The 111,394-nt window shown below is 58.9% G+C and carries 112 protein-coding genes, 1 pseudogene and 1 riboswitch (2 of these 114 running past the window's edge); of the genes and pseudogenes, 58 read left to right on the top strand and 55 right to left on the bottom strand.

The features are described from left to right. Together D8B20_RS19515 and D8B20_RS19510 are read left to right on the top strand one after the other, a co-directional pair. Window positions 1-565, top strand: the 3' portion of a protein-coding gene (locus tag D8B20_RS19515) for an AraC family transcriptional regulator (protein ID WP_261388110.1). It extends 308 nt beyond the left edge of the window; only the last 565 of its 873 coding nucleotides appear in the window; its start codon lies off the left edge, out of view; its stop codon occupies window positions 563-565. Window positions 566-690: 125 nt separating this feature from the next. Further along, the gene (locus tag D8B20_RS19510) at window positions 691-1,029 is read left to right on the top strand and encodes a cupin domain-containing protein (protein ID WP_145891412.1); all 339 of its coding nucleotides are present in this window, start codon (window positions 691-693) and stop codon (window positions 1,027-1,029) included. A gap of 53 nt (window positions 1,030-1,082) precedes the next feature. Here D8B20_RS19510 and D8B20_RS19505 read toward each other — a convergent pair whose 3' ends face one another. Further along, on the bottom strand, window positions 1,083-1,358 hold the full coding sequence (locus tag D8B20_RS19505; RefSeq protein WP_145891410.1) for a hypothetical protein: 276 nt from the start codon (window positions 1,356-1,358) through the stop codon (window positions 1,083-1,085). A gap of 1,101 nt (window positions 1,359-2,459) precedes the next feature. Between D8B20_RS19505 and D8B20_RS19500 the strand changes: the two genes are divergently transcribed. Then, window positions 2,460-4,004, top strand: coding sequence for a methyl-accepting chemotaxis protein (locus D8B20_RS19500; protein WP_145891408.1), 1,545 nt, complete (start codon window positions 2,460-2,462; stop codon window positions 4,002-4,004). 52 nt (window positions 4,005-4,056) lie between these two features. Here the strand turns inward: D8B20_RS19500 and pdxH are convergent, their stop codons facing one another. The 6 genes from pdxH to D8B20_RS19470 all read right to left on the bottom strand — a co-directional run bounded on the left by pdxH (window position 4,057) and on the right by D8B20_RS19470 (window position 8,569). Further along, window positions 4,057-4,644, bottom strand: coding sequence for a pyridoxamine 5'-phosphate oxidase (gene pdxH, locus D8B20_RS19495; RefSeq protein ID WP_145891406.1), 588 nt, complete (start codon window positions 4,642-4,644; stop codon window positions 4,057-4,059). 116 nt (window positions 4,645-4,760) lie between these two features. Continuing rightward, the gene (locus tag D8B20_RS19490) at window positions 4,761-5,303 is read right to left on the bottom strand and encodes a GNAT family N-acetyltransferase (protein WP_145891404.1); all 543 of its coding nucleotides are present in this window, start codon (window positions 5,301-5,303) and stop codon (window positions 4,761-4,763) included. A gap of 219 nt (window positions 5,304-5,522) precedes the next feature. Further along, entirely contained in the window at window positions 5,523-6,275 is a 753-nt protein-coding gene (fetB, locus tag D8B20_RS19485) for an iron efflux ABC transporter permease subunit FetB (RefSeq protein WP_145891402.1), read from the bottom strand. Next, window positions 6,262-6,930 carry an iron efflux ABC transporter ATP-binding subunit FetA gene (fetA, locus tag D8B20_RS19480; RefSeq protein ID WP_145891400.1) on the bottom strand — a complete coding sequence of 223 codons (669 nt, stop codon included), beginning with the start codon at window positions 6,928-6,930 and terminating at the stop codon, window positions 6,262-6,264. Before fetA ends, fetB begins: the two co-directional genes overlap by 14 nt. 42 nt (window positions 6,931-6,972) lie before the next feature. After that, window positions 6,973-7,665 carry a VIT1/CCC1 transporter family protein gene (locus D8B20_RS19475; protein WP_145891398.1) on the bottom strand — a complete coding sequence of 231 codons (693 nt, stop codon included), beginning with the start codon at window positions 7,663-7,665 and terminating at the stop codon, window positions 6,973-6,975. 331 nt (window positions 7,666-7,996) lie between these two features. After that, the gene (locus D8B20_RS19470) at window positions 7,997-8,569 is read right to left on the bottom strand and encodes a DsrE family protein (protein WP_186454447.1); all 573 of its coding nucleotides are present in this window, start codon (window positions 8,567-8,569) and stop codon (window positions 7,997-7,999) included. A gap of 1,415 nt (window positions 8,570-9,984) precedes the next feature. Here D8B20_RS19470 and D8B20_RS19465 point away from each other — a divergent pair. After that, entirely contained in the window at window positions 9,985-10,698 is a 714-nt protein-coding gene (locus tag D8B20_RS19465; RefSeq protein WP_145891394.1) for a bacteriorhodopsin, read from the top strand. Beyond that, window positions 10,695-11,510 carry a Brp/Blh family beta-carotene 15,15'-dioxygenase gene (locus D8B20_RS19460; RefSeq protein WP_145891392.1) on the top strand — a complete coding sequence of 272 codons (816 nt, stop codon included), beginning with the start codon at window positions 10,695-10,697 and terminating at the stop codon, window positions 11,508-11,510. The genes D8B20_RS19465 and D8B20_RS19460 overlap by 4 nt, the downstream gene beginning before the upstream one ends. Window positions 11,511-11,642: 132 nt before the next feature. Here D8B20_RS19460 and D8B20_RS19455 read toward each other — a convergent pair whose 3' ends face one another. The 3 genes and pseudogenes from D8B20_RS19455 to D8B20_RS19445 form a co-directional block, all read right to left on the bottom strand. Beyond that, a complete protein-coding gene (locus tag D8B20_RS19455) occupies window positions 11,643-13,559 on the bottom strand; it encodes a methyl-accepting chemotaxis protein (protein ID WP_145891391.1) in 1,917 nt (638 codons plus the stop codon). Between the two features lie 312 nt (window positions 13,560-13,871). Next, window positions 13,872-14,376 (bottom strand): annotated as a pseudogene (locus D8B20_RS19450) (GNAT family N-acetyltransferase). A 135-nt stretch (window positions 14,377-14,511) separates the two neighbouring features. Then, window positions 14,512-14,979, bottom strand: a complete 468-nt coding sequence (locus D8B20_RS19445; protein ID WP_145891389.1) for a helix-turn-helix domain-containing protein — start codon at window positions 14,977-14,979, stop codon at window positions 14,512-14,514. Between the two features lie 1,154 nt (window positions 14,980-16,133). On the opposite strand from D8B20_RS19445, the gene D8B20_RS19440 reads away from it, so the two are divergent. The 3 genes from D8B20_RS19440 (at window position 16,134) to D8B20_RS19430 (ending at window position 18,768) form a co-directional block, all read left to right on the top strand. Beyond that, on the top strand, window positions 16,134-16,664 hold the full coding sequence (locus D8B20_RS19440) for a GNAT family N-acetyltransferase (RefSeq protein ID WP_145891649.1): 531 nt from the start codon (window positions 16,134-16,136) through the stop codon (window positions 16,662-16,664). A gap of 80 nt (window positions 16,665-16,744) precedes the next feature. After that, the gene (locus D8B20_RS19435; protein WP_145891387.1) at window positions 16,745-17,635 is read left to right on the top strand and encodes a GNAT family N-acetyltransferase; all 891 of its coding nucleotides are present in this window, start codon (window positions 16,745-16,747) and stop codon (window positions 17,633-17,635) included. A gap of 239 nt (window positions 17,636-17,874) precedes the next feature. After that, a complete protein-coding gene (locus D8B20_RS19430) occupies window positions 17,875-18,768 on the top strand; it encodes a dihydrodipicolinate synthase family protein (protein ID WP_145891385.1) in 894 nt (297 codons plus the stop codon). 44 nt (window positions 18,769-18,812) lie between these two features. Here the strand turns inward: D8B20_RS19430 and D8B20_RS19425 are convergent, their stop codons facing one another. The 3 genes from D8B20_RS19425 to aroD form a co-directional block, all read right to left on the bottom strand. Beyond that, entirely contained in the window at window positions 18,813-19,361 is a 549-nt protein-coding gene (locus D8B20_RS19425; RefSeq protein WP_145891383.1) for a GNAT family N-acetyltransferase, read from the bottom strand. 534 nt (window positions 19,362-19,895) lie between these two features. Further along, window positions 19,896-20,117 carry a hypothetical protein gene (locus D8B20_RS19415; protein ID WP_145891645.1) on the bottom strand — a complete coding sequence of 74 codons (222 nt, stop codon included), beginning with the start codon at window positions 20,115-20,117 and terminating at the stop codon, window positions 19,896-19,898. 398 nt (window positions 20,118-20,515) lie between these two features. Next, a complete protein-coding gene (aroD, locus tag D8B20_RS19410; protein WP_145891381.1) occupies window positions 20,516-21,214 on the bottom strand; it encodes a type I 3-dehydroquinate dehydratase in 699 nt (232 codons plus the stop codon). A gap of 4 nt (window positions 21,215-21,218) precedes the next feature. Here aroD and D8B20_RS19405 point away from each other — a divergent pair, with 4 nt between their 5' ends. Both D8B20_RS19405 and D8B20_RS19400 read left to right on the top strand, forming a co-directional pair. Further along, window positions 21,219-21,632, top strand: a complete 414-nt coding sequence (locus D8B20_RS19405; protein ID WP_145891379.1) for a hypothetical protein — start codon at window positions 21,219-21,221, stop codon at window positions 21,630-21,632. A gap of 126 nt (window positions 21,633-21,758) precedes the next feature. Then, window positions 21,759-21,980, top strand: a complete 222-nt coding sequence (locus tag D8B20_RS19400; protein ID WP_145891377.1) for a hypothetical protein — start codon at window positions 21,759-21,761, stop codon at window positions 21,978-21,980. Window positions 21,981-22,079: 99 nt separating this feature from the next. Here the strand turns inward: D8B20_RS19400 and D8B20_RS19395 are convergent, their stop codons facing one another. After that, window positions 22,080-22,409, bottom strand: coding sequence for a DHCW motif cupin fold protein (locus tag D8B20_RS19395; protein WP_145891375.1), 330 nt, complete (start codon window positions 22,407-22,409; stop codon window positions 22,080-22,082). A gap of 295 nt (window positions 22,410-22,704) precedes the next feature. On the opposite strand from D8B20_RS19395, the gene D8B20_RS19390 reads away from it, so the two are divergent. After that, entirely contained in the window at window positions 22,705-22,902 is a 198-nt protein-coding gene (locus D8B20_RS19390; protein WP_145891373.1) for a hypothetical protein, read from the top strand. Window positions 22,903-23,065: 163 nt separating this feature from the next. Here the strand turns inward: D8B20_RS19390 and D8B20_RS19385 are convergent, their stop codons facing one another. The 3 genes from D8B20_RS19385 to D8B20_RS19375 form a co-directional block, all read right to left on the bottom strand. Beyond that, on the bottom strand, window positions 23,066-23,251 hold the full coding sequence (locus D8B20_RS19385; RefSeq protein WP_145891371.1) for a tautomerase family protein: 186 nt from the start codon (window positions 23,249-23,251) through the stop codon (window positions 23,066-23,068). A 112-nt stretch (window positions 23,252-23,363) separates the two neighbouring features. Further along, window positions 23,364-23,885 carry a GNAT family N-acetyltransferase gene (locus D8B20_RS19380; protein WP_145891369.1) on the bottom strand — a complete coding sequence of 174 codons (522 nt, stop codon included), beginning with the start codon at window positions 23,883-23,885 and terminating at the stop codon, window positions 23,364-23,366. 150 nt (window positions 23,886-24,035) lie between these two features. Next, complete coding sequence (locus tag D8B20_RS19375; RefSeq protein WP_145891367.1) at window positions 24,036-24,584, bottom strand: helix-turn-helix domain-containing protein; 549 nt, start codon at window positions 24,582-24,584, stop codon at window positions 24,036-24,038. Window positions 24,585-24,686: 102 nt separating this feature from the next. Here D8B20_RS19375 and D8B20_RS19370 point away from each other — a divergent pair, with 102 nt between their 5' ends. From D8B20_RS19370 to corA, 3 genes are all read left to right on the top strand, one after another. Continuing rightward, a complete protein-coding gene (locus tag D8B20_RS19370) occupies window positions 24,687-25,361 on the top strand; it encodes an AzlC family ABC transporter permease (RefSeq protein ID WP_145891643.1) in 675 nt (224 codons plus the stop codon). Next, a complete protein-coding gene (locus tag D8B20_RS19365; RefSeq protein WP_145891365.1) occupies window positions 25,351-25,671 on the top strand; it encodes an AzlD domain-containing protein in 321 nt (106 codons plus the stop codon). Before D8B20_RS19370 ends, D8B20_RS19365 begins: the two co-directional genes overlap by 11 nt. 61 nt (window positions 25,672-25,732) lie before the next feature. Then, window positions 25,733-26,701 carry a magnesium/cobalt transporter CorA gene (gene corA / locus D8B20_RS19360; protein ID WP_145891641.1) on the top strand — a complete coding sequence of 323 codons (969 nt, stop codon included), beginning with the start codon at window positions 25,733-25,735 and terminating at the stop codon, window positions 26,699-26,701. Between the two features lie 49 nt (window positions 26,702-26,750). Here the strand turns inward: corA and D8B20_RS19355 are convergent, their stop codons facing one another. Then, complete coding sequence (locus D8B20_RS19355; RefSeq protein WP_145891363.1) at window positions 26,751-27,485, bottom strand: SDR family oxidoreductase; 735 nt, start codon at window positions 27,483-27,485, stop codon at window positions 26,751-26,753. A 160-nt stretch (window positions 27,486-27,645) separates the two neighbouring features. On the opposite strand from D8B20_RS19355, the gene D8B20_RS19350 reads away from it, so the two are divergent. Beyond that, a complete protein-coding gene (locus tag D8B20_RS19350) occupies window positions 27,646-28,575 on the top strand; it encodes an AraC family transcriptional regulator (protein ID WP_145891361.1) in 930 nt (309 codons plus the stop codon). 14 nt (window positions 28,576-28,589) lie between these two features. Here the strand turns inward: D8B20_RS19350 and D8B20_RS21915 are convergent, their stop codons facing one another. Then, complete coding sequence (locus tag D8B20_RS21915) at window positions 28,590-28,724, bottom strand: hypothetical protein (RefSeq protein ID WP_261388109.1); 135 nt, start codon at window positions 28,722-28,724, stop codon at window positions 28,590-28,592. Window positions 28,725-29,539: 815 nt separating this feature from the next. Here D8B20_RS21915 and D8B20_RS19345 point away from each other — a divergent pair. Further along, window positions 29,540-29,935 carry a response regulator gene (locus D8B20_RS19345; RefSeq protein ID WP_145891359.1) on the top strand — a complete coding sequence of 132 codons (396 nt, stop codon included), beginning with the start codon at window positions 29,540-29,542 and terminating at the stop codon, window positions 29,933-29,935. A gap of 60 nt (window positions 29,936-29,995) precedes the next feature. On the opposite strand, the gene D8B20_RS19340 is transcribed toward D8B20_RS19345, so the two are convergent. Then, a complete protein-coding gene (locus D8B20_RS19340) occupies window positions 29,996-30,775 on the bottom strand; it encodes a molybdate ABC transporter permease subunit (RefSeq protein WP_145891639.1) in 780 nt (259 codons plus the stop codon). Next, the gene (locus D8B20_RS19335; RefSeq protein WP_145891358.1) at window positions 30,775-31,692 is read right to left on the bottom strand and encodes an extracellular solute-binding protein; all 918 of its coding nucleotides are present in this window, start codon (window positions 31,690-31,692) and stop codon (window positions 30,775-30,777) included. The genes D8B20_RS19340 and D8B20_RS19335 overlap by 1 nt, the downstream gene beginning before the upstream one ends. 275 nt (window positions 31,693-31,967) lie before the next feature. Here D8B20_RS19335 and D8B20_RS19330 point away from each other — a divergent pair, with 275 nt between their 5' ends. Next, complete coding sequence (locus D8B20_RS19330; protein WP_145891356.1) at window positions 31,968-32,237, top strand: hypothetical protein; 270 nt, start codon at window positions 31,968-31,970, stop codon at window positions 32,235-32,237. 122 nt (window positions 32,238-32,359) lie between these two features. After that, window positions 32,360-33,376, top strand: coding sequence for an NADPH-dependent aldehyde reductase Ahr (ahr, locus tag D8B20_RS19325; protein ID WP_145891353.1), 1,017 nt, complete (start codon window positions 32,360-32,362; stop codon window positions 33,374-33,376). Window positions 33,377-33,419: 43 nt separating this feature from the next. On the opposite strand, the gene D8B20_RS19320 is transcribed toward ahr, so the two are convergent. The 4 genes from D8B20_RS19320 to D8B20_RS19305 form a co-directional block, all read right to left on the bottom strand. Continuing rightward, window positions 33,420-35,159, bottom strand: a complete 1,740-nt coding sequence (locus D8B20_RS19320) for a DUF2534 family protein (protein WP_145891351.1) — start codon at window positions 35,157-35,159, stop codon at window positions 33,420-33,422. A gap of 68 nt (window positions 35,160-35,227) precedes the next feature. Then, window positions 35,228-35,656, bottom strand: a complete 429-nt coding sequence (locus D8B20_RS19315; protein ID WP_145891349.1) for a DUF2946 domain-containing protein — start codon at window positions 35,654-35,656, stop codon at window positions 35,228-35,230. A gap of 202 nt (window positions 35,657-35,858) precedes the next feature. Further along, window positions 35,859-36,782, bottom strand: a complete 924-nt coding sequence (gene glsB / locus D8B20_RS19310) for a glutaminase B (protein WP_145891347.1) — start codon at window positions 36,780-36,782, stop codon at window positions 35,859-35,861. Next, window positions 36,766-37,089 (bottom strand): hypothetical protein, encoded by a 324-nt coding sequence (locus D8B20_RS19305; protein WP_145891345.1) that lies wholly within the window; start codon window positions 37,087-37,089, stop codon window positions 36,766-36,768. Before D8B20_RS19305 ends, glsB begins: the two co-directional genes overlap by 17 nt. Here D8B20_RS19305 and clcA point away from each other — a divergent pair. The 3 genes from clcA to D8B20_RS19290 all read left to right on the top strand — a co-directional run bounded on the left by clcA (window position 37,088) and on the right by D8B20_RS19290 (window position 39,553). Next, window positions 37,088-38,434 carry a H(+)/Cl(-) exchange transporter ClcA gene (gene clcA, locus D8B20_RS19300; RefSeq protein WP_261388108.1) on the top strand — a complete coding sequence of 449 codons (1,347 nt, stop codon included), beginning with the start codon at window positions 37,088-37,090 and terminating at the stop codon, window positions 38,432-38,434. The genes D8B20_RS19305 and clcA overlap by 2 nt on opposite strands. A gap of 75 nt (window positions 38,435-38,509) precedes the next feature. Then, window positions 38,510-38,869: an ArsR/SmtB family transcription factor gene (locus D8B20_RS19295; RefSeq protein WP_145891341.1), complete on the top strand. Its 360-nt coding sequence runs from the start codon at window positions 38,510-38,512 to the stop codon at window positions 38,867-38,869. Between the two features lie 150 nt (window positions 38,870-39,019). Further along, on the top strand, window positions 39,020-39,553 hold the full coding sequence (locus D8B20_RS19290; RefSeq protein ID WP_145891339.1) for a sterol desaturase family protein: 534 nt from the start codon (window positions 39,020-39,022) through the stop codon (window positions 39,551-39,553). Here the strand turns inward: D8B20_RS19290 and crtB are convergent. The 6 genes from crtB to D8B20_RS19260 form a co-directional block, all read right to left on the bottom strand. Next, the gene (gene crtB / locus D8B20_RS19285; protein WP_145891337.1) at window positions 39,492-40,421 is read right to left on the bottom strand and encodes a 15-cis-phytoene synthase CrtB; all 930 of its coding nucleotides are present in this window, start codon (window positions 40,419-40,421) and stop codon (window positions 39,492-39,494) included. The two genes, D8B20_RS19290 and crtB, sit on opposite strands and share 62 nt — an antisense overlap. Next, window positions 40,418-41,899, bottom strand: a complete 1,482-nt coding sequence (locus tag D8B20_RS19280) for a phytoene desaturase (protein ID WP_145891335.1) — start codon at window positions 41,897-41,899, stop codon at window positions 40,418-40,420. Before D8B20_RS19280 ends, crtB begins: the two co-directional genes overlap by 4 nt. Next, window positions 41,899-43,065, bottom strand: a complete 1,167-nt coding sequence (gene crtY / locus D8B20_RS19275; RefSeq protein WP_145891637.1) for a lycopene beta-cyclase CrtY — start codon at window positions 43,063-43,065, stop codon at window positions 41,899-41,901. The genes D8B20_RS19280 and crtY overlap by 1 nt, the downstream gene beginning before the upstream one ends. Continuing rightward, window positions 43,065-44,342: a glycosyltransferase gene (locus tag D8B20_RS19270; protein WP_145891333.1), complete on the bottom strand. Its 1,278-nt coding sequence runs from the start codon at window positions 44,340-44,342 to the stop codon at window positions 43,065-43,067. The genes crtY and D8B20_RS19270 overlap by 1 nt, the downstream gene beginning before the upstream one ends. An 8-nt stretch (window positions 44,343-44,350) precedes the next feature. Continuing rightward, window positions 44,351-45,256 carry a polyprenyl synthetase family protein gene (locus D8B20_RS19265; protein ID WP_145891332.1) on the bottom strand — a complete coding sequence of 302 codons (906 nt, stop codon included), beginning with the start codon at window positions 45,254-45,256 and terminating at the stop codon, window positions 44,351-44,353. Between the two features lie 350 nt (window positions 45,257-45,606). Continuing rightward, on the bottom strand, window positions 45,607-46,314 hold the full coding sequence (locus D8B20_RS19260; RefSeq protein ID WP_145891330.1) for a phage antirepressor KilAC domain-containing protein: 708 nt from the start codon (window positions 46,312-46,314) through the stop codon (window positions 45,607-45,609). Window positions 46,315-46,567: 253 nt separating this feature from the next. Between D8B20_RS19260 and D8B20_RS19255 the strand changes: the two genes are divergently transcribed. Continuing rightward, entirely contained in the window at window positions 46,568-47,761 is a 1,194-nt protein-coding gene (locus D8B20_RS19255; protein ID WP_145891328.1) for a zinc-dependent alcohol dehydrogenase, read from the top strand. A gap of 38 nt (window positions 47,762-47,799) precedes the next feature. Here the strand turns inward: D8B20_RS19255 and D8B20_RS19250 are convergent, their stop codons facing one another. From D8B20_RS19250 to D8B20_RS19245, 3 genes are all read right to left on the bottom strand, one after another. Continuing rightward, complete coding sequence (locus D8B20_RS19250) at window positions 47,800-48,147, bottom strand: hypothetical protein (RefSeq protein WP_145891326.1); 348 nt, start codon at window positions 48,145-48,147, stop codon at window positions 47,800-47,802. A 23-nt stretch (window positions 48,148-48,170) separates the two neighbouring features. Then, window positions 48,171-48,344, bottom strand: coding sequence for a hypothetical protein (locus D8B20_RS21685; RefSeq protein WP_186454446.1), 174 nt, complete (start codon window positions 48,342-48,344; stop codon window positions 48,171-48,173). A gap of 158 nt (window positions 48,345-48,502) precedes the next feature. Further along, window positions 48,503-49,357 (bottom strand): helix-turn-helix transcriptional regulator, encoded by an 855-nt coding sequence (locus D8B20_RS19245; RefSeq protein WP_145891324.1) that lies wholly within the window; start codon window positions 49,355-49,357, stop codon window positions 48,503-48,505. 114 nt (window positions 49,358-49,471) lie between these two features. On the opposite strand from D8B20_RS19245, the gene D8B20_RS19240 reads away from it, so the two are divergent. Beyond that, on the top strand, window positions 49,472-50,881 hold the full coding sequence (locus tag D8B20_RS19240; protein ID WP_145891322.1) for an MFS transporter: 1,410 nt from the start codon (window positions 49,472-49,474) through the stop codon (window positions 50,879-50,881). 36 nt (window positions 50,882-50,917) lie between these two features. Here the strand turns inward: D8B20_RS19240 and D8B20_RS19235 are convergent, their stop codons facing one another. Genes D8B20_RS19235 through D8B20_RS19215 form a run of 5 tightly spaced genes read right to left on the bottom strand, consistent with a single transcriptional unit; the run spans window position 50,918 to window position 55,938 of the window. Next, entirely contained in the window at window positions 50,918-52,000 is a 1,083-nt protein-coding gene (locus tag D8B20_RS19235) for an ABC transporter ATP-binding protein (RefSeq protein WP_145891320.1), read from the bottom strand. Between the two features lie 2 nt (window positions 52,001-52,002). Beyond that, window positions 52,003-52,956 carry a carbohydrate kinase family protein gene (locus tag D8B20_RS19230; RefSeq protein WP_145891318.1) on the bottom strand — a complete coding sequence of 318 codons (954 nt, stop codon included), beginning with the start codon at window positions 52,954-52,956 and terminating at the stop codon, window positions 52,003-52,005. Further along, complete coding sequence (locus D8B20_RS19225) at window positions 52,953-53,792, bottom strand: carbohydrate ABC transporter permease (RefSeq protein ID WP_145891316.1); 840 nt, start codon at window positions 53,790-53,792, stop codon at window positions 52,953-52,955. Before D8B20_RS19225 ends, D8B20_RS19230 begins: the two co-directional genes overlap by 4 nt. Continuing rightward, window positions 53,782-54,693, bottom strand: a complete 912-nt coding sequence (locus D8B20_RS19220; protein ID WP_145891314.1) for a carbohydrate ABC transporter permease — start codon at window positions 54,691-54,693, stop codon at window positions 53,782-53,784. The genes D8B20_RS19225 and D8B20_RS19220 overlap by 11 nt, the downstream gene beginning before the upstream one ends. A 9-nt stretch (window positions 54,694-54,702) precedes the next feature. Continuing rightward, window positions 54,703-55,938 carry an extracellular solute-binding protein gene (locus D8B20_RS19215; protein ID WP_145891312.1) on the bottom strand — a complete coding sequence of 412 codons (1,236 nt, stop codon included), beginning with the start codon at window positions 55,936-55,938 and terminating at the stop codon, window positions 54,703-54,705. A 262-nt stretch (window positions 55,939-56,200) separates the two neighbouring features. On the opposite strand from D8B20_RS19215, the gene D8B20_RS19210 reads away from it, so the two are divergent. Together D8B20_RS19210 and D8B20_RS19205 are read left to right on the top strand one after the other, a co-directional pair. Next, window positions 56,201-57,370 carry an ROK family transcriptional regulator gene (locus D8B20_RS19210; RefSeq protein WP_145891310.1) on the top strand — a complete coding sequence of 390 codons (1,170 nt, stop codon included), beginning with the start codon at window positions 56,201-56,203 and terminating at the stop codon, window positions 57,368-57,370. A 76-nt stretch (window positions 57,371-57,446) separates the two neighbouring features. Then, window positions 57,447-57,911, top strand: coding sequence for an acyltransferase (locus D8B20_RS19205; protein ID WP_145891308.1), 465 nt, complete (start codon window positions 57,447-57,449; stop codon window positions 57,909-57,911). Between the two features lie 34 nt (window positions 57,912-57,945). On the opposite strand, the gene D8B20_RS19200 is transcribed toward D8B20_RS19205, so the two are convergent. Genes D8B20_RS19200 through D8B20_RS19190 form a run of 3 tightly spaced genes read right to left on the bottom strand, consistent with a single transcriptional unit; the run spans window position 57,946 to window position 62,326 of the window. After that, the gene (locus D8B20_RS19200) at window positions 57,946-59,742 is read right to left on the bottom strand and encodes an ABC transporter ATP-binding protein (RefSeq protein ID WP_145891306.1); all 1,797 of its coding nucleotides are present in this window, start codon (window positions 59,740-59,742) and stop codon (window positions 57,946-57,948) included. Further along, window positions 59,739-61,181, bottom strand: a complete 1,443-nt coding sequence (locus tag D8B20_RS19195) for a M81 family metallopeptidase (protein ID WP_145891305.1) — start codon at window positions 61,179-61,181, stop codon at window positions 59,739-59,741. Before D8B20_RS19195 ends, D8B20_RS19200 begins: the two co-directional genes overlap by 4 nt. Window positions 61,182-61,192: 11 nt before the next feature. After that, window positions 61,193-62,326: an ROK family transcriptional regulator gene (locus D8B20_RS19190; RefSeq protein ID WP_145891303.1), complete on the bottom strand. Its 1,134-nt coding sequence runs from the start codon at window positions 62,324-62,326 to the stop codon at window positions 61,193-61,195. A 312-nt stretch (window positions 62,327-62,638) separates the two neighbouring features. On the opposite strand from D8B20_RS19190, the gene D8B20_RS19185 reads away from it, so the two are divergent. From D8B20_RS19185 to D8B20_RS19170, 4 genes are read left to right on the top strand one after another with little or no spacing between them, the layout of a single operon-like run. Beyond that, window positions 62,639-64,174 (top strand): ABC transporter substrate-binding protein, encoded by a 1,536-nt coding sequence (locus tag D8B20_RS19185; protein WP_145891301.1) that lies wholly within the window; start codon window positions 62,639-62,641, stop codon window positions 64,172-64,174. 18 nt (window positions 64,175-64,192) lie between these two features. Beyond that, window positions 64,193-65,113, top strand: coding sequence for an ABC transporter permease (locus D8B20_RS19180; RefSeq protein ID WP_145891299.1), 921 nt, complete (start codon window positions 64,193-64,195; stop codon window positions 65,111-65,113). Continuing rightward, window positions 65,113-65,979 (top strand): ABC transporter permease, encoded by an 867-nt coding sequence (locus D8B20_RS19175; protein ID WP_145891297.1) that lies wholly within the window; start codon window positions 65,113-65,115, stop codon window positions 65,977-65,979. The genes D8B20_RS19180 and D8B20_RS19175 overlap by 1 nt, the downstream gene beginning before the upstream one ends. After that, window positions 65,976-66,935, top strand: coding sequence for an ROK family protein (locus D8B20_RS19170; protein ID WP_145891295.1), 960 nt, complete (start codon window positions 65,976-65,978; stop codon window positions 66,933-66,935). The genes D8B20_RS19175 and D8B20_RS19170 overlap by 4 nt, the downstream gene beginning before the upstream one ends. On the opposite strand, the gene D8B20_RS19165 is transcribed toward D8B20_RS19170, so the two are convergent. Next, entirely contained in the window at window positions 66,930-67,817 is an 888-nt protein-coding gene (locus D8B20_RS19165) for a LysR family transcriptional regulator (RefSeq protein WP_145891293.1), read from the bottom strand. The genes D8B20_RS19170 and D8B20_RS19165 overlap by 6 nt on opposite strands. Window positions 67,818-67,940: 123 nt before the next feature. Here D8B20_RS19165 and D8B20_RS19160 point away from each other — a divergent pair, with 123 nt between their 5' ends. From D8B20_RS19160 to D8B20_RS19150, 3 genes are all read left to right on the top strand, one after another. Further along, window positions 67,941-68,666, top strand: a complete 726-nt coding sequence (locus tag D8B20_RS19160; RefSeq protein WP_145891291.1) for a pirin family protein — start codon at window positions 67,941-67,943, stop codon at window positions 68,664-68,666. A 331-nt stretch (window positions 68,667-68,997) separates the two neighbouring features. Then, a complete protein-coding gene (locus D8B20_RS19155) occupies window positions 68,998-70,293 on the top strand; it encodes an MFS transporter (RefSeq protein WP_145891288.1) in 1,296 nt (431 codons plus the stop codon). A gap of 15 nt (window positions 70,294-70,308) precedes the next feature. Then, a complete protein-coding gene (locus D8B20_RS19150) occupies window positions 70,309-71,115 on the top strand; it encodes a substrate-binding domain-containing protein (protein ID WP_145891635.1) in 807 nt (268 codons plus the stop codon). Here the strand turns inward: D8B20_RS19150 and psrA are convergent. Beyond that, window positions 71,090-71,989, bottom strand: coding sequence for an L-proline-binding transcription factor PsrA (psrA, locus tag D8B20_RS19145; protein WP_145891285.1), 900 nt, complete (start codon window positions 71,987-71,989; stop codon window positions 71,090-71,092). The two genes, D8B20_RS19150 and psrA, sit on opposite strands and share 26 nt — an antisense overlap. Window positions 71,990-72,190: 201 nt before the next feature. Here psrA and D8B20_RS19140 point away from each other — a divergent pair, with 201 nt between their 5' ends. Next, window positions 72,191-73,642: a sugar porter family MFS transporter gene (locus D8B20_RS19140; RefSeq protein ID WP_145891283.1), complete on the top strand. Its 1,452-nt coding sequence runs from the start codon at window positions 72,191-72,193 to the stop codon at window positions 73,640-73,642. An 11-nt stretch (window positions 73,643-73,653) separates the two neighbouring features. Here D8B20_RS19140 and D8B20_RS19135 read toward each other — a convergent pair whose 3' ends face one another. Next, window positions 73,654-73,821: a DUF2256 domain-containing protein gene (locus D8B20_RS19135; protein WP_145891281.1), complete on the bottom strand. Its 168-nt coding sequence runs from the start codon at window positions 73,819-73,821 to the stop codon at window positions 73,654-73,656. Window positions 73,822-74,112: 291 nt separating this feature from the next. On the opposite strand from D8B20_RS19135, the gene D8B20_RS19130 reads away from it, so the two are divergent. Beyond that, window positions 74,113-74,322, top strand: a complete 210-nt coding sequence (locus tag D8B20_RS19130) for a YMGG-like glycine zipper-containing protein (RefSeq protein ID WP_145891279.1) — start codon at window positions 74,113-74,115, stop codon at window positions 74,320-74,322. 183 nt (window positions 74,323-74,505) lie between these two features. Here D8B20_RS19130 and D8B20_RS19125 read toward each other — a convergent pair whose 3' ends face one another. Beyond that, window positions 74,506-74,943, bottom strand: a complete 438-nt coding sequence (locus D8B20_RS19125) for a 6,7-dimethyl-8-ribityllumazine synthase (RefSeq protein WP_145891277.1) — start codon at window positions 74,941-74,943, stop codon at window positions 74,506-74,508. Window positions 74,944-75,097: 154 nt separating this feature from the next. Beyond that, window positions 75,098-75,217, top strand: a riboswitch (TPP riboswitch). Window positions 75,218-75,338: 121 nt separating this feature from the next. Between D8B20_RS19125 and D8B20_RS19120 the strand changes: the two genes are divergently transcribed. From D8B20_RS19120 to D8B20_RS19085, 8 genes are all read left to right on the top strand, one after another. Next, on the top strand, window positions 75,339-76,283 hold the full coding sequence (locus D8B20_RS19120; protein WP_145891275.1) for an FAD-dependent oxidoreductase: 945 nt from the start codon (window positions 75,339-75,341) through the stop codon (window positions 76,281-76,283). Further along, window positions 76,267-76,464 (top strand): sulfur carrier protein ThiS, encoded by a 198-nt coding sequence (thiS, locus tag D8B20_RS19115; protein WP_145891273.1) that lies wholly within the window; start codon window positions 76,267-76,269, stop codon window positions 76,462-76,464. Before D8B20_RS19120 ends, thiS begins: the two co-directional genes overlap by 17 nt. A 2-nt stretch (window positions 76,465-76,466) precedes the next feature. Beyond that, complete coding sequence (locus D8B20_RS19110; protein ID WP_145891271.1) at window positions 76,467-77,225, top strand: thiazole synthase; 759 nt, start codon at window positions 76,467-76,469, stop codon at window positions 77,223-77,225. A gap of 9 nt (window positions 77,226-77,234) precedes the next feature. Then, complete coding sequence (locus D8B20_RS19105; protein ID WP_145891269.1) at window positions 77,235-78,203, top strand: HesA/MoeB/ThiF family protein; 969 nt, start codon at window positions 77,235-77,237, stop codon at window positions 78,201-78,203. After that, window positions 78,200-78,916, top strand: coding sequence for an ABC transporter ATP-binding protein (locus tag D8B20_RS19100; protein ID WP_145891268.1), 717 nt, complete (start codon window positions 78,200-78,202; stop codon window positions 78,914-78,916). The genes D8B20_RS19105 and D8B20_RS19100 overlap by 4 nt, the downstream gene beginning before the upstream one ends. Further along, window positions 78,900-79,634, top strand: a complete 735-nt coding sequence (locus tag D8B20_RS19095; protein ID WP_145891265.1) for an ABC transporter permease — start codon at window positions 78,900-78,902, stop codon at window positions 79,632-79,634. The genes D8B20_RS19100 and D8B20_RS19095 overlap by 17 nt, the downstream gene beginning before the upstream one ends. Before the next feature lie 10 nt (window positions 79,635-79,644). Then, complete coding sequence (locus D8B20_RS19090; RefSeq protein ID WP_145891263.1) at window positions 79,645-80,568, top strand: ABC transporter substrate-binding protein; 924 nt, start codon at window positions 79,645-79,647, stop codon at window positions 80,566-80,568. Window positions 80,569-80,726: 158 nt separating this feature from the next. Then, window positions 80,727-81,197, top strand: a complete 471-nt coding sequence (locus D8B20_RS19085; RefSeq protein WP_145891261.1) for a hypothetical protein — start codon at window positions 80,727-80,729, stop codon at window positions 81,195-81,197. 10 nt (window positions 81,198-81,207) lie between these two features. Here the strand turns inward: D8B20_RS19085 and D8B20_RS19080 are convergent, their stop codons facing one another. Next, window positions 81,208-82,287, bottom strand: a complete 1,080-nt coding sequence (locus D8B20_RS19080) for an AAA family ATPase (protein ID WP_145891259.1) — start codon at window positions 82,285-82,287, stop codon at window positions 81,208-81,210. A gap of 635 nt (window positions 82,288-82,922) precedes the next feature. Here D8B20_RS19080 and D8B20_RS19075 point away from each other — a divergent pair. The 3 genes from D8B20_RS19075 (at window position 82,923) to D8B20_RS19065 (ending at window position 85,619) form a co-directional block, all read left to right on the top strand. After that, on the top strand, window positions 82,923-83,924 hold the full coding sequence (locus tag D8B20_RS19075) for a zinc-binding alcohol dehydrogenase family protein (protein ID WP_145891257.1): 1,002 nt from the start codon (window positions 82,923-82,925) through the stop codon (window positions 83,922-83,924). Window positions 83,925-83,999: 75 nt separating this feature from the next. Then, window positions 84,000-84,653, top strand: coding sequence for an oxygen-insensitive NAD(P)H nitroreductase (gene nfsB / locus D8B20_RS19070; RefSeq protein WP_145891255.1), 654 nt, complete (start codon window positions 84,000-84,002; stop codon window positions 84,651-84,653). 195 nt (window positions 84,654-84,848) lie between these two features. Then, entirely contained in the window at window positions 84,849-85,619 is a 771-nt protein-coding gene (locus D8B20_RS19065; protein ID WP_145891253.1) for a transporter substrate-binding domain-containing protein, read from the top strand. Between the two features lie 37 nt (window positions 85,620-85,656). Here the strand turns inward: D8B20_RS19065 and D8B20_RS19060 are convergent, their stop codons facing one another. Continuing rightward, complete coding sequence (locus tag D8B20_RS19060; protein WP_145891252.1) at window positions 85,657-86,355, bottom strand: RipA family octameric membrane protein; 699 nt, start codon at window positions 86,353-86,355, stop codon at window positions 85,657-85,659. A gap of 61 nt (window positions 86,356-86,416) precedes the next feature. Further along, a complete protein-coding gene (locus tag D8B20_RS19055) occupies window positions 86,417-86,821 on the bottom strand; it encodes a VOC family protein (protein WP_145891249.1) in 405 nt (134 codons plus the stop codon). 188 nt (window positions 86,822-87,009) lie between these two features. Here D8B20_RS19055 and D8B20_RS19050 point away from each other — a divergent pair, with 188 nt between their 5' ends. Then, window positions 87,010-87,873: a substrate-binding domain-containing protein gene (locus D8B20_RS19050; protein WP_145891247.1), complete on the top strand. Its 864-nt coding sequence runs from the start codon at window positions 87,010-87,012 to the stop codon at window positions 87,871-87,873. Between the two features lie 280 nt (window positions 87,874-88,153). Beyond that, window positions 88,154-89,581 (top strand): alpha,alpha-trehalose-phosphate synthase (UDP-forming), encoded by a 1,428-nt coding sequence (locus D8B20_RS19045; protein WP_145891246.1) that lies wholly within the window; start codon window positions 88,154-88,156, stop codon window positions 89,579-89,581. A gap of 178 nt (window positions 89,582-89,759) precedes the next feature. Here D8B20_RS19045 and D8B20_RS19040 read toward each other — a convergent pair whose 3' ends face one another. The 3 genes from D8B20_RS19040 to D8B20_RS19030 all read right to left on the bottom strand — a co-directional run bounded on the left by D8B20_RS19040 (window position 89,760) and on the right by D8B20_RS19030 (window position 93,166). Next, window positions 89,760-90,050: a hypothetical protein gene (locus D8B20_RS19040; RefSeq protein WP_145891244.1), complete on the bottom strand. Its 291-nt coding sequence runs from the start codon at window positions 90,048-90,050 to the stop codon at window positions 89,760-89,762. A 37-nt stretch (window positions 90,051-90,087) separates the two neighbouring features. Continuing rightward, a complete protein-coding gene (gene ycgZ / locus D8B20_RS19035) occupies window positions 90,088-90,327 on the bottom strand; it encodes a regulatory protein YcgZ (protein ID WP_145891242.1) in 240 nt (79 codons plus the stop codon). Window positions 90,328-90,838: 511 nt separating this feature from the next. Further along, window positions 90,839-93,166, bottom strand: coding sequence for an FdhF/YdeP family oxidoreductase (locus D8B20_RS19030; protein ID WP_145891240.1), 2,328 nt, complete (start codon window positions 93,164-93,166; stop codon window positions 90,839-90,841). A 258-nt stretch (window positions 93,167-93,424) separates the two neighbouring features. On the opposite strand from D8B20_RS19030, the gene D8B20_RS19025 reads away from it, so the two are divergent. From D8B20_RS19025 to D8B20_RS19000, 6 genes are all read left to right on the top strand, one after another. Continuing rightward, entirely contained in the window at window positions 93,425-94,618 is a 1,194-nt protein-coding gene (locus D8B20_RS19025; protein ID WP_145891238.1) for an FAD-dependent oxidoreductase, read from the top strand. A gap of 371 nt (window positions 94,619-94,989) precedes the next feature. Beyond that, a complete protein-coding gene (locus D8B20_RS19020; protein WP_145891633.1) occupies window positions 94,990-96,186 on the top strand; it encodes a cupin domain-containing protein in 1,197 nt (398 codons plus the stop codon). A 136-nt stretch (window positions 96,187-96,322) separates the two neighbouring features. Continuing rightward, window positions 96,323-97,474 (top strand): efflux RND transporter periplasmic adaptor subunit, encoded by a 1,152-nt coding sequence (locus D8B20_RS19015; protein ID WP_145891236.1) that lies wholly within the window; start codon window positions 96,323-96,325, stop codon window positions 97,472-97,474. Window positions 97,475-97,476: 2 nt separating this feature from the next. Further along, on the top strand, window positions 97,477-100,590 hold the full coding sequence (locus D8B20_RS19010; protein WP_145891234.1) for a multidrug efflux RND transporter permease subunit: 3,114 nt from the start codon (window positions 97,477-97,479) through the stop codon (window positions 100,588-100,590). 49 nt (window positions 100,591-100,639) lie between these two features. Continuing rightward, a complete protein-coding gene (locus D8B20_RS19005) occupies window positions 100,640-101,335 on the top strand; it encodes a response regulator (RefSeq protein WP_145891232.1) in 696 nt (231 codons plus the stop codon). After that, window positions 101,332-102,390, top strand: a complete 1,059-nt coding sequence (locus D8B20_RS19000; protein ID WP_145891229.1) for an ATP-binding protein — start codon at window positions 101,332-101,334, stop codon at window positions 102,388-102,390. Before D8B20_RS19005 ends, D8B20_RS19000 begins: the two co-directional genes overlap by 4 nt. A 111-nt stretch (window positions 102,391-102,501) precedes the next feature. On the opposite strand, the gene D8B20_RS18995 is transcribed toward D8B20_RS19000, so the two are convergent. Continuing rightward, on the bottom strand, window positions 102,502-103,143 hold the full coding sequence (locus D8B20_RS18995; protein ID WP_145891227.1) for an HD domain-containing protein: 642 nt from the start codon (window positions 103,141-103,143) through the stop codon (window positions 102,502-102,504). 113 nt (window positions 103,144-103,256) lie between these two features. On the opposite strand from D8B20_RS18995, the gene D8B20_RS18990 reads away from it, so the two are divergent. Then, window positions 103,257-104,231, top strand: a complete 975-nt coding sequence (locus D8B20_RS18990) for a GlxA family transcriptional regulator (protein WP_145891225.1) — start codon at window positions 103,257-103,259, stop codon at window positions 104,229-104,231. Between the two features lie 22 nt (window positions 104,232-104,253). On the opposite strand, the gene D8B20_RS18985 is transcribed toward D8B20_RS18990, so the two are convergent. Continuing rightward, on the bottom strand, window positions 104,254-104,523 hold the full coding sequence (locus D8B20_RS18985) for a hypothetical protein (RefSeq protein ID WP_145891223.1): 270 nt from the start codon (window positions 104,521-104,523) through the stop codon (window positions 104,254-104,256). Window positions 104,524-104,557: 34 nt separating this feature from the next. Between D8B20_RS18985 and D8B20_RS18980 the strand changes: the two genes are divergently transcribed. Beyond that, window positions 104,558-106,624 carry a TonB-dependent receptor family protein gene (locus tag D8B20_RS18980; RefSeq protein WP_145891221.1) on the top strand — a complete coding sequence of 689 codons (2,067 nt, stop codon included), beginning with the start codon at window positions 104,558-104,560 and terminating at the stop codon, window positions 106,622-106,624. A 40-nt stretch (window positions 106,625-106,664) separates the two neighbouring features. Here the strand turns inward: D8B20_RS18980 and D8B20_RS18975 are convergent, their stop codons facing one another. Further along, window positions 106,665-107,780 carry an ABC transporter substrate-binding protein gene (locus D8B20_RS18975; RefSeq protein WP_145891219.1) on the bottom strand — a complete coding sequence of 372 codons (1,116 nt, stop codon included), beginning with the start codon at window positions 107,778-107,780 and terminating at the stop codon, window positions 106,665-106,667. Window positions 107,781-108,064: 284 nt separating this feature from the next. Here D8B20_RS18975 and D8B20_RS18970 point away from each other — a divergent pair, with 284 nt between their 5' ends. The 3 genes in view from D8B20_RS18970 to D8B20_RS18960 are tightly spaced (at most 32 nt apart) and all read left to right on the top strand, a layout consistent with a single transcriptional unit that may run on beyond the window. After that, window positions 108,065-108,832, top strand: a complete 768-nt coding sequence (locus tag D8B20_RS18970) for an HpcH/HpaI aldolase family protein (protein ID WP_145891217.1) — start codon at window positions 108,065-108,067, stop codon at window positions 108,830-108,832. A gap of 32 nt (window positions 108,833-108,864) precedes the next feature. Further along, window positions 108,865-110,034, top strand: a complete 1,170-nt coding sequence (locus tag D8B20_RS18965; protein WP_145891215.1) for an ATP-grasp domain-containing protein — start codon at window positions 108,865-108,867, stop codon at window positions 110,032-110,034. Next, window positions 110,031-111,394: the 5' portion of an IucA/IucC family protein gene (locus tag D8B20_RS18960; RefSeq protein WP_145891212.1), read on the top strand. 349 nt of this gene lie beyond the right edge of the window; 1,364 of the gene's 1,713 nt are visible here — the first part of the coding sequence; the start codon lies at window positions 110,031-110,033; its stop codon lies beyond the right edge, outside the window. Before D8B20_RS18965 ends, D8B20_RS18960 begins: the two co-directional genes overlap by 4 nt.

The raw sequence follows: 111,394 nt of genomic DNA, 5'->3' as shown, positions 1-111,394 counted from the left end.
TGCGCTGCTCAGCGATCTGATCTGCACGATGCCTGCGACAGCAGACGCGCCGCTGAGTAAAGGCATGGCGGTGCTGGCAGCCGATGATATGCTGCTGGCGGCCTGGTTACGGCTGTTGCGTCTGCGGGATCATCCTGCCGACATTGCTGTGCTGGCACCGCTGGCCGAGCGTGAATTGCTCTACCGCCTGTTGTGTGGTCCGCAGGGACAGCTGCTGCGTCAGGCGGCGGATGTCAGCAGCCACTTTTCGGCGGTGCAAAGGCCGATAAGCTGGCTGAAAAGCCATTACGCGCAGCCGGTGCGGATGGCTGCGCTGGCTGGCATGGCAAACATGAGTCTGTCGGTTTTTCATCGCCGTTTTAAAGCGGTGACCGGGTTAACACCGCTGCAGTATCAGAAGCATTTGCGGCTCTACGCGGCGCGCAGTCAGCTTCTGCTCATGCGGGGCAAGGTGGCGGCTGTCGCCGCCTCGGTCGGCTATGAAAGCCTGACGCAGTTCACCCGCGAATACGAGCGCCTATTTGGCGACCCGCCAGCGCGGGATAGCCGCAGGCACCGCCAGTAAGGGGGTGTGCCGTCTGCTGTGGTAAGGTCGTTTTACCTGGCAGCGTGAAACAAGCTGAACCGGGCCACGCGTGTAAAAACCCGACGCGAACTTACATCGACCATGAAACGAAAAGGCAGTGAGCAATGATTTCAAAGGACAATGCAGAGCACTACAGCTGGGGTGAGCAGTGTGACGGATGGTATTTGCTGAAGCGGCAGGACCTGCTGGTTATCCATGAAAAGATGCCGGCCGGGGCAGCGGAACAGCGGCATGTTCACGCCGTTGCCAGACAGTTTTTCTATGTGCTCAGTGGGGTACTTACCATGGAGATGGAAGGGGAAATGCACCACATCAACGCCATGCAGGGACTGGAAATCCCGCCAGGGGCACGGCATCAGGCCAGAAACGACGCGGATAGCGCGGTTGAGTTTCTTGTCATATCACAGCCCACCACGCGCGGCGATCGTGCCGATCTGCGCTGAACATGCCATCGGGCGGCCTGCCGTGTACGGTCGGGCAGTCCGGCAGGCATTTCTCAGCGCTGTTTCCGGCGCAACAGGAACGCGCAAATTGCTGTCAGCACACCTATCCATGGCATCGCGCCGGCACCGGCTAAAAAATGATGCTGATCGAGGCGGTTTTCCCGGCGGATATCGCTGAAGCGCGCCATTGCAGCAGCACGGTTGCTGGCAGCGATCACCTCCGGTTGTGGCCAGTATCCCTGCGTGCGTAATGCGCTGGCTTCGTCCGTTGCCGCGCTCTCCAGCACGACCCGTTTTTTTCCTTTTGTATAAAAACGGTATTCAGGCATTCGGGTGCTCCCGCAGGAAGAGGGTGTTTTTGACTAGAGTGACAAAACGCAGGCGGTGAAAGCGATGATTTTCAGGTCAGAAGATGCCTGAGGCGCAACCCAAACCCAGCGCATGGGGCTGCGCGGCCAGCAGGATAACGGCCTGTTAAAAAGGCGTTACCGGAGCCCCATTTTATCGCGCCGCCTCGTTTGCATGTCAGGCCAGGCTAAACCAAAATTACCCTGAGCGGGTGCTTGCTGGCGCCGGCTCCTAAAGAACCCTGGAGCAGTTTCTTCGCTCAACCCGCTTGCAAAAGCGGGTTTTTTCCGGCGTCACCGGTGGGCCTGAAAACACAGGGTGGAAAAAGACGTTTACTGCCTCAGGGCGAAGACGTTAACCCATCAATAACGGGCTGCAGGGCGGCCTGACACCCTCTGCCAGGGTAAGAAAACATCGCCCTGACGGCATGCATTATCCGCGCACCAATACTTTCATCATGCCAGGGATTTATGATGATAGTGCTTACTTGCCCCCCGCCTCAGGGGCTTTTTTTCTGCTTATCCCGCCTGCCGGGAAACAGCGCATGACATCTTTTCCCTTGTCCGTTCCGGCTCAGCTTCTGATGCGTGCCAGGTAAAAAAGTTTACCCTGTTTCACCGTTAATTAACGCGGGTTTACCTGCCAGATTAATTTTATTTTCAATACGTTGCTTTTAGGGTTGTGCCAGAGCGATGAAATAAAACATTACTCCGTCTAACGTCAGCCTGTGGGACGTTAGTTTCAGCAAATAATTAAAAAAGTTTTGCTTAACTTATATTTAACGATATGGCCCGAAAGGTTGCTTTGCAAACGTCGCGCAGAACCCATCGCCAGATACAGCCTGGATTTTCAGGCGCTGTGAATTGATTATTAAATTTATTAAAAACAATAATTTATATTATTTTTTCACTATTTTCCCGCTTAATCAGACTTAGCGGCTGCGTTATCGCAGGTTTTCCCGCAGCCCACCCGCTGAATTTTACATAGCGGGATAGGTAAAAAATATTTTCCTTTTCCTCTCATGTGCCGGTCTGCGCGACCGATAGTGTCTTTATTCATAATTTGCATATGGGATGCGTCAGATGAAAATATCAACCCGCCTTTTTAGCGGCTTTGGTTTATTAATTTTACTGTTCGTGGTGTGCATCGGCACCGGGCTGAATGCGCTGAACCAGGCGCGGGAGGGAATGGACAACGCCGTAAACGTGAAAATGAAGCAGTACCAGCTGGCGCTGAATATGCGTGGCAGCATTCGGGATATGGCTATCGCCGCGCGCAACATGGTGTTGCTGACGGAGATGAAAGACATGCAACCGGAATGGGAACGCCTGCAGAAACAGAAGGCGCTCTATTTATCGAGCCGTCAGGCGCTGGAAGAGATGATGAAAAGTGACGCCTCCGCCCAGGGGCGGGAAGGGATGCAGCAGGTTATGGCGGCAGAGCAGGCGGCACTCGCCGCACTGGAGCAGGCCGGACAGCTGGGGTTGCAGAACCGCGCCGCAGAAGCCACCACCTTTCTGATGACGGTCGCGCGACCGGCACAGACTGCGTTGCTGAAAGGGCTTGAGGTGATGACCGAGGCGGAAATGCAAAACACCCGCACGGCGGTGGAGTTAAACAGCCGTCGGACAGATAACGCCAGCCTGATACTGATGGCGCTGGGGCTGGCCTCGGTGCTGATCGGTGCAGCGACCTGTCTGATCATCATCCGGGTACTGATGCGTCAGCTGGGCGGCGAACCCGCGCAGGCGCAGGCGCTGGCGGCAACCATTGCGGCGGGCGATCTGACATCAGCTGTCACGCTGCGGCCGAATGATACCCGCAGTCTGCTGGCATCCCTGGATGCCATGCAGGCAAACCTGCGCGGTCTGGTGTCACAGATCAAAGATTCTTCCGCGTCTGTGGCAATGGCCGCTGACGAAATTTCGCAGGGTAATACGGAACTCTCTTCCCGCACCGAGCAACAAGCCGCAGCACTTCAGGAGACCGCCGCCAGCATGGAACAGCTGACGGCAACGGTGAAAAGCAACACGACCAGCGCCCGTCACACCGCGTCAACCGCGCGTGAAACCGCGCAGCTGGCGCAGGCCGGTGAAGCAGACATGAAACAGATGTCGGACACCATGCATGAAATCTCCCGCAGCGCCAGCCGGGTACGGGACATCACCGCGGTGATTGAAAGCATTGCCTTTCAGACCAACATTCTGGCGCTGAACGCGGCGGTGGAAGCCGCACGTGCCGGCGAGGATGGACGGGGGTTTGCGGTGGTGGCCGGCGAAGTCAGAACGCTGGCGCAGCGCAGCGCGACCGCCGCGCGGGACATTAAATCGCTGATTGAGCAGGCGGTGGCGCAGGTAGAGAGCGGAGTCGCGGTTGCCTCTGGCACCGGGCAGAGCATTCTGCGCATTGTCGGTATGGTCAGTGAACTGGCGGAAGCCATGGACACGATTTCTCTGGCTTCTAATGAGCAGATGCAGGGAATTTCCCAGATCAGCGTGGCAGTCAGCCAGATGGATGGCGTGACGCAAAACAATGCGGCGCTGGTGGAAGAGTCCTCTTCCGCATCACAATCCCTCTCTGAGCAGGCGCGCGCGTTGCAGGGTATGGTTGAACAATTTCAGGTTTAGCCGCCGTCAGGCCGTGGCGCATAGTCAACATGGCGCGCCGCGGCCTGACAGGTCACGGCTGCAGCAGGCGTTTCTCCCAGTCTGACTGCGGTGTGGCGCGACTGAAGTATTCGCGCAGATGCAGGCGATTGTCGCGGAAAGTGAGAAACTCCAGCGACTGCGGCACCACACGTAATCCGCCCCACTGCGCCGGGCGGGGCACTGGCTGACCTTCGTATTGCTGCCGCGCCTGCTGCAACCGCACTTCCAGCTCGGCCTCGGTGGCCAGCGGCTGGCTTTGCTGGAAACAGACGGTGGTGAGCTGTGCATCCCGCGAACGATCGTGCCACGCCGCGTCGGATTCCTGCGCGCTCACCGGCGCGATGACGCCTTCAACCCGCACCTGCCAGCCTTTTTCCTCCCACCAGAAGGTGAGCGCGGCATGGGGATGACGGGCCAGCTCCTGGCCTTTACGTGAGTTAAACCAGGTACAGAAGAGGAATCCGCGGGCATCGGCCGTTTTCAGGGCGACAAAGCGGGCGCTGGGCATTCCGTTGTCAGCTACCGTTGAGAGGCACATCGCGCCGCGATGCTTCGGCTGTACATCGCGGATCACGGCTTCCCACCACTGATGAAATTTTGCTATTGGATCGTCAGACATGCATTGTTCCTGCGCAAAGTAGAAAAGATGCGGACTCGCCGGTAAGACGTTACAGCGGCGAAGCGGCCTGATATCAGTGTAATGGCTGCGCAGAATCCTGCCGCGCTGCTGCGTTGTTACGCAACGGCCTCCCACTCTTTTTTCAGTAGCGCAAACACCAGCGTGTTGTCATAGCGTTCCTCGCCATCGGCGGAGGTAAACGAAACAAACTCGCGGAAACAGCCCTCCTGGCGCATGCCCAGCCGGTGACACAGCTTTTGCGAGGCCACATTGTAGTCTTCCACCCAGGCGTAGAGGCGACGCGCCGCTTTTTCCGTAAAGAGAAAAGCAAACAGCGCGGCAACCGCTTCAGTGGCATAGCCCTGACCGCCGTAACGCGGATTAAAGTGCCAGCCCACAGACCAGGTGTTGCGATCGTGTTCGTCACGGTTTTCCGCAAACAGATGGCCGATCAGCCGATCGCTTTGCTGCAGACAGACGGCAAACTGCGAGGCGTCGGCGGCCCGCTTTGCGACGTCACGTTCTGCCTCCGCCAGCGAGCGCAGCTTTTCATCCTGAAAGCAGGGCGCAGCCGGCGACGCAAGATAATCCAGCAGCGCCGGAGCGTCATCGTGTTTGAAGGCGCGGATATGAAGTCGCGGTGTGGTGGTAAAAATCATCGTTCCTCTTTTTGCACATGGCTGCGCTGCGGGCTTATCTGAAGCAGGCGGCAACGCAGCAGGGTTATCGTGAACGCTGGCTGGCGACCCGCAAGGCCAATCAGCGGGCGCGGCAGATCTGCGAAAAAAACGGCTACACGTGCATCCGCCACTATGGCCCCTGTCGCGACCGGGAGTAAACGGCCTGCCTGGCAAAAGCGGTGTAAGCGGGGCCTGCGCCTATTTGAGCTGCGCCCGGGCGGTATAAAAACGGCGGCAGGCGAGATAGACGGCAATAATCGTCGAGAGGCTGGCCGTGCCGATCAGCATAAAGGTCACCATGATTTGATATTTGATCGCCTTCAGGGGATCGATGCCGGCAAAAATCAGCCCCGACATCATGCCCGGTAAACTCACCAGACCGACCGTTTTAGCCGCATCAATCGTGGGCAGCATCGCCGCGCGGATGCTGTCACCGGTAATGGAGGCAGAAGCCTGTTTTACCGTCGCGCCCAGGCTGAGCATCTCCAGAATCTGCTGACGACGATCGGTAAACCGCTGCTGCAGATTGCTGTAACTGAGTCCCACTGCCACCATAGCATTACTGGCAATCATGCCGGCCAGTGGGATCACCTGCATCGGCACAAAAGCAATGGCGCCGCTCAGCACTAAGATCGCCAGCGTCATCACCGTCCCGCTGACAATGGCGATAAACGAGATAGCAAACGCGCGTTCCCGGCTGCGTTTGCCGGCGTGAAGGGCGGCATTCACACAGATAAACAGCACCATGCAGACCGTCAGCACGCTGTTGTTCACCGCAAACAGGGTTTTCAGCACAAAGCCGACGGCGGTCAGCTGCACCACGGCGCGGCTTACGCTCCACAGAATATCTTTGCTCAGGCCCAGTTTCTCTTTCTGACTGATGAGCAGCGCAATGCCCACCAGCAACAGCGACAGCAGTAGCGAACTGTCGGAGATATTATGCTGATTCACGATGATTCTCCCGATCCGCGGCGCCAAGCTGGAGGTGGCCGGTGGCGTGTGGTGCGTCGCCAGCCTCGTGACTGACCCAAACCACTGCGATCTTTTTCTCTGCCACCAGCGGGTAAATCAGCGCCTGCACCCCCTGTTTGTTCTCCTCATCCAGCGCACTGGTCACCTCGTCCAGCAGTAACACATCGGGCGTAAACTGCAGGTTGCGCAGCAGTCCGATACGCTGTTTTTCGCCGCCGGAGAGTTGCTGAACCGGTTTATCCAGCATCTCCGCCGCGAGATTGACGCTAGCCAGCGCCGCGATAAGCCGGTCACGCGGGGGCGTCTGCTGGCGCAACTGCCAGGGAAACGCCAGATTCTCATACACCGTTGCGCCAAACAGCTGCGGAGCCTGAAAACAGTAGGAGACCTGCTGCCGGTAAGTTTCCGGTCTGAGCGTTGTGATATCGCGACCGTTAAAGCGAACCTGTCCGGTGCCGGGCGTAAGCAGGGAAGCCAGGATTTTCAGCAGCGTGCTTTTACCGCTGCCGGAAGGGCCGTTCAGCACCAGCCAGTCTCCCCGGTTCAGCTGCAGGGAAACGGGCTGCAGCAGCCGCCGGCCCTGGTGTGAAAAAGTGACATCCTGCGCATCAAGCAGGGGAAACGCGTTCTCCAACTCATGTTCCTCAATGATGATGAAAGCTACGACAGGCGCCGGCTAGCCGGCTATCTGCCCGAACAGACTGCCGGTCAGCCCTGAGGCGGCCATCGCCATACTGCTCCAGAAGCTCACCCGGATAACGCTGCGCAAAACCGGGGCACCGCCTGCCCGGGCTGCCAGCGCACCCAGTAGGGCCAGCGAGAGAAGCGCGGTGATGACGATATAGGTAATGCCGCCGGAGCCGGGAACCGCCAGCGCGGCCAGCAGGGGAACGATCGCGCCCGCCATGAAACTGCCAGCGGAGAACAGGGCAGCCTGAAGCGGCCGTGCCGTGCTGAACTCCGTAATGCCCAGCTCGTCACGCGCATGCGCACCCAGCGCATCATGCTGCATCAGCGCATGCGCTACCTGGCGGGCGAGGTCAGGGGCCAGTCCGCGATGCACGTAGATGGCGGCCAGTTCATGTACCTCTGCGGAAAAATTTTCATCGATTTCGATTTGCTCTTCATTCAGCGCCGCACGCTCGGTATCGGACTGGGAGGAGACCGAAACGTATTCACCGGTTGCCATCGACATGGCACCGGCGACGACACCGGCAATACCGGCCAGTAACACGTTATGGTGATCGGAGCTGGCTGCCGCTACGCCTGTGAGTATGCTGGCGGTAGAAACAATGCCGTCATTGGCACCCAGTACGGCGGCACGCAGTGCGCTGGAGCGTGCAATTTTATGAGATTCACCCGGTAGCATAATGGCCCGCCTCGTTAACGTCCTGTTGATTGACCGTTTCTGGCAAAAAATGAGTCTGCCTGCTGCAGTATAGCCCTGGGGCAACGCGCATCTGAAAAGGGATTCCACGAATCGCTGAAAAAGCGTCAGACCAGAGATGAAAGCAACCTTAGCGCTGCACGCCTGGCGACAGCGTAAAAAGGTCATACTGCCTTTTTATTGTCTGCCGGACAGTGTGCACATGTCTGCTGGAGTGGTGATAGCCATTGAGTAACGCCCGGTCGAAAGCCTGAAGCGTCATTGACCCTTCCGTCCGGCTGGCAGGGCAGTACTGCCAGCCGGTGATTACACATCAGCGCGCGCCCTGGGTGTCCAGTAAGGCATAACCCTGGTTTTGCAAGGTGGCCAGCGTGGTCAGGGCAGAAGGGGTACGGATGACCGGAGCGGCAACCCACGCGGGACTATAGTGGTGCCAGGCCAGTGCCTGGCTGCACAGCGTGACTTTTACCCCGGCCGCGCTCAGCGCCTGAATCAGTGACAGGTTGGGGTTGGCAGTGCCAAACAGCTTGCGGTAATGAGGTTCATCCAGCATTGCGGGCGTTGCCCCGCCGTTGACGGCGACGACCGCGTCCAGCCGATCGGCAGGCACGCCAGCACTGCCATACAGGTTGATGACGCGGGCAACCTCGTTCAGGCCCGGATTCACCGTGCCAGGTGTGGCTGCCGCCTGGCTGACGCGGAATACCAGCTTGTAGTGCTGATTTTTATCGGGTGCGAACGCGCCGCTCACCGGGCGGTTTACGTCGCCATAACCGGCAATAATCGGCGGCGGCACCGGCTGTGCAACTGCGGTGACCGGCGCGAGGGTGAATGCCGGCAGGGTGGATATAGCCATGAGCAGGACAGAGGCAGCGCGTGCGAACATGAAAACTCCTGTAGGGGGACGGGCAGACCGTTCAGCGCCACAGAATAAAGAAAAAGCGCCCGGTGGTAAGGCTCCGGGCGCTTTTTTAAGAATTATACGCAACCTGACAGGGGCAGTCTGGTTTAGCCAGATTACGCTGAATAGTGACATGTCGGTTAAGCGGCGCGTCAAATGTGTTGTTATTGTGATGCCGGCTAATGACGCCGGCAAATAATAATGTTGCTGTGTGTAGCGTTACCGTATTGACCCTTTTCAGTCGGGTCTTTATTTAACGTGCGCGTGATAGATTTCACTGGTGTTCCCCTGGTGAGGGCGCACCCACTTTCATCTTTATATCAGCATGCCGGTAAAGGCGGCCTGCTGACTATTATTTACGTAACGGATAGCTGTGTGTATAAAAAAGGTTGCCGACGATTGTTATACGGGTTAATAACACCCTCCGCCTTACAGGAGCCCTGTTGCTTCGATAAAAAGATTTTTTTGCCCCCTTTGGTTTAAACTTCTGCGTCAGGATAGAAAGGAGTATCCCCCGCTAAGATTAATTGAACCTTAATATTTTTCTGCGCCGCAGATTATTTTCAGAAATCATCTGGTGTGTGAGGTCTGTCACAAAGTCACGGCGAATACAGCGCGTGATTATTACGGCGGTCATTAAACGTTTATTGCCGACATCAGAAATGCGCCTGGTAAAAAACACGGTATTTCACTTCCTGATAACGAACTTATCGCGGGCCGCTCTCTTTTACTGGCCTTTCCGCTGAACAGTGGCGGATCAGACACGCCTGTGACGCCCGGCGTGCTTTTATGCCTGCCTGCATCCCTGCCGGCGAACATTCAGCAACGCGGAAAACGGCGCAATCGCCTGTTCCGCTGGCTGGCCGGCGAAAGCCTTATTTTTCCGCCATCCGCTTTAGCGGGAATAAGCCGCCGGAAAATAATCTTTCGCGCCGGAAAGGGCATAATGCGTTACGCTGAACCTGCAGCACGATAACGCCCACCCGCATCCGTCTCGCTTTAGCATAAAAACACACGGTGGTCGGGATAAAAAATAAATTTACCGGGATTTTACGGTTTTCGTTCCAGTTATGCTAACCGGGTGTGGCTGCTTTTTATCTGTATGATTTTATTGATTAATTTCCGCATTTTTACGGCGGTGGGATAAGATTTTTGCCTGCAACCTACATATCTTTACACACTCTATTACATAACCGCTGCTTTTTCCGGTTAATTACGGCGCAGTTAAAGCGGTTTTTGTTGCGTTATTTTTCATCAGAAGTCCACCTGCCCAGGGTTAATTTGCAGAGTGCGGAACAGGACATATACTTCAGGCATATTCTTTAAATGGAATATAACCGCCTTTTTTATCATTCATCGCGCAGGATTATTTACAGCCTGACTGCACAGGAGCATTTCGCATGGACCAGACCGCCTTTACAATCGGCTTTTCGATTATGGCCATTGCCTCGCTGGCAATTTATGCCACCGGAGGTAAAACCTTTCCTTCCCGCCATCATACGCTGATGCACGCCTCGGTGCCGTTTATTGCGGCCACCGCGTATCTGGCCATGGCGCTGGGCTTCGGTAATGTGCTGCTGGACAGTGGCACCCCGGTTTACCTGGCGCGCTATGCGGACTGGTCAATTACCACACCAATTTTGCTGGCAGGGCTGGTGATGCTGGCATTCCACGAGCAGGGCAAACCTGGCGAAATGGGTGGGTTTTTAACCGCCATTATCGTGCTGGATGTCATGATGATCGTCACCGGCCTGATCTCATCGCTGGCGGAAGCCCCGTTTGCAAAATGGGTGTGGTATTTGTGGTCCTGCGCGGCGTTCCTGGGCGTGGTTTATTTGCTGTGGGGGCCGCTGCGGGCTATCGCCGCTGCCAAAGGCAGCGTGATGGCAGCCTGCTACAACAAAAATGTCGCGCTGTTAACCGTGGTCTGGTTTATCTATCCGGTGGTATTTCTGGTGGGGCCGGAAGGGATAAAAATCATCACTGACGCCACATCTGTCTGGGCATTTTTAATTCTGGATGTCATCGCCAAGGTGTTTTACGCCTTTTACGCGGCGGCTAACCTGGAAAAAGCCCTGCGCCATTCGCAACGACACAGCGCTGACCGGGTATGACCCTGCCACAGCAATGCGCCGGATGGGGCATATTATGGGGGGCAGCGCTGGCTGCCTCTTTCAGTCCGCCTGTCTGTCAGTTACTGTTTGCGGTTATTGCCATTGGTGTGATCGGCATGGCGCATGGTGCCAGCGATCTGGCCATCGTGCGCCCGGAAAGACAGCCGCTGTTTTTGATCGGATATGGCGTAGCGATGGTGCTGTGCCTTATCTGGTGGCACATCAGCCCGGCGCTGGCGTTACCCGGTTTTCTGCTGGCCTCCGCGCTGCATTTTGCTCTTGAGGATGCCCCGGACGGATCGCTGCCTGAACGTCTTGCCCGCGGCATCAGTCTGATTGCCACACCGGCCACTCTGCACGCTGCTGGCTGGCGCACAATTCTGCACAGCGCCGGACTGGACGCCGCCGCCCTGGATGCCCTGACCACCGCCATGGCGCTGGCGGGCGGTGTCACCGCAGCGGCGTTGTTGATCGTCGGCGTGACGCAGCGCAACTGGCGCCTTATCGCCGGTACGCTCGCCTTACTGCTGCTGCCGCCTTTTGTCGGTTTTTCTATGGGTTTCCTGATCCTGCACGCCCTGCCGCAGACAGCACAGCGGCGCGAACAACTGGGCTGTACCGGCTATATAGCTTATCTGCGCGCCACCTGGCCGGTGCTGCTGAGCGCGTTAGCGCTGGCAGCCATCACGGTCTGCATGATGCAGCCGGGCGATACACGGGGTATCCGCTCGCTGTTTGCCGCGCTCGCCGCCCTCGCCATTCCCCATCTGCTGATTACGCCCTGGTTTGAGGCGGAAGCGACAGACCACTGAGGAGAGCTTCAGCGCGTTGACGGGTGTTAAAGGGAAGGGTAAGGCAGTGGAGTGGCGGAGAGCCCATAGCGGCAGAAAGCAGGGAGCAGGCGCCTTTCTGGCTGCGTCTGTCCCTGTGATGAATGCGTAAAGTTAGAACGTTTCCCAGTTGGCACTGGCTGTCGCCATTACCGCCGGGGCCGGTTTGACGCTTTTCTGCACCTGTGCGACCGGTGCCAGCCGTCCTGAAGCGGGAACGCGGAATACGGAGACGGTTTTTTCCAGCTCCAGCGCCTGATCTTCCAGACTGCTGGCGGCCGCCGAAGACTCCTCAACCAGCGCCGCATTTTGCTGGGTGGTGGTATCCATCTCGGTCATGGCCTGAGCAATTTGCGTAATACCGCGGTTTTGCTCGTCAGAGGCCGCCGCGATTTCACCCATGATATCCCTGACCTGCGAAACGGATTTAACAATATCGCCCATGGTGTCACCGGCGCGGTTAACCAGCGTGGTGCCGTCATTCACCCGCATCAGTGATTCGCGGATTAACGCTTCGATCTCTTTTGCCGCCAGCGAGCTGCGCTGCGCCAGGTTGCGCACTTCGCCCGCCACCACCGCAAAACCCCGGCCCTGTTCGCCCGCGCGCGCGGCTTCTACCGCTGCGTTGAGCGCCAGGATATTGGTCTGGAAGGCAATCCCGTTGATCACCGTGATAATTTCACCAATTTTACCGGCGCTCTGGCTGATGCCACCCATGGTGTTGATCACATCGTGAATAATCTCGCCACCACGGCTGGCGTTGTGCGAGGCTTCTGTTGCCAGCTGGCTGGCATGATGCGCGTTTTCAGCGTTCTGTTTCACCGTTGAGGTCAGTTCTTCCATGCTGGCTGCCGTTTCCACTACTGCCGCCGATTGCTGTTCGGTACGGGAAGAGAGATCGGTATTACCGGCGGCGATCTCAGAAGAGGCGCGCGCCACGCTGTTCACGCCATCACGCACCCGCGTAATAATTGTGCGTAAGCTCAGGTTCATGGCGCCCACTGCGGCCATCAGCTGTCCCAGCTCATCGGTGCGGGTGCTGGTGATATCCGTGGTCAAATCACCTTCTGCAATGCGTTGCGCGGAGAACAGCGTTTCTTTCAGCGGCACAGTGATGTTGCGCGTCATGCGCCACGCCACCAGCAGGCTGAGCACAATACAGGCGATGGTGGTGATCCCAATCTGCCACAGCGCGGTATCAATATACCTTTCTGCTGTCCGGGTCTGGAAGAAAGTTAATTCAGTCATTGAACTGTTTAGTTTTTCCGCAGCCTGCGTCATCGCATCGGAAGCCTGCTTTTCATTACGGGCTAACTGCTGATAGTCACTTAACTGCGACGAAAGCCGCGTGGTCTTGTCCTGAACGGTGTTAGCCAGCGCACTCACCACTGCATCCGGGCTGCTTTTCAGCTGCGTAATCAGCGCATTCACTTCACTCTGCCGGCGACTTACGCTATTCAGCGCGTCATCTGCCGGGGTTTTCAGAAAGGCCTGGCTGGCGGCAACCATCTGGCCCATTTTCTGGCTAAGGGAGATGAGCGGAACCACGCTGTCCGCGGGAACCGAAGACGCGGGTGTCGCCAGCTGTTCGGCGACATCAGTGACCGCTTTCAGATTCAGATTGCTCAGCGCAGCAATGGATTTATCGGTGTTTTCAATAAAGGCCTGACGTTTCTGATTGTACTGGCTGAGCAAATCCCCCAGCATCGTCAGCTTTTGCTGGCCCTCTTCATTCCACTGGTATGTGTCCAGGCGCTGTTTCAGCTGTGCCAGCTTATTCATCGCTTCACCGTTGATGGTGATGAATTTTTTATCACGCGTGTACTGGAACAGCGTGCGATTGAGCCGCGCTTTCGCGAGGGTATCCATCATTTCAACGGTGATGTCACGCTTGGCGGAACTGTCCTGAATATTTAAAAAACAGCGCAGCGCAAGCGTGGCGATAATTAAAGAGGAGATAATGACCAGTGAAAAGCCCAGCGCTAACTTTCCGCCTATTTTCAGGTTAAATGGCTTTTTAATCATATTCATGAAGATACCCTGTATGGTTGGATGGCCAGAGTCATCAGCATGTGTGCTCCGGGCATCTTCTGGTATCGGCGTGCTGCGGCGTATATTTACGGTCTCCTGACGGTTTATTACGCCAATCTCATATTTAATTGATGCGGATCAACTTTTATTTTAACGGGTGTTATGATGCCCGGCGTGACTATTTATTCAGGAATGGTCAGTTATATAACCATTTAACCAGTTAAAGGCAGCGTCAGAATAAATATTACAATTAGGGGTAACTGCATTATAAACAGGGGGTTTATAAAAATATCGATTGCCGCGTCTGGCCAATTAGCGAAGCGTTATGATCATTTCAAAGCAGCGTAAATCAGCGTGCGCTAGTGCGGAGGGATAAAAACATTCCCGCACCAGATGAAACCCCTGCTTCTGATAAAAGTTCCGCGCATTCGGCGTGGCAAAGAGGGTTAATTGCAGGAAACCTCGCGCACGCGCTTCGCTTTTAATGGCGTCAATAATCCGGCTGGCCAATCCCTGGCCTGTAAAGGCGGGCAGGGTAAAGATTGCCTCGACGCTGCCGGAAGTCACGTCGAGGAAACCCGTCGCCACCGGAAGTCACGTCGAGGAAACCCGTCGCCACCGGTTGATCATCCGTGTCCACGGCAACAAAAAAAGGCTGCGCGCGAATGACGTTCCGGTAACTCTGCGGCATGGTATCCGGTGTCCAGGCCGCAATCACGGCTGCGTCATAGCTTTCCCGGCAGCCATGGCGTATAGCCTGGTTGCGGATGTGCCAGCAGGCTTCGGCTTCGGCAGGCAGGGCACGTCTGATTTGCATGGGGTCTCCGGATGGTGTTCAGGCAGTGGCACAACTGCACGCTGATTCGGGCATGGAAATGTGCGCTATCTGCCGTGTTACAACGGGTCACTGCCTTGTTTGCATATTAGTGTGGCCGTTTTCGCCGTCTGGTATTTATCTGCGCAGCAAACGCTGCAGCCGTTTTTGCTGCCATGTGTGAATCAGCCCGCTGAACAGAAAGATCCGCATCCCGCGCAGCGCAATCAGGGCGAACCAGATTGCCGCAACCCAAAGCGACCAGTGACTGGTCGGGGAAGTAAAATGGTTCAACAGATACAGCAGCGTGCAGACCACGGCGGCAGCGAGCGCGGCGCGGTAAAAACGGCTCTCCGCCGCTATTCTCTCTCTGGCTGCGGTAATGTTCTGATCCAGCGCGTGCTCTTCCGCCACGGCGGAACCAGTGAGCTCAGCCACGCTCACTTCAAACACCGCAGCCAGCGCACTTAATGTTTCCCGCCCCGGCCGCTCGCCATTCTCGATTCGCTGGATCGTGCGCGTGCTCAGCCCGGCCATTTCTGCCAGTTGTTCCTGTGACCAGGCGCGTGCAAGACGCAGCGCCCGAAAGGTGTTGGTTGTGCTCATTTATCGTCTCCGCAAGGTTGAGGGTCACGGCAAAGTTTGCCTGTCTGCCCGCGTCACCACCACGATCCTGACCCGACAACTCTGCGACACCGGCCTGACAGCCCGGCGACAGGCCAGCGGACGCGCACCGGCGAACAGCACGCACGCCCTATATCATCTGCTCTGGCCTGGCGGATCAATCACTATTTTGTGTTCAACAGGGAAAAACGGTTTTGCCGGCCGGCAGGGCGCTGAAAAGGGTTCAGAGGGGCAGATGCCCCTCTGTGCGGGTTTTTAAAAAAAGCAATCAACGCCGTTTTTATAAATCAATAAAATATCAGCGTTATATTTATAACCGGTGTGACTGAAGTTTGTATGAGTAAGCCTTATCATGACGGCCGTGATTATCTGTCAGGAGAGTTTTATGCCAGATAAAACACAAAGCGGTTTCTTCACAAGGTGGATTTCAACAGCGGGTTGAGGGAAGGTTAAGAAAAATGCGGGCAGAACAGGAAATAACCTGGGTGATCATCAGGGGAGTATAAATCAGCCGGTAAAGAGTAAGCCTGGATAAAAAGAAAACCGAACCTGATTATTATTTTCTCAAGCCACAAGCAGCACAAAGCCATTGCGCTGCATCAGAACGGGCTGACTTTATGCAGGCCGGTTAAACGCAAAAAAAGGCTCCCGGTCAAAGGAGCCGTAAAGGGCAGGAATATCATTTTGTTTTATTGTTCCCCTGGAGAGGCACATTTATATTATCGTCAGGGCAGGGACCAACTTGACAGGCTTTTCAATTTATTTTCTTGCATCGCATAACATCAGCGCTTCACGATGCGCTGAGTTCTGAAAAAGTGCTGGAAAAGTCGTTGTATTGCCCAGGTCGGTTTTCGGCTGCAGGGGCTTTCTGCATCAGCCACGCCAGCACTTGCCTCTGCAACATGGAGAGTTTATCTGTCAGCCGACGCTGTTGCCGAACGCTTGCGGCGCTGATGCCTGCGGCTGCGGCGGGTTACCTGTACAGAAACGTCCCTGGTCAGGCCACAGGTTGCGACAGCATGGCTGTTCAGGCAGAACCGGCGAGCGAAAAAGATGTGTTCGCGCTGTGCTTTAACTATATTGTCAGCACATATAATGCCGGGATAACGATCGCCATGACGCAACCTGCTTACCCGATGTGGGAATCAGAACGGTTACTTTATCGCTATAAAACCGCGGAAGATGTACAGGATCTTTTTCGCATATTTGGCAACCCTGTGACTCATCAGTTTAATCCGCGCGGGCCCTATCCGGATATCGGCTATGCACGGGATGCACTGACGCGCGCGCAGCAAAGTTATGATATTCACGGCTTTGGTGACTGGACAATATATGAAAAGGAGAACCCGGATACGGTGATTGGTTTCGGCGGTATTTTTGCCAGCCATTTTGACGGGCAGCTGACAAATAACCTTGGCTATCGGTTTGACCCTGCCGCATGGGGAAAAGGCTATGCCACCGAACTTTCCCGGCGCGCCATCCGCTTTGGTTTTGATGACATTGGGCTGGATGAGATTGTTGGCGTGGTGCGCGAAAATCATGTTGCTTCACGCCGCGTGCTGGAGAAAGCTGGCCTGACCTTTCTGAAGAAAGTCGACGACTTACCCGGTTTCGCGCCGAGCCTGATGTTCCGCATTACCCGCCATGACTGGCTGACCAGCCGCTGAAGGAAACGCAGGGTCTGCGCTACTAAAGGTTCCGCGGGCTTCTGTTTGCAGCAGACAACAAGATGACAGGGTGACAGACCATGGATACGCTGACAGCCGGTTTACTGACGTATTATGAGACGCTGCCGCTGCCCAAAGCGTACCTGCGATCTGCGCTGGAAGTCTGGGTCGTGCAGCAGCGCAGCAGATGCGCCGATCCAGCGTTCTCCGCTCACTTCCCATGGCGGGAGCTGGGGCTGCCGCAGAACTATTTTTTGCAGCGTCATCTCATCATTAATGGAAAACACTTTCTGACCGGGCCGCGTTATCGCGGCGGGGATATTCGTTATCCTTTTATTGATCTGGTGGCGTTTGATGCTGAACCCGATCGGGAAATCGCAGGCATCATCAGCCAGGAATGGGCAGAGATGAAACCGCAGTCTGTTCGTGTCTTAACGCCGGAAAATAGGTTATTACCCGGCAAGGTTGATCAGTATATTTACGGCGCAGCCGGTTCCGACCTGATGCCATTGCCGGAGACAAGCTCAGTCACTATCCGTCCGGCTTTTCAGACTGAATATGCATGGTGTTGTCATACCATGGCACAGGCTTATCACCCTGCCCGGACGCTTTCCGGCTTAGCCGATAGGTTAAAGGCGACTTCTGAGAGCGAGCTGGAACAGCATATCGCTGCGGGCAATGTCTATATCGTACTGGCTGAACGGGAGAGGGCAGGATTTATTCTCTGTGAAAAAAGCACGCTCGCTTTTTTAAACGGCTATTGCATCCGCGAAGAAGTCATTGCGCCCGCTTTTCAGGGACGTTCACTTGCTTCTCAGGCACAGCGCCTGCTTTATCATGACTTTCTGCAGCGATCGCGGCAGCCGGTATTACTGGCTGGCACTATCCTGCCGGAGAATATCCCCTCCATCAGAACGGCGGAAAAAGCGGGAAGGGTTCGCCTGCTTACCTATCAGTTTCTGCCGGTGTAACCGGCATCATGAAAGGTGCGGCAGCGCAGTTTTTTCGCATCCTGGCATCCTCTGCTTCAGCTCGTGACGAGAAGCGTTGAAGGACAGTGCGCATAACCTCTGTATGCAAAATAAAACGCCTGTCTGTACCTTGCCGGTTGCGGATGGGTATGGCTTGATCAGGCATTCATCCCGACCGCGGCCGGCTCTGACAGCGTGCGCGGCGTCCTTCCCGTTAATCTGTTATTCAGGAGTAAGCGATGTTTACCGGTCTGAGCGCCTTTCCACTGACGCCTGTTTCCGCAGCGGGTTTTGATGAACGCGGTTTCATCCGCCTTCTGGCGCGCATCACCGCAGCCGGGGCCGACTCCATTGGCGTGCTGGGTTCCACCGGCTGCTATGCCTATTTCACCCGAAAGCAACGCAGGCATATTGCGGAGGTGGCAAAAGCACATGCGGGGGAGATCCCGATCATGGTCTGCGTGGGGGCGGTCAGCACCGATAAAGTGCTGCGTCTGGCTGAAGATGCGCAGGCCGCAGGCGCACAGGCCTTGCTGCTGCCGCCCGTGTCTTATCAGCCGCTTTATGAGGAAGAAGTGTTTGAGCTGTTCAGCACCCTGTCACAGCATGTCTCGGTGCCTGTCTGTCTTTATGATAATCCGCGCACCACAGGCTTCACGTTCTCCGACGCGTTATATGCACGTATCGCCTCGTTACCGTTTATCCGCTCAGTCAAAATGCCGGGTCTGTCGTCTTCACCCGCCGAAGTGCAGGCGCGAATCCGGCAGCTGAAAGCGCTGCTGCCAGCCACCATGACGCTGGGTATCAGCGGTGATGCCAGTGCCGGCGTCGGACTGAATGCAGGCTGTGACGTGTGGTATTCCGTCTGCGGCGGGCTGTTTCCGCAGGCGGCGAAAGCGATAACCGATGCTGCTCAGCAGAATGATACTGCGCGGGTGCGGCAACTGTCTGAACAGCTGAACCCGCTCTGGGCGCTGTTCAGTAAGCACGGCGGCAGTATTCGCGTTATGGCGGCAGCGGCTGGCGTGCTGGGGTTAACAGCAGCGGACTGCCTGCCTCGTCCGCTCCGCCCGCTCAGCGCCAGGGATACCGAAGAAGTCGCCACGGTGATTCGCCACCTCGGGCTGCAGTAACGTGTTACACCCTGCAGCAGGCTGCGCGCCCTGCAGGGTGCCTGTCAGAGCCGATGGCGGGCATTCCACTCGTCGCGGGTGATTTCCCAGGTTTCGGAATCCATCACTCCGCTGATGTACTGTTTTTTCTCGGTTTTGATCAGGCGCATACCGCTGCTGGCGGAAATGGCCCGGGAGCGGCTGTTTGCGGCCGCTTTCGGCGCGCGTAACACAGTGCGGTTGAGCGTGTTGAACCAGTAGTCGGTCACCACGATACTGGCCTCACGCATCAGGCCCTGACGCTGGTATTCCGGTCTCAGCCAGAATCCCCGGTTATTATCTTCTTCTTCGCTGAGGCAGATCACCCCAATCAGATTTTCCGGTTGGTCACGCAGGCGCAGCGTCCAGAACCAGGAAAGGCCTTTTTCCATCTCCGGCAGCGCGACGTTATTAACGTACTGTGACGCGCCATCTTCGGGATAGGGCCAGGGAACGGAGGCCACCATATACCGCACAATATCCCAGCGTGGATAGTATTGCTGAATTTGCGGTGCATCTTCTGCGACCAGCGGTTTTAATATCAGGCGTTTTGTTTCCAGTACCGGTATCTGCATACGTTTACTCCTGCATACATAAAAATCCATGAAGATGTTCACTGATCCGCCGATCAGCGCATGGCATTTCCCTGGAAAACAGCCTTTTCAATATAAGTGACAAAGAAGGTGATTATTCGCGCTTATTATCCGTAGCCGTAAGCAATACGGTTGCTCTCATCTTAACGATTTTTCCCTGCATTAAACCAGCCTGACCGCAGCGCAATTTTGTGAAAGCGCTTATTCAGATGGATAAGGGGTAGCGGGTTAGCACAGCGTTGGTCTGGCGATAAATCATCAGGGCCGGAGGGTTGGTAACGGGTAGAATCGTCTGGTTATTCAGCCAGAGCGGATTGGCAGGGCAAACAGAACCACAAATAAACGCCGGAATATGCGCGTATTGACCCACAACAGGACGACGCAGGGGGCCGGAAGCGGTTGCTATCACTTTTACCCGATAGCGTGTAATCAGGTCAGCAGGGAGATAGGGCGGCTGAAATAATTTTATTATTAACGGCGCAGCAGCGCTGCACCGTTAACCGGTATCAGCAAAACTTACTGCTGACCCTGCTGATTTTTTTGCGCTTCTTTCTCTTTCTTACTGGCCATATGGTGACCCACTGCGCAGCCTGCTGCTGCACCTGCAACGCCATGGTGCGCAAGATGGCCTGCCACGCCGCCTGCTGCAGCACCTTTCAGGCAGCCTTTCGCTTCTGCCTGAGCACTGATCGCCAGCAGCAAACCTGCTGAAATAACCGCCACTGATAACGTCTTCATAAAATAACTCCCCGAGTTGATAATTGTCCCACAGACGCCTTCAGCATAGTCAGGCTTTGGCATTGCGCTGGCAAAAGAACATAAACCTGGATGTTTGTTACCGGTGGTTACCTTTCTTTCCGTCAGATTCATTCCGTTAAAGCGGTATCCGGCATTATGCCGTTTCTTATCCATAGCGTGCAGGGCCGTTTTATCCGGGTTTATGCGCGTCCATTATTTCTGTAAGGGTTACCCCGCAACGCCTGAGCCTGATGGAAACGCCGACAATGTCTGCATGGCGATGAACCGGGCGCCCATAGCCGGCAGGCGCGTTTTCTCGCGGGTGCTTTTATTACGCTTTAACCGGCAAGAGAGGCCGCTTCACCGCCGGATCTGTCTGCGTGGTGGATTAACGGCGCTTACTGGCGCAATGCTTCCAGAAACTGCGCCAGTTCGTCACTGGCAATCTGGCCGGGAGCAGACGCCTCGCCCAGACTGGCGAAGGTCAGGTTGCTGCCAAACAATTCGCCCGACATACGCGTTATTTTCCCTGTATCGCCCATCGCCATAATCAGCATAGGTTTGTCCGTCTGCTGACGCATCTGCCAGCTGGCATCCAGCAGCCGGGTTACATCGGCCGGGCTATGCGGCATCAGGGCGATTTTCAGGATGTCCGCGCCCTGTGCGTCCTGCTGCTGCAGCCGGGAGAGGATGTCGGCGAGGGAAGGGGTGGTAGCAAAATCATGATAAGAGAGGATAACGCGCGTGTTGCGCTGGTGAGCACAGGCAATCAACGGGCGGACAACCGCTTCGCCAGCCTGCATTTCGATGTCGATGAGATCGGCGAAACCCGCATCCAGCCATTGCCGATAAAGAGCCGAATAGGTGTGCGCATCCAGCGTTTTGTCCCCGCCCTCGGCCTTTGAACGAAATGTCAGCAGCAGCGGTTTACCCTGTAGCCGCGTACGTACAGCGTGTCCGAGCCGGGCAACGCGCTCCGCATCCGTCACGAAGGCCAGTTTATCTGCCCGCAGCTCGGCCATCTGTACGCTGTCACGCTTCGCAGCCTCGCTGGCCTGGCGCAGCATATCCTCTTCACTGGCCCCGGTCAGGGACACAATAATGGCTGGCTTACCCTATTGCAGCGTAAGATTCCCTACCGTCAGCGGCGTGACACGCGGTGTGCTGCGCGCTTTATCCGGCGCTTCGGCTGCCAGCGCGGCGGATGCCATCAGCATGATTAATGCACCTGATGCTTTAAAATTCATACTTCTCCCGGATTATTTATTCACATTCAGAAAATTAAATCCTGGTGCGGATTTCATCACAGGGCAAATAACGGCCCGGTGCAACCTGACAAAATCGCCGGGTGTTTTCCGCATCAGGCCGCGTGGAACAAGGCTGCATCGACGTGATTACCGCGTGGAAACTGTTGAATTAACTGGACCGACCACACTCTTTTTGCTGACCGGCAAAAGAAAAATTGAGAATTCTTCTCATTGTTGTCAGGTTGATTTATCACGTAACGTTAAGTGACAAAGCGCTGCGGCACGCATTCCTGTTTACGGGCATCAGCATAATTACAGTGAGAGAGTGGGATGATGCGGTCGTTGCCGGAGAGTCAGAGCGTTGACGTGTCGGCCATTCCGCAGGGAGAGATGAATGCGCATAATCTGCCGACACTGCCGGGCTCAGCTCAGCAGGGATGAATATTTCTGGTTTCACGATAGCTGTGTCCCGTGCGAGACCTATCGTCAGGTGGCCGCTGAAGAACGCAAGGTGTGGATTAAATCGCCGCTGTTTGCCTTCTGCCTGACGCGTTTCCAGATGCGTCGTGCGCGCCATGCTTTTTCCAGCTGGTTGCGCAATGCCAATATTGTGTGAAACAAGCGTGATGCCGGTTTCGATGCGAGAAGGCGAACGGTAGCGCTATCTGTCTCCCCGGAACCGATACCGATGCTGAAAGATCAGGTTCGGTGCAGATCAGTCAACAATAAACAGTCTGGCACCTGACAGGGTGGAAGAACGATGCGCTTCAGCCTCATCCGCCACCTGATAACTCATGCCGGGCGTTAACGTAAACGTGCGTCCGTCATCCAGTTCAGTGCGCAGTTCGCCTTCCAGGCAAAAAAGAATATGCCCTTTGACACACCAGTGATCGGCGATATAGCCCGGTGAATATTCCACTATGCGCACGCGAATATCGTCAAACTGTGCTGTGCGCCAGATAGCCTGCCCTTTTTCCCCGGGCCACGTGACCGTTTCAATCTTTTCCCAGTCGGTTATACCAAAAGGGATATTCGCCATTTTCATGATTATTTCTCTCCTGACCTGAACGGATAATGTCAAAGCCGGCCTGTAAAACAGGCGTGTGATACGGTTGTGTATATCACATCATGCATGATTTGGAGGGCCCTGCCTTTAGCAGCCTGTGATTAAGCGGCTTACGGCAGACCTGGCGATAATAACGCACGCCATGCTGTACCTGGCACGCATAAAGGTGTAGCGTCATCCGCAGTGCCTGTGCAGGCTGCAGGCCTGACCTCCGCGCGCTTTTGCACAGCGGCTTTACTGGCGAGATTCCGCGTCGTTCCGACTCAGGTTGTTTATGGAATCATCTGACACAGACCACCACAGCAATATTCTCATTGGCAAAGCGGCGGTTGCGCTGTTCCAGTCAGGAGAAGACGTTAACCGTGATGCGCTGCTGAAAAAACTGCATGAGCTGGCTGATAGCACAGCCAGTCAGCCGGCATTTTTACTGGCAGTGGCAAAGCTCACACCGGGGCAACCCACAGAGAATTAATCCTCGTGTCCCAGGCAGCAGCAGCAGGAGGGCTGCTGCTGAGGTTATGCACCGGAGATAGCCGTTCGACCGTTTACCGCGCGGACTGCAGCATCCTGGCGGCCGCTACCCGTTTAATTGGCCTGTCACGGCCCGCTCTGAGGCCGCGACAGCATCCTGCTATTTAGCGTTCGTCAAACGGCACCCCGCCTTTGGCTTTGAGATGCTTTGGCGTTTCGATAATGGATACCGTGACGACCTCTGGCTCGACGTCAAATGCATCAACCACCGCCTGCGTCAGGCCCTTCAGCAATTTCTTTTTCTGCTCAGGTGAGCGCCCTTCGGCAGCATAGACAACGATTTCCGGCATAGCGTGTTTCCCTGATGGTCTGGATGAGTATTTCAGCATAGCGCAACATGCCGTGCGGCAGTCAGCGGCAGTCAGCGGCAGTCAGCGGCAGTCAACATGCTGTACTGCTGGCTCAGCGCGCCGGCGGCAGGCTGTCGCCGGCACCCAGCGAACGCTGCATGACGACGGTGTCGAGCCAGCGACCATGTTTGAATCCCACCGATTTCATGACGCCGGTGGGTTTAAAACCGAGTGCGCGATGCAGTCCCAGCGAGCCCGCATTCGCACTGTCACCGACAATGGCGATGATCTGGCGAAAGCCGGCGGTTTCAGCCAGCGTGATAGCCTTCTGCAGCAGCGCTTTGCCAATGCCGCGTCCGGTTTGCTGCGGGTCCAGATAGATGGAGTCTTCCAGCGTAAAGCGATAGGCATAACGCGGCCGGTAAGGCGCCAGATAACAGTAACCCAGCACCTGATGCTGTTCCTGCGCCACCAGCCAGAAACCGCCGCGCTGCTGCACATCCAGAATGCGTCGCCGCATTTCACTTTCCGCTGGGGGTTCGGTCTCAAACGTGGCAGTGCCATGCAGCACATGCCAGGCATAAATACGCTGAAGGTCTGCCGCGTGATGCGGCCGTGCGGGGAGAATGTCCATATATTCCTGAAAATCGACGTGGAAAACCTCAGCATGCCACTCCGCCGTCCGCGCAGCATGGGCTTTTATCATAGGAAATAGTGATAGCTGAGGCTGGGGCCCGGCAGGCAACGGCAGAGCATAGCCGCGTATCAGGCCGCCGCGTCGCCGTCAGTTCTGTTCTGAGAGCTGCACCGCCATGGTGTCCGGCTCCAGCGCTTCAAACACATGCGGCTCGTCGGCCGGATAGCAGATATAGTCTCCCGGATTCAGCTCCACGGGGGCATCCGTCGGGCCAACGCGCGCGCGACCACGCGCAATAATGACATGTTCCACAGAGCCGGGCGGATGGGGTTTTGACGCGCGCGGCGCGCCAGGCTGGCTGGTGATCAGGTACAGATCGCGCCGTCCGCCAGGCGGGCAGCTGGCTACCAGGGCCGCCTGATAGTCCGCCAGCGCGGCGGAGACCATCATGCCTTCACCGCGGCGAATCACCTGCAGGCGTTTTACTTCCGGCTCCATCAGGCGAGCGAAAGGAATATTCAGTGCGACGCACAGCGACCACAGCGTTTCCAGGCTGGGATTACCGTTACCGGCCTCCAGCTGCGACAGCGTCGATTTCGCAATGCCTGCACGCCGTGCCACTTCCGTCAGGGAAAGCCCGGCGCGTTCACGTTCGCGTACCAGTCCGGCTGCAATAATATCGATCGGCGGTGTCACATACTCTCCTGTTCTTTATATCGAACGATTTGTTCATCTTGTAAAACAATGGCAGTACGTTCATTATAACGTCATTCCTGTTCGTTATGAGACAAAATTGTGATGCGTCTGGGTGCCATACCGCTGGATAGCGGCGTAATAAAAGCGATTTTCCTCGTCTGTCTGGCCGACGGCATTGTCGGGCTATCGTATGGTTCACTGGCGGCGGCCGAAGGCTTTCCGCTCTGGGTGCCTGTGGCGCTCTCCACGCTGGTGCTGGCCGGGGCCTCAGAATTTCTGTTTATCGGTATTGTTGCCGGCGGCGGCAGCCCGCTGACCGCCGCCGCGGCCGGTTTACTGGTCAACGCCCGCCATCTGCCGTTTGGTATTGCGGTAAAAGATCTGGTCGGCAAGGGCAGCCGCAGTCTGCTGGGCTGCCATATCATGAATGATGAAAGCGTGGTGTTTGGCATCTCACAGCCAAAACTGCCGCAGCGCCGCGCGGCGTACTGGGTATGCGGGCTGGGCATTTTTGCCATCTGGCCGCTGACGGTCATCAGCGGGGCGCTGATTGGCCGCTTTATCCCGGATGTTTCAGCTATCGGACTGGATGCGGTGTTTCCGGCGATTCTGATCGCGCTGATCTTCCCGGCGCTGCGCCAGCGCCGTACCCGCATCCCGGCCGCCTGTGGCGCACTGCTTTCGGTAGCGGTCACGCCTTTTGTCCCTGCAGGGATGCCGGTGCTGTTTTCACTGCTGGGTTTACTGAGCTGGCGGGAGCGGAAAAATGCAAAATAACCTTGTTATCGCCGGGATCGCACTGCTGGCGGTGGGAACCTATGCTATCCGCTTTGCCGGATACAAAGTGGGCAGCCGGATGCATATGTCTGAGCGCGTCCGCAATATGTTATCCGATGCCGCCACCGTGCTACTGCTGGCGGTGGCCGTCACCACCGCGCTATTTGAAGGCACGCACTTCGCCGGGGTTGCGCGCGTCACCGGCGTGCTGTTTGCGCTGTTCCTCGCCTGGCGGCGTGCGCCGCTGATTATGGTGATTATCGGCGCGGCGGTAATGACTGCGCTGCTGCGCTTCGCTGGCGTGCCCTGATTATCCACGCCAGGCTTTCACGCTATGATTAGGGTGTAAACACAACATGGAGAGCGCGCAAATGGTGATTAACTGCGTGGTATACCGCCACGGTGAGCGTGAAGAGCATGTCAACATTGATGAAGTGTCAGATGTGCTGAAAGAAGACAAAGCCTTTGTCTGGCTGGGCCTGTACCAGCCTGATGCAGAGTTTATGCACCGGCTTCAGGATGAGTTCGGCCTGCATGAGCTGGCCATCGAAGATGCGCTGGTGGCGCATCAGCGTCCGAAGATCGAACAGTACGGCGACTCGGTTTTTATCGTCGTGAAGAGCGCCCATCTGGATGACAGTCAGCGCATCAGTTTTGGCGAAACACACTTTTTCCTCGGCAAAAATTTTCTGATTACCGTCCGTCACGGTTCCACCGAGGGGTATAAAGAGATTCGCGCCCGCGCAGAGAAAAACCACGCGATGCTGTGTCAGGGGCCGGGCTATGCGCTTTACTGCCTGCTCGACTTTATCGTCGATAACTACAGCAAAATCACCGCGACCCTCAGCGAACGCATCGGCGAACTGGAAGATGGCATGTTCACCATGCGCTTTAACAACAACACGCTGGAGAAAGTCTACCATCTGCGGCGCGAGCTGCTCTCACTGCGTAACGCCGCGATGCCGGTCACGGAGATCTGCCCGCAGCTGGTGCGGTTCCATGAAGATATTATTCCGAAGAACCTGCGCGCCTATCTGCGCGACGTGCAGGATCACGCGCACCACGTCATGATTGATGCCGAAGATATGCGGGAAACGCTGGCCAGCGCCATGCAGGTTAACCTGGCGCTGGTTTCCGTGCAGCAAAGCGAAGTCAACAAAAAGCTGGCCGGCTGGGGGGCGATCCTGATTGTGCCGACCATCATTTTCAGTATGTACGGTATGAACTTCCCGGATATGCCGGAACTGCATACCCACTTTGGGTATCCGGCGGTGGTGGCGATTACGCTGATTATCTGCTGCGTCATGTGGTGGCGGCTGAAAAAAGCGCACTGGCTGTAGCCGTGCTGCAGCCAGAATTTCAGCCTGAAATCGCCAGGCTCAGACGGGCTCAAAAAGCACTGGCGACGGGGCGTACGGTGATTTCGCTGACGTCAACGTCGCCAGGCTGCGCAATAGCCCAGCTGACAGCCCGTGCAATCGCCTCTGGCTTCAGGGCGATGGCACGAAAGCTTTTCATCGCTTCACGCGCCACATCGTCACTGATGATATCGGCCAGCTCGGATTCAACCACGCCGGGATTGATCACCGTTACCCGCAGCTGTTGCGACTCCTGACGCAAACCGTCGGAAATGGCGCGTACGGCAAATTTTGTTGCGCAGTAAACCGCGGCGGTCGGTGAAACGGAAAGCGCACCGATGGACGCAATGGTAATGATATGGCCTGCCTGCTGCGCCTCCATCGTGGGCAGGACGGCTGCCATGCCATACAGCACACCGCGCACGTTAACGTCCAGCATCAGATCCCACTCTTCGACTTTCAGCGATCGCATCGGCGAAAGCGGCATCACACCAGCGTTATTGATCAGCACATCAATCCGGCCATACTTTTCGCGGGCAAAATCAGCCAGCCGCTGCATATCCCCGCGCTGCCGCACGTCTGTCGGAAGAAAATCAGGCTCTGCACCGGTTGCACGCAGTTCATGGCACAGGGCGGCGAGCCGATCGGTACGGCGGGCGCCAAGCACCAGCCGATGGCCTTCGGCGGCCAGCTGGCGGGCAATACTTTCACCAATACCGCTGCTGGCACCGGTCAGAACGATCACTTTTGCATCGGGATTCAACATATCTGCTTCCTCGTGTGAATGAACGAGGCCATTGTGGAAAAAACGCGCACCGCACAACAGGCCGGATTGTGGCGCAGGCTTGCCGGATCCTCTCGCCGGCATTGTGCAGGTGCGATGGAAATCGCTATGCTTTGCCTGAACCTGTTACCGGACATTCACCATGCCAACCCTTCAGCAACGAACCTGCCAGTTACTGCAACAGCTGGCGCGCCAGGAAGGTTATACCCAGTCGCTGCTTGAGAACGTCCGCTTCATGCGCGCGAATCAGCAGTGGGCGCGCACGCCGGTGTTGTATGAGCCCGGCATTATCATCGTGTGTCAGGGATCGAAGCGCGCTTTTCTGGCCGATAAAATGTACCGTTACGATGCGCAACACTATCTGGTGTTGTCGGTGCCGCTGCCGTTCTCCGCCGAAACCGAAGCCACGTCCCAGGAGCCGCTGCTGGGGCTGGCCATTCGGCTGGATGCCACGGTGGTCGCCCGACTGGTGGCGCAGGTGCCTGCCGCAGCCGATGCGGATGTTGCCCCGCCGGCAGGCATTCTTTCTACGCCAGTGGATACGGCGCTGGCCGAAAGCACGCTGCGTTTGCTGGAAGCGTTAAGCGATCCGCTTGAGGCCAAAGTACTCGGCCCGGCGCGGGTTGAGGAGATCTGCTTTCGGGTGCTGATGGGTAAACAGGGCGGCGCGGTGCGTGCTTCGCTGGCCAGTCAGGGCCAGTTTGGCCGCATCGCACGGGCTCTGCAGCATATTCACGGCCGCTGGCAACAGCCGATTAACGTGCCGCATCTGGCGCGCGAAGCCGGCATGAGCGTTGCACGCTTCCATCTGCATTTTAAAACCGTGACGCACACGACACCGATTCAGTATGTGAAATCGCTGCGGCTGCATCAGGCTCGCCTGATGATGATCCGCGATAATCTCACCGCCTCAGGGGCGGCCGCGCGCGTCGGCTATGAAAGCGATTCGCAATTCAGTCGCGAATTCAAACGGATGTTTGGCCGCAGTCCGGCCGAGGAAGCGCGGGTGATGAAAAAAGCGTTTGCTCTGCTGCCGCCGGAGCAGTTATCCGCGCGGCTGCAGACCCACTGATGCGTATGACGGCGTCAGGTGCGAACGCCCATTACGCTAACAACCAGCACAATCCAGAAAAACGTGCAGCCTGACAGTAGAATGCGCCAGGCAAGGTGGCGCTGCGGCGCGAGGAACGTTTCCAGACGCGTACGAAAAAACAGATGCATAGTGACCTCTAAACAGAAATGAATACACAGCCGCCAGGACCAAAGGGGGCGCGGCGAAGCGGCGTATTCTGCAAGACGTGACCTAAGAGGAACGACAAGACCTGTCCTGAAAAAAACGCAGCTCAGGGGGCGGAAAGCGCGGAAAACCGCGGCGCATCACGCTTCATTATGATGGTGATTTATGGGAAATTTCGCAGCCAGATGCTGGAGATGTCGCCACTGTTACCCTTATCAGCCGGTGCAGAAAACGGGCAGGGAAGGGGGCTGGCGCGCAGGCTATCCGAACAGCATGATCGCTAAAGCGGTCATTTAGTACCAGCCTTCGTCCGATAGATTCCGTTGGCAACCGGCTCGCCTCTGCGGGCGCTGCAGCAGGCTGCCTCCCCGGTGCGACGTGACTGACTGTATCAGCCGGGCAGCCAGTCAGAACTTACGCCAGTCAGAGGAAACCAAGAATATTCCACTATAAAATGGCCCTGATAGTAGCGGTTTTTTCGTATGATTAGACTGGTACGTGTCTGAATTCACTGGTAAATCGGTAAAATGAATTGAAAGGGTTCCGGGTGAAGCGTACAACGTTGGCATGTCATCTGTTTGACTTAAGTAATATTGCGCTCGCTCTCCCTGTGGAGGCGTTTTCTCGCGGTTCAGAGACGGAAAAAGATGCCCGAAATTTACCCACCAGGGATGAAAAGGTATTGGCTGGCCAGGCCGTGCGCCATGCCGGAGGCGCCAGTCGCCCGTGACAGGCGGCTGGCGATCGGCCCACTATGGCGTACCCCGCACGCGGGTTTATTAACGGGCGGAGGCGAAGCATGAGCGCAAAAATCTGGCTGATCGATGAAGATTTATCCCTGCGCGAAGCGCTGAGCTTCCTGCTGAAAGCCATGGAGTATGAAGTGGCTGATTTTGCCGCGCCGGCGGCCTTTGACCGCGCCGCCGCACAGCAGCATGCGGTGCACGGCTGCCTGCTGCTGGATGCGGGCAGGCAGACAAAAGGCGGACTGGCCTGGCTGGCGGAGCAGGAAGCGCGGTTTCCGCTGCTGCCGGTCATTATCATGACCGATGATGCCAGCGTGGAGGCCTGCCGTCACGCCGCCGGGGACAGCGCCTTTGGCGTGTTTGCGAAGCCGCTGGATATTGAACCACTGCTGGACACCATCCGGCTGGCGATGCAGGAGAGTGAGCAGCGCATGGCGGCGGTGCGCTGATATCAGCGGCAGCCCGGAGCGGCTGCCACAGGCAAAGCGTAAACGGGCGCAGCGGCGCGGTCAGCGCATTGACAGGCTGCCGGCGTGTAACCGGCGTGAGGCGGCGAAGCAGGCAAGCGGAACCGGCAGGGTAAACAGCAGCAGCAGCCACAGCAGAACATACACCGCATCCACCCCGTCATTCTGCAGATTGTTATACAACTGCACCGGTATTCCCTGCGGAAAGTAGGCAAAAATCATGACGATACCGAATTCACCCATCGCGCGAACCCACGCCAGCGCGGTGGCTGAAGCCAGCCCCGGTGCCGCCAGCGGTAGCGAGAGACGCCAGAAACGCTGCCAGGGAGACGCGCCCAGCGTCCGGCCCGCTTCCAGAATCTCGCCGGGCACGCTGGCAAATGCCGATCGCGCGCTGGTGACAAAATAGGGCAGCGCGCCATACCACTGCGCCAGCACAAACGCCGCCGGGTTATTCACAAGTGACCAGCCAACGCGGCCCAGCAGCGTGCCGGGCAGGCTGTAAGGTCCCCAGGCGCTGACCAGTAAAATGCCCATGGCCAGCGGCGGGGTCAGCAGGGGCACCAGCACCAGCAACTCCACCAGCAGACGCAGCCGACCCTGCGCCTGTGAGAGCCACCACGCCACCGGTAAGCCGCTGAGTACAATCAACAGCAGCGCTATTGCACCCAGCACCAGTGAGGTGACAATCGCCTGGCTGTCGCCCCATGCCAGCCGCAGATGCCACCACTGTGTGACGCCAGCCAGGGTGATAAACGGCACGGCCAGCAGTGTTAACGCCGGCAGCGAAAGCCACAGGGCAGTAGTATGACGGGGGCGCATCATGGATACAGCGTACTGCCTTTCGGCGCCGCATAGCCATGCTGTTTCAGTAACGCCTGTCCGGCGGGGCTGCGCAGGAAATCAATAAAGGCCTGGCCCGCCGCGCCACCATGCGGCGCATTTTTCAGTACGGCCGCGTAGTAAACCAGCGGCTGCGTGTGCAGCGTTTGGTCCTGACCATGGCTGTCTTTCACGCGAAAAGTGACAGTGTCATACCAGCGTTGCGCCATGGCCGGATTGCTGAGGTTGATCTCATCCGGCAGCGCGATATACGGCAGGTGGGCGGAGATCACTTCGCTTTCATAACCGGCGGCGGCATCCACCTGACCGCTCTCCAGACGTGCCAGCAGGCCGCCTTCCAGATGCGTCTGGGCCGGGTTCTGATACCCGCCAAGGATGCGATCGGCGATGCCCGGTTGCGCGTAATACTTCTCCGCCAGCAGCAGGGTAAAAATGATGTTCTGCCCTTTGGGATCGTTCACCGGATCGGTGCGGCCAAATTTTACGCCGGGTGTGGCCAGCACCTTCAGCCAGCTGGTATCGCTGCCTTTTGCCCGGGCAAACTGCTGCGCAAATTTTCCTTTCGGGCTGTAAGCCACCACCATGCTGGTGCTGGCGACCGGTTCAGCGTGGTCAATCAGGCCGGCCGCTTTCAGGATTTGCATCGGTCCTGGCGTAATCGAGACAAACACATCGGCGGTTATCTTGCGGCCAGCCAGTAGCCTGGCCATGCCATATGCGCCCTGGCCCTGACCCTCATAACGGCCGTGATGGGCTTTGGCAAACGCCGGGCCCAGCGCCTGATCCATCACCTTACCCATGGACCCGGCATAGGTCACCCGAATATCCGTATCCGCCTGCGCATAAACGCTCATCGTAGCGGTTGCCGCCAGTAACAGTGTCGCTAAGGTCTTCATGGTACGCATTTTCTCGCTATATATTTTATTAGATAGCGATTATCGGCAGGCCGCGGCCCGGTGCAAGGGAAAATCTGTTGCGAAATCCTGCAGGCAGTGCCAGCGGCTACCAGGAAAATTCAGAATCAGGTGCGCGACCGGCCGGAAAATCACGCAGGCCCGGCTGCACATAAAATAAGCAGCTATAGTTATCACTGTTTTCTTTTTCCCGGTGCCGTTGAGGTGGCACCGCATTGTCATAAGCCCGGACCGAACGTCATGCAACGAGGTTGAACGTGTTTGCCGATCTTTCCTGGAAAACCCTGCATCAGGTCATCAGTCAGACCATAGCTGAGATGGCCGATGAACAGCAAACGCTGGATGTGCCCAGCCTGCGCCGGCGGCTGGAGCAGATGGCGGAGAGCGAAACCAACGAAGAGCTGGTGCTGTGCTACTGGCAGGCGAGCAAAATTCTGCTGCATTTACCGGCCACCGTGACGGCCAGCCAGCTGCTTGACGCAGCCCGCCGCGCGTTTCGCAGCCCGCCGGGGACCGATCCGCTTTAACCCTGAATGCTATTCTGCTGCCGCTGCGCTATCTGCTAACTAATCGTTTGATTATTCGTCATTATCTGAATCCAGGCTCTGCTAAACTTCCTGTGTCATTAACGCTGAAACAGAGGACAGTAATGAAAATTAAAAGTTATGCCGCGATGAACGCGGGCGAAGCGCTGGTCCCTTATGAGTATGAAACCGGTCCGCTGGCTGCTGAAGAAGTCCTGGTTGAAGTCGATTACTGCGGTGTGTGCCATTCTGACCTGTCGATGATTGACAACGAGTGGGGCATCTCCTCCTTCCCGGTTATTGCCGGTCACGAAGTGATTGGCCGCATCAGCGCGCTGGGCGATGCGGCGCAGGATAAAGGGCTGAAAGTCGGGCAGCGTGTCGGCATTGGCTGGACGGCAAAAAGCTGCCAGCACTGTAACGCCTGTATTAACGGTGAGCAGGTCAACTGTGAGAACGGCTCCGTGCCAACCATCATGAACAAGGGCGGTTTCGCCAGCCATCTGCGTGCTGACTGGCAATGGGTGATTCCGCTGCCGGAAAGCATGGATATTGCGTCAGCCGGTCCGCTGCTGTGCGGCGGTATCACGGTGTTCAAACCTTTGCTGATGCATCACATTACCGCCACCAGCCGCGTCGGGGTGATTGGTATCGGCGGTCTTGGTCATATGGCGATCAAACTGCTGCGCGCAATGGGCGCGGAAGTCACGGCGTTCAGCTCCAATGCCAGCAAAACCGAATCCATTAAGGCGATGGGTGCCGATCGCGTTGTCAACAGCCGCGACCCGCAGGCGCTGAAAGCGCTGGCCGGCCAGTTTGACCTGATCATCAGCACCGTTGCGGTTGATCTTGACTGGCAGCCGTACTTCCAGGCGCTGGCACCGCACGGCAAGTTCCACACTGTGGGTGCGGTGATGAAGCCGTTTGAAGTACCGGCCTTCAGCCTGATTATGGGCGACCGCGCGGTAACCGGCTCCTCTACCGGCTCACCAGGTCAGCTGCGTACGCTGATGAAACTGGCTTCGCGTGCCGATGTAGCCCCGCAGGTTGAAGAGTTCCCGATGTCAAAAATCAACGATGCGCTGGATCATGTGCGTGCCGGTAAAGCCAATTACCGTGTGGTACTGAAAGCGGATTTCTGAGTGTGTGACAGCGGCGGCCCGGGCGGGCCGCCGTTTTGACGTCTTATCCCTGCGAATCATCCTTTTCGCCGAGGAAGAAATACCATAGCGGAATCGACAGCAGTCCGGTAAATACCAGCGTGTAGAGGGCAATCATAAAGCCCTGCGTCAGATACATCGTCAGCGACCAGTGGCTGAACGGAATGCCATACTGGTCAATTACCCCACCAATAATCGCATTGCTCATTACGCTGCCTACCACCAGCGCCAGCACCAGCAGACCCCGCAGGAAGTAACGCATCTCTTTGCGTTTTACCGTAAAGCGCGCCCGGATAATCCCCAGTGGCGACTGCTGCGCCGCCAGGATATCGGCCTCGCTCATGGGTGCCCGCTGCTGTTTACGCCAGCGCAGCATATCCACCAGCATAAATGCCAGCAGGCTGACGCCCATGACCGGCAGGGCATAACCCAGCGCCACCGCAACCAGCAGACACAGGGCTTTTGCCAGCAGCGGAAGCGCCAGCCAGCTGGCGGTCAGGGTCTGCAGCGGGCTGGCTTCTGCGATCTGCGGACGACGCAGCCACCACATACGGTAGCCCAGCACAATCATGCTGCATAATCCCAGGCCAAAGCCGGCAAGGAGCAGCTGATTAGCAAGGCCAAACAACACGCCCATATGCGCGTCCACACCCCAGCGCGTCAGTTTTGCCACCAGCGGGAAGCGGTCAAAATAGACATGATCCACGATGGCGAAGCTCTGCGGATTGACCGAGACGGCATCCACCTGGGTGGGCCAGCGGCGGTCGATCTCGCTCACGGTCCACGCCCGGCCGGCACGGGACGGCTGACGCAATTCCAGCTTCGCGGCGTCAATGCCATCGGCGCGCGCGGCCTGCAGCACGCGATCCCAGTCCGCATCAGCGGCATTAGCCGGCAGCGGTTTCGCCGGTTGCGTGGCCGGTTTACGCATATCGGCCATGGACATTCCCGCCATCGCCTGTGCCGACATGCCGCGATGTTCCGCGTGCGGATCGGCCGGTTCAGCCGGCGCTTCGCCGTTAAGCTGCGTATTGACCTGCGGTGTCATCCAGTGCAGTGCGGTGCGCATTTTATCAATGTTGCCGCCTGCCCACTGTGACCAGGTCAGCCCGGTGACCGAGAAAAACAGCAGGCCCAGTAGCAGCGTCAGGCCGAGGGTGATATGCCAGTGCCGGCTGAACGCAAAGCCGCGACGGGCCACCTTCAGACGACGCTTTGGACGGGTGGCCAGCCACAGCACCACGCCGCCCAGCGCCGCCACCCACAGCCAACTGGCGGCCAGTTCACTGTAATTGCGCCCGACATCGCCCAGCAGCAGGCTGCTGTGCAGCAGGTCAAGCGTGGTACGCAGGGGCAGGATGCCGCTGGTGCCGTACACCGTCATATCGCCTTTGATTTTCAGGCTGTAAGGATCAACAAACACCGCGCGCGACTGTGACGGACCCAGCGACGGATCCGCAAACTGCACGCGGGTGGTATCCGTTGCGCCCGGCGCGGGCCGTACCGCGTAGATGTGCTGACGTTCGCCAGCCCGTTCGCGTGCCGCGCGGATCTGCGCGGACAGCGGCTGCGCTTCGCCGGTCGGCTGAGCGGTGAGGGCATCGGCGTAAATCAGGTTTTCCAGCTGTGGCGTCAGGACATAAAGCGTGCCGCTGAGGGCAGCCACAAAAATAAAGGGTGCAACAAACAGACCAATATAAAAATGTAAGCGGCGGACTAAATTAAGCACCGCGCCGCGCGGCGCTGCAGAGTGAACAGCAGACAAAGCCGTCTTCCTTCCGGTTAGAGAATGCCAGGGCACAGCACGGCGGACATCCGCCCGGCTGTACCGGATTAACAGCAATCAGCAGAAGAGGTGCAGGGCGGGGCGCGCGGGCGATGAAGGCCACTGAAGCGACGTATCACCGGCGTCACCCGGACGCGCAGCGGCGGGGCGCGGGAGATCACCAGTATCAGCCAGATAAACGGCACAAATACCCACAGCAGCAGGGGAACGTGTACCAGCAGATCACAGTAGCCGCAGGCAAATTCTCCCTGTGTCATCTGATGGTGCGCCATACCCGGCATTTCATCTGCCATCATCATGGCGTGGTGCTGTTCCGGCATCGCCATCATCATGGCGCTGTGTGCTGACGGCGCAGCGGCGTGCTGCTGCCGTTCCAGTAACGTTTTAGATACCATCGGCGCAACAAACAGCAGCAGCACCGCCACAATGGCGACGCAGGCAGTCAGGCGCTGGCGAAAGGCAGGGGTAAACGTCATTACGGGTACGTAGCGATCAAAAAACAGGGCCGAAGTGTAACGCGATTGCCGGCCAGGCGTTAAAGAAACTCAACAGAATGCCGCAAAAATTCGCACCTTTTGAAAAGTGTCACGCGCTGACGGACAGCGATTAACCTCATGGCAACCTCATGCACACAATAAGGCAACATAGGCTGCCGGTATGCATGACGCCCGATAACGCTTAAAAGATCGACCGGCCCAGCCGCTCGGTGAGCTTCTCCAGCAGCGCGGTACCCGCCAGCGAGTTGCCGGCGTGATCCAGCGCGGGTGACCATACGGCGATACTCATCTCGCCAGGTATAAAAGCAACGATGCCCCCGCCGACGCCGGATTTAGCGGGCATACCGACGCGCCAGGCAAACTCGCCGGCGCCATCATACATGCCGCTCGTCATCATCAGCGCATTCACCTGACGCGCCTGACGCGGCGTAATCACCGTCCCCCCATCGTGCGGGCTGCAGCCATGACTGGCAAGATACAGGAAGGCACGCGCCAGTTCGCAACAGTTCATGGAGAGTGCGCAGTAATGGAAGTAGGTTTCCATCACTTTGCTGACATCGTTATGAAAGTTGCCAAAGGATTTCATCAGCCAGGCAATGGCGGCGTTACGCGCGGAGTGTTCATACTCTGAGCGCGCCACAACCCGGTCATAATGGATATCCGGCTGCTGCGCGAGGCGGCGCACAAACTCCAGCATACGCTGGCGCGGCGCGGTGAGGCGGCTCTCCAGCAAATCGCACATCACCAGCGCACCGGCATTGATAAAGGGATTACGCGGTTTGCCCTGCTCCAGCTCCAGCTGCACCAGCGAGTTAAACGGCTGGCCGGAAGGCTCTTTCCCTACCCGCTGCCAGATCTCGGCGTCTTCATACAGCGTGAGCGCCACGGTCAGCGACAGCACTTTCGAGATCGACTGGATGGAAAAGCGCGTTGTGGCATCCCCTGCCTGGAAACAGCGGCCGTCAGGCGTATGAATGGCAATGCCCAGCTGGTGAGGATCAACACCCGCCAGCGCCGGAATATAATCCGCCACGCGGCCCTCACGCGTTAACGGGCGCACTTCTTCGACAATCTCCTGCAGCAATGCGTTACTGAGTTCCGACACCTTTCCGCTCCGGCGTTAGCAATTCATTCAGGCCAGGATAATGGTGATTTGCCTCCGGCACGTCAATTGCCCGCGCAAAATTTTGTGAGCTTTCAGTGAAAGCCTGACAGTGCGCCACCTGATCGGAAAGAGAAGCGTAAAATCCTGTTGCGAATGATTGGGTTACCTGCGCCCGCGTTTTGGTTATGCTTTCAGCATCTGTCCGCAGGGCGCGCACCGCGCCGTAATGCTCTTTCTGGAGGAAAACGATACCCGTGTCTGAGAACCATGCCGAAGCCAGAGCGCCGATGCGCGCAGGACGATTCATGCTGCTGCAGAAATTACTGCGGCGCGATAAAACGCCGGTCGCGCTGCTGCTGCTGGCGGCGCTGGTGGGGATACTCACGGGATGGGTTGGCGTGGCCTTCGACCGCGCCGTTAAAGCCGTTCTGCAGCTGCGTCTGGACGGCATTGCCCGCTTTAGCGATCACCTGTTGCTGACCATCGCGGCGGCGTTTTTTACCTCAGCGCTGCTGGGGGGCTGTGGTTATTTTCTGGTGCGTCGTTTTGCGCCGGAAGCCGGCGGCTCCGGCATACCGGAGATTGAAGGGGCGCTGGAAGAACTGCGCCCGGTGCGCTGGTGGCGCGTGCTGCCGGTGAAGTTTATCGGCGGCATGGGCGCGCTGGGTTCCGGCATGGTTCTCGGGCGTGAAGGCCCCACGGTACAGATTGGCGGCAATATCGGCGGCCTGTGCCTGGATCTGTTTCGCGTGCGCGATTCTGAATCCCGGCATACGCTGCTGGCCACGGGCGCAGCTGCGGGGCTGTCAGCGGCGTTCAACGCCCCGCTGGCCGGCATTCTGTTTATTATTGAAGAGATGCGGCCCCAGTTTCGCTACAGCCTGATCTCGATTAAAGCGGTATTTGTGGGGGTGATTGCCGCCAGTATTGTGTTCCGGATCTGTAACGGTAACGAAGCGATTATCAACATCGGCCAGTTGCGCGATGCGCCCACGAATACGCTTTGGCTGTATTTGCTGCTGGGCATTCTGTTTGGCGGCTGCGGTGTGGCCTTCAACCGGCTGATTTTTATTGCTCAGGATCGTTTCCAGCAGCTTCATCAGGGCCGCACGCGCGCATGGGTGCTGTGGGGCAGTGTGCTGGCAGGGCTCTGCGGCGTGCTGGGCCTGGCACTGCCGCAGGCGGTCAGCGGCGGCATTACGCTGATCCCGGATTTCTCTCTCGGTCACTACAGCGCGCTGGCCCTATTTGGCTTGTTTGCGCTGCGCACGCTGGTGACCATTTGCTGTTTCTCCTCGGGTGCACCCGGTGGCATTTTTGCCCCGATGCTGACGCTGGGCACGCTGCTGGGGACCTGTTTTGGCCAGCTTTGTATGCACTGGTTTCCCGATTATCAGCTGGAGGCGGCGACCTTTGCCGTGGCGGGCATGGGGGCACTGTTTGCGGCCTCGGTGCGCGCACCGCTGACCGGGATCGTACTGGTGCTGGAGATGACCAATAATTATCAGCTGATACTGCCCATGATCATTACCTGCCTCGGGGCGACGCTGGCGGCGCAGTTCTTCGGCGGCAAGCCGCTCTATTCTTCGATACTGGCGCGCACGCTGGCTAACGCACAGCTGAGCGGGCAGGCCCGGAGCGGACAGCACTGATCGCGCCGGTTTGCTGCTATACATTGACTAATGGCTCGCGGATAATCCGGATTTTCTGCGTGATAAAGGGGACACATGCTGGAAAATCATCCATCGCGCGACGCTATCCGGCTGGAAAACGTGCTGACGGCGCTGGGCAATCCGCTGCGCATGGCGGTTATCGTTGTACTGGCCGGCGGCGGCGAACACACCTGCGGCTCTCTGGTGCCGGGCGTGTCGAAATCAACCTTAACCCATCACTGGCGCGTGCTGCGCGACAGCGGGGTGATCTGGCAGAAGCCTTCCGGCCGCGAAAACCTGCTGTCGCTACGCAGTGACGACCTGAACGCGCGTTTTCCCGGACTACTGGCGGCGGTGCTGGCGGCGGCAGAACAGGACGCCTTAACCCGCAGCGCGCTGCAACCCTATCTGCCCGCCACCCCTCCGCCGCGATGAGATGTGCTGCATTGCTGGATACCGGCCAGGGACGGGTGAAGGGCAAAAGCAGGTGTTTTACGGCTGCGCGATGAAAAGCCGTCTGGCGACTTGCGCCTTCGGCTATCCGCGTCCACCTTTAATGTTCATCTGATGGCAAATGGACGAACAATGCTCTGGTTATGGAATACGCTTATTCTGCTGGCGACCGTGGTACTGATGGAAGTCACCGCGGCGCTGTCACACAAGTACATCATGCATGGCTGGGGATGGGGCTGGCATCTCTCCCATCACGAACCGCACAAAGGCACCTTTGAACTCAACGATCTCTATGCCGTGGTGTTTGCGCTGCTGTCGATAGGACTGATCTACTTTGGTGTTCATGGCCTGTGGCCGCTGCAATGGATTGGCGCAGGCATGACCACCTACGGTGCGCTCTATTTTATGGTGCACGATGGGCTGGTGCACCAGCGCTGGCCGTTCCGCTATATTCCGCGTAAAGGCTATCTGAAGCGACTTTATATGGCGCACCGGCTGCATCACGCCGTACGCGGGCGCGAAGGCTGCGTCTCTTTTGGTTTTCTTTATGCCCCGCCGCTGCACAAACTGCAGGCAACGCTGCGTGCGCGGCATGGACGAAAGGCTAACGCGGGCGCTGCCACAGACCAGCCGGACGCGCCTGCGGACGCGCCACGCGCGAAGTGATTGCCATCCCGGCCCCCCGCACCAGCAGTGCCAGTTTTTCGCTCTTGCTGGTGCGCTGGCGGGTATCCCACGCCTGCGCACCCGCATGCTGCACTTTAACGCCAATTTCGCGATAGACGCCACGCGCCGTGGCAATCGCCCACGCTGAACGCAGCGGCAGGCCCGGCAGACCACTGCAGGCAGAGGCATAGTAGGGCTCTGCTTCCCGAATCAGCCGCGCGGCCAGGGTAGCCAGCGCCGCGCGATGCTGCGGGTCCGTCAGCTGCGCGGCGGTCAGTCCGGCTTCATCCAGCCAGCTTTGTGGCAGGTAACAGCGGCCGTTAGCGGCATCTTCCACGATATCGCGTGCGATATTGGTCAGCTGAAACGCCAGCCCCAAATCGCAGGCGTGATCGAGCACCGCTTCGTCGCGAACGCCCATGACGCGCGCCATCATCAGTCCGACCACCCCGGCAACGTGATAGCAATAGCGCAGCGTGTCATCAAAGCTGGCGTAGTGTTCTTCCCGCGCATCCATAGCGAACCCTTCCAGGTGATCAAACGCCAGCTGCTGCGGCAGTTCATGGATCAGCGCCACTTCCTGGAAGGCGCGAAACGCCGGTTCATCCATATGCGCGCCGCTGTAGGCGCGGCGGGTTTCAATCTGCAAATGCAACATGCGCGCCTGCGCGTCGTCGATGTGATGCTGCGTGCCGCCTTCGCCCAGCGTCTGCCCGTCAATCACGTCATCGCAGTGACGGCACCAGGCATAAAGCATCAGCGTGCTGCGACGCGTCGGCGGGTCAAACAGTTTCGCCGCCGTGGCGAAACTTTTCGACCCCAGCGCCATGGTCTGCGTGACCTGTTCGATAAGCGGCTGCTGATTCATCCGGCAAGATCCTCCTGCATCAGCTGCGCGGTGGCTTTCGCCGAGCCAATCACACCGGGGACACCCGCGCCCGGATGGGTGCCGGCACCCACCAGATACAGGTTTGAGAGGGTGGCATCGCGGTTATGCGGCCGGAACCAGGCGCTCTGTGTCAGAATCGGCTCAAGGGAAAACGCCGAACCCTGATGGGCGTGCAGGGTGTCGCGGAAATCATAGGGCGTAAACATTCTGTGTGTGACTAATTGCTGGCGCAGTCCCGGCATATAATGCTCCTCCAGATAAGCGAAAATCCGATCGCGTAAACGTGGTCCTTCCTGGTGCCAGTCAATGTCCGCCGTACCCAGATGCGGCACCGGCGCCAGCACATAAAAGCTGCCACAGCCCGCCGGTGCCAGCGACGGATCGCTGCTGCACGGCGCGTGCAGATACAGCGAAAAATCGTCGGACAACCGATCGCTGTTAAAAATCTCATGGATCAATTCACGATAACGTGGCCCAAAGCACACGGTGTGGTGCGCCAGCTGCGTATGCGGCTGATTCAGACCGAAATAGAGCACAAACAGCGAGTTGCTCATCCGCTTACGCTTCAGCGTGGCGGCACGCTTGCGGGCCACCGGATGCTGACTGAGCAGGCAATCGTAGGTATGCACCACATCGGCATTTGAGGCCACTGCTGCAGCGTCAAAGCGGCGGCCATCTTTCAGCTGCACCCCGCTGATACGGTCACCCTGCGTCTCCAGCTGACCTACTTCGGCGTTAAGCAGCAGCTCGCCACCGAGATCGCGGAACAGCTGCGCCATGCCTTCCACCAGCGCGCCGGTCCCGCCGCGCGGGAACCATACGCCCCATTCGCGTTCCAGCGCATGAATTAAGGTATAGATCGAAGACGTTGCAAAAGGATTACCGCCAACCAGCAGAGAGTGAAAAGAGAAGGCCTGGCGTAAATGGTCGTCCTGAATAAATTTCGCCACCATGCTGTAGACGCTGCGCCACGCCTGCAGACGCCCCAACTGCGGGCCGGCGCGCAGCATGTCGCGGAAGTTCAGAAACGGCACGGTGCCCAGCTTCAGGTATCCCTCTTTGAACACGTCCTGCGAATAGGCGAGAAACTGCCGGTAGCCTTCCACATCCTGCGGGTTAAATTTGGCAATCTGCTGCTCCAGCTGCGCCTGATTATTGTCATAATCCAGCTGCCTGCCGTCTTCCCAGCACAGCCGGTAAAAGGGCGTGACTGACATCAGCTCAACGTAATCGCTCAGTTTTTTACCCGCCAGCGTGAACAGCTCTTCGATAGCGCTCGGATCGGTAATCACCGTTGGCCCACCATCAAAGGTAAATCCCTGGTCCTGCCAGACATAGGCGCGGCCGCCGGGCTTATCGCGCTGCTCCAGCAGGGTGGTAGGAATACCTGCCGCCTGCAGGCGAATCGCCAGCGCCAGGCCACCAAAGCCTGCGCCAATCACATAGGTACGTTTCATTATTTCTTCCCTGGTAATGGAGAGGTCTGCAACAGTGCGCGAACCGCTTCGCCAACCGGCACCGGCGGTTTACCGCACAGGATGCGTGCTTTATCGCGTAGCTGAAGTTGTCCGGCATAAAACCGGCTGATCAGCCCGGCATTCAGCCGGTAGAAGCGCTGCATCACGCGCCAGCGCTGCTCAGGTTGGCCGGCGAGGAACAGCATACGGTTCAGCTGGCGGAAAAAGCGCTGTGCGCGCCAGTGCTGGCGGGCAAAGTGCTCAATATGCTGACTGAGCTGTGCGGCATCGGCCGGCAGCTGACGGGCGATCATCTCTGCCAGCGCCATCGCCGCTGGCAGCGAATAGCCGGTAGTAGCGTGAAATAATCCGGCCCGCAGGCCGCTGCACGGCTGGCCGCGCTGCTGCTGCCAGAAGCGATCGATATCGCCGCTCAGGGTGATCGGCAGCGATCCACGCTCTTCACGCAGCACATGCGCAATGGGCCAGCCCTGCTGCTGCGCATACGCCTTGATATTGCGCCGCGCCTGCGCCGCATCCAGCGCCGGCTGGTTGATATAGTGCGTGTCTTCAATCAGCAGCCGGTCGGCACTGAGCGGGAGCGTATAGACAAAGCGGTAACCGCCCTGCTGATCAACGGTGGCATCCATCAAAATGGGCTGCTGTAAACCATGCGGCTGCGTCAGCTGCAGCTCCTGACCGACAAAAGCCTGATAGCCCAGCTGCAGATGCGGCGTCGCTTGCAGGCCGCGACCATCAATCACGGCGCGCGCAGTCAGTTGCGTGCCGCAGGCAAGCGTCACGTGGGTGGGGGAAACCTGGCTGACCGCGCTTGCGGTACGCAGATCGTCACCGCAAACCGCCGTCAGATGCCGGGCGAAGTCAGCCGAGGCGATTGAGCAGTATTCGCCGGGCAGGGTACGCTGCAAATGCGGAAAGCGGACTTCGTAGCCAGACCAGCGTGCCGAAAGGCAGGGCGTCAGCCAGTGAAACTGTTCCGCGCTGAGATCGTCCCGATGAAAAGACCAGGTGTGATTGCCGGCGGGCGCAGACTGGCTTTCCAGTAATAATACACGCAGCCCGGGGTGCAGTTGACGCAGCCGCAGAGCGATCAGGCCATTTGCCAGCCCGGCGCCCACCAGAATCAGATCGTAGCGGGTCTGCATCATGTTGCCTCCGCCAGGACGATCTGCTGCCTGCACAGCGCCTGCTCAACGATATCCGCCGCCCGGGCACAACCACCCGCACGCTTCAGCTGAGCCTGCATCGCCGACATTCGCAGCCGGTAATGCGGGTCGGTCAGCAACTGCTGCAGGTATTTTTCCAGTACCGCCACGCGACTGAAGCGCGATGCGCGCCGGCCAATGCCGTGCCACTCAATACGCGCCGCCACGCCGGGCTGGTCAAAAGCGATAGGCAGTGCCAGCATCGGCGTGCCGCACTCCAGCGCTTCCAGCGCACTGTTGAGGCCGGCATGGGTAACAAACACCTGCGCATGCTGCAGCGCTGCCCGCTGATCGACAAAATCGGTGACCCACGCCGCGCCTGCCAGCTCAAGCTGATGCACCTGCCGCGCATTCAGGCCGCCGCAGTGGGCGATAACCAGGGAGAGACGCTGATTGCGGCAGGCACGCGCCAGCCGCATAAACAGGCGGAACCGACGGCCCTGCAGCGTGCCAAGCGAAGCATAGACCACTGGCTGGCGCAGCGTCGGCCATGGCGCAGGCAGCATACCGGGCGCACTGTCGACGCGCAGCTGACCGACAGCATGGAAGCAGGCGGGCAGCTGCTGCCGGGGAAAGTCAAACGCCGGCACCAGCTGGCTGATCTGCGCCAGCGGCGAGAGGCACTGATGCAGCCCGTGACGCTCCGGCAGGCCAAATGCGCGGGCATGGCGGGCAATCACGTTACCGTGATGCCGCATAATGCGATCGTACATATCGCTGCTGGCGCGAAAGCGCTTCAGCGCCTTTGCATCTTCACTATAGCGGAACGCCATCACCGCCAGCGGGATGCCGGGTTCGCGATTGACCGGCAGCGCACAGGCGACGGAGACGAAGGGTAACCCCAGCGCTTCGGCCACCAAACCGCCGGCGGCTTCCATCTGATCGGCAATCACGCCATCAATATTCAGGTTTTTCAATACGGCAGGCAACTCCCGGCAGAGCATGTCAGTCGCGGCGGCCAGATCGCGTATCACACGAAACAGTGACAGACCGCCTGGCGCTGCCAGCCGCTGTAATCCGGCCGACAGCGAACCCACAGGGTGCGTCTGTTCTCCTACCGCGACAAAGCTGATGCGTTCGTCGCTCAGCAGGGTACGGGCGTCCGCCTGCTGAATAAAGGTGATACGGTGTCCGCGCGCCAGTAAGGTTTGTGCCAGCGCCTGCAATGCATGAAAGTGGCTGTAGAGCGGCGGCGCTACCACGGCAAAATGCCCCATAGACGCGGTCAGCTGAACATCGCCAGCTGTTGATTAAACAGGGCGTGCATATATTGACGGGTAGCGATGCCCTGATGACAGGCACCGGCCAGATGTTCATCCGCGCTGCGCAAATGGTCACGCAGACGGCGTACGGCGCCTTCTGCGCCCAGCATCTGCACCAGCGTGGATTTGCCCTGATCTTTATGGACATCTTTACCGGTGTGCTTGCAGCCATCGGCAAGATCGTCCAGCAGCTGAAAGGCTTGTCCCAGATCCTGCGCAAAGTAGCTGAGCTTCTGCCGGACCAGCGGCGGGGCGTCGGCAGCGATGGCCGCCATCTGCAATGTGGCGCGGAACAGCACGCTGGTTTTCAGTTCATTCGTCAGGGCCACTGCTTCCGGGCTGCGACTTTGCGCGCCTTCATGCAGATCCTGAAATTGTCCCTGTACCAGGCCCTGCAGGCCTACGGCAGAAGAGAGCTGTGCAATGGCTTCCGATTTCTGTCCGGCAGGCAAATCCGGTGCGATGGCGATCACTTCAAATGCGCGGCTCAGCAGTGCGACCGCAGCCAGAATGGCAACATTTTCTCCAAACTCCCGGTGCACGGTCGGGCGTCCGCGCCGCATCAGGGCATTATCCATCGAGGGCATATCGTCAAGGATAAGCGAAGCGGCATGGACCATTTCAACGGCGCACGCCATGTCGATTACGCCGCGCTGCTGTATATCACAGCCCATATCGCGCGCGGCAAGCATCAGCAGCAGAGGGCGAATCCGTTTGCCGGGTGCCAGCGTGCCGGCACGCATTGCCGCCCGGACGCAATCCGTCTGCTGTCCAGCCGGGAGCAGCAGCTCCAGATGATTCTGCAGATCATGATGCAGCTGAAGAAGTTCACTCTGCTGATTTGCTGTAATGTCGACATGGGCGGTCATAGCGGCTATCCATGGTTAATGAAATTATTGTGCTTTTTGATTAACCGTAGACGCCGTAAGGAGAGTCCGCCAGCGAGCGAAGCGACTTTCACCCGTACTGACAGCGATTTACACAAAATCCCGGCGCGCTGCGCATTTTTCCGGCGCAACGCACAGCAGTAATCGCTGGAACGATTCTGGCAGGCTAGGAGGAAGCAGGAGGGGAGAAACGAAGAGATAAATGAAGGTGTCGGTGAGTGAAGCGCGAAGCTTAATCCCGGTCAGCGGTCGCAACAGCCGCTTAACCGGGAAGCGCGGGCAGCCCGCAGCCTTAGCCGCCGTCACCATGGCGGTGAGGGCGGCGGCCGCGGTTATGCGGCAACGCCATCCGGGCGCGAGGCGAGGTGACCGGCCCACAGACTGGCAACCCACTTCACCCCTTTTGCCGTGAAACGCGCCTGGGAAAACGCATGCTGATTCTCACCCACGCCGCAGCGCAGGGCAAAATAACCCGCTTTCAGGTGATGCTGCTGCGGGGCCAGTACGCCTTTATCGCGGTACATGATGTTACGCTCCAGCAAAAACTGACGGAAGTCGGTCTCTTTCACCTTAAGCATTTTGCACAGCTGGCGGAAACCCAGGGGCTCATGCACGTCCACAAAGCGGTCAAAAAATTCCGCTTTGGGCGCTGAGACGGCCAGTTGCTGTTCAGCGGCGCGGCGCTGCTCAAACTGCTCGGCCCACGCGCGTGCCGCCTCTGCCGGGTTAGTGAAATCGGGCAGCTGCGTGAACTTCTCCCGTTCCTGCCAGCGGTCCAGCAGCTCGGCGGTAAAACCGGGCGACAGGCGAGCCACAGCCAGCAGGGAATCGCGTTTATTGAGCTGAAACTCCTGACGCTGCTCGCCTTCATGCTCGTAAAGATTCACCGTGACCGGCTGGGAAAGGCGCTGAGCGGTTTCCAGGCTTTTAATCAGGCGCTTCACTTCGCCATGCGTGATGCCAGTGAGTCTGGCAATTTCACGGCTGCTCATCAGCAGGCTGGCATTCAGAGCAGACAAACTCTCGGTTGCGATCATCATTCGTATCACCTCTCACAAACGTCGTTCAGTCAACAGGCTGCTGGATAAGTATACAGTTTACTGTTTTTATATCCAGTGTTTTTTTTAACCGTTTTCGTTAGTCGTGTGGCTTTTTGTGCGGTCGCGCAGGCCCGCGATCCAGGCGCAGCGCGGCTACCGACTCGCTTGCCTAATTAATGATTAACACCAGGCTTAACGGATTCGCCCGAAAACCGGTTTCAGGCGTGCTGTGTTGATAAATGAGGACGCGACTATGAAAGCACTGACTTACCATGGCCCCCATCGTGTACGTGTGGAAACGGTGCCGGACCCGATATTAGAACAGCCGGACGATATTATTCTGCGCGTTACGGCAACCGCGATTTGTGGTTCGGATCTGCACCTTTACCGCGGCAAAATTCCCGGCACCGATCACGGTGACATATTTGGTCATGAATTCATGGGTGAGGTGGTTGAGGCAGGCAGCGAAGTCACCAGTGTGAAAATTGGCGATCGCGTAGTCGTGCCTTTTGTTATTGCCTGCGGCGACTGTTTCTTCTGTCATCTGCACCAGTATGCCGCCTGTGAAAATACCAACAGTGGTCGCGGCGCCATATTAAATAAGAAAAACATTACTCCACCCGCTGCGCTGTTTGGCTACAGCAAACTTTATGGCGGCGTGCCGGGCGGCCAGGCGGAATATGTGCGCGTGCCAAAGGCCAACGTCGGTCCGTTTAAAGTGCCGCTCGCACTGCCGGATGACAAAGTATTATTCCTGTCCGATATTCTGCCCACTGCCTGGCAGGCAGTGCAGAATGCCGGGCTGGACAAAGGATCCAGCGTAGCCATCTTTGGTGCCGGGCCGGTCGGGTTACTCAGCGCCGCCTGCGCGCGGCTGGTCGGGGCTGAAGAGATTTTCATGATCGACCACAACAATTACCGCCTGGAGTTCGCCCGCCAGCGTTACGGCGTCACCCCCATTAATTTCGATGAGATTGACGATCCGGCCGCGTGGATCATTGACCACACCAAAAACCATCGCGGTGTGGATGCGGTCATTGATGCGATCGGCTTTGAAGCCAAGGGCAGCCTGACGGAAACCGTATTAAGCAACCTGAAGCTGGAAGGCAGCAGCGGCAAAGCGTTGCGTCAATGTATCGCTGCCGTGCGGCGTGGCGGCGTCGTCAGCGTGCCGGGTGTCTATGCCGGTTTCATTCACGGCTTTATGTTTGGTGACGCCTTTGATAAGGGTCTGACGTTTAAAATGGGCCAGACGCACGTGCAGGCGTATCTGCCGCGTCTGCTGTCGCTGATTGAACAGGGGCTGCTCACCCCGGAAGAGATTGTCACGCACCATATGCCGCTGGAAGAGGCGGCGCGCGGCTATGAGATCTTCGAAAAGCGTAAAGAGGATTGTCGTAAAGTGATTCTGGTACCGGGCATGGCCAGCACGACTACGGCCGGGTGATACGCGGCAGGCTGCCTGCGGGCAGCCTGCTGACTGACTCAGCGCACAATGTCTTCGTCGCGGTCATTAAGCTCCGGCAGCGCAATCTGGCGCGATGGCGCATTATCCAGCCGGTCACCATAATCATCACTGACATCTGGCAGGCTGGTGAACTGCCCGTCCACAAACAGAAAACTCAGATGCTTTTCCACCTCGGCCAGTAGCTCATCCACTTCCTGCGCGGTTTCACCGCGGGCATCTTTACCATCCAGCTGCCAGCGGAAACGATCACCCACGACTTCCGCACCGCCAATATCGACAATATGGCCATCGATATTTTCAACCAGCAAACGCTGGCGGGCAAAATAAAGCAGATAGGGCATGGTATCACGGTTATTTTCAGACATGTTTTCTCCCCCTGAAGACTATATCAGCGCATAAAATAGTAGCGCAGCGCAAATACCGCCCAGTAAACGGCATTAAGAATTAAATAAGCCCAGCAGCCCCAGTAGGCCACGGGCTCACGTCGGGTGCGCAATTTTGGTAAGAACGCCAGTAAATATCCGGCGGAGGCAATAAGCGAAACGAAATAGAGTATTTTCATGCCTTCTCCTGCATTAGTTATTTATCTAAGCATAGTCAGGATAATGCGGTATGGGGTGGTGCAGAGAAGATATTCGTGCAAAGCGAATCCCGGTTATTCGCTGTATTAAGCGTGGTAAAAAAGGTGCGATCGCCCAGGCCGGCGAGCGCACCGGTTTTTTAACGTGACATCAGGTGTTGCAGGCCGGCAGCACTGTGGCTGTCATCCGGAACATAGACCAGCAGGCGATCGCCATGACGCGAAGCGGACCACCAGTTGTTCTGACGCAGGGTGATCTCGCCCACCTCTTCGCGATAGAAACGCTTAACGCGGTTTTCCACTTTACCCAGTTCGTAGCGCTGCCAGGTTTGCGCAAATTCATCCGAGCTGTTCAGCAACCGCGCGAGGTAATTTTCCCAGTGCGGATCGCCAAGATGCTCACCCATCTGTCCGCGGAACATGGCGACCATTTGCGGCATAACTTCATCCCAGTCACGCATGACGCTGCGCCACTGCGGATGATTGAACGCCAGCCAGATGCAGTTGCGATCTTCCGGCGCGATCGTCGCCAGATCAACTCCGATCAGCGCACACCAGGCGGCGTTGTAACCAATGATATCGAAGCGCGGCGTCTCAATGATCGCCGGTAACTGAATCGCATCGAGCATGCGCTGATTGTGCTCAGCAATTTTGCAGCAGGCCGCCGCGACACGCGTGGAGGGCAGAACATGACCGGCCAGATAAAACAGGTGCTGCGTCTCCACGTCATTGCACTGCAGCGCAGCGGCAATGGCGGTCAGGGTTTTGGGTGAGGCGTTGATATCACGTCCCTGTTCAAGCCAGGTGTACCAGGTGACGCCGACATCGGCCAGTTGCGCCACCTCTTCACGCCGCAGGCCTGGCGTCCGCCGATGGCGCATGCGCGGCAGCCCCAGCCGGTTTGGATCGAGGTTTTCACGGCGGGTACGCAGAAAGGCACCCAGCCGTTTCCGGTTATTTTGTTCAGCAGAGGCAGGGGGTGTTGCTACAGACATAAGCCAGTCTCCGTACAAGACAGGTAGTATTTATACCATGATAAACAAGCACTGGTACCCGGTTAAAACTCAGGTGATGCTATGTCGCAGTGAAGCTAAAAACAAGGATTAACCATGCAGACATCGTCATTATCACGTGCAGGATTACTGGTCCTGCTGGCCGGGCAACTGCTGCCCATGATTGATTTCTCGATCGTTAACGTCGCGTTAGACGCGATGGCGCACTCGCTGCACGCCACGCCGGTTGAACTGGCGCTGATCGTGGCGGTTTACGGCATTGCTTTTGCCATCTGCCTGGCAATGGGGGGACGGCTGGGGGATAACATCGGACGTCGCCGGGTATTTCTGGCAGGCGTCGGGATTTTTGCGGTTGCATCCCTGCTGTGCGGCCTGTCCACCAGCGTTAATATGCTGATAGCCGCCCGTCTGTTACAGGGGCTGGGTGCGGCCTGGATGGTGCCGCAGATTCTGGCCACGCTGCACGTTACGCTTCAGGGCAGGGCGCATGCACGTGCTATCGGTCTGTACGGCGGCATCGGCGGACTGGCGTTTATCATCGGCCAGGTGCTGGGGGGGTTTCTGATTAATGCCGACATTGGCGGCTATGGCTGGCGCAGCGTGTTTTTAATCAATTTGCCTATTTGCCTGTACGTTCTGCTGGCCGCCCGCCGCGTGGTGCCGGAAACGCGTCATGCGCGGCGCGTGCCGCTGGATATTTACGGCACGCTGCTGCTGGCAGGGGCGATTGGTTGCCTGATGCTGGCGCTGGCGCTCGGCCCGGTGCTGCACTGGTCGTGGCCGTGTCTGCTGCTGCTGATGCTGTTTCCGCTGCTGCTGCTGGGATTACGCCGTGCCGCCCTGCGGCTGGAAGCGCGCGGCGGATCGCCGCTGCTGCCTCCCTCGCTGCTGCGTTTACCCGGCGTGCGTTTTGGCCTGACGCTGGCGGTGCTGTTTTTCTCCTGCTGGAGCGGTTTTATGTTCGCCGTAGCGTTAACGCTGCAGGCGGGACTTGGCATGAGTGCGTTTCAGTCGGGGAATGCGTTTATCGCGCTGGGAAGCGCTTATTTCATCGGCGCAATGCGTTCAACGCGGATGGTGGAGCGGTTCGGCAAACGCGCCATGTTGCTTACCGGCTGTGGCATTCAGATGAGCGGTCTGCTGGCGCTGATCGCCACCTTTCACTTTGCCTGGCCAGCGGCAGGCATTGCGACGCTGGTGCCGGCGACGGCGCTGATTGGCTTTGGTCAGTCCTTTATCGTCAGCAGCTTTTATCGCATTGGCATGAGTGACGTGCCGCATCACCAGGCCGGCGCAGGTAGCGCGGTGCTCTCCACGGTGCAGCAGTCGGCGCTGGGACTGGGGCCGATGCTGCTGGGTGGCGTGTTTAGCCAGATTAGCCTGCACGGCTCGTATCTGGCGGCCATTACTGGCACGCTGAGTGTCGAGCTGCTGCTGATGGCGTTGCTGGTGCTGCTTACCGGCCTGAACCGCCGCAGCTTCCAGCCTGTCGTAGCTGAAGGGTAAGCGATCCGCATTGGCCCCCGCAGCCGGGGGCCGCATTCAGGCTTCAGGCAGGCGCAGGCCTGAGGTGGCGTCAAACAGATGAATCTTCTCGCTTCTGAAACCCAGCGTAAGGCGATCGCCTCTGCCCGCCGGATGACGTCCGGCAAACTGCATATGCAGCGGCTGTCCGTTCCAGTCAAGATGCAGCAGCGTGGATTCACCGGTAATCTCCACCACCTTCACCGTGGTCTGCGCGCCGCCGGCTGCTTCTGTCAGGTCGTGCGGGCGGATGCCAGCGGTGACCGCCATACCGTCGCGCTGCCGGGCAATGGCCTGCCAGCGCGGCGGCAGCGGCTGCCATAAATCCTGACACGCCACGCCCGGCACACCGTCGCGCGTGACCAGCGTGCCGGCCAGCAGATTCATAGGCGGTGAGCCAATAAAACGCGCCACAAAGGTGTCAGCGGGACGGTCGTAAATCGCCAGCGGCGCGCCCTGCTGGACGATGCGCCCCTCTTTCATCACGACAATCTGGTCGGCCAGCGTCATGGCTTCCACCTGATCGTGCGTCACATACACCATCGTTGTGCCGAAGCGCTGGTGCAGCGATTTGATCTCGGCGCGCAGCTCCATACGCAGCTGCGCATCAAGGTTGGAAAGCGGTTCATCAAACAGAAAGACCTGCGGGTTACGCACCATCGCCCGGCCCATGGCTACCCGCTGCCGCTGCCCGCCGGAGAGCGCCCGCGGATAGCGCTGCAACAGCGTATCAATGCCCAGAATCCCGGCAATGCGGGCAATTTTGCTCTGCTGCTCGTCACGTTTGACTTTTTTCACCTGCATATGAAACGCCAGGTTTTCTGCAACCGTCAGGTGCGGGTAAAGCGCATAGCTCTGAAACACCATAGCGATGTCGCGATCGGCCGGATCGCGATCGCTAATCGCGACGTTATCCATCCGTATTTCACCACCGGAGAGGCTCTCCAGCCCGGCCAGCAGGCGCAGCAGGGTAGATTTACCGCAGCCGGAGGGGCCAACCAGCACGGTAAAACTGCCGTCGGCAATCGTGAGGTCAAGCGGATGCAGCACCGTCTGTCTGGCGTAGCGTTTGGCCACATTCACAAGTTCAACACTGGCCATAATTAACACTCCTGTGCAGTAAGTTGCAGTTGATGCCAGTCGGGATAGCGACGCGGTTGGGTGCTGATCACCAGCGAAGCCACGGCGATGCCCCATTGCAGCGCGGTGGCGATATCCTGCTGATGCAGTAATGCCGTCAGAAAACCGGCATTGAAGCTGTCGCCGGCACCGATGGTATCAACCACCGTGACCGCGCGTGCGGGCCGCTCCAGCGTGCCGCTGGCGTGCCAGCAGCCTGCGCCCCGGGCGCCGCGTTTGACCACGCAGCCGCCGCGACCGCTCAGCTGCTGCGCCAGCCGTCGGGCCGCTTCCGGCAGGGTAGCGTCAGTGCTCAGCCCAAGGGTTTCTGCCTCATTCAGCAGCAGCCAGTCGCAGTGCGGCAGCCAGCAGGCGATTTGTGCGCGTACGGCGTCGTTCCAGTCCTGCGGTGGCCAGCCGGTATCCACGGCGGTGATAAAGCCCCGCTGCTGCAGTTCGCGTAATAACGGCAGATAGTCGTCATACAGCTGCAGACACAGAAAGGTGCCGCACAGCAACACGATGTCGCCGGTTTCGGCCCGTGCCGGCAGCTGCGCCAGCACATCCTGTGCGCTCAGCCGCACAATGTGGCCAAGGTTGCTCAGAAAGGAGCGCTCGTGATCGGAGTGGGTGACCCCGACGGTCAGCGACGTCTCGCAGGGATAGCGCGTCCAGTGCGCGGCGCTGTGCGGGAAATGGCCAGCCAGCCAGGCACTGAGCCCGTCATCGCCCTGACTGGCGATGGCGCGATGGCGTACCTGCATCGCCTCCAGCGCCAGAGCGCAGTTCCCCGCAGACCCGCCGGGGCGCAGCTCGCTGTGCGGCAGCACCACCTCCGTCCCCCGCTGTGGCCAGCGGTCGAGCGTGCCCATCATTACATCAACATTAATATTGCCCGCCACATACAGCGTGGCGGTGGCGTCCTGTTTCGTTATCATCCTTTGCTCCCGCCACTGGCCAGGCCGCTGACCAGCGTCTTTTGTAACCAGATAGCAATCAATAAGGGGGGCGCTGAGGCCAGAATACCGACCGCAGCAATCAGTCCGTCATCGGTGGCGCGCCCGGCAGTGAAGCCGGCGATAGTGACCGGCAGGGTCTGCGCGGCGATATTGCTGGTGAATAACAGCGCGTAGAAAAATTCGTCCCACGCCAGCAGCCAGCCAAACAGCGCCGCTGCGCCCAGCACCGGTTTTGCCAGCGGCAGGGTGATGCGCAGCAACACCTGCCAGACGCGCAGCCCGTCCAGCCGTGCCGCCTGCTCAATATCATGCGGCAGCGTATCGAACTGGTTTTTCAGCATCCAGGTCAGAAACGGCAGAATCAGTGAACAGTAAACCATCATCAGGCCCGGCCGGGTGTTGAGCAGATCCAGCTGCTGCAGCAGGAAGTAGAGGGGCAGTACGAACGCGACCGGCGGCACCATATAGATAGCCAGCGAGGCAAACAGCCAGCCGTCGCGGCCGCGATAGCGGGAAAAGCTGAATGCGGCGGGAATTGCCAGCAATAAACAGATCGCCGTCGCACCGCTTGCCACCAGCAGGCTGTTACCCAGCGCATGCAGGAACAGCGTACCGGGCTCGCCCGGGGTCAGCGAGAGCAGGCGGCCATAGCGGCTGAAGTCCCACTGGCGCGGCATCCACTCCAGCGGCACGCGCGTCAGATCGGCGGTGGCGCTGACGCTCATTAAAAACAGCCAGCCCATGGGCGCCAGCACGGACACCGCGACCAGCAGTGCGGCAGCATACTTCGCAACGGTGCGGAGCTTAATTTTCATGGGCGCTTCCCCGACGGCGCTGCCGCCACAGTAACAGCATATAGAGGGTGATCAGCACGGCGCACAGCAGCGTCATCAGTATGGCGTAGGCGGCACCGCTGCCGGCACGCAGATAGCTGAATGACTCCTGATAGACGTAAAAACTCAGGGTCTTTGTACTGTCTACCGGGCCGCCGCGCGTCATCACATAGATGATGTCGAAGATCTTAAACGCATCGATGGTGCGCAGCACCAGCGCGACGCTGAGTGCGCCAGCGATAGCCGGAAACGTAATGGCGCGGAAACGTCGCCACGCGGAGGCACCATCCAGCCGGGCGGCTTCATACAGATCCTCAGGTATCGACTGCAGCGCCGCCAGCACCAGCAGCGTGACCAGCGGATAATTTTTCCACACATCGGCAAACATCACGGCATTGAGCGCAGAGTCGGGTGATCCCAGCCAGCTGCGGTAGTGATCAATCAGGCCAGTCTGGGTCAGCAGGGCATTAACGCTGCCGTAATCGGGATTGAAATTCAGCCGCCACATCATAGCGTTAACGATGGTAGGCAGCGCCCACGGCAAAATCACCAGCACGCGCAGCAGGCTGCGACCGGCAAACTGCTGATTGAGCAGTAGCGCCACCAGCACGCCGATAATGCCCTCCACCGCAACTGATACCACGGTGAAGTAGAGTGTGCGCCACAGCGAGGTGCGAAAATCCTCGTCGGTCAGGGCGTACAGATAGTTTTCAACGCCGATCCAGCCCGGTGCTGTGCCACTGCTGCCGATCAGCGCGGCGTCGGTAAAACTCAGCCAAATGGTGCGCAGCAACGGCCAGGCGGTGAGCAGCAGCATCACCAGTAACATGGGTGCCAGCAGCACCCATGCCTGCCGCTGTTCGCGTTGACGCAAACTCAGCATGCTTTCCCCTTAGCGCAGGCGCGCGGCACTTTTATTCACCGCCTGTAATGCGGCTTCCGGCGTGGCGCTGCCCACCAGCACCTGTTGCAGCTGCTGCTGCAGCGTGCTGGAAAGGCGGGAGTACTCCGCGGTTTCCGGACGCGACAACATCACATTCAGCGAAGTGTTCGCTGCGGCAATCAGGCTCTCCTGATTTTTCGTTACTGCCGGGTCCTGATAAGCGCGCTTCCAGATGGGCAGGCTAAGCGTGGCATACTGTGTCTGTACCGGCTGAGATGTCATATAGCTGATGTACTGCCACGCCTGCTCCGGATGGGTACTGCCGGTAGCAATCCCCAGTCCCATAGAGCCATTGACCGCGCCGGCTTTACCCGGTGCATCACCCGGCGCCGGCATAATGCCCACCTGACCGGCCACTTTGCTCTGGTTCGGGTCATTGGCCATGTTGTACATGTAGGTCCAGTTCAGCGCGAACGCGGCATCGCCATTGGAGAACGCTTTACGCACATCCTCTTCCAGATACTCTCGCGATGCCGGGTTACTCAGCCCCTCATCCAGCGAACTTTTCATGAGTTTTACGGCCTGCAGCGATGCCGGTGAGGTGAAATCGAGTTTGCCATTATGGTAAAAAGCGCCGCCGAACCCGGATACCAGCGTGGTGTAATCACACACCAGCGCCTCTGCCTGAGACCAACTCCACACCAGCGGATAGTTGACGATATTTTTCTGTTTGATAACGCGGGCGTCGTCCATCACCTGTTGCCAGGTTTGCGGCAGCGCAGTAATACCGGCTTTCGCCAGCATCGCTTTGTTGTAGTAGAGATATTTGGTATCAAGGATCCACGGCATGCCCAGCGTTTTACCGTTGTAGATCACGGTGTTCATCGCGCCCGGGAAGATCGCGGCTTTCTGCTCCGCGCTAATCCGGCTGCTGACATCCTGCAGTAAATCAAATTTGCTGAATTCGGCGGGCCAGATGGCGTCAAACAGCACGACATCGTAGCCGTTTCCGCCCGCGCCGCGTGCGGCGACAATCTTGTCATGCAGCGCTTCATAGGGCACAAATTCCAGATTCACCTGCACATCCGGATGCGCCTGCTGAAACGCCTGCGTCATGGCGCGAATATCCTTCTCGCTGTAAGCCGCCTGCGTCATAAACAGCGCGTTAAGGGTGGTGACCGCCGCTGCACTGCCTGCCGTTGCCAGCAGGATGGCTGCAACACAGCCTTTGATCAGGGTTTTCATGGTGTTTCCGCCTTCAAAGTGAGAGGGTGTTTAATTAAATCAATTTGATTGATTTAATCGTGTGCACAGGTTGCCAGATTGCTGCGGCTGACATCTCTTCAGCAAGCAAGTGGCGTGCCAGGGCATAAAACCGGATTGCCGCTGCTGACTACTTCTGCACAAAATTCCGCCGCTGTCAGGTAAACAGGTTGTAAATTGTGTGGCCGATCATAGATATTGAGGCAGCGAGACACCGTGCGCGTGAGAAGAGGGAAGCAGCCGCATGAAAACATCAGGAACCAATCTGGAGCACGCCCGGGCGCACAATCGTCGTGTGATCATCGAAGCGATCCGCCTGCACGGTGAGCTGACGCGCGCAGAACTGGCGCGGCTGACGGCGCTGACGCCGCAGACCGTCTCAAACATTGTGGCGGAACTGGAACAGGCCGGGCTGCTTACCAGCCGCCAGCCGCGTAAGCAGGGACGGGGACAGCCGGCGATTCCGGTCACGCTCAACCCGGCCAGTGCGTTTTCTATCGGCATTCATCTGGATCACCAGACGCTGCTGATTGTGCTGGTGGATCTCACCGGCGATGTCCATTTTCGCCGCCTTATTCTGGTGCAAAAGCCCCAGCCGGATGCCACGTTAGCGCGCATTGCCGGTGAGCTGGCGGCGATCCGGCAGCAGCTTGGCGCTGGGTGGCAAAAAGTGCTGGGCATTGGCGTGGTGATGCCCGGTCCCTTTGGCGTCGAAGGTATCTCCTCCTCAGGCCCGACCACGCTGCACGGCTGGGAAGAGGTGGACATTGCCGCCCGCCTGGCAGAGATGAGCCAGTTACCGGTGACGCTGGAGAATGACGCGACGGTGGCAGCGATCGGTGAACGGTTTCACGGCGTGGCGCGCCAGCTTAACTCTTTTATCTACCTGTACATTGGCACCGGTCTGGGGGCCGGCATTCTGATGGACGGCCACGTCTACAGCGGTGCAGCGCATAACTCCGGAGAGATCGGACACGTGGTGGTGGAGCCCGGCGGACGCGCCTGTTACTGCGGTAATCACGGCTGTCTGGAACGCTATGTTTCGCTGCAGGCCGCCTATGAGTTTTGCGGGCTCGATCCCATGACTGCGCTGCCTGAAGATTTGCTGCAGGTGGATGCCGCCTGCTTTGATCGCTGGATCGACACAGTGCTGACGCCGCTGCGCCAGGCTATCAACATGCTGGAGTGCATCTTTGATGCGGAAAGCGTCATTATTGGCGGCATGATGCCGCCTGTGCTGCTGGACAAAATCATCCAGCGCCTGCCGCCGTTGTATCAGTCCGTACGCGGACGTTACCTTACCGGCACGCGCCTGAAAACCGGCATGACCGGCAGCGACACTGCGGCGCTCGGTGCGGCCGCGCTGCCCATTTTTGACGAATTTAACCCGCAGTTTCAGGTGCTGATGAAATAAATAACCGCCGCAGCCGTTGGCGTCCGCGCGCGGAGGCGCGGGCTGGCGGACAGTGAACTTCATAAGGAGAATGACGATGCAACCGCAATTACGTGAGGTGGCTCTGCGAGAGGTGGTGACCGGTCAGAATGTCACTGTATACCAGCCCGCTAACCTGTATGGCTGTACGCTGGAAGATGAGGTGTTTGTCGGGCCTTTTGTGGAGATACAGGCGCGCTCACACATTGGTCGCGGCAGCAAAATTCAGTCGCATACGTTTATCTGTGAAGACGTGCACATTGGTGAACACTGTTTTATTGGCCACGGCGTGATGTTTGCCAATGATATGTTTCATTCCGGCCGGCCCGATCCGGATCGCGCCAGCTGGGGACGCATCCGGCTGGGCGCCGGGGTGTCAGTTGGCAGCGGCGCAACCATTCTGGCGGTGTCCATTTGCGACGGGGCGGTGATTGGCGCGGGCAGCGTAGTGACCAAAAATATCACGCAAAAAGGCATTTATGCCGGCAATCCGGCGCGTCTGTTGCGCTTACTCGACGCATGACAGGCTGCGCGGCACCGGCCTCGCTGGCCGGGTATTATTGCATGACCCAGTGACCCGCGCTGACTTCCCGGTAGTGGCGCGCTGGCGTTTCAAAACCCAGCGGCCGCACCGGGCTTTGCAGTTCGGTGACCTCAGCCTGTCGCCGGAAATGCCGCCGCGCCGGATCCGGCACCGGTACGGAGGCCAGCAGCCTGCGCGTGTAATCATGCTGCGGGTTTTCAAAAATTACCGCGCGCGGACCGATTTCCACAATTTCACCCAGCAGCATCACCGCCACGCGATGGCTGATGCGTTCCACCACCGCCATATCATGTGAAATAAACAGGTACGCCAGCCCCAGGCTGTGCTGCAGATCCAGCAGCAGGTTGATGATTTGCGCCTTCACCGTGACATCGAGCGCAGAGACGGATTCATCGGCGATGATCATTTTCGGGTCCAGCATGAGCGCCCGCGCAATGCAGATGCGCTGCCGCTGCCCGCCGGAAAAGGCGTGCGGATAGCGGTTCAGCATGGCGGGAGAGAGGCCGGTGCGCACCATCAGCTCAGCCGCCTTTTCCCGGGCGGCAGTTTTGCTGCCCAGCCGGTGCTGCAGATAGGGCTCGGTCAGCGCCTCCAGCACTGTCATACGCGGATTCAGGCTGGCAAACGGATCCTGAAAAATCATCTGCATGGCGCAGCGCAGTTGCCGCAGCGCAGGCGGAGGCAGCGTCAGCACATCCCTGCCGTCGAACGTTATCTGACCGGCGCAGGGCTCTACCAGGCGCGTCAGCGAGCGTCCGGTGGTGGATTTACCGCAGCCGGATTCACCCACCAGCGAAAGCGTTTCTCCTGGCAGCAAATCAAAAGAGATATTTTCCACCGCATGTACCGCACCGGTTTTACGGCTGAAAAGCCCTTCATGCAGACTGAAGCGGGTGCTGAGATGCCTGACTGACAGCAGCGGGGCGCGCGGGGTGAGAGCGGGCGCGATATCTTCCGCCACCGGCTGACCCGGTAAGGTAAACCTGCGCGGGCCCGCCGTGCCGCGCATTGACCCCAGCTGCGGGACGGTGGCAATCAGCGTACGGGTATAGTCCGCAGCCGGCGCGGCGAAAATCGCTGACGTGGTGCCGGTTTCCACCATTGCCCCCTGATACATTACCAGGGTGCGGTCCGCTACTTCAGCCACCACGCCCATATCATGCGTGATAAACAGTACCGCGGTGCCATCCTCTTCCTGCAGCGTTTTAATCAGGTCAAGGATTTGGCCCTGAATGGTTACGTCGAGCGCGGTGGTAGGCTCATCGGCAATCAGCAGTTTCGGGCGCAGCGCCAGCGCCATCGCAATCATCACGCGCTGGCGCATTCCGCCGGAAAAGTGATGCGGATAGTCGCGATAGCGTTTCGCCGCCTCAGGAATACGCACTTTCTCCAGCAGACGAAGCGTCTCTTCCCGTGCCGCGCGCTGGCTGAGACGGCGATGGGTCATCAGCGCTTCAGCAATCTGATCGCCCACGGTAAAGGAGGGGTTGAGGCTGGTCATCGGCTCCTGAAAAATCATTGCCACGGCGTTGCCGCGGATATCCCGCATGGCGCTTTCGCTCAGCGTCAGGAGGTCAACGCCATTCAGCCGTATCTGGCCGCTGACGCGGGCATGACGCATGTTCAGCAGCCGCATAATCGCCATGGAGGTGACGCTTTTGCCAGAGCCGGATTCGCCGACAATTGCCAGCGTTTCGCCTGCCTGCAGGGTTAACGACACGCCGCTGACCACCTCGCGCCAGCCGGCGTCGTGGCGGAAGGCCACCGAAAGATTATCGATGCTCAGCACCGGTTCAGCGGCGCGCTTCATTGTGCCGCCGGAAAGCGTGCCGAACGGATGCCGGCGGGCACGAAGGCAAAATCGGTGTCAAACGGATAGGTCGGATGCGATTTGCGCGCGCGCGTCAGGCGCTCGACATACTGATCGACCACGCCCTGTGACAGCGCCATCAGATTAGGATTGGCCAGCGGTGCCAGTTCCGGCGACAGATAGCCCGATTTCACCACCACAATCCGGGCAGCGCGGGGATCCAGGCCAAGCAGCGCGAAATCCTCAAGGTTATGGTACGGACGGCGGCGATCCGCTACCACCACGGTGATGCCGCCGCAGCGCAGCAGCGCCTGTTTTGCCCGTGACCGCGCATCATCACTTAAATGGACAACTTCAAATTCGCCGCTGGCGGTGCCACCGGCGGGATCCAGCGTTGCGCCAAGCGTCAGGGGCAGTCGGGCACCCACGCCCGCCTGGAATGCGGCGTCCGTCGCTGGCTTATCGGCGATGCCTGCCACGATTACGCCCTGCGCCTGTTGCCGCATCAGTTCGGCCAGCACATCTGCGCGATCGCCGACGCCGCCGCCGGTGGGATTATCGCCGGAGTCCGCGAGGATCACCGGTGCGGTGGGGCTGGCGATTGCCATGCTGACGCAGGCTTCGGGGGTGTCGGTGGTGCAGCCAAACACAAAGCGGGCGCGGGCCTGCCAGTAGGCCAGCGCCAGCGCCTCCGCCTGTTGCGTCAGCAGCCGCGCATCGGTGCCGGTCATAATGGCAGCGGCGGTGGCGCGCGGTTCATCGGCCCAGACGTAGCCCACCATCAGCGAGGCATCCCAAATCGCCTCAGCCTCATCGATAGCCGGCAGACGTGCATACAGGCTTTTGGCCGGCTCATCTTCCGTGCTGGTGCGCTCCCCCGGCAGAACCACCGGAATCGGTGCCCATACCACGCCCGGCCTGATGCCGGTTTGCAGGCTTTTTACCAGCATGCTGACCGCGCGGCGCATCGTCTCTTCCACATCAATGTGCGGCGCGGTGCGGTAGGTGGAAAACATATCGATGGCGTCAATGATGCGCTGCGAAACGTTACCGTGCAGGTCGTAACTGACGCTGATCGGACAATCCGGGCCGACCAGCGCGCGCGTGGCGCTGATCCAGTCACCTTCGGCATCTTCCATGCCTTCAACGTACATTGCGCCGTGCATCGCCAGATAGACGCCATCCACCGGCAGATGCGCCTGCAGACGGCTAAGGAAATCCTGTTTAAACGCGTCATAGGTGCGGCGCGCCACCGGCCCGCCGGCAATGGCACGCGCGTGGAAGGTCGGCAGAAACTGCGCATCCCAGTCGCGCAAAAAGGCAAAGTACGGATTGTCCGTCATGGCCTCACCGCGCAGGATACGAAAATCATCGGCGTGGTTAAGCACCGGATTGTAGGTACTGCACTCGATATGAAGCCCACCATAAGCAATGCGCATTGCCGCCTCCGCTAGTCGGGTAATTGCACGATAAAACGATACGCCGCAACGCTGGCTGCAGCTCTGGCCCAGCTCTCCGGCTGTATCACAATGCTGGAAAGCGGTGTTTTGCCGACAATCGCAGGCAGCACATGGCTGTCGATTGCCTGCAGCATGACGGTTTTCAATAGTCCTTCAAACGCATCCGGCTGATGCGCGATGACGATCAGTTCCGGATCGGTCATCTGAATCAGGCTGGCAATCGCCAGGCCAAGTGCCTGACCGGCCTGATGCAGAATGGCGATCGCGGCGCTGTTGCCTTTCATCGCCAGCTGTTCCAGTTCAATCAGGCTGTGACAGGGCAGCGCGTTCTCGCGCATGCTTTCGCGGATTGCCGTCAGCGATGCCAGCGTGTCCAGACAGCCGCGTTTGCCGCAGCGGCAGGGACGACCGCCTGGCTCAATAGTGCAGTGGGCGATTTCCCCGGCGCCACCGTGTGCGCCGCGATGCAGCTGACCGGCAAAAAAATGGGCTGAGCCGATGCCGTCGCCGTGGGAAATCAGGCTGAAGTTGCGTGCTTTTTTCGCCACGCCAAACATCTTTTCACTGACCGCCAGCGCCTTGGCATCGTTTTCCAGCGTGATCTCCAGCCCGGTCTGCGCCTGTAACAGCGCGGCCAGCGGCACCTGCTGCCAGCCCAGCAGTGCCGACTGCACGCACACCGCCTGATGTTCATCGACAAATCCTGACAGCGTCACGCCCAGACCGATTAGCTGGTCTGGCGAAATCTGCTGTTGCGCCAGCAGACCAGGGATCGCGGCGGCGATCGCCTCCGCCAGCCGTGCCGGCGTCGGGTCGCGCGTTAGCGTAGTGCTGGCAAGGATATGGCCGTGCATATCAATCAGGACCAGACAGACGTCTTCATCCAGCAGTGACGCGCCGAGGAAGTAAGCGCTATCGGCACGCATTTTCAGTAACACCGACGGGCGACCCTGGCCGGTATTCGCTGGCACACTCTCTTCAAGCAGGCCTGCCTGCAGCATGGTTTTAATCAGCGTACTGATGGCGGCTTTGCTCAGCTTCATTTTTTCGGCAATGGCCGTGCGGCTCATGCCGTGCGAGGCCACTAATAAGCGCAGGATTTGCTGCTGATGAGCATTAAGCATCCGGGTTCTCGTCGCAGGGGCGGTATATGCCCGACAATAATCAGCAGTAAAAACAAATTCAACGGTATTTAGTTAATTTTCTGAACGCAGATCGAACTATAAGTAAAATATATGAACCAGCCTCTTGGCTTTTGTTTGGCAGAGGTGCCTTATATAACGCTGTGCCGCAGGTTCTGGCGGAAAAAATAATAAGCCGGCTGGCTTTGCACTTATTTCACGCTGAGTGTCGTGGCGCTTTGTAACCAGGCGAAGCCGCGTCGGGCATTAAACCCGGCTGTGCTTTCACCCCATCACTGATTATTGAGGGCTTTCATGGAACGCAAAAACAGGCATTTCAGGGTACTGACGCTGGCCGGATGTATTCTGGCGTCGCTCTCCAGCGCATCGGTGTTCGCTGCTCAGCTGGTGATTATGCAAAACGAACCGCCGCGCAGCATGGACCCTGGCAACCAGACCGCGACGTTTACCGGTACGGTGCTGGACCCAATGTATGAAGGCCTGACACGCATTGGTGATGACGGGAAAATTATTCCGGCGCTGGCGCTGTCGTGGCAGTCCGACGCCAGCGCGCTGCACTGGACATTTACCCTGCGGCCCAACGTGAAATTTCATGATGGCACCCCGTTTAATGCGGACGCGGTGGTGGCTAATTTTCAGCGCCATCTCGACACTAAGCGCGGCCTGGCGGGCAGCGGAAAAATTCGGACGTTTATTCAGGATGTGCAAAAAAAGGATGATTTAACGGTTACCTTCACCCTGAAAAAAATTAACCCGGCGTTTTTAACCGTACTGGCTTCCGGGCCGGGGTTAATGGTCAGTCCGCAGGCGGATAAAGCGGGCACGATCAATAACACGGCTGACGGCACCGGCCCTTATAAACTGGTGCAGTATAAATCCGGCGAATATGTTCTGGAGCAGAAGAACAATGCTTACTGGGGAAAAAACACCGGGCCGGATGAAATTAAATGGACATGGAGCAGCGAGCCGTCAGTGATGAATATGGCGCTGCAATCCGGTCAGGTCGATATTATTAATCCGGTGCCGCCGCAGTTTGCCGGCATGCTGAAAAATAACCCTGGCGTGGTGCTGAAACAGTCGCCGGGTGCGGCAGTGTTCTGGATTGATTTGAATACGCAAAGCAAAGCGCTGAGTGATGTGCGGGTGCGCCAGGCGCTGAACTTTGCCACCGATCAGTCGGCGCTGGTAAAAGCGGTGATGTTTGGTTATGCGCGTCCGGCCAACTCGCCGCTGGCACCGGTTGACGTCAACTATGACAATGAACTGCATGATTATCCCTATGACGTGGAAAAGGCGAAAGCGTTACTGAGCGCCGCGGGCTATCCGCAGGGATTCAGCATGGCGATAGCGGTGCAGGCGCCGGATGCACGAACCGCCCAGGTCCTGCAGGCTATGTGGAGCAAAATTGGCGTGAAGCTCAGCGTGCGTCAGATGGAGAGTGGCGTGTGGGCGAAGGCCGCCTTTGCTGATGCAAAAGAGAAAGCCGCGCAGGGAACCGATGCGGTACTGGCGTCCTGGTCTTCCGGATTGTACGGGTCCGATCTCCAGCTGCGGCCGCTTTATCACAGCAGCAGCTTTGCCCCGGGCGGCGCGAACCTTGGCTTTTTCAGTGATAAGCAGACCGATACGCTAATCGATAGCGCCGCTTCTGAGCTGGACGATGCCCGACGTAAAGCGCTTTATGTCCAGGCGCAGAAACAGATCAGTGCGCTGGCGCCGCAGGTGCTGCTCTATTATCAGGATGATCTCTATGCGACGCGCAAAAACATCAGCGGTGTCACCCTGCAACCGGGCGGCCAGATTGTGGTGCGCGATGCAGTGAAAAAGTAGGGCCGGTGCGGAGAGGATATGAAAGCGTATGTCGCCAGAAAGGTTATCTCGCTGCCGTTAATTCTTTTCGGCGTGTCGATGATCGTGTTTATCGCCATCCGCGCGCTGCCGGGCGACCCGGCTCGCCTGATGGCCGGACCGGAAGCACCGCAGGAAGCGGTAGAGAGCATGCGCGTGCGGCTCGGGCTGGATCAGCCGCTGCCGGTGCAGTATGTGAGATTTGCTGCCGAAGCCCTGCACGGTAATCTTGGCGTGTCGCTGCAGTCCCAGCGTCCGGTGATGACCGAGATCGGTGAACGGCTGCCGTATACGCTGTCGCTGGCAGCGCTGGCTTATTTGCTGGCGATTGCCATCGGCGTCCCGGCAGGCATGACCGGCGCGCTCTATCGTCAGCGGCTTCCCGACCAGATGGTGATGGTGCTGACCATTGCCGGCGCGTCCATCGCCAACTTCTGGCTGGCGCTGCTGGCGATGAACTATTTTGCCGTGCAGCTTGGCTGGCTGCCGCTGCTGGGTGCAGACACGTGGAAAAACTACATTATGCCCACCGTGACGCTGGCGATTTTGCCGATGGCCATGATTGCCCGCATGACGCGATCCAGCATGCTGGATGTGCTCAGTCAGGACTACATCCGCACAGCCCGCGCCAAAGGGCTCTCTTCCGGCGTGGTTCACTGGAAACACGCGCTGCGTAACGCGCTGATCCCGATTGTCACCATTGTCGCGCTGAACTTTGGCAGCCTGATTGGCGGCGCGGTAGTGACGGAATCCGTCTTTAACTGGCCGGGCATCGGGCGGCTGCTGGTGGATTCCGTAAAGTACCGCGATTATCCGGTGATCCAGGGCGTGACGCTGGTGGCCGTAACCGGGGTAGTGCTGATGAACCTGATTGGCGACATGCTGATTGGCCTGCTTAATCCAAAAATAAGGTTCGACTGATGAACAGCCTGGACTCTCCGGTCGCGCTGCCGCGTTCGCGTTCACGCCAGCTGCTGAACCTGCTTATCACCCATCCGTCCATCGCCATCGGTGGCCTGCTGGTGCTGCTGGTGGTACTTGCGGCGCTGTGCGCCCCGCTGATCACCCACTGGGACCCGATAGAACAGGATTTGCTGAATACGTTGCAGGCGCCTTCGGCCGCCCACTGGTTTGGCACTGACGATTACGGCCGCGATATTTTTGCGCGGGTGGTATACGGCGCGCGCATCACGCTGTTTGAAGTGACGCTGAGTGTGGCGTTATCGATGCTTGCTGGCATTCCGCTCGGCATTATGTCCGGCCTGGCCGGCCGTAAAACAGACGCGCTGATTATGTGGCTGATGGATATCATTTTTGCTTTTCCCGGCATCGTGCTGGCCATTCTGATTGTCAGCGTGCTGGGAGAAGGGCTGACCAATATGCTGATCGCTATCTCCCTGTTTTCTATTCCGGTATACGCCCGTCTGAGCCGTAACCTCACGCTGGGGCTGAAGAATATGGAGTATATCGAGGCTGCGCACATGCTGGGCGTGCGCTATCCGCGCATTATCACCCATTACATTTTGCGCAACTCGGTAGGCCCGCTGATTGTGCAGTCGACGCTGACTGCCGGTGCCGTGGTGCTCTCCGCCGCCAGCCTTTCGTTTCTCGGGCTGGGCGTGCAGCCTCCCATGCCGGAGTGGGGCACCATGATGAGCGACGGCCGCAATTTTCTTGGCCTGAATATTTATGTTTCCCTATTCCCTGGACTGGCAATTTTGATTACCGTGCTGGGCTTTAATGTGCTGGGCGATGGCCTGCGCGATGTAATGGATAAACGTTTATGACCCCTTCGCTCTCTCCGGTGATCTGTTTTGATCTCGGGGGTTCTTTTATCAAAATGGGTGTGATGTCGGATAAAAACGTGCTCACGCTCCTCGATCAGCAACCCATTCCGGCGCAGGACTGGCGCGCCTTTTGCGTGCGCGTCAGCGCCATGATCGCCCGGCATGCCGCAGAGTTTGCGGCCGACTCGCCGGTTGCGATCTCCACCGCCGGCATTGTCTCACCGCTGACCGGCGAAATGTTTGCCAGCAATATTCCCGCGTTTCATCAGCGCCGGCTGGCGGCCGAACTGGGTGAGGTGCTGCAGCGGAAGGTTATCGTGCATAACGATGCCGACTGCTTCGCGCTGGCGGAAGCCGAGGCGGGCGCTGGCAAAGGGCATAAGGTGGTGCTGGGCGCCATTCTTGGCTCCGGTGTCGGTGGCGGACTGGTCTCCGATGGCCGGCTGGTGATGGGCCAGAACGGCTTAACCGGCGAGTGGGGCCACGGGCCAATCACCCTGACCGAGGTGGACATTGACGGCGCGCGCGTGCCGATCCCGCGGCTGGCGTGCCCCTGCGGGCAGCGCGGTTGCCTTGACACCTATGGTGGCGCGCGCGGCATGGAAAATCTGCACCGTACCCTGCACGGCGAAAGCCTCAGCAGTAAAGCGATTGTCACCGGCTGGCAGCAGCAGCAGGCGCGCGCGCAGCAGACCATCCAGGCGTGGCTGCAGCTGGTGAGTGAACCACTGGCGTACACCATCAATATCACCGGCGCCTCCTGCGTGGCGGTGGGCGGTGGGCTGGCTTCAGTTACCCCGCTGATTGCCGCGCTGAACGACGCCGTCCAGCGCTGCATCTTACGCCGCACGCCGTATGCGCTGGTGGTGCCGGGTGCCTTTGCCCATCAGGGCGGCATGACCGGCGCGGCGCTGCTGGCCCGCCGGGCGCTCGCACCGGCTGTCAGGGGGTTATGACGTGGCCTGCTGCAGCTTATCCTGCAGAAACGCCATAAATACGCGGTTAATTTCGCTGCGCTGGCGGTGCTGCGGATAGAGCGCGTTAAGATGCAGCGCAGCGGGCTGCCAGGCCTCCAGCACCGTGACCAGTTCACCGCGCGCCAGCGCGGGCGCGACGATAAATTCCGGCAGTAAAATCAGCCCCAGACCGGCAACGGCCGCATCCCGCAGCATTTCGCCGTTGTTGCTGACCATCGGCCCGTGCACGGGCACCACCTGACGGCTGTCGCCCTGAAACAGCTCCCAGCCGGTCTGGCTTTCGCGGCCATAGCGTAAACAGCGGTGTTCGCGCAGTTCATCCGGCGTTCGCGGTGCGCCGGCACCCTGCAGGTAAGCCGGGCTGGCGCAGATGACGCGACGGAATTCGCCCAGCCGGCGGGCAATCAGGCTGGAATCGGGCAGCGTACCGATGCGGATAGCCATATCAAACCCTTCGCCAACCATATCCACATGGCGGTCAGCCAGTTCGACCTGAAACTGCAGCCCCGGATGCAGACTGAGAAACTCCGCGATATACGGTGAAAGATGACTGATCCCGAATGACATTGGCACGCTCAGACGAAAGCTGCCGCGCAGCGCCTGGCGCTGTCCGGAGACCGCCTGTTCAGCCGCCTGCACATCATCCAGAATGCGCTGCGCGTGCCGGGCGAACAGCTGGCCGCTGTCTGTGACCGAGAGTTTACGCGTGTTGCGATTCAGCAGGCGCGCACCCAGCGAGGCCTCCAGCGCCGCAATGCGCCGGCTGACATATTGCTTTGACAGCATCAGCTGCTCAGCGGCGGCGGTGAAGTTACCGGTCTGAATCACGGCAACATAAATGCGAAGATCTTCTATCTGCATATTGTCCACTTATCGGTGACAGTCATTGTCATTACGGCACATTGTTGGGCAAATCAGTTTACGTATACTGGTTCTCAACGGGAAGCGCCATCGCCTTCCGACCTCATAAAAAAGGAGCAGATCATGATTGAACAACGACTGTCAGAACAACGCGGTGCCGGCGATCACGGCTGGCTGAATTCCCGCCATACCTTCTCTTTCGCCAGTTACTGGGACCCGCAGCAGACCGGGTTTTCCGATTTGCTGGTTATCAACGACGATCGGGTTGCACCGGGTCGCGGTTTTGGTGCGCATCCACATAACAACATGGAGATTATCTCTTACGTGCTGGAAGGGGCGCTGGCGCATAAAGATTCCATGGGCACCGGCTCGGTGATTGTCCCCGGTGATGTGCAGCTGATGAGCGCAGGCAGCGGCGTCACGCACAGCGAATTTAACCACTCGAATGAGGAGAGGGTGCATTTCCTGCAGATCTGGATCGTACCGGCTGAGCGGGGCACGGAGCCGGGTTATCAGCAGGTATCGGTTGCTGAAAGTGAAAAACGCGGTCAGCTGCGTCTGATTGTCTCTCCGCAGGGTGAGCAGGGCTCGCTGCGCGTGCGTCAGGACGTGCGTATCTACGCTGGCCTGTTTGACGGTGACGAGCAGCAGACGCTGACGCTGGACGCCAACCGTTATGCCTATATCCATGTTGCGCGGGGAAGCCTGGAGGTCAACGGAGTGCGTTTCAATGCCGGCGACGGTGCACGGGTACGTGAAGAAACCGCACTGCATTTTGCTCACGGCGATCGGGCGGAAGTGCTGGTGTTTGACCTGCGTCCGCTGGAAGTGAACCACCCGCAGCGTTAAGGCTAATCTGCGCTTACCCCCTGCCGCATGGCCGGCGCGTTTGTACTCAGCTGCTGACGGTTACCGCTAAGGTGGCCGTCAGCCACGGCTGCTGGCCGCCTTATGAGGCCTGTCACAATTCTGCATAATGATGTTTCATAACGATATTCTGCCAGCGGCACCGGGCAGCGTGTTAACCGCTTGTAAAAAAACGTCATTATGCATCATAAAGCATCATTGATGCGCATGGCGCATCAGTCTATGCGTTTATTGCGCTTATTAAGCTCCCTTTTTCCGGTCAGTCTCCTGTCACAGGCGCAACCAAAAGCGCTGCAGACAACCGGAGATCGTGATGCATTCTTCTACCTCACCCACTACTCAACGTGCGCGTATTGGCGCGATCCTGCGCGTAACCTCAGGCAATTTTCTGGAACAATTCGATTTTTTCCTGTTCGGATTTTATGCCACGTATATTGCCCACACCTTTTTCCCGGCCAGCAGTGAGTTTGCCTCACTGATGATGACCTTTGCGGTGTTCGGTGCCGGCTTCCTGATGCGCCCGATTGGGGCGATTGTGCTCGGCGCTTATATTGATAAAGTCGGGCGGCGTAAGGGACTGATTGTCACGCTGTCGATCATGGCAACCGGCACCTTCCTGATCGTGCTGGTGCCGTCATGGCAGACTATTGGCCTGTGGGCACCGCTGCTGGTGCTGGTGGGACGTCTGCTGCAGGGCTTCTCCGCCGGGGCGGAACTGGGCGGGGTGTCGGTGTATCTGGCGGAAATCGCCACGCCAGGACGCAAAGGCTTCTACACCAGCTGGCAGTCGGGCAGCCAGCAGGTGGCTATTATGGTGGCGGCAGCGATGGGCTTTGCGCTCAATGCGGCACTGGAGCAATCTGAGATTGCGGCCTGGGGCTGGCGTATTCCGTTCCTGTTTGGCTGCCTGATTGTGCCGTTTATCTTTGTGCTGCGCCGCAAGCTGGCAGAAACCGAGGAGTTCAACGCCCGCCGTCACCATATGGAGATGCGCGAGGTGTTCCGCACGCTGCTCAGTAACTGGCCGGTGGTCATTGCCGGTATGCTGATGGTCGCCATGACCACCACGGCTTTCTATCTGATTACCGTGTATGCTCCCACCTTTGGCAAAAAGGTGCTGATGCTCAGCGCGTCAGACAGCCTGCTGGTCACGCTACTGGTGGCCGTCTCAAACTTTATCTGGCTGCCAATTGGCGGCGCATTATCCGATCGCTTTGGCCGTAAACCGGTGCTGGTTACGATGACGCTGCTGGCGCTGGCGACGGCCTATCCGGCCCTGTCGCTGCTGGCGCAGACGCCAACCTTTGCCATGATGCTGAGCGTGCTGCTCTGGCTCTCTTGTCTTTACGGTCTGTACAACGGCGCGATGATCCCGGCGCTGACAGAGATCATGCCCGCAGAAGTCCGCGTGGCGGGCTTCTCCCTGGCCTATAGCCTGGCGACAGCGGTCTTTGGCGGTTTTACGCCGGTGGTCTCCACCGCGTTAATCGAATACACGGGTGACAAAGCGTCACCCGGCTACTGGATGAGTTTTGCCGCACTGTGTGCCCTGCTGGCCACACTTTATCTCTATCGCCGCAGCGCGTTAGCGCTGCAGACGGCACGTTAATCAGGGAGCGAAATGATGCGTAAATTACCCTTTTCATTGTCTGCGGCACTGGTCCTGACCGCACTCAGCGCGGGTGTGCGGGCGGAGCAGATCACCGTCATGATCTCCGGCGGCTTCCGCGCCGCGCTGGAGCAGCTGGCACCTGCCTATGAAAAACAGAGCGGCGATCAGCTGGTGATTATTCCCGGCCCGTCAATGGGCAAAACGCCGCAGGCCATCCCTAACCGGCTGGCGCGCGGCGAGAAAGCGGACGTGGTGATCATGGTCGGCGATGCGCTGACCCATCTGCAACAGCAGCAGCAAACCCTGGCCGGATCGCGTGTTGAACTGGCAGACTCGCCGATTGGTGTGGTGGTGAAGAAAGGAACAGCCGTGCCGGATATCAGCAGCGATGAAAAGCTGCGTAACGTCTTGCTGCAGGCGAAATCGGTAGCCTATTCAGACAGCGCCAGTGGCCGCTACGTCAGCACCACGCTGTTTAAAAAACTGCAGATTGACGGACAGATGCAAACCAAAGCGCAGATGGTCGAGCGCATTCCGGTAGCCTCAGAGGTGGCAAAAGGGCGCTACAGCCTTGGCTTCCAGCAGGTCAGTGAACTGCTGCCGGTGCCGGGGGTAACGTTCGCTGGCGAACTGCCCGCCGATGTGCAATACATCACCCGCTTTGCCGGCGCGGTAACGGTGCACGCGGCGCATCGCGCCCAGGGCGAAGCGCTGCTGGCGTTTCTCGCCTCGCCAGCCGCACAAAAGGTGGTGAACGCGACCGGCATGCACAGCGTGACCGCACAGGCTGCAACTAAGCAGCCGGATGCTGTTCCGTGATCAGCTTTTCCAGTTCTGCCGCCATGTACGACTGGATACGCCCGCGCTGACGAATCAGCCCGACCGAGCGGGTGACCACCGGATCGATCAGCGGCAGGTGCGTCAGCACCGAATGACCGGCGGAAGGCAGTGACATCGCGGGCACGGCAGCAATGCCGATGCCCGCTTCTACCATCCCCAGCAGGGTTGTCACATGCCGGGTTTCACAAATACTGGCGCGTGCCGGCGTTAAATGTCCCAGTGCCTGGTCAAGCAGGGTGCGGTTGCCCGAGACTTTATCCAGCGCGATGTAATCCTGCTGAAAATAGTCCTGCCAGCGCAGTGCGGCTTTTCGCGCCAGCGGATGATCGTGACGGCAGGCTGCCACATACACATCTTCCACCAGCGGGATAAACTCCAGGCTGGGATGCAAATTGCGGGCAAAACAGATGCCAAAATCCGCCTGGCCGCTGCTGACGGCTTCCAGTACGTTACCCACGCTGCTGTCGATGAGCTTGATGCGTACGCGCGGGTAGCGCGCCTGAAAGCGACGAATCACATCGGGCATAAAGTAATAAGCGGCGGAGGGCACCGTGGCGACGGTGACCAGCCCGGTCCGCTCCTGACTGACCTGATTCACATCCGCCAGTACCGCTTCGACGCTGGCGAGCAGCTGTTCTGAACGTTCGGCAAAATTCTGACCAAACAGCGTCAGGGTGACGCGCCGCGTGGTGCGATCGAACAGCCGGGTGCCGAGCGCGGATTCCAGCTTTTCAATCCTGCGGCTCAGCGCCGACTGCGACAGACAGATGGACTCTGCCGCAAGGCGAAAATTGCCGTATTCCACCAGCGCGCGAAAGGCATACAGATCGTTGAGGTCGAAGTTAACCGGCATGGTAAGTGACATCCTTCAGAAAAAAACGGTGCGCAGCAGAATAGCCTGACTCGTGGCGCTCACCTTATCTGTTCCGCGCCGCAGGCAACCCTGCGGACGGCGATTTATGTGATTCAGATCCCATTCTGCAAATCACTTCTATACTCATACCTTTCTTTACACAGCACTGCGCTGTGTTTGTCGTTTAACAGGGATGCATCCATGCAAAACGCTTCATCACCCCCACCGGAGGAGAGCGGCGCGCTCACCTTCACCGTCCGGCAACGTCTTTTTTTCGTGGTGCTGGTCGCCACCATGGGCGCGCTGGCCTACGGCTACGACACCGGCATTATCTCCGGTGCGTTACCCTATATGACGCTGCCGGCCTCGCAGGGCGGCCTGAATCTTACGCCGTTTACGGAAGGACTGGTCACCTCAGCGCTGACGTTCGGTTCTGCGGTGGGCGCCTTTCTGAGCGGATACGTATCAGACCGGTTTGGTCGCCGCATTACGTTACGCAGCCTGGCGCTGCTGTTTGTTGCCGGCGCGCTGGGGACGACCCTTGCCCCGGACGTCGAAATCATGGTGGCAATGCGCTTTATTCTCGGCATCGCCGTTGGCGGCGGCTCCTCCACGGTGCCGGTCTTTATTGCGGAAATCGCCGGGCCGAAACGGCGCGCGCCGCTGGTCAGCCGCAATGAGCTGATGATTGTCTCAGGGCAGCTGCTGGCCTATGTGGTGAGCGCCTGTATGAGCCTGCTGCTGCACGATCCGCACATGTGGCGTTACATGCTGGCGCTGGCGATGGTACCGGGCGTGCTGCTGTTTGCCGGCACTTTCTTTGTTCCCGCTTCACCGCACTGGATGGTGGCCGAAGGACGCTTTAACGAGGCGCTGCGTATTCTGCGCAAATTGCGTGAGAACCCGCGGGAAATCAGGAAAGAGATGGCAGAAATGCGCCAGCATGCCCGTGAAGCGCATCAGGGGCCGGCGGCACGCGAGCTACTGAAAGAGCGCTGGATTGTACGGCTGCTGCTGATGGGCTGCGGCATGGGCATTGTGCTGCAGTTCACCGGGGTAAACGCCTTTATGTACTACACGCCAATCATCCTGAAAAGCACCGGCATGGGTACCAGCGCTTCGATTGCGGCCACCATCGGTAACGGTGTGGTCTCGGTGCTGGCAACCTTTGCCGGTATCAAAGCCATCAGCCATTTCGGCCGTCGTCCGATGCTGATGACCGGCCTGACGATTGTGATCGCCATGCAGCTGGCGCTGGGGGCGGTACTGGTGTTTATGCCGCACAGCATGACGCAAAGCCTGCTGGCGCTTGGCTGCATCCTGGTGTTTTTATTCTTTATGCAGATGTGTATTTCGCCGGTTTACTGGCTGCTGATGTCAGAACTGTTCCCGATGAAAGTGCGCGGGGTACTGACTGGCTCAGCGGTGGCGTTTCAGTGGATCTGTAATGCTGCGGTGGCCTTTGCCTTCCCGCCGCTGCTGTCGCTGGTGGGCAATAACGCCTTCTTCATTTTTGCCGGGATTAACGTGGCATCGCTGATTTTTGTCATGCTGGTGCTGCCGGAAACGCGCGGCAAATCACTGGAGCAAATTGAAACGCACATGCGTGAACGCTTCGGTGACGCGGCGGCAGACGCGTCTTCTGCGGCATAATCCTGCGGCGATTATTCGTTGTCGACCGTGCGGCGCTTTGCCTCACGGCGACAACGTTCCGAGCAATACTGCACCTGCTCCCAGCACTTCTCCCACTTTTTCCGCCAGGTCATGGGTTTGTGACACTGTTTGCAGTAGCGCACTGGCAGCGATTGCTTGTTGCCTTTAAACGTCTTCATCCGCCTTTTTCTCCACGCATTACTTCGCTGCCGCCGTTGTCATTCAGCTGCACGTTTTATTGCCGTTTTACTAATAATCTTCCATCGCGATAAAAGCGCGTGTGCGACTGCTTAATTAAGCAGCAGTGCAAACAGGGCCGCATTAAAATAGGAATTTTTACCTGTATTACTTTTTGCCGGCCTATTATATTGCCGACTGACGATGTACCGTCTGCCAGGGATACGGCGCACAAACAACAATCAAATTAACATAATGACATTCCATTAGCATTAATGGTAATGAGGATTTTAATGCTTTTAAAACGCAGCCTGAGTATTGCCGTGGTATTACTGGTGACCTTATCTGTAACCGCGTGTGGCATGTCACACCGTGGCCGAAACACCGCGATTGGCGCGGGTGTGGGTGCCGTGGGTGGCGCTGTTCTGACTGGCGGCAGCACCTTTGGTACGCTGGGCGGTGCAGCCATTGGCGGCCTGATCGGTCATGAAGTAAGCCGCTAATTTTAGTTTGTTGCAACGGTTTCATTATTTTAATAAATAGTGAAACCGTTAAATTCATTTATTGTTTTCGCGGCTTCCTTCCGCACCGTATAAACCAGATTGCTTTTCCGTACGCAATAAACCCTGCACAGATTTCGCTTAAATTCGGTACAGGGTGGTAATACCATCATCCTGCTGCAGCCTTTACTCCACCACAAGCTGATGAATAGCCAGCGCGGCGCGAGCGGCTTCCTGACCTTTTTTAATGAAATGGTCGCGATAGAAGTTTTCAATTACCTCTGCCGGCTGGAAATTGTGCGGCGTTAGCGACACCGAAAACACCGGTACATTGGTGGTCAGCTGCACGTTCATCAGGCCATCCACAACCGCCTGCGCGACAAAATCATGGCGATAAATGCCGCCGTCCACCACCAGCGCCGCGCAAACAATCGCATCATAGTTGCCGGTTTCAGCCAGACGTTTTGCCAGCAGTGGCATTTCAAAGGCGCCGGGAACATCAAAGGTTTTCAGCTGATGTTCAACCTGCTGTTCTGCCAGGGCCTGGCGGAATCCCACCAGCGCATTATTCACTATCTCGTTGTGCCATCCCGCTTTAATAAAGGCGATTCTGAAGGTATGCATAGGGCTTCCATAAGTAGCTGAAAAAAGCATAAGTGAATAAAAAATCTGTGATTTTTTTCACTCAGGCAAGGTGATTCTGGTATATCACATGTCGCGCGTGCGATCCACCACGCCCGACGCGCTGCTTGACGTCCGGCAGCGCCTGCAATACAAATAGAGCCGTCGGGGGAGTCTCGCCACAGAGACTGAGAGGCTGATAGCGCACTGCGCGGTTCAGCGACCCTTTGAACCTGACCCAGTTGATACTGGCGTAGGAAGACTGACGGCGTGCTGTAACGCGCTGTCTGGCGCAGAGCGGCATCCTGCCTTCGCGCTATCCCTTCTCCTGTATCCACGGGTCTCAGTCAACACTGAGAGGCCGATGTGAATTTCCTTCTGATTGCGGAACCGGCATTGTGAGCCGCTGGAGCGTACTGGGCTGCGGCGTGGCCGGTCTTTGTGTGGCAACCCTGCTGGCTGAACAAGGCGAAACCGTTGAGGTTTTCGGCGATGCATCCCGCCGTCCCGCCTCCTGGTTTGCCGGCGGGATGTTAGCCCCCTGGTGTGAAGCGGAAAGCGCCCCTGCGGATGTCATTCGCCTGGGACAACACGCCGCCGGGTGGTGGCAGCAGCGGGTCAGCGGCGTGGCGCACCGCGGTACGCTGGTGGTTGCGCCAGCGCGGGACAGCAACGAGCTGACGCGGTTTGCCCGCATGACAGAGCAGCACCAGTGGGTGAATCCTGCAGAGCTGGAGCCGGCGCTGGACGGGCGCTTTGCCCGCGGGCTGTTTTTTGCCCGTGAGGCGCACCTCGATCCGCGCATAGCGCTGACGGAACTGCGCGAACGCCTGCTGCAGCGTGGCGTATGCTTTGACGCCACTGCACCCTCCGGACGCATCATTGACTGCCGGGGTATTCACGCGCAGCCCGCACTGCCGCGTCTGCGAGCTGTGCGCGGTGAGATGCTGATCCTGCACAGCGATGAGCTGCACTTTTCCCGCCCGATCCGTTTACTGCATCCCCGCTTTCCCTGCTACCTGGTGCCGCGCCAGGGCGGGCATCTGATGCTGGGTGCCACCATGGTAGAGAGCCAGGATGCCAGCCCGATCAGCGCCCGCGCCATGATGGAGCTGCTGAGTGCCGCCTGGGCGCTGCACCCGGCGCTGGCCGAGGCGCGAATTATCGAAAGCGCCAGCGGACTGCGTCCGGCCTATCCGGATAACCTGCCGGAAATCCATTTTCACAATGAAACGTTTTACCTTAACGGCCTGTATCGGCACGGCTTTTTACTGGCACCGATGCTGGCAGAACAGCTGATGCAGCGCCTTTCCGGAGAAGTGATAAATGAATATTCAGCTTAACGGCCGTGAAATAACAACAACGGCGCGCACGCTGCGGGAGCTGCTGGCCGAACAGCAGATTGATGCAGGCTGTGTCGCCAGCGCGGTCAACGGCCAGTTTGTGCCCAGAAATCAGTATGACAGCCTGCAGCTGGAAGAGGGCTGTCAGCTGGAAGTGCTGTCACCAATGCAGGGAGGATAACGATGTTTTACGATTTTGCCGGCACTTCCCGCTTCCTGCTGGGCACCGCAGGTTACCCGTCACCTGCGGTGCTGCAGCAGGCCATTGCGGCTTCCGGCACCGGGATCATCACCGTCAGCCTGCGCCGCGAAGGCGCCGCCGGGGCGGCGTTTCGCGAGCTGCTGACCGGCCTGAAGCTGCGTATTCTGCCTAACACCGCGGGTTGCCATACTGTTAAAGAGGCGGTCACCACTGCGCATATGGCGCGTGAGCTGTTTGATACGCGCTGGATCAAACTGGAGGTGATTGGTCATGCCGACACCCTGCAGCCGGACCCGTTTGCGCTGGTGGAAGCGGCCCGCATCCTGTGTGAGGACGGGTTTCAGGTATTTCCTTACACCACGGAAGATCTCATTGTCGGTGAAAAGCTGCTGGAAGCGGGCTGCGAACTGCTGATGCCGTGGGGCGCGCCAATTGGGTCCGGTCAGGGGCTGCGCAACCTGGATGGTCTCAGGGCGATGCGCGCCTGGTTCCGCGACACGCCGCTGATCATTGATGCCGGTATTGGTGCGCCGTCGCAGGCTGCTCAGGCGATGGAATTGGGCTTCGACGGCATTCTGCTGAACACCGCCGTGGCCAAAGCCGGCGATCCACCCGGGATGGCCAACGCGTTCCGCCTTGCGATCGAAGCCGGGCAGGCCGCCTGTGCCGCCGGACTGATGGAGAAGCGCGACATGGCGGTCGCTTCGACGCCGATTTTTGGCATGGCCAGTTTCAGCTAAGGAGTGACGATGGAGCGCTATCAGCGGCAGATGATGCTGCCGGAAATGGGCGAGGCGGGGCAGCGCCAACTGGCGCAGGCCTGCGTGCTGGTGGTCGGTGCCGGCGGGCTGAGCGCCACGCTGTTACCGCAGCTGGTGGGGGCGGGCGTCGGCCGGCTGCGGCTGTATGACGACGATTGCGTGGCGCTGCACAATCTGCACCGGCAGACGCTGTTTACGCAGCAGGATGTCGGGCAGCCGAAAGTGCTGAGTGCGCGCCAGGCGCTACTGCAGCGCAATCCCGACGTTCAGATCGATATCGTCCAGCGCGCGCTGACCGCCAGTGCTATACCGCAGGCGGTGGTCGGCTGTGACCTGGTGATTGATGCCGCGGATAATTTCGCGGTGACTTATCAGCTCTCTGATCACTGTTTAGCGGCGGGCGTGCCGCTAATCAGCGCGTCGGTGCTGGGCCGGCAGGGCTATGTCGGCGGCTTCTGTGGCGGGGCACCCGGCTACCGCGCCGTGTTTCCGCAGCTGCCGGCTGCCGCCGCCAATTGCAATACCGCGGGGGTAACCGGACCGGCGGTGGCCGTGCTGGGCGCATTACAGGCGCAGATGGCGCTCAGTGTATTGCTGGGGTGGCAACCCTCACCGCTGGGCTGCCTGGTAAACTGCGATTTTGTGCACTGGCATTTCCGGCAGTTTCGTTTTGACGGCGCAGCAGATCCGACCGAAGCGGCGGTGCCGTTTATCGACGCGCAGATGCTGCGGGAAGATGACTGTATCGTAGAGCTGCGCAGCACAGCGGAAGCGCCGGAGAGCGTGGCCCCGCAGGTGGAACGCGTGCTGCCGGATCAGCTGGCGCACTGGCAACCCCCCGCGGATCGCCGCATTGTGCTGGTGTGTGCCAGCGGCATTCGCGCCGCGCAGGCCGCCACGGCGCTGGCGCAGCGCGGCTGTGACAGGCTGGCGATTCTGGCCGCGCGTCGGCCATGAGTACCGATATCGATTTCACTGAGGTCAGCTTTGGCTGGGGCGATGAACTGCTGTGTCAGCGCTTTAACCTGCACCTGCGCGGCGGCCGGATCACGGTGCTGCTCGGGCGCAGCGGGATCGGTAAAAGCACACTGCTGCGGCTGGTGGCCGGGCTCATCACGCCGCAGCAGGGCCAGCTGACCGATGTACGCAGCAGCGTGGCGTGGATGGGACAGCAGGATCTGCTCTATCCGTGGCTGAGCGTGCTGGAGAACGTCATGCTGGCGGACCGGCTGCAGGGAACCCGTCCCGACCGGAAGCGGGCGCTGGCGCTGCTGGAGCAGGTTCAGCTGGCAGCGGTGGCCAAGGCCGCCCCGCACGCGCTCTCTGGCGGGATGCGGCAGCATGTGGCGCTGGCTCGTACGCTCTATGCGCAGCGCGCGGTAGTGCTGATGGATGAACCGTTCGCCACCCTTGATGTGATGACCAAGCTCAGCCTGCAAACCCTGACGACCCGACTGCTGCGCGGTAAAACCGTGCTGCTGGTGACGCACGATCCGCTGGAAGCCTGCCGCATGGCGGATGACATTCTGCTGCTGCAGGGGACACCGCTGCAGGCGGAACGCTGGCCGGTACCGCACGGCAGCACACCGCGTGCCATTGACGATATGGCGCTGCTGCAGGCGCAGCGCGATCTTTTCTCCCGACTAAATACTGATGAACAAACTGTTTAGCGCGATCTATCTGATCGCCGTATTGCTGTGCGCGTGGCTGCTGGTTCGGCGCCAGGGCGTACCCGATTTTCTGCTGCCGGCGCCGCAGGCCGTGCTGCAGGCGCTGTGGCAACAGCGGCAGCTGCTGGCGCATCACGCCCTGTATACCCTGGCGGAAATGGCGCTGGCGCTACTGCTCGGCACCGGAAGCGGCGTTGCGCTGGCAGTACTGATGGCCGCCAGCCCGACGCTGCGTCGCCTGCTGTTTCCGCTGGTCACGGCCAGCCAGGCGATTCCGGTGTTTGCGCTGGCCCCCCTGCTGGTGCTGTGGCTGGGGTTTGGCATCGCCTCCAAAGTGGTGGTGGCGGCGCTGATCCTGTTTTTCCCGCTGTGTCTGTCGCTGTTCGATGGCCTGTGCCGCACGCCTGCGGGCTGGCTGGAGCTGGCGCAGACGCTCTATCCCTCACGCTGGCGGCTGTTCTGGCAGGTGCGCTGGCCGGCTGCGCTGCCGCAGTTTTTTTCCGGTTTACAGATGGCGGTGGTACTGGCGCCGATAGGGGTGGTGATTGGCGAGTGGGTTGGGGCAAGCGAAGGGCTGGGTTATCTGATGATGCAGTCCAGCGCGCGGCTGGAAACCGCCACCAGCTTTGCGGCGCTGCTGCTGTTGCTGCTGCTGGCGCTGGCGTTGTCGGCCAGCGTAGCGCATTTACGTAAAAAATATCTCTGGCATTCACATTAAGGATCTCGCCATGTTTCGCAGAGTATTGACCGTTTTTCTGTTATTCACCAGCCTTGCCGCACACGCCGAGCAGCATGTTCGTCTGCTGCTCGACTGGTTTGTTAATCCTAACCATGCGGCGATTTTCGCCGCGCAGTACAGTGGCGCCTTCAAAAAAGAGGGGCTGGAGGTGGAGATGATCGCGCCCGCTGATTCCGCCGCCGTGCCGCTGTTGCTGGCAGCCGGCAAAGCGGATCTGGCCATTGGCTACCAGCCACAGCTTTACACGCTGGTGGAGAAAGACGTGCCGGTTATTCGCATTGGCACGCTGATCAATCAGCCGCTCAACACCCTGACCACGCTTTCACCGTCCGTGCACACGCTGAAGGATTTTGCCGGTAAATCGATCGGCTATGCGATCCCCGGCTTTGAAGATGTGGCGATACGCAACATGCTGGCGTCTCAGGGGGTGGATGTCAGCACGGTTAAGCTCATCAGCCTGAACATGGATGCGGAATCGGCGCTGCTGACGCACAAAATTGACGGCGCCATGACGGTGTACCGCAACTATGAGTTGCTGGATCTGAAAAACAAAGGCGTTACGCCGCAGGTGTTCCGGCCGGAAGCGTTCGGCGTGCCGGCGTATGATGAGCTGATTATCCTCGCTAACCAGAAAACCGCCGCGCAGGACACGCGCGTGGCGGCATTTCTGCGCGGACTGGATGCCGGCGTAGCCTGGCTGCGTGCGCACCCGGAAGCGGCATGGCAGGCGTTTATCCAGCGCTATCCGGAACTCAATACGCCGCTGAATCACCAGGCGTGGCAGGCAACGTTACCTTTTTTTGCCGCGCACAGTGCCGCCCTGGACCGAAAGCGCTATCAGGCCTTTGGTGACTATATGAAAGCGAACGGACTGGTTAAAACGGTGGCGCCGCTGGATCGCTATTCGCTGTAGACGCAAGCTGGCGCAACCACAGGAAAATGCAAAGACAGAGACACCTGGTTACACCCGCGGCAGGGTTTTCGGAAAATACTGGAATTGTGTGACTGTCATCACTGTGTGAGGCGCGCTAAAATAATCGCTTCTCATTTCAGCAGAGGTTTTCTGACACGATGTCTTCGCGTTTTACTTTGGCCACCTTAGCGGCCGCATTACTGCTCTCCGGCTGTGCCCGTCACGCTGCCAGTGACAGCAGCGCTTCAGCCGCCTCTGAAACCCCGGCCGCCACCGCTGCCGCAGCACCGATCGACAATCAGAACTCGGATTCACCGTTTGCCAGCGGCCCGACGGTGATTAACGTGTCGCATCTGGTGACGCGCACGGACGATGGTTCAACGGTGTATGTGACGGTCGACGGTCAGGAAGCGGGTCTGTTGCAGAAGGGCGAGAACAAAACCCTGCGCGTCCCTGCCGGTAAGCATCAGGTCGGCGGATATGTACAGACGCTGTTTGGCTTCGGCAAAGTGACCATTCCGTCCGTGGCGATCACCACCGACACCAGCGCGCCGAAAAACGTGGTCTATTCTGTGACGCGTCAGAAGCCCCAGTTCAGTGAAAGCGCCGCGGCGCCGAACAACTCCTGATCGACCGGCATCAGGCCAGCACCGTTTCGCCCTGCTGATTTTGCAGCTGGTATAAGCGAAAAGGCCGCGCGGACCCAATCAGCTCCGCCAGTCGCGGTGAGTGGCTGGTAAGCCAGATCTGACTGTAGCGCGCGGCCTCCACAATCAGCGAGGCCAGTGCCGGCAGCATTTCCGGGTGCAGGCTGTTTTCCGGTTCGTTCAGCGCAATAAAACGCGGCGGGCGCGGGCTGAGCAGGGCAACCGTCAGGCACAGGAAACGCAGCGTCCCCTCCGACATTTCACTGGCATGCAGCGCTCGCTTCAGTCCGGCGCGCTGCATTCTGAGTGCAAAATGCGACTGCTGATTTTCACACCAGAAGCGGCAATCCGGAAACGCTTCGGCCAGAATCGCTGTCAGCACTTCGCCCGCGCCAATCTCTACAATGGTCTGAAACGCTGCCGCCAGATTGCGGCCGTCGCCTGCCAGCACCGGTGAACGGTAGCCAATCGCGGGCCGGCGCAGTACGGAGGTGCGTGACAGATCGAAATCATGATAAAAGCGCCAGCTGCGCATCCGTTCACGCACCTGTGAGACTTCCGGATAGCGGTGCGGCTCTGCCAGCTGGCCGAAAATGGATTCGTTCTCATAGATGGCGTCGGTGAAGGTCTGCTTTTCACCGTTGACGTCCAGCAGGAATGCCGCCTGGTTTTTGCGCTGTAAAATGCGCGCGCTGTTGCGCCGGGAGAAGCCGCTCAGCCAGATGTTCTCCTCTTTGAACACGCTGTCGAGCTGGAACTGAGTGGGATAAGGCAGGCGATCCGGAAAGCCGAGCTGCATCTCATACTCAAATTCCGGCGTGTCGCAGGCGATGGTGATACGGTGTGGTGTCCGGCTGCTGAGTGTGCCTGACCACATCACGTTTTCCAGCCCGCCTTCGTCACTGATCGCGGCCGCAGCCTGACCCATTGCTGAGGCCGAAAGCAAATGTAGTGCCTTGTAGATATTGGATTTGCCGCAGCCGTTGGGCCCGAAGACAAGGTTGATCTCATCCAGTTCCAGCGTCAAATCACGAATTGAGCGGTAGTTACGAATACTGATACGGTTAATCACACAGCCTCCCTGATAACGCGACAACACCTGCCGTCACGATTTTACCCGATAACCGAGTAAAAAGGGGGCTGTCGTGCGCTTAACCCATAAACGCATTAATCATGTCAATCGCATTAATTACCACGATAAATAAGATGATGTACGCCAGCAGATTAAACGAAATGATTTTTGAATGAGACATTATCCATCCTGAAGCGTGAGGTTAATAAAACTGAAACAACATTTACTATTGCGTATCAGATTCAGGATTACCATGCTGAGCCAGTATTATCAGTGCGTTATTGCGGACGTTATTTTCTTTATGCGCAATATCGACTGAATTATCAGGAAAAATCCACCCGCAAAAAACGTGATTAAAGAGTAACCTCAGGTTTGCTCCATAAATAACTGGTCTTTATCTGGCGGATGATTTAAACGGTAAATATTAATTATGCGCTTGAGATCACGCTTTATTAATAAGCGTACGCAGTGGCGCGACGGCAAAAATAATGACGTGGCTAAACTATCCCTTCAGAACCGGCGATTTTCACTCCGCGAGTGAAACTGTTCTTCTGCTGACGCAGTGTTTCGCGCCACCGCCTCCCGCTATGCTGCTGCTATCTTCACACGACGATAAATGAATAAGGGGTTACGGCATGAAGGCGATTGTATACAGCCAGAACGGTTTACCGATTACAGATGAAAAAGCGCTGTACGAGCTTGAAGTCGACAAGCCACAGCCCGGCGCGCGCGATCTGCTGGTGAAAATCCACGCTATCGCCGTGAATCCGGTGGATACCAAAGTGCGCGCCGGTTCTCCGGCGGATAAACCGCGTATTCTCGGCTGGGACGCAGTGGGTGTGGTCGAGGCGGTGGGCAGTGAGGTTACGCTGTTCCAGCCGGGCGATGAGGTGTTCTATGCCGGTGACATCACCCGTCCGGGCAGCTACGCCGAATATGGCCTGGTGGATGAGCGCATCGCCGGTCATAAGCCGCGGTCACTCAACGACGCCGATGCCGCTGCGCTGCCGCTGACATCGCTGACCGCATGGGAGCTGTTGTTTGATCGGCTGGAAGTGACCGCGGAAGAGGATGCTGCGCTGCTGATTGTGGGGGCTGGCGGTGGAGTGGGGTCCATGCTGACTCAGCTGGCGCGCAAGCTCACGAAGCTGACGATCATTGGCACCGCGTCGCGCCCGGAAACCGCCGACTGGGTGCGTTCGCTTGGCGCGCATCATGTCATCGATCACCAGCGTCCGCTGGGCGAGCAGCTGGCGGCGCTGGGGCATAAAGAGGTGCGCTATGTGGCCTCACTTACCCATACCGATAGCTATTATCCGCAGCTGATTGAAGCGCTGGCCCCGCAGGGCAAGCTGGCGCTGATCGACGATCCGGAGTCACTGGATGCGGTACCGCTGAAGCGGAAAGCCATTTCCCTGCACTGGGAGCTGATGTTCACCCGTTCGCTGTTTCATACCGCGGATATGCAGCGACAGCACCAGATTCTGCAGCAGATCAGCCAGCTGATTGATGATAAAACGCTGCAGACCACCGCCGGGGAGCATCACGGTACCATCAATGCGGCCAATCTGCGCAAAGCGCACGCGCTGATCGAAAGCGGACGCGCGCGCGGTAAAATTGTGCTGAGCGGTTTCTGACCCTGTCCGGCCTCACCGCCTGCGCCCGCGGATGCAGCGGTGTAGCCGGCTTTACCTGGTTACTGGAAAATCACCATGACATTAAATGATGCTGTTGCCCGCCGTCATACGGTAAAAGCCTTCGCCAGCGGCCAGAGCCTGCCGCAGGCGGAGATCGATACGCTGCTGAATCTGCTGCGCAATTCACCCTCTTCGGTGAATTCCCAGCCGTGGCATTTTGTGGTGGCGTCTACGCCGGAAGGGCGTGAGCGGATCGCAGAATCCACCGACGGCGAGTTTATCTACAACCGTGCCAAAGTGGTGAATGCTTCCCACGTAATTGCGCTGTGCATGCGCAGCGATATCGATGAAGCACACCTGAATAACCTGCTGGCGCAGGAAGAGCAGGACGGGCGCTTCACCCGGCCGGAAGCCCGCGCAGGACAGGATAAGAGCCGTCGCGGTTACGTGGATATGCACCGCTATGAACTGCGCGACCTGCCGCAGTGGATGGAAAAACAGGTTTATCTGGCGCTGGGCGGTCTGCTGCTGGGCGCTGCCATGCTGGGGATTGATGCCACGCCGATGGAGGGGTTCAGCCCGCGTGCGCTGGATAAGGCGCTCGGTCTGCGTGAGCAGGGCCTGACCGGTGTGGTGCTGGTCTCGCTGGGTTACCGCAGCGAGGAAGATTTCAACGCTGCTCTGCCAAAATCCCGCCTGCCGCAGGATGCGATTTTCACCTTTATCTGATGCACGCTGCCGGGTGCGCTGTGACAGGCGCCCGGCAGGCTTCTGCCGCCGCGCTCTCTCGTTAAGGCTTCCGCTAACTCATTCACAGATATAAGAATTTGCTCTGTGCCTGTTCGCTATTTGACTGGCGACACGGGCGTGGCCGTGTTATTACAGGATGTCAGTCTGCCTGTAAGCGACCCTGTGGAGAGAAGAATGAAAAAGAGCTTGTCCTTTGCGCTGCTGCTTTCGCTGGGCGCATTCAGCCAGTTAGCCGCCGCGCAGCCCACGCTGCGTTTTGGCGTGGACCCGACGTTCCCGCCGTTTGAATCCAAAGCCAGCGACGGCTCGCTGCAGGGGTTTGATATTGAACTCGGCAATGCCATCTGCGCGCAGGCAAAGGTGAAATGCCAGTGGGTGCAGATAGGTTTTGACGGCAGCATCCCGGCATTACAGGCGAAGAAATTTGACGCGATTTTGTCGGCCATGTCGATGACCGAAAAGCGGCGTCAGCAGGTCGCCTTCAGCGATATGCTGTACGTCACGCCGAGTGCGTTGCTGACGCCGGCCGGCAGCACGCTGACGCAGGATATTGCTACGCTGCGCGGTAAAAACATTGGTGTGGCGCAGGGCACTATCCAGGAAACCTATGCCAAAACCAAATGGGCGCCGCAGGGCGTGAATGTGGTCTCCTACCCAAACCAGATGGAAATTTATCCGGATCTGGTCGCAGGGCGTCTTGACGCCAGCCTGGCCAATGCCGTCTCGGCCGAACAGGGATTTTTGAACACGCCGGAAGGCAAAGGCTATGTCAATAAAGCCACGCTGGATGACAAAGCGCTGTTAGGCAACGGCGTCGGCATCGGCTTACGCAAAGGGGATGAGGCCAATCTGAAGGTGATTAACACGGCGCTGGCGGAACTGCACCAGAACGGCACCTATGACCAGCTGGCGAAAAAATACTTCCGGTTCAAAGTCTATCCATGAGATGTCGCGCGCCCTCTCCGCCGGAGAGGGCGGCGATTCAGGCGCGAGGTTTCTCCTGCGTCTTCTCATCCTCCGCCGGGATCTGCGGCTCATCAATGGCCCGCGCGTGACCGGACTTCAGCAGCTGAATATCCAGAATCACGTAGGTCATGGTGGTGATAAACAGTGAAATCACACTGCCAATCACGCCGCTGGTAGTGAAGGTGAAAAAGTTATACATCACCGCCCAGGTCACGCTGATAAACAGCGCCAGCGCAACGGTAATGGCTGACTGCGAATAGTGCGTGGTCCGCGCACCCATGTCGTTAATTTGCAGGCTGAGATTGCTGCCGGTGTATTTTTCCAGCAGCAGAATGCTCTGCTCCCAGTTACGCAGGCGGCGTGCGCTGCTGCGGGTGGCAAACACAAACAGCAGCGAAAGGAACAGGCCGGAAAAGGCGATCAGCACCGGCACCGCTTCCAGCGCATAGGCAATGCTTTTATGGCTGGAGGCCTGCGCAATGGCGCTGAGATCCAGCGTCAGTGAAGCGCCCAGTGCGGCATAGAGAAAGATAAACAGCAGCAGGTAGACCGCGTTGCGCTTCCAGTCGAGATCGGTTTCATGGCTTTTCTGCTGGCGTGCGCTCTGCAGTGCCTGCTGCAGGCGCGGCTGCTGCGCGGCGTCAATGGCGTCCACTTCCTCGCCCAGCAGGCGGTGAATAAAAGGCTGATCGGCCTGATCAAGGTTAATGCGCATAATTTTCCCGGTGGCATAACAAATGTGGCGACAGTGTAACGTAAAACCACCCGGAAATGCGTTATCCGGCTGGATTCAGCGGCCACTGCCGCCGCTGGATCACCGTGCGATAGCCATCATGATCGCTAAAGGTTTGCCCCCCTTGCTCCCAGTAGGGGTTCAGCGCCGCGGTGCGCCGGAAACCCGCCTGCGCCATGGCGGCACAGGTGTGTTGCCACGCGGCCTCTTCAGGCAGATAGAGCACCAGCAAATCTTCCGCTGTCGGGCGCGGCTCCACCGGGTGAGCATGGCAGATGGTAAACTCCAGATGCCAGGCCATACCGGGTTTACCCAGCATGACGCCGCTGAAACCGGCATGATGGGCAAAGCTGCCGATCACCGCTAAATCCAGGCCGGCGCAGTAAAGAGTGCGGCTGCGCGCCAGATCGCTGACCGGACGGGCAATACGCAGGACAGAAATGCTCATGGTGCTACTCCTGTTAACGTCACAACGCTTGCGGATAACTGTAGTCTTCCCGCAGGCGGCAGGGTGACAATCGTGCTGTGGCCCGCCAGGCCGCCGGCAGGCGCAATGGACAGATTGGCGCTGCCGGATTAATCGGGTAACGTGGAATGCTGTTTATTACCCTACGCCCCGTTGCAGGAGAGTCAGCTATGACCACGCACCCCGGATGCATTGCCGTTGTCTGCGATGAATTCACCGATTCCGCTACCGTTAACATGCTCAATGAAGTCACGCGTCAGCTTCAGGCGCGCGGCCAGAGTGCACTGCTGATCAATGCCGCCAGCGAAGCGCATTTTCGCCTTGCGCTGCGCCCGCTGGCGCATCTGCCGCTGAACGGTCTGGTGTTTCTCGCCAGCCTGTTTCCTCACGAGCTGGAGGTAGTGGCGGAGATGCTGCCAGCGGTTAACAGCGTGCATCTGTGCCACAGCGCCAGTCCTGCGGCCAGCGTGGTCACAGCCGATGGCTGGCAGGCGGGTCAGCAGCTGGCCCTGCTGCTGCTTGCGCAGGGGCATCAGCGGTTTGGCCTGATGCAGCCGCGGGAAAGCGACGCGGCGGATCCCCGTTACGCCGGCTACCTGGCGGGGCTGCAGCAGCAGGGCAAAACGCTGCAGGCACAGCTCAGCGCGCCGGGGCCGCAGCGTGAACAGGGCTATCAGGCCATGATGGCCTATCTGCGCAAAACCCGCGCAGCAGAACGCATCAATGCCCTGTTCTGCACCTGTGATTCGCTGGCGTTTGGTGCCTTGCAGGCCGTGCGCGATTTTGGTCAGGGTGCGCACGTGGCCGTGGTCGGCATGGACGATGCAGACGAAGCGCGCGCCCCGACCTGGCATCTGACCACCTGGGCACCGCGCCGTGACCTGCTGGTGCGTGAAGCCATCAGCCGGCTGCTTGATCAGCAGCACAATCACAGCAGCGCCTGGCAACAGGGCGAACTGCAGGTGCGCCACTCGCACCTTGGCAAATCCGTGCCGGGTGAAATGTCACAGTGCGGGTGTGCGATTCGTCATTAGCCACACTACGGCGGCGGCGAACACGCCGTCGTCCTCTCTGCCCCTCCGCACCGCATCTGCCTGCTTCGGCAACGGTCCGCCCATTTTTCCTGCTTTTTTATGTCGCCAGCCGGTTTCTTTACGCCATTTTTATACCGTGAAGGGTTAAATCAGCGCATCGCCGGTTTCCGGCTTCAGCAGGAGAAACGCCATGTGTGGCTTGCTCCGGTTTCTGCTGCATCACGACAGCGTGCGCATTGTACAGGACGCTGACGGGCAGCCTTCATCACGGACACGTTCTATGTCAGGCACAATTCTGGTTTCACACAATCTGCATCAGTCATCAACGCTGGCAGTCATTTACGATCGCGTTCTCACGCGGCGCGGCGGCTTATGGGTTTGCCGCGAAGAAGATCCCGCGCAGCCTGGCGGCGAAAACAGTGGAGCGCTCCGTTTCCGGCATGGCGCAGAGTACGACACGCTGACGTTTTCGCTCACGCGCGGCGAGTGGGAAGAGGGCTATCACGGCTACGTTCATCAGGGATTATGGCCGGTATTCCATCAGCGACCGGATCTGGCGCGCTTTACCCCGCAGGCGTTCCGTCAATACTGTCAGTTCAATACGCGTTATGTGCATGCCATTACCGAATACGCGATGCCGGATGATGTCATCTGGCTGCAGGATTATCACTTCATGCCCGCAGCTCAAATGCTGCGCGATGCCGGATTGACCAACCGCATTGGGCTGTTCTTCCACCAGCCTTTTCCTGCCGGACAACTGTTTGAGGCGATCCCGGAGTGGCGCATCCTGGCGGCCTCGCTGCTGTGCTGCGATCTGCTGGGGTTCCAGACAACACAGGACATGAACCATTTTCTGCTGTGGATGGAAAGCGCGTTCCGCGCGGAAAGGCTGAGCAAAACGCGGCTGCGCGTTCACGGGCACATTATTTCTACGGGGGTGTATCCGGTGGGAATTGATACGGAAGAGGCGCAGGCACTGCAGCAAAGCAACAGCTGCCAGTTTATGGAACAGCAGTGCCGTGAACGCCTGCCGGCAAACACACTGATCAGTGGCGGCCATCTTGATGACTGTACCGGCTTGCCGTACCGCATCAGCGCGCTGGAAGTGCTGCTGCGCCAGCATCCACAGTATGCCGGTCACCTCACCCTGATCCAGCTTGCCTCCTCAGCCAGCGGGCATGCGCACCGGCAGCAGGCGCTCAGTCACCATCTGGAGACGCTGTGCGGCGAAGTGAACGGCGTCCACGGCATGCTGAATTGGTATCCGGTCAGCTATCTGCATCATGATTACCGGCGCGAAGAGCTGGCGGGACTGTATCGGGCCGCCCGGGTGGCCGTCGTGACGCCGCTGACGGCGGGCATGAGCCTGATGGCAAAAATGTATGTCGCGCTGCAGGACGCGGCAAACCCCGGCGTGTTGATCCTGTCACAGTTTGCCGGCGCGGCGGAACAGATGGATGGGGCGCTGATCGTTAATCCGTACGATCCGGATGCGATCGCTGACGCGATTCACACCGCATTGCGTCTGCCATTGTGTGAACGACAAAACCGCCATGCACGCCTGCTGAATGCGCTGCACCGCGACGATTGCCACGCCTGGGCGAGGCGTTTCCTGTCGCACCTTTCCAGCCCGGAAGCGATGCCGCAGAGTGGTGTGAATAGCACAATGATGACCGGCGCAGCCATGTCGGCGCGACTGCGTTACTGAACCGGTGCGCTGTGCGCCGCCAGCGGCAAAGGGGTGACAGTATGGTGCAATGGGTCAGCGAAGGGCAGGTATCCGGCGCAGGCTGGAAACGGAGCAGGACATCGCGCGCCCGGCGCAGCAGGGGCGAAGCACATTCAGGCAACAAGCCGGAACAGGGCGGGCGCGGGAAAGACAGCGGCTAATGACGGGTTTTTTTACCCGGGTTTTCGCGGTTGCGAAAAATATGCGTGACGTTGTGGGTGTCTTTCAGTGCAACCGCCTCACCGGCAGGTGCTTTTTTGCTATTCGTGACTTCTTCAATCGCCCGCTGAAACGCGCGCTGGCGGGCCGGATCGGTTTCCTGGCCTGCCAGTGTGTGCAGTTTATCGAGCAGGGCGGTTGCTGTCACCGGACCGGCTTGTTTCAGTAGCTGTAATACGGCATCACCCATAACAATATCGGTTAGCCGTTCATCTTCACTTCGGTACATAGAGACTCTCAGTAGCTGCGTGATGTCTGGCATGCATTCAGCTGATAAACAACAGGCCAATCAGTTCCTGATAATGAAGCTCTTCCTGGGCGCTTTGCGCCTGCTGTAAACGTGAAATCAGCTTATTGCACAGTGATTTGCGATTTAACGTGCGATTGTCGCGTAATATTTCAACCACCAACTGCCCTAAGGTTTCCTGCTGGGAAGGCAGTGATGCCTGGTTGAAATAGCGCGCGATTGCAGCAGATGGTGCTGATGGATTCCGGTCCTGACGCATGGTTCAGTCCTCGTTGAGTAGAAGTAATGTCGGCTTCACTAAACTTATACAAAGATGGTGTATCTGTACAGGAATAACGGCGGGGGCTGCTATTGATTTTTTTGCAAAAGATGCTAACTGAGCATTTACAGCGGGTTACGATACGCTTTTTTAACTTGCTGATACGGCTGCTAAAAAGCGAAGCGTGGGAAAAGTTGTACAACATAGTTGTGCAGACGCGGCGTCTGGTGTCTGCCAGCGGGCTGAAAAGTGCAGGGGTGCGGCGGGAGACGGCCGCGCGGCATCGCGGACGCCTTACAGCAAAGCGGGAAGCGGCGCAGCCTGTCAGTCACGCAGTGAACAGACCGCCTGACTGACATCCGCTATCAGGCAGGCGGTAAGAGAAGGGAAGCAATCAGGCAGGGCATAACGGAGCCTGAGACCAGCGCGGCGAGCGTACAGGCCGTCAACACGCAGGCCTGCAGCCGGGTAAAACAGCGCCTGCGCCGCGGCAAGGCGGGCAGGCGGGTGGCTAGCGCAGCGCGCCGCTGCTGTCTGCCTGCGTGGCCGCTGAAGCTTCCAGGACCACCGGAATACTTTTATAGGCAGGGATGCCGCTTTCGGTATCGTGACTGTCCAGCGGCACCATCACGTTGGCTTCCGGGTAATAAGCAGCGACTGAACCCGGCGCCATGTCATAAATGACCACCGTCAGGTTATCCAGCCGCCGCGCAGTGCGTTGCCCCTCCGGATCCAGCGCAATCATATTGACCGTATCGCCCACGCGCAGCTGGCGCTTTTCTGCTTCATCCGCCGAGATAAACAGCACGTCGCGCCGGCCGCTGATGCCGCGATAGCGATCGTTCAGGCCATACAGCGTGGTGTTGTACTGATCGTGGCTGCGCAGGGTGGTCAGCACCAGATCGTGACAGCGTAACGAGCGCGGATCTTCATTGATACCCTGCATCACTTTGAACTGCGCCCGACCGGAAGGGGTCAGCCAGACGCGTTCCGACGCTGCGTTGTACAAACGGAAGCCGCCGGGCTGCATGACGCGCTGGTTAAAGTTTTCAAATGCCGGGAACACCGCTTCGATGGCATCACGAATGAAACTGTAATCGCTGACCATTTTATCCCAGTCTACGCGGCTGTCTGGCAGCGTGGCTTTCGCCAGCCCGGCCACCAACGCCGGTTCCGATTTAAGGTGCGGTGAGGCCGGGGGCAGCGTGCCGCGTGAGGCATGCACCATCGACATAGAGTCTTCCACTGTGACGCTCTGCTCACCCGACGCCTGCTGATCCACTTCGGTACGTCCAAGCACCGGCAGCAGATAGCTGTGCTTTGCCATCAGCAAATGCGAGCGGTTCAGCTTGGTGGCCATATGCACTACCAGGTCCAGCTTACGCATGGCGGCAAAGGTCGCCTGCGGATCGGACATCGCCTCAGCAAGATTACCGCCCAGGCATAACAGCGCCTGCGATGTGCCCTGCTGAATCGCCTGAATGGCGGCCACCGCGCCGTGCCCGTGCTGCTGCGGCGGTTTAAATCCAAACACCTTTTCAATACTGTCGAGCAGCGTCTGTGACGGAATCTCGGTAATGCCAACGGTGCGATCGCCCTGAACATTCGAGTGGCCGCGCAGCGGGCAGATGCCGGCGCCGCGCCTGCCGATGTTGCCACGCAGCAGCAGCAGGTTGGCAATCTGCTGCACATTCTGCGTGCCGTACTGATGCTGGGTAATGCCCATGCCATAACAGATAATGGTGTTTTGCGCGTTGGCATACAGGCGGGCAATGTTCTGAATTTCAGCCAGATCCATGCCGGAAACCTTCAGAATGTGGTCCCAGTCGGTATTATCCAGATCCTGCTTTAACGCCTCAAAGCCCTCCGTGTGTTCGCGGATAAACGTCTCATCCAGCACCGGCGGTTCCCCGGCGGCTACGGCCTGGTCGTGCAGCGACAGCAGCGTTTTCATCACGCCTTTCAGCATGGCGGCGTCACCGCCGACGCGCACTTTATAGTAGGTGGATGCCAGCGGGGTGGAGCTCATCGAAAGCATTTCAATCGGGCTTTGCGGTGAGGTAAAGCGCTCAAGGCCACGTTCACGCAGCGGGTTAATCGCGACAATATGCGCGCCGCGTTTGGAAACGTCGCGCAGCGTTGCCAGCATCCGCGGATGGTTGGTGCCAGGATTGTGTCCGATGCACAGCACCAGGTCACAGTGATCGAAATCTTCCAGCTCGACCGTGCCTTTGCCGACACCAATAGACTGCGGCAGGCCGACGCTGGTAGGTTCGTGGCACATATTGGAGCAGTCCGGGAAATTATTGGTACCGTATTCGCGCGCGAACAGCTGCCATAAAAACGCCGCTTCGTTGGAGGCGCGACCGGAGGTGTAAAACTCCACGCTGTTGGGATCGTCATAGCTGCGCAGCCGCGCACCGATTTCTGTCAGCGCCGTTTCCCAGGAAACCGGCTTATAAGTATCACTGTCGGCATCGTATTTCATCGGATGCGTGAGCCGGCCTTCGCCTTCCAGCTCAAAGGCACTGCGCTGCCACAGTTCGCTTACGGTATGGGCGGCAAAAAATTCCGGCGTGGTACGTTTGCTGGTGGCTTCCCATGAAACCGCCTTGGCGCCGTTTTCGCAGAATTCAAACGAAGAGGTGTGTTGCGGATCGGGCCACGCGCAGCCCGGACAGTCAAACCCCTGCGGCTGGTTAACTTTAAACAGCGCGATCACATCCTGTTTCAGTGACATCTGACGACGTAACGCATCGGCTACGGCCTTGAGGGCGCCCCAGCCGCCAGCGGAGCCACCATACGGCGCAATGCCAATATTACGATTTTCCTGTTTCATTTCACCCTACCGTTAATGCAGTAATTGTCTCCTTTTAGCCTGGGTCAGGCTGGCGGTGGCGCAAGGCAGGGGCGACAAAGTCGTAAGATTAATGTTTACAGAATGTTGCTGCGCTGCGGCTAAACCACCGGTTGATGGCGCGAAGCGAAACGGGGTATGCCGGTCACGCCGCCGTGGCCTGTTTATGCCTATCCGCGCCGCCGCGAATGCGCTATAAATGATAACAATTATCATCAAAGAGGCTGGAATGAGGTTTTTATGCAGGTTCCACAGGCGCTAACCGCTGACTGTTGTATCGTGGGCGCAGGCCCGGCCGGCCTGATGCTGGGCTATTTGCTGGCGCGTGCCGGTCTGCGCGTCACCGTCATTGAAAAACACCCTGATTTCCTGCGCGATTTTCGCGGTGACACCATTCATCCCTCCACGCTGGAGATCATGGCCGAGCTGGGGCTGCTGGACGCCCTGCTGCAGCTGCCGCATCAGCGTGCGGAAAAGCTGCAGGCCGAAGTGGGCGGTCAGGATATTACGATGGCCGATTTTTCCCGCCTGCCGGTGCGCTGCCGCTTTATCGCCTTTATGCCGCAGTGGGATTTTCTTACCTTCCTCGCCGCCGAGGCCGCCCGCTATCCCGGCTTTACGCTGCTGCAATCCACCGATTTTGACGATTTCCTCTGGCAGGACGGGACGATCACCGGCGTCAAAACGCTGCAGGGGCAGCTGATCCACTCGCCGCTGGTGGTGGGTGCCGATGGCCGCAATTCACGAGTGCGCGAAAAGGCCGGGCTGCAAAGCGATGCCTTTGGCGCACCGCGTGATGTGATCTGGTTTCAGCTGGATAAACAGCCTGACGATCCGGCGCTGGGCATGGGGCATAAAGGGCCGGGGCAGAATTTCATCGTGATTGACCGCGGGCATTACTGGCAATGTGGCTACACCATCAGCAAAGGGCAGTTTGCGGCGCTGCAGCAGGAAGGGCTGGCAGCCCTGAAGGCCACCATGGCGCAGACGGCGCCCTTTAGCGTCGCCCGGATGGCGCAGCTGGAGAGCTGGGAACAGCTGAAGCTGCTGTCGATTCGGATTGACCGGCTGAAAAGCTGGGCCCGGCCCGGCGTGCTGTGCATTGGCGACGCCGCGCATGCGATGTCGCCGATTGGCGGCGTAGGGGTGAACCTGGCGATTCAGGATGCGGTAGCGGCGGCTAATTATCTCGCGCTGCCGCTGCGCAGGGGCACGCTGACGCTACGGGATTTGCAAAAAGTGCAAAAACGCCGGCAGTTTCCGACGGTGGCGACGCAGTTCCTGCAGATCAAGATGAGCAGCGGCAAGCGCAAGCGCAGCACGCCGGGCAAAGTGCCCCGGTTCATCAGCCGCTATCCCTTTCTGCGGCACCTGTTCGGCAGGTTAATCGGGCTGGGCTTCCGCCCGGAACGCCCGCGCCTGCCCGATGCCTGAACGCACCCGCACCTGTCGTGTCGCGCTGGCTGAGCAGGTGTGACAGAGGACGGTGATTTGTAACATTTAGTTAACCTGCAGCGCAATTTATCATTAATAAATCTTATTAAATTGCGCTGCGTTTTAACCCCTGCGTGCGCTTTTCGCTGTTTAACCACCGGCCAATATCAACCGTACGTCAACAGCAGGCAACCTGCTGATTAAAAGGCAGATTAGTTTGCCATCAGCGATTAAAAATTTCGATTAATTTTAGCTGTGACTCATTATTCAGTTTTTCTCCGTTTTTACCAGGATTAAGACGCTCTGATGAGATCATAAAAATGAGGAAAACAGCTGATATGAAACTGGATAATCTTTCCCGCAGACACTTTATGGCTTTTGCCGCGGGTGGCACCGTCGCGCTGGCGGCGGGTAAGGTCCACGCGCACGACGGCAAGGTGGCGACCTATCCTGCAAATAATCCTGATCATCCGCGCGATCCTGGCCCGCACGATCCCGTGCGGGAAGCGATCAATCCGGACCTGGTTGATCCGCCCGCCACAGACAGCGGCACGCTGCCTAATCTGCGCTTCTCCTTCAGCGATGCGCATGTGCGTAAAGGCAGCGGTGGCTGGACGCGGCAGGTCACGCAGCGCGAGCTGGGTATCTCCACAACCATTGCCGGCGTCGATATGCGGCTGGATAACGGCGGTATCCGTGAGCTGCACTGGCACAAAGAGGGCGAGTGGGCCTATATGTTGTACGGCAAGGCGCGGATCACCGCGCTGGATACGCAGGGCGGCTGGTTTGTTGATGATGTCGGCGTGGGGGATTTATGGTACTTCCCGCCCGGTGTACCGCACTCTATTCAGGGGCTGGGACCGGACGGCTGTGAATTTCTGCTGGCGTTTGATAACGGCAATTTCGACGAGGACAGCACCTTCCTGCTCAGCGACTGGTTCCGTCACGTCCCGCCGGAAGTGCTGGCTAAAAACTTTGGCGTGCCCGCTGCGACCTTTAACACCTTGCCTTCGCCCGCAGAGGAGTACATTTTTGCCGGCCAGGCACCCGAGGGCGCAGCGGCGGCTGCCGTGCAAGGCGGCAAAAAATCCGCACAGGTCTTCTCACACAACATGCTGGCGCAAACGCCCGTCAGCCTGCCGGGTGGCACTGTGCGCATCACGGATTCCGGCAACTTCCCGATCTCCAAAACCATCGCTGCCGCACTGGTTGAATTGCAACCCGGCGCGATGCGCGAACTGCACTGGCATCCCAACAACGATGAGTGGCAATACTATCTCGAAGGGCAGGGACGCATGGGCGTGTTTGCCTCTTCCGGTCAGGCGCGCACCTTTGATTTCCGCGCCGGGGATGTTGGCTATGTGCCCTTTGCCATGGGGCACTACATTGAAAACACCGGTGACACACCGCTGCGCTTTTTAGAACTGTTTAAAAGCGATTACTACGCGGATATTTCGCTAAACCAGTGGCTGGCAAACACGCCGCCGGCGCTGGTGCGTCAGCATCTGCGGCTTGATGATACCTTTATGCATGCCCTGCAGCAGAACAAACAGCCCATCGTGAAATAGTGTCGCGTGCGCAGCCCGCCTGCGCACTTTTTTCGTCTCTCCACACAATCGCAACATAACCTCGACCTTTACCCAACACCCTGCTGTTACGCTCTGCGCTGAACTGGCTTTTTCCTTTTGCGATGAGATTACGCAGATGCCTGATTGCAATACCACGCTGCGCTATGCGCGACTGCTGGCGTGCGCTGCGCTGCTGGCGGGGTGTGACCGCCCGCCGCCGGTGACGCCACCGCCTGCGCCGCCGCCGCAGGTCACCGTTATGACGGTACAACCACAACCTGTCACCCTCCACGATACGCTGCCGGGTCGCGTTGCCCCGCTGCGGGTTGCGGAGATCCGCCCGCAGGTCAGCGGGATAATTCAGCAACGACTGTTTGAACAGGGCACCGAAGTCCGGCAGGGAAGCCCGCTGTTCCGTATCAATCCAGCCCCGTTCCAGGCAGAGGTAGAGAGCGCACAGGCGGCACTGCTGCGTGCCCGGGCGGTATGGGAAAAAGCCCATCAGCTGAGCGGCCGTCTGCGTTCGCTGCTGCAAACCCAGGCCATCAGCCGGCAGACGTTTGACGACGCGCTGTCCACGGAAAAACAGGCGGCGGCGGACGTGGCGCAGGCGCGGGCCACGCTGGCACGTAAACAGCTCGATCTTAACTATGCCACGGTGGATGCCCCGATTGCCGGACGTATCGATCAGACGCTGGTGTCCGAAGGCGCCTACGTCACCGCCAGCGACAGCACGCCGCTGGCCCGCATTTATCAGGTTGATCCACTCTATATCGATGTGCGCCAGCCCGCCGGGATGGTCGACCGGCTGCGTACGCAGTTTGCCGGAGATGACCACAGCGACGCGCTGCCGGTACGGGTGCGACGTGCGGACGGTAGTCTGTACAGCCAGTCCGGCAGAGTGCTTTTTTCCGGTATTTCTGTCGACAGCGGCACCGGCGAAGTCCTGCTGCGCGTGGCGATCGCTAATCCGCAGCGTGAGCTGCTGCCGGGCATGTTCGTGCGCGTCGAAGTCCCGCGGCAGCGTGACGAAGCGGCGCTGCTGGTGCCGCAGCAGGCGGTAGTACGGGAAGCGGAGCGCGCTGCCGTATGGCTGCTGGAAGGGCAGCAGGTGAAGCGCGTGCCGGTGACGGCCGGCGATGTCATCCACGGGCACTATCGCATCCTGCACGGGCTGACAGCCGGTGCGCAGGTGGTTACGCAGGGGATGGAGCGGCTGCGTGACGGCATGAAAGTGACCGCGGTGGAGGCCAGCGCCCGCCGGTCTGCTGCGGCGCAGGGAGAATAACCATGGCGCAGTTCTTTATTCAGAGACCGGTGTTTGCCTGGGTGCTGGCGCTGTTTATCGTACTCTTCGGCGCGCTGGCCATTCCGCAGCTGCCGGTTGAGCGCTATCCATCCGTTGCGCCGCCGGCGATTTCACTCTACGCCAGCTATCCGGGCGCGTCACCGCAGACCCTGAACGAGGCGGTGGTCGGGCTGATTGAGCGCGAATTGTCGGGCGTAAAAAATCTGCTCTATTTTGAATCGTCCACGGATACCTCCGGGCAGGCGACCATTACGGCCACCTTCAAACCCGGTACCGATACAGAACTGGCGCAGGTAGATATCCAGAACCGCATCAAAGCCATTGAACCGCGCCTGCCACAAACGGTACGGCAAAATGGTTTACAGGTGGAAGCGGCCGGCTCGGGCTTTCTGATGATTGTCAGCCTGACGTCTCAGACGGGCAAAACCAGCAGCGAAGCCCTCAGCGATTACATGGCGCGCAATGTGATCGATGAGCTGCGCCGCATCGATGGCGTGGGCAGGGTACAACTGTTTGGCGCAGAGCGGGCGATGCGCATCTGGGTCGATCCGGCAAAACTGGTGGCTTACAACCTGACGATGAATGATTTGTCTGCCGCCATCAGTCAGCAAAACGTGCAGATTGCGCCCGGACGTCTGGGCGACGAGCCGGCGCAGCCGGGACAGCAGGTGTCGATTCCGCTCACCGTGGAAGGGCAGCTGAGCACGCCGGAAGCCTTCGCCGCGATTGTGCTGCGTGCCAGCAGTGACGGCGCGAAGGTGACACTGGGCGACGTGGCGCGCGTGGCGTTCGGCGCGCAGACCTACAGTTTCAGGATGCGGGAAAACGGGCAAAACTCGACCGGGGCCGCGGTGCAGCTGGCACCTGGTGCCAATGCGGTAAAGACAGCGGAGGCGGTACTGGCGCGCCTGCATGAACTCAGTCCATCAATGCCGGCGGATATCCGTTACGCGGTGCCTTTCAATACGGCGCCGTTCGTAAAGATCTCCATCGGAAAGGTTATTCACACCCTGCTGGAAGCCATGGTGCTGGTGTTTTTAGTGATGTATCTGTTTCTGCAGAACATTCGCTACACCCTTATCCCGGCGATTGTCGCGCCGATTGCCTTGTTGGGCACATTATCCGTGATGTTGCTCACTGGCTTCTCCGTCAACGTATTGACCCTGTCTGGCATGGTGCTGGCAATCGGCATCATCGTCGATGACGCCATCGTGGTCGTAGAAAACGTTGAGCGTATTATGCGCGAAGAGCAGTTGGGCCCGCGGGCGGCAACGCAGCGGGCAATGCGTGAAATCACCAGCGCGATCATTGGCATCACGCTGGTGCTGACGGCTGTCTTTATCCCGATGGGCTTCGCCAGTGGCTCGGTTGGGGTGATCTACCGTCAGTTTGCCTTTTCGATGGCGACCGCCATTCTGTTCTCCGGCCTGCTGGCACTGACCCTGACGCCTGCACTGTGCGCCACGCTGCTCAGCGCCATTCCGCCGGCCCACGCCAGCCAGGGCGTATTTGCCGCCTTTAACCGCGGCGTTGCCCGGCTGACCGAGCGCTATCAGGGCTGGGTCAGCTACAGCATTACACGTAGCGGCCGCATGCTGGTGGCGTTTCTCGCGCTCTGCGTGGCGTTGTGGCTGGCGTTCAGCCAGCTTGCTTCCAGTTTTCTGCCGGATGAGGATCAGGGCTATTTTATGACCGCGTTTCAGCTGCCCGCGGATGCGACGCAACAGCGCACGCTGGCAGTGGTGGAAAAATATGAGCAGGCTATGGCAACCCGACCCGCTATCGCCACCAGCCAGACCATCATCGGCTTTGGCTTTTCCGGCTCCGGTGCCAATACCGCGCTGGCCTTTAGTGTCCTGAAGCCCTGGGCGCAGCGCGGTGACGCCACCACCGCACAGGAAGTGGCGTTTGCAGAACAGGCGATGGCCGACGTGCAGGAGGGCAGCATCATGAGCCTGCTGCCACCGCCGATCGAGGATCTGGGCACGTCCTCCGGCTTTACCCTGCGGCTGGAAGATCGCGCAAACCAGGGCGAAAAAGCCCTGCTGGCGGCCCAGGCGCAGCTGCTGCAGCTGGCGGCGAAAAGTGACAAGGTCACTCAGGTGTATGCTGAAGGATTACCGGCAGGCAGCAGCGTGCGGCTGGAGATTGATCGCGAAAAGGCACAGGCGATGGGCGTCTCGTTTGCTGCCATCAGCGACACCCTGAGTGCGGCGATGGGGTCACTGTACGTGAATGATTTTCCCAATCAGGGACGCATGCAGCAGGTGATTATTCAGGCTGATGCCAAAGACCGGATGCAGATGGATGACATCCTGAATCTGTACGTGCGTAACAATGATAATAATATGGTGGCGCTGAAAACCTTTGTGCAGCCGCTATGGTATGACGCACCGCTGCAGCAGGTGCGCTATCAGGGCTATCCGGCGGTGCGTCTGTCGGGCAGCGCCGCGCCCGGTGTCGCCAGCGGCGAGGCGATGAACGAGATGATGCGGCTGGCGCAGCAACTGCCACCCGGCTTTGCGCTGGCCTGGACCGGACAGTCGCTGCAGGAGCGGGAGGCGGCGGCGCAGGCACCGATGCTGATGGCGCTGTCGCTGCTGGTGGTATTTCTGGTGCTGGCGGCCCTGTACGAGAGCTGGGTTATTCCGCTGACGGTGATGCTGGCGGTGCCGGCCGGCCTGCTGGGCGCGGTCACCGCTGTGCTGCTGCGTGACATGCCGGGTGATGTGTTCTTTAAAGTGGGGTTGATCACCGTGACAGGCCTGTCGGCCAAAAATGCGATTCTGATCATTGAGTTTGCCCGCCAGCTGCATGATAAAGGCGAGAGCGCAACCCGTGCGGCGCTGACAGCAGCACGGCTGCGGCTGCGGCCAATCGTGATGACCTCGCTGGCGTTTGGCCTGGGCGTGGTGCCGCTGTTACTGGCCAGCGGAGCCAGCAGCGAAACGCAGCGGGCCATCGGGACCGGCGTCTTTGGTGGTATCCTCAGCGCCACGCTATTTTCCCTGATCTTCGTGCCGCTGTTTTTTGTCGTGGTGATGCGGCTGCGTGCGCGGCTGCTGCGTCGCCAGCCGGCGCAGCCGTCGGACTGACCGGCCGCCGGCATGCAGCAGACACCCTTTCGCTTACTGAGACTGGCCCATGTGTAACGCACTGATATTAATTGCTGAAGATGATGCGGATATCGCCGCCATCCTGATGGCTTATCTGGAAAAGGCCGGCTTTCGTACGCTGCACGCGGAAAACGGCACGCTGGCGCTGGCGCAGTATACCCGGGCGCATCCGCAGCTGGTGCTGCTGGATATCCGCATGCCGGAAAAAGATGGCTGGCAGGTGCTGGCGGAGCTGCGGCGCAGCGGCAACACCCCGGTGATTATGCTGACCGCCAACGATGATGACATTGATAAACTCTCCGCGCTGCGCTTTGGCGCGGATGACTACGTGGTGAAACCGTTCAATCCAGCCGAAGTGGTGGCACGCGTGCAGGCCGTGTTACGCCGCGTTCAGCCCGCGCTGCCCGCAGAGGATATGATATTCAGCGCCAGCGTCGATATCAGCCTGCTACATCACCGTGCCATCGTCCGCCCCGCTAACGTCAACATTGCGCCGCGCCTGACGATGACAGAATTCCGGCTGCTGGCGCATCTGGCGCGCGCGCCGGACCGCGTGTTCAGCCGCGATGAGCTGCTGGAAGCCTGCCTGCCGGAAGGAGAAACCCTGCCGCGCACCGTGGACAGCCACATCAGCAAGCTGCGCCGCAAGCTGGAAGAGGCGGGCACAACCGGCCTGCTGCAGAACGTGCGCGGATTTGGCTATCGGCTGGGGAGCGGGACGTGAAACTGCACAGCATTAAACATCAGCTGAACTGGCTGATCCTGAAGGTGACGCTTTACTCGTTTGTGATCTCCTTCGGCACCTTCTTTGCTTGGGTTTTCTACACCACGTTCAGGAGCGGCCACCCGGTGGGCGATGAATTTGCGTTTGATACCGCCGACTGGGTCCAGTTGATCATTTCCACGTTGCTGACCGTGCTGGTGTCGGTGCTGACCGCGGCAGGGTTTGTCCGCAAGATTTTGTTTCCCCTGCAGTCGCTGACCGTCAGCGCCCGCCAGGTGGCCGACGGCGATCTCAGCGCCCGCGCGCAGCAGGGGGAAAAACCGCTGGCCGAAATGAGTGCGCTGGTGGATGACTTTAATCAGATGGCGGCGCGGCTGGAGAACGCCTCGCGTGATATCCGCACCTGGAACGCGGCGATAGCGCATGAATTACGTACGCCGGTGACCATTCTGCGTGGACGTTTACAGGGGCTGGCGGACGGCATTTTTCCGCCGGAACAGCAGCTGTTTGTCAATCTGGTGAAACAGACGGACGGCCTGTCACACCTGATTGATGACCTGCGAACCCTCAGCCTGGCGCAAAGTGGGCACCTGCGGCTGAGCAGGAGCACGATTGACGTGCCGCAGGAGATGGCGGCCATTGCGGCACTGATGGAGGCCGATTTCAAAGCCAGCCAGCATTCGCTGGTGCTGGATCTCCATCCGGCACAGCTCTGCTGTGACGCGGCGCGCCTGCGTCAGGCCATGCTGGCACTGCTGGAGAATGCCAGACGCTACGCGGTAAGCGGCGTGGTGGTCATCAGTTGCCGCGAGCAGCAGCAGGGCGTCACGATCAGCGTAGAAGATGAAGGGCCGGGCATCAGTCCGGAGGTTGCTGCGACAATCTGGGATGCCTTTGTGCGTGGCGATGATTCGCGCTCGCGCCAGCGGGGGGGCAGCGGTCTGGGGCTGGCGGTGGTGCGCGCAATTGTGCTGGCGCACGGCGGCGAGGTGCGCTGCACGCCCGGCACCCTGCACGGTACGCGTTTTACTTTGTGGCTGCCGGACGCCGCCTGACGCACGGCCAGGCAGACGCATGGCCGTGCAATCAGAACGTGCGGCAGTGCTCTCAGCCGGCCGCGGCTGACAGCATTGTCAGCGTGCCGGATGCGGACAGCAAGCGCGCGCTTAACCTGCCCACGGCGACTGACGGATGACGCGGCAGAAATTCAGCGGCGTGAAGTCCGGCTGCTTATCGGCGATCACATCCGCTTTTACATTACCGAAGGTGGTGTCCGGTTTATGCCGGATGCCGGCATAAAAGGCCGCAATAATCTCCTCTTTAAACGCCGCTGGACGCGGGTGCTGTGCCGTCACGGCGCTGCGCTGCGCCTCGCTGAACTGATCATAGTTGATGCCCAGCACGTCCATTTCCACCCCGGCAGTGACCAGCGCAATTTCCGGTGCCATGAATTGCGGAATACCCGGCGTGGTGTGCAGCGCGATCGCCGTCCAGACTTTATCAATCTCCGCCTGTTCCACGCCGTAGCTTTGCAGGAAATCGCGCGCCGCATTGGCTCCATCAACTTCAAACCGCTTGTCACAGCTGCAGTGGGTTTCCGTCAGGCCGACATCATGGAACATGCAGCCCACATACAGCAGTTCCGCATCGACCTTCAGGCCAAGCCGCTGCCCGGCCAGCGCACCCCAGTAGTAAACCCGGCTGGAGTGGTGAAATAAGAGGTCGGATTCCAGATCGCGCACCAGTGCGGTCGCGTCGCGCGCCATTTTGCTGTCCGGAATACGAATACCGTTAATGGTAAAACTCATCTTGTTGCTCCTTGTGGTGAAGTTGCGTTCAGCATAAAACGGCGACACAATGTCTTAAATAAACGTTTAGCGACGAATAGAGACATAGCGATGAATCGGGACGGCAAACAGAGATGAAACATCAGATCACGCTGCTGGCAGTGCCGGGCGCACAGCTTCTTGATATCTCCGGCCCGCTGGATGTGTTTGCTGAGGCGAACCGGCAACTGCAGCGGCGCGTGTATCAGCTCAGCGTTATGGCGCTGGAACAGCGTACGGTGGTGTGCTCCTCCGGTGTGCAGCTGCTGGCCGATCTGTGCCTGGACGACGCCAGCCTGCACCGTGCGGATACCTTCCTGCTGGCCGGTGCGCCGGATGCCAGCGAGCGCCAGCTCAGCGCTGCACAGCAGGCGGCGGTGGTGACGCTGTGCCAGCAGAGTCAGCGCTATGGCTCGGTGTGCAGCGGCGCGCTGTTGCTGGCGCAAACCGGGTTGCTGAACGGTAAAAAAGTCACCACTCACTGGGCCTGTGCCGAACAGCTGGCCGCCATGCTGCCCGATGCCCGCGTGGAGGCGGATGCGCTCTACGTGGCGGACGGCCCGCTGCGTACCGCGGCGGGGGTGACATCCGGGCTGGATCTGGCGCTGCGACTGGTAGAAGAGGATCTGGGGAGCGAGGTGGCGCAGGCGGTCGCTGCGAATCTGGTGATGTTTTTCCAGCGCCCGGTTAATCAGGGACATTTCATGCGTAAGCAGCAGATCTCGCTGGGCGGGCGCAGCGCCCTGCAGGCCATGCAGCGCTGGGCGCTGGCCCATCTGGCGGAAATCGACGGCGTGGAGGATTTAGCCGCGCATATGAATCTGAGCACCCGGCATCTGGCGCGCGTCTTTGCTGAAGAGATGCAGATGCAGCCGGGCGCATGGCTGGAACAGGCACGCATTGAAAAAGCCCGGGCGCTGCTGGAAAGCGGTGAACTGCCGCTTAAAGCCATTCCGGCGGCCTGCGGCTATCGCAGCCCGGATGTGATGCGACGTGCTTTTATCAGGCTTACCGGCACCACGCCGTCGCTGTATCGCCGTCTGTTCCGCGCCGCCGCAGAAAAGGCGTAACCGGCAGATTCTGTTACCGGGTTCAGCAGCCGCTCGCTTCGCTGCTGTGGCGAACAAGCGGTGAATCTGTTAATTCAGCAAAAAAATTCACTATGATGGTCAGAAAATTTGACAAAAAGTGATGCCGGCAGGGGATTATCACCCGCTGCGGCGGTTCAGGTCGCGCCAGCGCTGCGTTTATTGCGGCGAGAAGGCTGGCGGGCAGGGTCACGTTTGGCTGCCCGACCGGGCAGCAGGCGGGAAAAGGGAATTTAAACTTTTGTATGATAATGGTAATGTTTCTCAAAATCATTACGAATTGCTTACATTATCATTCAGGGTTGAAGATGAAATATACCAAGATAGCGACGGCGCTGGCCGTGATGCTGGCCGGAAAGTGCGCCTGGGCTGCCGATGAGACGATGGTGGTTTCCGGTAATATTCTGGGCGACTCGCGCGCGGAAGAGGTGAAAAGCTGGGCGGGCAGCCGGACGGTGATCGGCAATGAACAGCTGGAAAAAGGGGCGAACCGCACGCTGGATGATGCGCTGCAGCGCGTGCCCGGCGTCAAAATTCAGGATGAAACCGGCACCGGTGTGCTACCGCAGATTGCGGTGCGCGGCCTGTATGACAGCCGCAGCGGCCGGGCGCAGATTCTGGAGGATGGCATTCCGCTGGTGCTGGCACCTTATGGTCAGGAAGGGATGTCGCTGTTTCCGGTGACGTTTGCCACGGTTGACCGCATTGACGTCGTCCGCGGCGGTGCGGCGGTGCAATATGGACCGAACAACGTTGGCGGCGTAATCAACCTGATCAGCAAGCCGATCCCGCTCAAGTGGGAAAACGAAATCGCTGAGCGTGCCACCTTCTACGGCAAAGGCCGTAATCTGTGGGATACCTATCTGCGCACCGGCGGCATGCTGAATGATGATTTTGGCCTGCAGGTGGAAGCCAATCAGGTAAAAGGCAGTTCGTTCCGCGAGCACAGCGACAGCAAAGTGCAGAACTTCCGCGTGCGTGGCCTGTGGAACATCAACGAAGACACCACGCTCAACCTCTCTTATCAGTATTACGATGCGCATGCCGATCTGGCCGGTGCGCTCTCTACCGCAGATTATCTGCGCGACCGCCGGCAGAGCACGCGTCCTGAAGACGATTATGACGGCCATACCAAACGCTACAGCGCGGTCTATAACCAGCAGCTGGGATCGCTGGGCTTTATTGATTCAGCAGAATTTAACTGGATGTTCTTTGGTCATGAATCCGATCGTGATTTTCATGTCGGCCTGAGCAAAGTTCCCGGGCAAAACTTCAACCCGGCGCTGCCGGCCGATATTGTGCAAAACTCACCGCGCAGTTTTAAAGTGTGGGGCACCGAACCGCGCATTAGCCTGGATATCAACGGCGACAGCGTGAACCAGCAGTGGATTATCGGTGGCCGTTTTGTGCGCGAAGAGGTGGATTATCAGGTGCGGCAGCAGACGCTGGCGACCGGCAATACTGCCGTAACGCGCAACTGGGACTTTGATGACAAAGCCTGGGCCGGCTATATCAGTAACGCCGTGAAGCTGTTTGGCGACACGCTGACCATCACACCGGGCATGCGTTACGAAAACGTCAGCGAAAAATACGTGGATAAAACCAGCGGGCAGCGCACCTCCGCGCCAGATACGCAGTGGCTGCCGGGCCTGACGGTAGGATATCAGCTGACGCCGGAATGGTTCCTTTATGCCGATATGCAGAAAAGCCTGCGCCCGGCTCAGGTCACGCAGATTGTGAAGGGCGGCGATGTCAGCTCGGAGCTGGCGTGGAACTATGAGAGCGGCGTACGCTACACCCCCAACGAAAACCTCAGCCTGCATGCGGGTCTCTACCGCATCGATTATAAAGATCAAATTTCCTACAACAGCGTTTCTGACAGCTATGTCAATATCGGTCGCACCCGTCACCAGGGGGTGGAGCTGGAAGGTTTCTGGAGCCCGGCGGCGGTGGACGGGTTAAAGCTGCACGCGGGCTATGCCTGGCTGCAGGCCGAGCAGCGTAATGGCGTGAACCGCGGTAAGGAGGTGCCGTATGCCTCGCGCACCCAGCTGACGCTGGATGGCAGCTACGAATGGCGTGATACCACTTTCTCGCTGGCAGGATATTACTTCAGTAAATCCTTTACCGATGCGGCCAACACTGTCAGTGAAAACCGCACCGGCTCGGTGGGCGAAATGCCGTCTTACTGGGTGTGGAATGCGCAGGTGAGTCGCGATCTGTATAAATCCGGCAATACGGTGCTGAACGGCTACGTGGGCATCAATAACCTGTTCGACAAGGATTACTGGTTCCGCGGTGTGGACACCAGCCCGTGGGGACGGCAGCCGGCTCCAGGGCGCTCGGTTACCGCTGGCGTCAGCCTGAAGTTCTGATCGCAAACAGCCCGTTCTGATGAACGGGCTTTTTTTGTGCTTACGGCTGCAGAAAGAACAGGCCGCGATAGGGGATGCCAGCGTAATCCCGGTACAGCGCTTCGAGATCCGCCTGCGGATCAACATCGCGGAAGGCCTGGGGATGGAACAGTTTTGCCATCGCCTCTAGCGCAATGACGTTGAACGGGCTGTCGTAAAACTGATGGTAAATCGCCATTACGCGTGGGCTATGCGCCACCGGCAGTACGCTCACCATCGGCCGCTGCATCAGCGCCTGCAGACGCGGCAGCGCGCTGCTGCGCGTGGCGTCATACCCCAGCGGCACGGCCTGAGAAGGCGAACCGCGCTGGCTCCAGTCTGCGCCGCTCAGCAGATAGACATCCGGTCGAGCCACGATCAGCAGTTCCGGGCTGATGTCCGCACCCTGGGGCGGTACCTTGTCGGCCATCAGGTTGCGTCCGCCTGCGGCAGGAATGAACGCACCAAAACTGTTGCGGCCAAACACGGCGCAGCAGCCCATACCGGTCATCCCGGCATGATTCTCAAAGACCACACCAGGCCACTGATCTTCAGGGATTGCCGCTACGCGCTGACGGGTGCGCTGCAGCAGCTGCTCCCAGTGCTGAATAAACCGTTCCGCATGCGGTGACGCGCCGGTGACGGCACCCAGCAGGCGCAGGCTGACCGGCGTGTGTTTCAGCGGCTGCTGGCGGAAATCGATGAAGATGACCGGAATGCCGCTTTTCTCCAGCAGTGGCAGGGTGCCTTCACTCTGCAGCTTCGGCAGAATGCCGATATCAAACACCACCAGATCGGGTTTCAGCGTCGTGGCTTGTTCTACGCTGAACATGCTGCGATAAGGATTGATAAACACCGGAATCTTCGATAACCGGGGCCAGGCGCTGGCAAAGAAGCGGCCCATATCCGGCGCGCGGGTTTGCAGGGAGTCGTCCCATGCCACAATGCCTTTCAGTGGATCATCCGGATGCAGCAGGCTCATGGCCAGCAGCATGCGGCTGTCAGCCAGTACGATGCGCTGCGCGGGAGCAGGCAGAGTGACGTGCCGCCCGGCAACATCCGTTACGCTGATCGGCTGCGCGGCGCTCCACAGCGGCCATAGCAGGGCAAACAGCCAGATTAACCCTTTACGTTTCATAGTTTCTTTCCTTACACGCGACGTGGTTTCGGGCGCGTGACCTGATAAGCAGCCGTTGAGTTTCCGTAACAATTTATTTCGTCCGCCCTGCGGGCAGTTACAGGATTTTATCGGAAGATCAACGCGATATCATCCGCTTTTCTCGCCGTTATCGCCTGGATTGCGCCAGATCCGTAATCATCACCCGCTGGATTTATTCAACAAAACGGATGAAAAGGTTTGAAAATTCCTGAGTTAATCGTAATGATAATGTAAATGATAACCATTACTAAACAGGGATTTTTATGATCGCGCTGACCTCGCCGGAACAACGGTTGCAGACGAAACCTGCGCTGTTTGGCCTGCTCAACTCCGTGCCGCATCCCACGATAGTCGAGATGATCGCCACGGCCGGTTATGACTTTGTGCTGCTGGATCTGGAGCATCTGCCGCACAACGAAACCCTGCTCAGCCAGTGTATTCAGCTGGCACAACAGCATCACTGTGCACCGCTGGTGCGCATCACCGTGGACGATATACCGCGTGCCGGACGCCTGCTGGACATGGGAGCGCACGGCATTGTGCTGTCACGCGCTGAGAGCGCGCAGCAGGTTGCTGCACTGCGTGACGCGATGTTCTTCCCGCCGGCAGGGACGCGCGGTATCACCGGCGGCAGCGTTACCGGCTTCGGCACGCTGCCGCTGGCGGAATATATCCGCCAGGCCAACGAACGGCTGTGGCTGGTGCCAATGATTGAGACGCCAGACGGCGTGGCGGCCATCGACAGCATTCTGCGTATTCCGCAGGTCACGCTGGTGATGGAAGGCGCGCTGGATCTGGCCATGAGTATGCAGCTGGGCCCGCAGCCCACGCATCCCGAGGTGGAAGCGCAACTCCACCTGCTGGCCAGCCGCTGTGCCGCAGCGGGCAAACGCTTCTGCGCCAATCCACGCACACCGGAGCAGCGCCTCCGCTGGCGTGAACAGGGCATTGACTGCTGGCTGTGCGGCGAAGATCGCGGTTTTCTGTTCCGTACGCTGCAGCAGCGGCTGCACGAACTTTCCTCTTCTTAATCCTTCGTTACGACAATGCAACAGGTACTTCCATGCTCAACCACAAGCCCTATGTGATCATTAGTCACGTCGTGAATGCGGCAGTGATCGAAGGTTTTATCCCCGCCGCTCAGCAGCTGGGTTACCCGGTCGTGGTGCTGACCGATCATGCCATGGCGCACAATCAGGCGCTGGACGCCAGCGTGCGCGTCATTGAGTGCGATGTCTTTAATCCGCTGTCGATTCTGGATGTCCTGACCGGCTGGGGTATCACGCCCGCCGCGCTGTTCTCTAACAGCGACCATCTGCAAACTGCCACCGCCATAGCGGCCAGTGCGCTCGGGCTGCCTGCAAAGCCGTGGCAGATTTGCTATGCCGCGAAAGAGAAATGGCGCATGCGCCAGCGCCTGCAAACGCTGGGGCTGCCCTCCGTGTGGTCAACGCCGCTGCTGCCCGATACCACGCCGCAGGATGACTGGCCGTGGCCGCTGGTGGTGAAGCCCGGCCAGGGCGTGGCATCAATGGATGTGCGACTGGTGCACGATCGCGCCAGCTGTGAAGCGTATCTGGCGCAGCTGCCGGTGCGCCAGACGCTGCTGGCTGAAGCCTTTATGTCCGGCCCGCTGTTTACCCTGGAAACGCTGGGGGACGGCAATGAAGTCGTAGCGGTCGGCGGGTTTGATGTCGAGCTCTCGCCGCCGCCGCACTTTGTGGAAATGGCGGCGCGCTGGAGCGGCGAGCAGAGCACGCGCTGGAAGCAGCAGGCGCTGGCCCAGCTGCGCACCTTTGGCGTGGGTTTTGGCGTCTGCCACAGTGAATTTATTGTCACGGAAAATGGCCCGGTGCTGGTGGAAATTAACTATCGCAGCATTGGTGACGGCCGCGAATTTCTGCTGGATCGCCTGCTGCCGGGCGGCTGGTTCACCCCGATTTTACAGCTGCATCTGGGCCAGCCGCTGCCGCCGGTGAAGCCGGCCGCGGGCGAGGCGCTGATTCACTATGTGGTGGCGCAGCAGAGCGGCGTGCTGCAGCAGGCCCCGCAGCCTCAACCCGCCCCCGGTTTGCGCTACCGTCCGCTGAGAGCGCAGGGCGAGGCGGTCACGATCACCCACTCCAATAAAGATTACCTCGGCGTGATCTATCTGGAAGCGGAGCACCGCGAACAGCTGCAGCAGCGCTATGCCGCGACCCTTGCCAGCCTGCAATGGGAGATTGCACCATGAACCAGCATGACTACATTACCCTGCGCATTATTGATACCTGCCTGCGGGAAGATGTCAGCGGCGTGATTAGCCGCGCCGATATCACAACGACGGCCGATCAGACATGGCTGCAGTACCGCAACGGTGACGTCATCCTGCGGCTGGCGGTGCGAGCCAGTGACTATATGCAGCGCTGGCGTGCGGTGTCGCCGGTGTGGCAGGTGCAGACGGCGGATGGCTGGGCGACGCAAAGCGGCTATGCCGCCTGGCTGCGTGCCCTGATGCCGGATCAGCAGGAGGAGACGCGTCAGCTGTTTGCCACCTACAAAGAGGAGGCCGATGCCGCCGTGGCACAGGGCGAACTGTGCGCCGCTGCGTTTGCCGGGCAGCGCGAGGCGCTGCTGCGCCCGCCTGCCAGTATGAGTTGGGGAGAGCGACTGCGACATGCTGACCAGCTGGCCAGTTTCCTTGATCACCCTTATTACCCGACGGCGCGCGCCAAGTTTGGCTTCAGCGAGGCGGATTTGCGCGCGTATGCGCCGGAATTCTGTCAGTCGTTCAGGCTGCGCTGGCTGGCGCTGCCGGCCGAGAGCCTGACGCTGACCGATGCCGCCGCCCGGCCTGACTGGTGGCCGCAGCCGCAGCAGGTGGGGCTTGATGAAGACTTGTACCGGCACCACGCGCTGATCCCGGTGCATCCGCTGACGCTGCGTCATCTCAGCGCGCTGCCCGCCGGGGCGGCGATCGCGCCGGAAGCCTGGCTGGATGTCTATCCCACGCTCTCGGTGCGCACCGTGCAGCTGAAAGCGTGGCCGGGCGATCACCTGAAAGTGCCGCTCACCATGCGCACGCTCGGGCAGAAAAACATCCGGCTGATTAAACCCTCCACCCTGTATGACGGCCAGTGGTTTGCCGATGTGCTGACGGCGATTGGCCGGGAGGATAGCCTGCTGCAGGACCGCTACCGTCACGTTGATGAGCGCTTCTGCGGCCATGTGGCGGAAGACAAGCAGCTGGCGTTTCTGCTGCGCCGCTATCCGGCCGCCCGCCCCGGCGAAACGCTGCTGCCGGTGGCGGCGCTGGGCAGCACCTTACCCGACGGGCGGCTTTATCTCAGCGCACTGCTGGCGCAGCCGGGTATGCCGGATATTGCCTGCTGGTGGCGCGACTACTGCCAGCTGATGGCCGATGTGCATCTGACCCTGTGGCTGCGCTACGGCATCGCCCTGGAGTCCAACCAGCAGAACGCGGTGCTGAGCATGACCCCAGGCGAACCGCTGACGCTGGTCATGAAAGATAATGACGCCGCACGGATTCTGCCGTCCCGCTTTGCCGCTGCTGCCCCGCAGCTGGCAACGCGTTTATCGCAGCTGCGCGATGC

Source organism: Candidatus Pantoea soli (assembly GCF_007833795.1).
Classification (GTDB): domain Bacteria; phylum Pseudomonadota; class Gammaproteobacteria; order Enterobacterales; family Enterobacteriaceae; genus Pantoea; species Pantoea soli.
Note: the sequence above shows the minus strand (reverse complement) of the source record. Positions and strands in the feature narration are given on the sequence as shown.

What these genes read in the sequence shown, in the direction of transcription:
- D8B20_RS19510 (WP_145891412.1), top strand. Translation starts at nt 691, where the DNA reads ATGATTTCAAAGGACAATGCAGAGCACTACAGCTGGGGTGAGCAGTGT.
- D8B20_RS19505 (WP_145891410.1), bottom strand. Translation starts at nt 1,358, where the DNA reads ATGCCTGAATACCGTTTTTATACAAAAGGAAAAAAACGGGTCGTGCTG.
- D8B20_RS19500 (WP_145891408.1), top strand. Translation starts at nt 2,460, where the DNA reads ATGAAAATATCAACCCGCCTTTTTAGCGGCTTTGGTTTATTAATTTTA.
- pdxH (WP_145891406.1), bottom strand. Translation starts at nt 4,644, where the DNA reads ATGTCTGACGATCCAATAGCAAAATTTCATCAGTGGTGGGAAGCCGTG.
- D8B20_RS19490 (WP_145891404.1), bottom strand. Translation starts at nt 5,303, where the DNA reads ATGATTTTTACCACCACACCGCGACTTCATATCCGCGCCTTCAAACAC.
- D8B20_RS19475 (WP_145891398.1), bottom strand. Translation starts at nt 7,665, where the DNA reads ATGCTACCGGGTGAATCTCATAAAATTGCACGCTCCAGCGCACTGCGT.
- D8B20_RS19470 (WP_186454447.1), bottom strand. Translation starts at nt 8,569, where the DNA reads ATGTTCGCACGCGCTGCCTCTGTCCTGCTCATGGCTATATCCACCCTG.
- D8B20_RS19465 (WP_145891394.1), top strand. Translation starts at nt 9,985, where the DNA reads ATGGACCAGACCGCCTTTACAATCGGCTTTTCGATTATGGCCATTGCC.
- D8B20_RS19460 (WP_145891392.1), top strand. Translation starts at nt 10,695, where the DNA reads ATGACCCTGCCACAGCAATGCGCCGGATGGGGCATATTATGGGGGGCA.
- D8B20_RS19455 (WP_145891391.1), bottom strand. Translation starts at nt 13,559, where the DNA reads ATGAATATGATTAAAAAGCCATTTAACCTGAAAATAGGCGGAAAGTTA.
- D8B20_RS19445 (WP_145891389.1), bottom strand. Translation starts at nt 14,979, where the DNA reads ATGAGCACAACCAACACCTTTCGGGCGCTGCGTCTTGCACGCGCCTGG.
- D8B20_RS19440 (WP_145891649.1), top strand. Translation starts at nt 16,134, where the DNA reads ATGTGGGAATCAGAACGGTTACTTTATCGCTATAAAACCGCGGAAGAT.
- D8B20_RS19435 (WP_145891387.1), top strand. Translation starts at nt 16,745, where the DNA reads ATGGATACGCTGACAGCCGGTTTACTGACGTATTATGAGACGCTGCCG.
- D8B20_RS19430 (WP_145891385.1), top strand. Translation starts at nt 17,875, where the DNA reads ATGTTTACCGGTCTGAGCGCCTTTCCACTGACGCCTGTTTCCGCAGCG.
- D8B20_RS19425 (WP_145891383.1), bottom strand. Translation starts at nt 19,361, where the DNA reads ATGCAGATACCGGTACTGGAAACAAAACGCCTGATATTAAAACCGCTG.
- D8B20_RS19415 (WP_145891645.1), bottom strand. Translation starts at nt 20,117, where the DNA reads ATGAAGACGTTATCAGTGGCGGTTATTTCAGCAGGTTTGCTGCTGGCG.
- D8B20_RS19405 (WP_145891379.1), top strand. Translation starts at nt 21,219, where the DNA reads ATGGCTGGCTTACCCTATTGCAGCGTAAGATTCCCTACCGTCAGCGGC.
- D8B20_RS19400 (WP_145891377.1), top strand. Translation starts at nt 21,759, where the DNA reads ATGCGCATAATCTGCCGACACTGCCGGGCTCAGCTCAGCAGGGATGAA.
- D8B20_RS19395 (WP_145891375.1), bottom strand. Translation starts at nt 22,409, where the DNA reads ATGAAAATGGCGAATATCCCTTTTGGTATAACCGACTGGGAAAAGATT.
- D8B20_RS19390 (WP_145891373.1), top strand. Translation starts at nt 22,705, where the DNA reads ATGGAATCATCTGACACAGACCACCACAGCAATATTCTCATTGGCAAA.
- D8B20_RS19385 (WP_145891371.1), bottom strand. Translation starts at nt 23,251, where the DNA reads ATGCCGGAAATCGTTGTCTATGCTGCCGAAGGGCGCTCACCTGAGCAG.
- D8B20_RS19380 (WP_145891369.1), bottom strand. Translation starts at nt 23,885, where the DNA reads ATGGACATTCTCCCCGCACGGCCGCATCACGCGGCAGACCTTCAGCGT.
- D8B20_RS19370 (WP_145891643.1), top strand. Translation starts at nt 24,687, where the DNA reads ATGCGTCTGGGTGCCATACCGCTGGATAGCGGCGTAATAAAAGCGATT.
- D8B20_RS19365 (WP_145891365.1), top strand. Translation starts at nt 25,351, where the DNA reads ATGCAAAATAACCTTGTTATCGCCGGGATCGCACTGCTGGCGGTGGGA.
- corA (WP_145891641.1), top strand. Translation starts at nt 25,733, where the DNA reads ATGGTGATTAACTGCGTGGTATACCGCCACGGTGAGCGTGAAGAGCAT.
- D8B20_RS19355 (WP_145891363.1), bottom strand. Translation starts at nt 27,485, where the DNA reads ATGTTGAATCCCGATGCAAAAGTGATCGTTCTGACCGGTGCCAGCAGC.
- D8B20_RS19350 (WP_145891361.1), top strand. Translation starts at nt 27,646, where the DNA reads ATGCCAACCCTTCAGCAACGAACCTGCCAGTTACTGCAACAGCTGGCG.
- D8B20_RS21915 (WP_261388109.1), bottom strand. Translation starts at nt 28,724, where the DNA reads ATGCATCTGTTTTTTCGTACGCGTCTGGAAACGTTCCTCGCGCCGCAG.
- D8B20_RS19345 (WP_145891359.1), top strand. Translation starts at nt 29,540, where the DNA reads ATGAGCGCAAAAATCTGGCTGATCGATGAAGATTTATCCCTGCGCGAA.
- D8B20_RS19340 (WP_145891639.1), bottom strand. Translation starts at nt 30,775, where the DNA reads ATGCGCCCCCGTCATACTACTGCCCTGTGGCTTTCGCTGCCGGCGTTA.
- D8B20_RS19335 (WP_145891358.1), bottom strand. Translation starts at nt 31,692, where the DNA reads ATGAAGACCTTAGCGACACTGTTACTGGCGGCAACCGCTACGATGAGC.
- ahr (WP_145891353.1), top strand. Translation starts at nt 32,360, where the DNA reads ATGAAAATTAAAAGTTATGCCGCGATGAACGCGGGCGAAGCGCTGGTC.
- D8B20_RS19315 (WP_145891349.1), bottom strand. Translation starts at nt 35,656, where the DNA reads ATGACGTTTACCCCTGCCTTTCGCCAGCGCCTGACTGCCTGCGTCGCC.
- clcA (WP_261388108.1), top strand. Translation starts at nt 37,088, where the DNA reads ATGCTGCTGCAGAAATTACTGCGGCGCGATAAAACGCCGGTCGCGCTG.
- D8B20_RS19305 (WP_145891345.1), bottom strand. Translation starts at nt 37,089, where the DNA reads ATGAATCGTCCTGCGCGCATCGGCGCTCTGGCTTCGGCATGGTTCTCA.
- D8B20_RS19295 (WP_145891341.1), top strand. Translation starts at nt 38,510, where the DNA reads ATGCTGGAAAATCATCCATCGCGCGACGCTATCCGGCTGGAAAACGTG.
- D8B20_RS19290 (WP_145891339.1), top strand. Translation starts at nt 39,020, where the DNA reads ATGCTCTGGTTATGGAATACGCTTATTCTGCTGGCGACCGTGGTACTG.
- crtB (WP_145891337.1), bottom strand. Translation starts at nt 40,421, where the DNA reads ATGAATCAGCAGCCGCTTATCGAACAGGTCACGCAGACCATGGCGCTG.
- D8B20_RS19280 (WP_145891335.1), bottom strand. Translation starts at nt 41,899, where the DNA reads ATGAAACGTACCTATGTGATTGGCGCAGGCTTTGGTGGCCTGGCGCTG.
- crtY (WP_145891637.1), bottom strand. Translation starts at nt 43,065, where the DNA reads ATGCAGACCCGCTACGATCTGATTCTGGTGGGCGCCGGGCTGGCAAAT.
- D8B20_RS19270 (WP_145891333.1), bottom strand. Translation starts at nt 44,342, where the DNA reads ATGGGGCATTTTGCCGTGGTAGCGCCGCCGCTCTACAGCCACTTTCAT.
- D8B20_RS19265 (WP_145891332.1), bottom strand. Translation starts at nt 45,256, where the DNA reads ATGACCGCCCATGTCGACATTACAGCAAATCAGCAGAGTGAACTTCTT.
- D8B20_RS19260 (WP_145891330.1), bottom strand. Translation starts at nt 46,314, where the DNA reads ATGATGATCGCAACCGAGAGTTTGTCTGCTCTGAATGCCAGCCTGCTG.
- D8B20_RS19255 (WP_145891328.1), top strand. Translation starts at nt 46,568, where the DNA reads ATGAAAGCACTGACTTACCATGGCCCCCATCGTGTACGTGTGGAAACG.
- D8B20_RS19250 (WP_145891326.1), bottom strand. Translation starts at nt 48,147, where the DNA reads ATGTCTGAAAATAACCGTGATACCATGCCCTATCTGCTTTATTTTGCC.
- D8B20_RS21685 (WP_186454446.1), bottom strand. Translation starts at nt 48,344, where the DNA reads ATGAAAATACTCTATTTCGTTTCGCTTATTGCCTCCGCCGGATATTTA.
- D8B20_RS19245 (WP_145891324.1), bottom strand. Translation starts at nt 49,357, where the DNA reads ATGTCTGTAGCAACACCCCCTGCCTCTGCTGAACAAAATAACCGGAAA.
- D8B20_RS19240 (WP_145891322.1), top strand. Translation starts at nt 49,472, where the DNA reads ATGCAGACATCGTCATTATCACGTGCAGGATTACTGGTCCTGCTGGCC.
- D8B20_RS19235 (WP_145891320.1), bottom strand. Translation starts at nt 52,000, where the DNA reads ATGGCCAGTGTTGAACTTGTGAATGTGGCCAAACGCTACGCCAGACAG.
- D8B20_RS19230 (WP_145891318.1), bottom strand. Translation starts at nt 52,956, where the DNA reads ATGATAACGAAACAGGACGCCACCGCCACGCTGTATGTGGCGGGCAAT.
- D8B20_RS19225 (WP_145891316.1), bottom strand. Translation starts at nt 53,792, where the DNA reads ATGAAAATTAAGCTCCGCACCGTTGCGAAGTATGCTGCCGCACTGCTG.
- D8B20_RS19220 (WP_145891314.1), bottom strand. Translation starts at nt 54,693, where the DNA reads ATGCTGAGTTTGCGTCAACGCGAACAGCGGCAGGCATGGGTGCTGCTG.
- D8B20_RS19215 (WP_145891312.1), bottom strand. Translation starts at nt 55,938, where the DNA reads ATGAAAACCCTGATCAAAGGCTGTGTTGCAGCCATCCTGCTGGCAACG.
- D8B20_RS19210 (WP_145891310.1), top strand. Translation starts at nt 56,201, where the DNA reads ATGAAAACATCAGGAACCAATCTGGAGCACGCCCGGGCGCACAATCGT.
- D8B20_RS19205 (WP_145891308.1), top strand. Translation starts at nt 57,447, where the DNA reads ATGCAACCGCAATTACGTGAGGTGGCTCTGCGAGAGGTGGTGACCGGT.
- D8B20_RS19200 (WP_145891306.1), bottom strand. Translation starts at nt 59,742, where the DNA reads ATGAAGCGCGCCGCTGAACCGGTGCTGAGCATCGATAATCTTTCGGTG.
- D8B20_RS19195 (WP_145891305.1), bottom strand. Translation starts at nt 61,181, where the DNA reads ATGCGCATTGCTTATGGTGGGCTTCATATCGAGTGCAGTACCTACAAT.
- D8B20_RS19190 (WP_145891303.1), bottom strand. Translation starts at nt 62,326, where the DNA reads ATGCTTAATGCTCATCAGCAGCAAATCCTGCGCTTATTAGTGGCCTCG.
- D8B20_RS19185 (WP_145891301.1), top strand. Translation starts at nt 62,639, where the DNA reads ATGGAACGCAAAAACAGGCATTTCAGGGTACTGACGCTGGCCGGATGT.
- D8B20_RS19180 (WP_145891299.1), top strand. Translation starts at nt 64,193, where the DNA reads ATGAAAGCGTATGTCGCCAGAAAGGTTATCTCGCTGCCGTTAATTCTT.
- D8B20_RS19175 (WP_145891297.1), top strand. Translation starts at nt 65,113, where the DNA reads ATGAACAGCCTGGACTCTCCGGTCGCGCTGCCGCGTTCGCGTTCACGC.
- D8B20_RS19170 (WP_145891295.1), top strand. Translation starts at nt 65,976, where the DNA reads ATGACCCCTTCGCTCTCTCCGGTGATCTGTTTTGATCTCGGGGGTTCT.
- D8B20_RS19165 (WP_145891293.1), bottom strand. Translation starts at nt 67,817, where the DNA reads ATGCAGATAGAAGATCTTCGCATTTATGTTGCCGTGATTCAGACCGGT.
- D8B20_RS19160 (WP_145891291.1), top strand. Translation starts at nt 67,941, where the DNA reads ATGATTGAACAACGACTGTCAGAACAACGCGGTGCCGGCGATCACGGC.
- D8B20_RS19155 (WP_145891288.1), top strand. Translation starts at nt 68,998, where the DNA reads ATGCATTCTTCTACCTCACCCACTACTCAACGTGCGCGTATTGGCGCG.
- D8B20_RS19150 (WP_145891635.1), top strand. Translation starts at nt 70,309, where the DNA reads ATGCGTAAATTACCCTTTTCATTGTCTGCGGCACTGGTCCTGACCGCA.
- psrA (WP_145891285.1), bottom strand. Translation starts at nt 71,989, where the DNA reads ATGCCGGTTAACTTCGACCTCAACGATCTGTATGCCTTTCGCGCGCTG.
- D8B20_RS19140 (WP_145891283.1), top strand. Translation starts at nt 72,191, where the DNA reads ATGCAAAACGCTTCATCACCCCCACCGGAGGAGAGCGGCGCGCTCACC.
- D8B20_RS19135 (WP_145891281.1), bottom strand. Translation starts at nt 73,821, where the DNA reads ATGAAGACGTTTAAAGGCAACAAGCAATCGCTGCCAGTGCGCTACTGC.
- D8B20_RS19130 (WP_145891279.1), top strand. Translation starts at nt 74,113, where the DNA reads ATGCTTTTAAAACGCAGCCTGAGTATTGCCGTGGTATTACTGGTGACC.
- D8B20_RS19125 (WP_145891277.1), bottom strand. Translation starts at nt 74,943, where the DNA reads ATGCATACCTTCAGAATCGCCTTTATTAAAGCGGGATGGCACAACGAG.
- thiS (WP_145891273.1), top strand. Translation starts at nt 76,267, where the DNA reads ATGAATATTCAGCTTAACGGCCGTGAAATAACAACAACGGCGCGCACG.
- D8B20_RS19110 (WP_145891271.1), top strand. Translation starts at nt 76,467, where the DNA reads ATGTTTTACGATTTTGCCGGCACTTCCCGCTTCCTGCTGGGCACCGCA.
- D8B20_RS19105 (WP_145891269.1), top strand. Translation starts at nt 77,235, where the DNA reads ATGGAGCGCTATCAGCGGCAGATGATGCTGCCGGAAATGGGCGAGGCG.
- D8B20_RS19100 (WP_145891268.1), top strand. Translation starts at nt 78,200, where the DNA reads ATGAGTACCGATATCGATTTCACTGAGGTCAGCTTTGGCTGGGGCGAT.
- D8B20_RS19095 (WP_145891265.1), top strand. Translation starts at nt 78,900, where the DNA reads ATGAACAAACTGTTTAGCGCGATCTATCTGATCGCCGTATTGCTGTGC.
- D8B20_RS19090 (WP_145891263.1), top strand. Translation starts at nt 79,645, where the DNA reads ATGTTTCGCAGAGTATTGACCGTTTTTCTGTTATTCACCAGCCTTGCC.
- D8B20_RS19085 (WP_145891261.1), top strand. Translation starts at nt 80,727, where the DNA reads ATGTCTTCGCGTTTTACTTTGGCCACCTTAGCGGCCGCATTACTGCTC.
- D8B20_RS19075 (WP_145891257.1), top strand. Translation starts at nt 82,923, where the DNA reads ATGAAGGCGATTGTATACAGCCAGAACGGTTTACCGATTACAGATGAA.
- nfsB (WP_145891255.1), top strand. Translation starts at nt 84,000, where the DNA reads ATGACATTAAATGATGCTGTTGCCCGCCGTCATACGGTAAAAGCCTTC.
- D8B20_RS19065 (WP_145891253.1), top strand. Translation starts at nt 84,849, where the DNA reads ATGAAAAAGAGCTTGTCCTTTGCGCTGCTGCTTTCGCTGGGCGCATTC.
- D8B20_RS19060 (WP_145891252.1), bottom strand. Translation starts at nt 86,355, where the DNA reads ATGCGCATTAACCTTGATCAGGCCGATCAGCCTTTTATTCACCGCCTG.
- D8B20_RS19055 (WP_145891249.1), bottom strand. Translation starts at nt 86,821, where the DNA reads ATGAGCATTTCTGTCCTGCGTATTGCCCGTCCGGTCAGCGATCTGGCG.
- D8B20_RS19050 (WP_145891247.1), top strand. Translation starts at nt 87,010, where the DNA reads ATGACCACGCACCCCGGATGCATTGCCGTTGTCTGCGATGAATTCACC.
- D8B20_RS19045 (WP_145891246.1), top strand. Translation starts at nt 88,154, where the DNA reads ATGTCAGGCACAATTCTGGTTTCACACAATCTGCATCAGTCATCAACG.
- D8B20_RS19040 (WP_145891244.1), bottom strand. Translation starts at nt 90,050, where the DNA reads ATGTACCGAAGTGAAGATGAACGGCTAACCGATATTGTTATGGGTGAT.
- ycgZ (WP_145891242.1), bottom strand. Translation starts at nt 90,327, where the DNA reads ATGCGTCAGGACCGGAATCCATCAGCACCATCTGCTGCAATCGCGCGC.
- D8B20_RS19030 (WP_145891240.1), bottom strand. Translation starts at nt 93,166, where the DNA reads ATGAAACAGGAAAATCGTAATATTGGCATTGCGCCGTATGGTGGCTCC.
- D8B20_RS19025 (WP_145891238.1), top strand. Translation starts at nt 93,425, where the DNA reads ATGCAGGTTCCACAGGCGCTAACCGCTGACTGTTGTATCGTGGGCGCA.
- D8B20_RS19020 (WP_145891633.1), top strand. Translation starts at nt 94,990, where the DNA reads ATGGCTTTTGCCGCGGGTGGCACCGTCGCGCTGGCGGCGGGTAAGGTC.
- D8B20_RS19015 (WP_145891236.1), top strand. Translation starts at nt 96,323, where the DNA reads ATGCCTGATTGCAATACCACGCTGCGCTATGCGCGACTGCTGGCGTGC.
- D8B20_RS19010 (WP_145891234.1), top strand. Translation starts at nt 97,477, where the DNA reads ATGGCGCAGTTCTTTATTCAGAGACCGGTGTTTGCCTGGGTGCTGGCG.
- D8B20_RS19005 (WP_145891232.1), top strand. Translation starts at nt 100,640, where the DNA reads ATGTGTAACGCACTGATATTAATTGCTGAAGATGATGCGGATATCGCC.
- D8B20_RS18995 (WP_145891227.1), bottom strand. Translation starts at nt 103,143, where the DNA reads ATGAGTTTTACCATTAACGGTATTCGTATTCCGGACAGCAAAATGGCG.
- D8B20_RS18990 (WP_145891225.1), top strand. Translation starts at nt 103,257, where the DNA reads ATGAAACATCAGATCACGCTGCTGGCAGTGCCGGGCGCACAGCTTCTT.
- D8B20_RS18985 (WP_145891223.1), bottom strand. Translation starts at nt 104,523, where the DNA reads ATGATTTTGAGAAACATTACCATTATCATACAAAAGTTTAAATTCCCT.
- D8B20_RS18980 (WP_145891221.1), top strand. Translation starts at nt 104,558, where the DNA reads ATGAAATATACCAAGATAGCGACGGCGCTGGCCGTGATGCTGGCCGGA.
- D8B20_RS18975 (WP_145891219.1), bottom strand. Translation starts at nt 107,780, where the DNA reads ATGAAACGTAAAGGGTTAATCTGGCTGTTTGCCCTGCTATGGCCGCTG.
- D8B20_RS18970 (WP_145891217.1), top strand. Translation starts at nt 108,065, where the DNA reads ATGATCGCGCTGACCTCGCCGGAACAACGGTTGCAGACGAAACCTGCG.
- D8B20_RS18965 (WP_145891215.1), top strand. Translation starts at nt 108,865, where the DNA reads ATGCTCAACCACAAGCCCTATGTGATCATTAGTCACGTCGTGAATGCG.